The organism is Nostoc sp. T09 (genome assembly GCF_002154695.1).
GTDB lineage: Bacteria > Cyanobacteriota > Cyanobacteriia > Cyanobacteriales > Nostocaceae > Aulosira.
The window spans coordinates 115,343-230,685 of sequence record NZ_MTAV01000002.1 but is presented as its reverse complement, the minus strand read 5'-3'; the positions used below and the strand labels follow the sequence as shown (position 1 = coordinate 230,685).

Sequence of the window (115,343 nt, the reverse complement as noted above, 5' to 3'; positions counted from 1 at the left end):
TCAAAATTAGCGGCAATTGGTCCATACTCTACCCTAGAAGAACGGTCATATAACACTACATCAGGCAGTTTCAATCGCTCTAAATTTTCTTGAACTCCAGGTAAGTTAAATAAGTTGACTTCAGGATTAAATCCAAATACTAGAATGCTACGAGGACGGCCTGTTTCAGGATTTTTCCAGCTTGTATAGTCCAGATATATTCCATGTACTGATTGTACTGTTGGTAAATCTAAAGCTTTATATAATCGCCGTTGGGAAAAACTTTTCATTGATAGGACAGCATTAGATTGACTATTAATTAAAATAATGTCGCCCTGCAAGCTACTATGGAAACGAACGTTACTAAAATACAAAGCATCTCGGAAACCTAATTGCATAAACATCAAAATATCGGCAAAGCCAATCCCTGCCAGAGCCACGGCCAAGCGAGTTCTTTCCCTTGTTAGTTGTAGCCATGATAAAGGTATTTTTTTGTTGAGCTTATGGGGTTGAAGAATCCCAGCAATTAATTCATTTATCATTACTAATACCAATTTTACATTTGAGATTTTGGATTATAGAGTACAAGTTTTAATCAAAATAATTTTCTAGCAATCTCAAACAAGATCACATAAAAATTAGTAAGAAAGTTTGATATTAAAAGCTGTTTATATGAGCTTGAAATTACTAAAATTTTACACGTTGATTTTGTGTAAAGTTAGTAACTCATTAGCTTGCTAAAACAAGGCTAGTTATTTAAAATTTTGAATTGCTTAGTTATTAATTTCAACTACAACCTTTGCGTAGGTTAAGCCTGCAACTTTTGAGCTATCTTCTGGAGTCAGAGCAATTTTCACTTCTACAACTCTGGCATCTACATCTGCGGCTGGATCTGTATTCAGCACATCTTTTTTGCCAATTTTTCTACCAATCTCAGTAACTGTTCCCCTTAATTCGCTAGTAAAGGCTCCATTGTCACTACTAACAGTGGCATTTTGACCGAGACGCACTCTACCAATACTATCTTCAGCTACTTCAGCGATGACGAACATTTGATCGGTTTGCCCAATTTCAGCAATTCCCATTTGATTAATGGCTTCTCCTGACTTGGTGTGAATTTTTAAAATTTCACCATTAATTGGGGCTAGAACATAGCTCAGTTTGAGTTCTGCTTCCGCTTTTCTCACCATTGCGATCGCATTACTTACTTGCGCTTGTGCCATTTGCACGTCAGTGGGGCGGACTTCTAGAAGTCTGTTGAGTTTGGCTCTTTCTTCGTCGATTTGCCTTTGCAAAGTTGCTACAGTTTTATCGCGGTTAACTTTGGCTTCAATCAGCTGCTGTTGTAAGGTAGATAAGGTTTTGACTTGATTAGCTCTAGCTTCAGCAATTTGCTGTCTAATAGTTGCAATAGTCTGCTTGAGAGTAGCTTGGCTTTCTACAACCTGCTGATTACTAGTAATTGCGCTTAAGCGCCTTCTATCTCGCTCCTGTTGAGAAATTGCACCTTCTCTATACAACATGTCATAGCGTTGAGCATCGACTTGGGTATTACGCTGTTCAGCTTGTATTCTTGTCAGTGTGGCTCTTAAAGTATCTTTTTGCCCTCCCAGTTCCGCTTCTAGGCGATTAACCATTGCTTGTTGAGCGAGTTTTTCGCCACTTAACTGGGCTGCGATCCGCGCGATCGTTGCTTGCTGTGCATCCCTTTCTCCGCGTAACTGGGCTTGTAAGCGAGCAATTACAGATGTTTGGGCTTGAATATCTCTTGGTGAGCCAGCTCTTACTTGTGCTAAATTGGCTCGAGATTCTTGCAGTTTTGCTTTTGCTTCTTCCAGTCCAGCTGTTTGAGTGTCGTGGTTATCCAAAATCGCAACTACTTGACCTTGTTTGACCTTGTCGCCCTCTCTAATTAAGAGTTGTTGAACTCGCGACGCCGCTTGCATCCCCGCCATTGGCGCAGATAACTTAAGTACTTCTCCACGTGGTTCTAAATGCCCCACAGCAGTGATACTGTTGCTCATTGGCCTAATGGGAACGGACGAAGCTAACTTTTTCAACTGTTCGACTTTGGCTGTACCTAGGACGCCGACAGCGATTACTATTGGTAGGGCTACAGCAATGCTCCACCAAACTTTAGGTTGATCAACTGGCTGCTCCCTTAACTGTGGCTTCTCAGTCACCCTTGACATGATATATTGCCCATTTATCTGAATTGTGCTGATTGAAAAAAGCGACTTATGCGCAGTTTGACTAATGTGAAAATGCAGAATTTAGTAGGCAGAAAGAAAGTTTATATAATCATTTTTAGAGTTTTCAACTGTATAGTAATTTTTGCCTTGTTGCACTAATCAAACAGGTTTTTTAGTGAACAGCCAGCTTCTCATACAGTCATTAGTGAACTGAATTAAGTATGAGAGGATGACAATTGCGTAGACGCTTTGGCGGCAGATGTCTTTGACATAGCCTGTGATGGTGAAAGCGTATTGTACCTGCAAAAATTTCTAGTTTTTAGCAGTTTTACTCCACCAGATAGATGCTTTAATTAACTGAAGTGATGCCGTGGAGCTTAGTAAAGGTAACATTATCGACATCAAGCTTATGAAGGTGAAATCTCGTAAAAATGTTGCCTTAGCACTTGCAAACTTTTTGCTGGTGATGATGCTGACAAAAAGAACTTTGTTGATTGAATGAATATTTCTAGCTGCACCTAAGTATGGGTAGTCTGAAAGAGTTGATTACCTTGAAATCAACAAGGGCAAATATCGAAAACCAAAATCTTGCCACTTGTCTAAAAGATAAATAAGTTTTTTGAGGTTCAAGGTTACATCTACTCAGAGATAAGTTCACAGCTTGATTGGCAGGGGCTATATTTAGTTACAAAAGTAAAAGAGAATATGAAAATCAGCTGTTTGCATTGGTGAACCCAATTTAGTTACGAAAGTGAGTTGACCTTCAGTCGGTCATTGATCAACTAAAAAATATCTATCAAATAGAGAAGTCCTAACATCTCTTTTTCCTTAACTTTCTGGTTAACTTATAAGCAGAGTTTTTGACTTATATCCATATCCACAAGACAACCAAGTGTCTTTAGATATCCACTCCAAAGACTTAGTCTCTCTGCTAGTTTTGACTCACTCCATCAAACTTTGGTTAAATGAATTCTACATTCATCAGTTTCTGGAAAACGTAACAGAACCTACAGATGAGGATATGCAAAGGAAAGGGAGATAAATACAGAAGTCTCAGCGCCGACTTGCGGCGCTGAGAACTTTGGAGGGACTAGGGAGAATTGTTGAAGAAGTCTCTGTTTGTCTTTGCTATCTTCCCCATCTAAAAAAACTTTCTCTGTATATAACTAGTGATTAATCTGGAAGATCAAACAAAACTGTGGTCATATAATTTTCTGCCCAAACAGGGCCGAAAGCTTTTTCGAGTACGCGACGGGTTTTGTCATTTTGCTGCTGTTGGGTGCAATAGTTGCGTTGTCCAGCCAAAATTTGCTGCATTTGTTCAGCTGAAACGGGACTAGAGGCGATCGCTTGCTGACAATGAACTGTTAAAAATTCCTGTACCCGTGATAGAAACAGCGTTTCTTCTTCTGGAGAACTGGGGCGAATAAAGATACAAAAATCAGAAAAGATATGTCCCCATTCTGGTAATTCCCGGGGTTGGGAGAAGTTTACCCCTTTTAAAGCTGACAGCGCCGAAGTATAAGATTCTGGTAAGGTGCGATCTAAACTCACAGGTGAAAGGTCTGCGATCGCCGCGCTAATTTGTCCCCTACCGCCCACTAAATCGCAACCAAACATCGGTAGGTTATATTCTGGGCAAGGAAACATGACGCAATGCAAAATATCTAGCATATTTCCTACCTTAGCCAGTTCTAAGTGCATTTTGCGGAACTGGGGTGTCTGATAGCAGCGGTTTTCAATGGTCAGTTTTTCACCCTCAAGTCTGCCTTCCACATACCCCAATTCCGCAGGTAAATTGTAAGGCGACAAATCCAAATACTGATGCCAAGCTGTCTCAATACAATCAGCCAGCTGACGAATTAGAGGATGTTGTTGCTCACGCAGTGAGGGAGTAGAAGTAAATGACATATTGTAGCTGGGGAATATGGTCTAGTTGCCAGTCTACAACTAGCCGCGCCCTAGCTGTTCTAGGTTGCAACATAAGCAAACACTTACACCCATCCAACGTAAAGTTATAAAACGGTTACTTTTCAATAGTATTATTTATTTTGTATCCTTAGTTACAGAATATATTTGAGATTAGTCCATTAGCTATGAAACTAGATTCTGAAAGACCAGATTTTGCAGTGCAACTCAGAAGGCGGAATCTGGATATTACCAGCAAGTATTACGCCCAAGAGCCATCACAGAAGTTTGTCGCTTCTAGTTGGGTGAAACTGCTGCAACTTCCTAATCCTTTTAGTTTTGAGGAAGCACTGTTATTGTGCCAGGTTGCGGAAGACGAGTGGCTGGCCTGGATTCCCGATCATGGAGAAGCAGTACTGCATACTAGGCAGTTTAGTTATTAGCCATTGACTTTTGACTAAGGCCAGAAATCAACGACGTTGTATCCTAGTTCTGCTAGCATTTGGCGCAGCAAAGGTAAACTTAGACCAATGACGTTGCTGTGACAACCTGCAATTTTTTCTACAAATAAACTACCAAAACCTTCAAGCGCAAAAGCACCAGCACATTTGAGAGGTTCACCTGTAGCCACATAAGCTTGAATGTCGCGATCGCTCATTTGGGCAAAGTAAACCCTAGTCACCTGACACTTCACCACACTGCGGTTTTGCGCTAGGTCAATCAAGGTATGGCCTGTGTAAAGGTCGCCAAATTTACCTTGCATAATCTGCCAACGGGCGATCGCTTCTTGAGCGTTGGCAGGTTTACCGTGAATCTCACCATTAACAGCCAAAACCGAATCGCAACCCATAATCAAAGCTGATTCAAACTGCGGAACTACAGTTTCCGCTTTGCGCTGCGAAAGAGTTTGCACCAATTGACTAGGATCGTTTAATTGGATTTGCGATTCATCAAAATCGCTAGGGCAAACTATTGGTTCAATGCCAACAGTTTGTAGTAAGCGGTGTCGCGCTGGTGAAGCAGAAGCAAGTACAAACGGTGGAATAACCATATCAAAGTAGAAAAAGAAGGGGAAAAGAGGAATTAAAAATTAACTATTAATCTTTACCCATTCCCCATTATCAATTAATAAACTAAAAATGAATTTACAACCTCTTCCATAGCAGGTTTAACTTTCTGCCAACGTCTTTCTGGAATTGAGGCATTAAAAGTAAAAAGTTTACCACGGCTAACAGCAACGCTAGCGATATTGTGTCGCTGTTGCTGATTGGGCAGTTTAACCGCATACTCTAGGATGTAGTATGTCTTCCCATCAGATTCCCGTTCAAAAGCATTGACTAATTCAGCTGAACGACCTGAGTCAGGGGGAGCGAGAGCAGCTTTACCCAGCTTATATCCTACTTCTGTTGGTGTCCCCAGTTGTGCCAAAGTTTCACCTTCTGGAACGGGACTAATTACTACTGAGACATTTTCACTGATTTCAATCAAATCATGAAACACTACATCAGGACCGTTGGCAACTTTAACTTGCAACCAGCCGTTAGGATATGAGAACTCATAGCCATTAGTAGTGTTTACAAAGCTTTTGAGTCCCGCCGCAGCTGCTACATCAGGGTTACTTAGGCTAAAGCTCAATACCAATAGCAACATGAATGCAATTCGTTTCCACATTTTTATAAATTCCTTTGGACTGGAAGCAAAATAAGGCAGGCACAATTTCTCATTGTCCCATCAACAGGGACGCTATTAAACCAGAATTCAGAATTCAGAATGCAATCAGTGGGGGATTTAAACCCGCCACTGATTGAAGACCACCAAATCTATGATTTGGTGGGAGACTTAAACCCATTTATTCATTCGCCAGTCGCACAGAATACAAGCAAGAGAATTCTGACTCCTGACGGATGTATTCTTTATTGTTAAATAACTAAAGTTAATCAACGAATTTATGTTGATCAGTAATGAATTGCGCTGGTTTTATCCTGGCAAGCTCCCGGACAACATTCAAGTTTGGTTTTGTGCAAATTGTCTGATTGACCCATTAAAATCACCAGAAGAACGGGAAGATATTTATCTCTACTCGCCAGGATGTGATTATCTGGGAATCAAACTGCGACAGGGAAGGCTAGAAGTTAAATGGCGTCAAGCAGAACTAGATGTAATGGATTTTGGGGAATTAGCCACTGGTAAAGCAGAAAAGTGGGGTAAATGGCTGTGTGACGATTCCAAAGGTGAAAGTTTTCAGCCTGCAATAGTTTTAGGTAATCCCTCGTGGATAACTGTGCAGAAAGTTCGCTATTCGCAGCTTTTTCAAGTTTTCGCTGATTTTTCCGTACAAGCCGTTGCAACTAACGAACCTATCGATAACGGTTGTAGTGTAGAAATCACTAATTTGGCGGTTCAAGAAAATGCTTGGTGGAGTCTGGCTTTTGAAGCGTTTGGCGAAGATAGCCGTCGGCAGGAAAATCTTAAAGCTACAGCCAATTGGGTATTCCATACTTATCGCAATTCCACATTAGCGATCGCAGATTCTTTTGGTTACCCCCATTGGCTAGGGCTGATTTGTCGGTGATTGATTACAGAAAAAAATTACCCAACAGTGTACTACTGTATCTCACCATACTTAGCCAAGATTGAACATGATAGCTGATTGATCTAGATAGTTTAACTTTTACTTAAATTATCTATAAACAAAGTAAGTAAAATATTAGACCAGCTTTGTCTACAGAGAAATTTAGGAGAATACAGATGCCATTAAAAAATTATGGGGTTCTAAAATGCCAAGCGGTGGATCGCAAGCTTGGTGAAGGATCATCTCCCCATTATCAAGTTCTGGTAACTGACGACAAGAAGAATAAATATCGCATTGCCATCAATGTCAAATCAAAGGAAAGCCCTTCAGAATTACTATACTTAATTGACGAAAACTTCTCTCACCCCATCACTAAGGAACTACAAGAGTTAAATTTTGGCTTTAATGAGTTGCCGCGTAAACCTGGCGGAGTCGCTTTAGACTACATTCGAGGGAATCTATTCGATCCAAAGCAGATGAAGCCATTGCCTTACAACGTTCCCGGACCAGACAACGACCTCAACGAGTTGCTGGAATTATACATTGGGCGGGCGATCGCTTCACCAGAAGCAGTACTTTTGGGGTCCAGAAGCAGATGTGAAGGACAAGTATTTTGGTTTTCTTCCTGGGAACGGTATTCATGACATCCACTTTAACCAGGGTAATGCCGGTCAATTCCAAAAAGATAATGGTGTTTGGCAAGATGGGGGACTGCTAATTCACTATCCTGCACGGAATCAGTGGGTGGGCATATTTTTAGCCTTCCAGTCCCAATCGTTCCATACCGATGACACTACTGGTAACAGAATAGATGAAATTACGCCAATTGCGGCAACAGCAGCAATCCGCATTATTGCGGCTTTGGTGAATCCGGCTGGTGATGATGTTGCTAAAGAGACGGTGATTTTAATTAATACCTCACCAGATAAAGTTGATTTAAGTGGTTGGACAATTGCCGATCGCCTCAAGCGCAAGCAGCCCCTCAAAGGCACTATTAATCCAGGCGAAGTTATCAAAGTCTCTTTAGGTAAAGATGGCATCCAACTAGATAATAATGGCGGCATTATTACCCTACTTGATAACAAAGGAATCAAGATTGATGGTGTTTCCTATACTAGGGAAGATTCCCGTAAGCAAGGTTGGACAATAGTGTTTTGATATTGATCATTGGTTATTAGTCATTGGCCATTAGTTTTCGACAAAGGACAAATGACTAATGATTAATGACTAATGACGAAGAACTATTCAATTTGTAAAACTACTAATGTCATATCATCGGTGTTTTGTTTCTCATCACCGATGAATTGCTGCACTTGGTCAAACAGGTATTCTACAATTTCTTCTGGTCCATCACAATATCTACAAGCAGCACTAAAGCAAGCAACAAAGTTTTCTTCGTCGAAGCGATCGCCACCCGCTGCTGCTGCATCAGTTAAGCCATCTGTATAGTAAATAACTGTATCCCCAGGTTCTAATTGTGCCTGGGCATCTTCATATTGACTATTAGCATCTAAACCAATCAGCATTCCCAAGGTATCTAACCTGGTTACAGTTTTTGTTGCTGCGTGCCACCACAAAGGAGGGTTATGTGCAGCGTTACTGTAAGATAAAATTCGCGTTAGAGGATTATATTCTGAGTAAAATAACGTCACAAAGCGGTGAGAATTTTCTAAATCCGCATACATGACTCGATTTAAGTTTTGCAGAATCTTTGAGGGAGAATTACCATGCAATACTTCTCCCCGTAACATTCCCCGCATCATCGTCATAATCAGCCCGGCGGGGACACCTTTACCCATGACATCCCCAATTACTAAACCCAAAGTCCCACTTTCCAAACCAGTTTTAGGGTTTAGCTGAATCCGATTTTGATTGGTGGGAATAAAGTCGTAGTAGTCTCCACCAACACGATTAGCAGGTTTACAGCGTGCAGCCAATACCGCACCCGGAATGATCGGACATTGACGTGGTAGGAGTCGCCGTTGAATTTCTGCACCAATTTCTAGTTCTTGATCTAGGCGTTCTTTCTTCCTTAGTTCGACTGCTAGTTCATCGTTTTCAATCGCTACTGCGGTTTGATCTGCTACTAACCGGACTAACTTTTGTCTAGTTTCTGTCCAGCTATATTCTGGATCGCGGCTTAAAACATATAGCCATCCCCGTTCTGTATGTTTTACCAAAATAGCCGTGCCAAAGATTTGCACATCTGGCCCCAAATAACGATGCATTTGATCGTCCAAAATCCCCGTTGCGGTTGCTAGAGGGGCAGTATTTGGCACAAGGGTGATTTGACTAGTAGCTGTTTCTAGGGCTTTACGAATATTCCGACGCTGACCACTATCTTGCCAGTGTAGTTGTTCTAATCTGACTTGACCGTTAGGTTTGTACAGAAATAGGGCGCTACCGTCCCCATCTGTGACTCTGGTTGCCATCAGCGGAATCAGCTCCAAAAATTGATTCAAATTATTGAAGCTTCTGAGGGCAAATCCTAAAGAACTTAACAAATCCTGAATTTTGTTCTGTTCCCGGTGCAGCCTTGACACGAGTTCTTTCAGCGCTACGACTGGAGTTACATCAGTTGCAGCACTACCATTACTGTCAGTGGGTTGAGAAGGCAGTTGAGACACAATCACAGGTACTATTGCATTTTAAGAGAGGCAAACTTGAGATTACTGATAAATCCTTTGGATATGGGATTGCTAAACCATATTGGGACAAGATTTGTCATTTTAGCAAGAGTAGAAAGACGTAGGCAGTGAATTATATAAGTATTGCATTTGGTTATTATATTTCTTACTAAAGTTAGCAATTTTAACTACTATATTCTTCTTTAGAAAGTCAGGGACGAAATTAGCCATTTTCGGCAGACACTAGCAAAATTGTGATTCTCTGATCGCTGATTTACTTAGTTATATGTCTTTCGACAGAAAAATGCTTTGGGCGGAAAATAATATATTACGTTGCCAGCATCATTATTGGGGGTGAGGGGTCAAAGCTCCTAGGGGTTTGAGGTCTCTTTGAAGCTTGAGAGCAAAGAAAATGCCATTCAGCTTCAAGGCTAAAAAGATGTCAAGGCAATGCAGCTATTTGACGGCAGAAAAGTTTATCAACGAGCGATGCCTACGGCGGGCTAAGCCTACGCATATCATGGAGAATACACCTGCCTCAGATTTTGACAATTAGAGTTTATGGAGAATTTTGTAGTTTAACAAACATATTTTACATCTTTAAACTTTGTACAGAGAATATTTATAGATTTCATAAACAGTAGAGACTGATAATACACTTAAGAGTTTCTACAGATTATTAGCAACAATTTATTGATTGCTACTGGTTCTCATGCATACCGTTCTTGGCAGTTACCCTGTAACTAATCCAGTGGTAATTTGCCAGACACTCTACAGAGAATAAAGTTGCTTAGAACTACCTAACCTTAAAAACAGCGTTACACCAGAGTCTACAGAGTTTTCTATGCTGCAACTATACTGTAATCCTAGATTTAGGAACCCCCTCATTAGAGTAGTAGAGTAGAATTCTAGCAAAGGTAGTGCAAATTTTATAACAAACTAATGATTTTAGGACTTACGCTTTTTTCAGTAATTCACTACTAGTAAATTTAAGCGATCACACCAGAGCCGTAAGTCCCAAATTTATTAGTTTCCAAAGAAAAATCTTATCTGCAAAATTTTAAATCAGCCACTTAAGAGTGCTTCAACAAACTCGTAACTAGAAAAGGGACGTAGGTCTTCAATTCCTTCACCAGCGCCGATAAAGCGAATTGGTAAACCTAGCTGCTGCACGACAGCAAGAGCAACACCGCCTTTAGCAGTGCCATCGAGCTTAGTTAATACCACGCCACTGAGTTGGGCCGCTTGCGAGAAGACTTCAGCTTGGCGCAATCCATTTTGACCTAAAGTGGAGTCTAGAACCAAGAGTGACTCTATTTTGGCATTAGGGGCTTTTTTGTCAATAATCCGACGAATTTTCGTGAGTTCGTCCATTAAGTTTTTCTTGTTTTGCAATCGCCCTGCGGTATCAACTAGCAGTAATTCAGTTTCTCTAGCTTGAGCAGCAGCGATCGCATCAAACACCACTGCGGCTGGATCTGTATTTTTACCAGGATTGGAAATTACTTCTACACCACTTCTAGTACCCCAAACCTTCACCTGTTCTACAGCGGCGGCACGGAAAGTATCTGCTGCACCAATCAAGCATTTATAACCCGATCTTTGTGCGAGGTGGGCGATTTTACCGATAGTAGTAGTCTTACCTGCACCATTAACACCGGTGATCAACCAAATATTGAGCGTTTCCTTTTCAGGGGCAAAAGTCGGTTTGTAGTTTTTCTGTACTGGATTATCCAGCATATCCCGCAGAATTTTTTTGAGGTAAGCGATCGCTTCTTCTGGAGGGGTAACTTCTTCCCGTAATTTTTTCTGTAGAGAATTGATAATTAAATCTGTTGCCTCCACACCCACATCAGCTTGGAGAAGCAAAGCTTCAATCTCCCCTACCGCAGCTTGATTGAGCGGTCCTTGACCGACAATTGCCTTGAGCTGATTCAGTATATTCCGACGAGTTTTGTCTAACCCTTGCCGTAACTTTTTCAGCCAGGTAATTTCTTCAATAGAAATATCCTCTGGACGCCTACCTTGGGCTGCTAAGATTTCTGTTGACCAGACAAATCCTTCATCAAAAGCCAGTCCAGTAATTTCTTCTGTTGTCTCCGGTGTGGCGCTAGTTGCGGTGGTAGCTACTGGCTGTACTATCTCAGCTGGTACTTCAATAGCATTGGCTATCAGCCTTTCCTGCTTTGCTTGCCGTTCCGCCGCCGCCCGTTCTAAGAAAGATAAATTTGCTGGTACTGTTGGCTGTGATAGCTCTGGGTTAGTAACAGATTCAGTGGCTGCTGTTTCTACCACATTCGGTGTTAATTCTGGGCTGGCGACATCTGGTGTTTCGGCAATTTCTGTTATGGAAGAAGTAGCTGTACTTTCTTCTTCTGTACTAGATAATTCCTCAGAAATTTCTGAAGCAACAGTTACATCGATTTCTAAGCTTGGTAGATTTTCTGTAACTTCAGCAGATTCTTCTGTAGTTGTTTGGCTAACAGTTGCATCTAATTCTGGCGATGCTGCTGATTGTGCAGTTTCAATTTCAACTTCTGCTGGCTCCTGTTCAACTGCTTGGGATTGCTGTTTTTGTTGGATATTTTTATAAGCGGCCTTTGCAAAAGCTAATAAATCTGCCGTTGTCTCTGGTGTAGTTTCTGCTGTTGGCGTTGAATTTTCGGCTGGTTCTGGTTGGGGTTCTGGTACAGGAGTTTCTTGTTGCTGTTGTTGGGCGGGAATCTCAGAGGAATCGTTATATTGACGGCGGAACCAATTAAAAACCATTGCAGCTAGTGATATTAGTTGTGATGTAAGTATGAGTTATGAGTTATGAGTTTAATTTAACTCCTGTCTGTTTTTTGGTGTGAAAACCGCCAGGATTTCCTCACTCCTCACTTCTCACTCTTAACTCAAAACTTAGCACTCATGAAGGTCGCTTTCGTTTCTATAAAACGCTATGCTGTCTTTTTTTGCTCTGTGACTCGGCGTAGAACGCCATTAATAAACCGATGACCTTCATCGCCACTGTAGCGTTTGGCTAGTTCTACAGCTTCATTGATGGCTACACTATCTGGCAAGTCTAAAAATAGCATTTCTGCTACAGCAATTCGCAGAATATCCCGATCGATTTGGGCGAGGCGAGCAACTTGCCAATCTACTAGAGCAGCGGTAATTTGTTCATCAACAATAGTTCGTTGTTCGCTAACTATCTTGACAATTTGAATAGCATATTTGCTGACTGTCTTGTCTTGATTTGCCAGCTGAATTAGTTCAGGGAACTCTACTGCTGCACCTAATTTATTGATTGCTGTTTGTGTGTATGAGATCGCTTCTTGCAGCATTGTTCTAGCAGTATTGATGTCGGAAGCACGAGTTTGACTGCTTAAGATGCGATCGTGACTGCGTTGTAGTTCACCAGCTGCATTATCCAAGGTATCCTGGACTTCGGATCTGAGGGTACGTACAGCTGCTAGTACTAATTTGGGCAGATGTTCTTCTGTCAGTTTCTTAGGATTGACTGGCAACTGGCTGAGGCTTAACAGCGCTAGTTCACGAGCAAGTTGCTGGGGTTTACGGTCTTGCATAAAAGTAAAGTTGGAATGAATTAAAGACTGATAAAAGTAGAAAGAATGAAGTTAGAAGTCAGTAGATTTTCGCATGGTCAGACAACTATATTATCTATTTGCTTGTAACTTTGTCCGAGAGATTTGAATTTTCTACCAGCGGAATGATTTCTGACTTTGTTTCTAGGTTTGGTACTTCCTTTTGAGAGACTGTTAGGGTTGCTAGGGGTGTATTGGGGGCGACAATGCCACCAGAGACTACTATCTTAAAAGCGTCTTCTATCGACAATGACAGGTTCACCACCTCATCTTCAGGAACTATTGCATACCATCCTGTAGTGGGATTCGGTGTCGTTGGTATAAAAACGCTCAACATAGGACGAGACATCTGGGCTTGAATTTCATTGCTGATGATGCCTGTGACAAAGGCGATCGCCCATACTCCTCGCCTGGGATACTCTAGCAAAATTACGCGACGAAATTTGCCAGGAGAATCTTTGAGGAGTGTTTCTAAAAGCTGTTTCAGGGTTTTGTATACCTGTCCAGCTAAAGGAATCGCCTGCAATACCTGCTCGCCAAAATTTAATAACCACCGCCCCACAATATTCCGAGCCATCAAACCAATCAATAGAATGCTCAGCAGTGGTACAGCTAATCCGACTCCTAAATTCAGTATATTTACTAGTATAGGATGCAGTCCCTCAAAGGGATTCAGTTGTTTGGGAATTTGGGTCAGAAAGTTGATTACCCAACTAGCAATGGTAATAGTTAGCCAGATCGTAGTTGCTAGTGGAATTACTACCAACAACCCAGCGATCAGGTCATTTTTTAAGTCCTGTTTTAGGCGATTAATTACCAAGTCCCTATTCTCCTTTTTTAGGCTAGTGGAGCTTTTATTATCAGTATTCATACCAACATCTTCGTTAACTCAAGGAGACACTAGTTAAAGCACAAGTTACTGCAAGCACCTGTCTCTACTAGCAGCTTAGCCACAGTTACAAAAATACCTTTTCGTTGCGAAAATCCGGTGCTTTTCTGGATTATTAGGTAAGACCACTTCTTGATAAACTTGCGCCTAATTAGCCTAACGACCCCAGCAATGCGGAAGACCGCTCTGCATCTAGGTTCGTGAGCCAGAGGCTAAAGCCTCTGAGTAAATAAAACGCAACCTCATATAGATCTGGTATAACTACCTATTAAAATCAAGGCTGGTTTGTCTCAGATGATGTTACTTTTCTTTGTAAGACTTGTAAATAATTGTTGCAAGTCACCTGGTTATTACTAATCTTACCGCGCGTAATCAAAAGCGGCTCATAGTTCTAAAACTATTGTCAGACAGTATAAAGAACGGTTTTCCTTTTAATATCACTCAGCCAAGCAAGAGAAATTTTGCTAATAAATTTATATAAAAATATTAATTTCACATAACCGCGAAGAACATCCTTGAGCTTGGAAATCTCAACATATAGATGCAAGATGTCTGACAAAATTTTTTAGGTAAATCTTAGTAAGTAAAACTACTCACAGCTAGTAAATTGGCATAGTCTTTAAACCGAAGATGAACTCAGGCGACATCAGCCTGTGTATTTTTTTCTCGAAGAGATGTTTGTGTATCTAAGTTGGTTACGGGTATGTGCTTCATTTCCCAAACTTTGAGCAAAATTAAATATTCATAGAATGCCTGTAATGTACACCAAGCCATTCCGGCTCGTCCATCTAAAAAGCCACCCAATAAAAAATACATATATAAGAAGCGTACAATCGGTCTGGCAGGTAAACGCAAAGATAAGTCTTTCAAAGCGCGGCGTCTTTCCACCTCTGATTTACCAAAGAATAAATCTCGCCAGTTAACACTACCTTGTTGAATTTGATGCAATGTTTCTGCGGCTTCATCTGTCGAGTAGCGGTTGTGCTTTTCAATCCAACGGCTCAAGCCTTTGCTACAAGTGTAATGAGGGTAAGTTTCTTTTAAAAAGCTGGTTGCACCGTTACAAACTTCTCGCTCCGTATGACCATAGTCTGTAAACCAAACTTTACCATGACGAAAAAGGCGCATCTGGTAACGCGGATATTGGGTACTGTAGCGAATCCAACGATTCATGAACATAACACGTTCAGCAACGTAGTAGCCGATGTAGTCTAGATGCTGAATTGCTTGTTCGCATTCTGCAAACAGTTCTGGTGTCATGCGCTCATCAGCTTCTAGAATATAAACCCATTCATGCTTTGGCGGAATGGACTCTAGCATCCAAGTACGTTGGCGTCCGTGACTTTCAAAAGGGTGTTGAACGATGCGGATAGGATAACGATTGGCAATTTCTACAGTGCGATCGCTGCTGCATGAATCTACAACAATAATGTCATCCGATAGCATCGCTGACTCTATGCAAGCAGCAATATCTAATTCTTCGTTATATGTCAGTATATAAATTGAGAACATTATAAACTCTGAGTAAAAATATTTTGATTTTCTCAAGCTACGTATCGGTTAATTCCTGGTAGCTTGATTTAACCAATCTAAAATCACGCCACTTGCTACAACGCAGTGCCCTCTACAATGCACTCCAAAATTCTCAAGTTGCAGTATAAACTGTGATTCCAGTCCCCGTCTTGGCAGTTCTCGTAACGATGGGGACTGGTGCTAGCGCAGGGTATCCGTAGAATTCACCCGGAGGGTCAAAAGAAAATTTGATCTGTCTTACTGCCATTGAAAAATTTTCTAACGTGGTGCGGGAGTTTTGCGGCGTCCACCACCTTGTAAAGCACCCATACCTTTTAATCCTGTCCAGCCGATGATTATGTAACCAATTGATAACAGTAAACTGCTAATACCAGTTCGCAGCCCAGATTTCCAAGCGTTGTCTTTAGCTTGTTTTTCAGCATCGTCCCTACGCTGGCGGACTTGGCTTAATTGTTGATTCCGTAGCGCCTGAATATCTGTTTGTTGTTCAATGGCTTTGTCAAGCGCTTTCGGATCTGCTTTAGCTTTCTTGAGTACATCTTTTACAGTTGGAGGAATTTGAGGGCTTTCAAGCGCTTGCTTATATTTCTGCTCGTCTTTAAGTATCTCAGTCAACTGGGCTTTGGTCTGGTTTCGCAGCTGATCTAATTGAGCTTTTCCTTGTTCAGTATTCAGTTGTGCTTGTAATTGGGAGAAGCGACTGTTTAGTTGATTTTCTGCCTGATCTGCTTCTTGGGTAATCTGATTAACTGCTTGATTCTTAGCTTGATTTACATTATTAAGATGCAGTGGAAAAATTAGCAAAAACAACAACCCTAAAATACTTGATAGTACCAAGACTGGAAATCTCAAATCTAGGCTAGGGGCGCGTAGACGCGAAGCGTCTTGTCCTGAGACATCGGTATCGCTAGCATTCTCAATTCCATAGGCAGCAAACAGCATCCCTAAACCTACCAAAGGGACAATTCCCCGATCCACAAGACTTGTTGCCAGATTGATTTGCCATGCTCGATCAGTTGGTTGGAAGGGTAACAACAGCAGCAAAAAGTCTAACAAAAAGGACAAAATTAAGACTATGCCCACTACCTTTAATGTGAGGGCAGCATTCACAGAAGCAAAACGGTTTACCATAGTTGTTCGGTATTTTGATAAGTCAGAGTGATTGCCCTATATAAAGTTACTTGAATATTGTTCCCATAACCCTACTTGTTATATGGCAACAAAAGGCAGATGCTACAAAATTACAGAATGACGGCGCTCGATTGCTCATTCCGTCCGGGGATGAAACGATAACCGTCTACTGTTGTCAAGTGCCAGCAGCCAGAAGTATTCTGCCTTTTGGAATGAATCTACACCACGGTAGCATCTGTAATCCTAAGTGTCCTCAGAAGTTATTTAGTATTATAAAACACTAGCAGATGAAAGAAAGTTATATGCAACCTCTCCATAATCCAACCCTGGTATTACTCATTTCGCCATTTGCCAACTTCGCTGTTCACAGTTTGTTCCCAGATTGGCAAATCCTCTGGATAGTCAACATCACTCAATAAAGGCAAGTAAATATGTGATAGATCAAATTTTTGAGCTATGTCTACAGTTTGTTGTAATACCTGAGGAGTTCCCCAGCCGATATTAGCGAATAATTCCAGCATCAAGTGACGCAAACCAATCAAGTAATAGCCACCATCGAGTGCTGGACCTAAGACAATATCACAAGTGCGTAGTTGCTCAAAAGCGCTGGCTAAAAGCTGAGAATTAACCCCTGGACAATCTGTGCCGATAATTATTACTTGTTCCATACCAGATTGAAAGGCATCCTCAAGCGATCGCATCATTCGCTCACCTAAATCCCCTTCCCCTTGGGACTTGTAAACCAAAGCCAACCCCAGCCAATCTTGCATTAGTTGTAAATTTCCACCTACAAACCGCACTTCAAAAGATATGGTAGTTGCTTTTTGCAATTCTTTAGCCTGAAATATTGTATATTCGGTCATCTGCTTTTGAAGATTAGCAGCACCAATATCACCTAAAGCAGGTATCAGTCGGGTTTTCGTCTTCCCTGGTTCTGGATAGCGAGTAAAAATAATTAGGTGCTGTTTGAGGCTGTTTAGTGATTTCAGCACACAATACCTTTTTGTAATGATTAAAAATTATCTTAATAGCAATACTTACCATCTTCGGCTGTTGTCTGCTCTTTACTGGTTCGCATTGCCCCTAAAATTGTAGAGACAAAAACACAGCGTTTAGCTTTGCCACCATGTTTACTAGATAGAGTAATTCTTCCTAGCGGAGGTTTATCAACACTACCCATGTAATCAAATTGGATTCGCTTTACCCCATTTGATTGTTGTAAAGTTGTTTCTTCGTGTAAGCGAACATTGGCATCTAAATCATTCCAGTTAGCATTGGCAGGATTCACACTTGCAGGGTGAATTGCCCATTGAACAATACCATTATTTTCCCGAAAACTGGTTTGCCAGGTCAATTTTTCTTTTTTGGCTTGGCTTTGAGCTTGACGCATGGCGCGGTAAACTTCGTCTTGAGCAGTATTAAGACGGCGAATATTTACAAAAGTCAGCCAGCTTGGTACTGCGATCGCGCTCAACATACTGATTACTAAAATTACTGCCAACAATTCCAACAAAGTGAAGCCACTGCTCTGAGAATTCTTAAATAGATTTTTTAGCTTCAATAAATATAATAAATGCATTTGAAAACATATTTAGATTTTTTTAGTATGCTTGCATTTAAAAAATATTTAGGAATATTTCATCTTTTAGCCGCTATCTTGATGCTTGATAATAATGTCGTAGACATAGTAGAGGGTAAAATAAGAATTACAAAAACTTTAAATACTAGTTTTAAAGTGAAATTTAGCCGTTGCAGACGAAAAAAGTCATTTATGAAAAATTTCGCCAGAAATTTAGCTGCTGCTAAACCCTTTTTTCGATTAAGTGGCTCCTGTAAAGCTTTACAAGTTAGGTATTTATACAAATTAGCCATACTGTGAGCCTTGAGGATAGTTACAGATTCAGATGTTTGAACACAAGCACTGTTAATTACTTGTAAGCAAGCAGTCTCCATCTTAAAAAGATTAGCCGACGCGGAAGTAGCAGATACTCGATATAAAATTTGTGGCGATGGTACTCCTACAAAAGAATAGCGAGATGCTAACCTCAGCCAAAGATCCCAATCTTCTGCCGGAGTCATCGAAGCATCAAATCCACCGACTTCAACTAAAGCTTGCCTATGGATTAAAGGATTGGAACCATTTTCTATAAAATTACTTACTAATAACTTTTCGTAAACATTACCATTTTCAATAGTGTGTGTTCCAGAAACCAAGAAATTACCTTGCTCATCAATATAATTAGTCCAACTATAAGCTACGGATGCTTGAGGATTATCTTGTAATGCTTTTAATTGAGCTTCTAATTTCTCGGTAGTCCAGAGATCATCAGCATCAATAAAGGAAATATATTCACCTGATGCCAGAGATAGCCCACGATTACGACTGACAGCTTGCCCAGCATTTGGATAAGAAAATACCCTTAAACGAAAGTCATAAATATTTTTAATTATTTCTAAAGTTGAGTCTTTTGAACCATCATTAATGATAATTAATTCAATATCAGACAATGTTTGAGATAAAACAGATTTTATAGTTGATGTAATGGTTTTCTCACCATTATAAACAGGAATAATTACACTTATGATGGGCATAAATAAATTTATATTTCTATTTGTAAATAGCCTAATATAGTGCTAACGTTAGAAAATTTAGGCAATTTCTCAAGTAGTAGCTTGGCTTGTGCTGGAGTAAATAAAAATAGTATACAAATTTTTAATAATGCTTTAAAATATGCTGGTTTTTGTAAAATTGAACAATCATGTCTAATAGTTTGCCAAAGTAATTTAGCTGCTAAGATAGCTTTATTTCTAGCTGGTGAGCCTTCTAGAGCTTTATAAAGTAAATACTTATAAATATTAGCCAAACTATAGTTTTTTAAATACTGTAAATGTTCGGGAGCCTGCTTAAAAGCTCGTTCAATCACAGTCAAGCAAGCTGCTTCCTGCCTAACAACATTAGTAGATAGTGAACTAGCTGAAATTCGGTATAAAATTTGGGGATATGGTACGGGCACAAAATGATAATTAGCAGCTAAGCGTAAATAAATATCCCAATCTTGGCCAGCAGGTAGAGATTTATCAAAACCACCGACAGCTATTAAAGCCTCTCTTCTAATCAAAGGATTAGAACCACTCTCTAAAAAATTAATTACTAAGAGTTGGGCATAAACATTACCTGTTGCTGCAATATATGTTCCTCGGCGTAGAAATTGGCCTTTCTCATCAATACAATTCGTCCAACTATAAGCTACAGATGCTTGAGAATTAGCTTGTAATGCTTGCAATTGCGATTCTAATTTCTCTGGTATCCAGAGATCGTCTGCATCTAAGAAACTTACAAATTCTCCAATTGCATAATTTAATCCACGGTTACGGCTAATATTTGCGCCTGCATTCTCGAAAGAGAATATTTTTAAGCGTGAGTCATTAATTTGGGAAACAATTTCTAAGGTTGCATCTTGCGAACCATCATTAATTACAATTAATTCAAAATCAGCAAAGGTTTGCTGTAAAACAGATTCAATAGTTGCTTTAATAGTTTTCTGGCAATTATAAGCTGGTATAACAACAGAAATTTTTGGATAATTTTGAATAGTATTGTTCATGAGTTATAAGTTTTAATAAAATTTACTAAAAGACATTTTAAATAATAGAAGGGACTAATCATAGTACCTAAATAAAATTCAATTTCAAATAGTGCAATTGTATCACTTTGTAAAGTAGATTTATATTTAAAATAATGCTTGAAAATTCGGTGTAAAGAACCTAAAAAAGTTTTAATAAATATTAAAGGTTTTTGCCAGTTTTTAGCTTTAATTAAGCGTAAGTGAAAAACACATAACCCACATCCACGAGCTAAACTTAGTAAGTAATTTCTTTCTAACCGCCAATGTGGTATTTGATGGTAAGTATGCATTGCCGGGTTATACCAAATTTCCCAACCAGCATTGTGGATATATAGCAATGGTTCGTAGTCATCACCTTGCACAAATACACCAGGTAATTTGCCGCTTAGGGTAGGTATTTTAGGAACATTCTCATACCATAGTTGTTTCCGAACCACTAGCGCCGCGCCAGGAGGGAGCCTTAAATTATCTGCATCAAATAAATACGGTTGGTCGCCTTGTTCTCTGATAGCGAGAAAAGCTTGAATGCGTTCAAAATTCTTAGGTGGGCTTACCTCATAATTACCATGAATTTGTCCACTCCAAGCACCAGCTTGTGGATATTCAGAGGCAAAATTATAAGCTGCTATTAGCCAATCAGGTGCAGGTAAGTTATCATCGTCTAAAAACGCAACTAGCTGACCTCTAGCTTCGTACACCGCTCTAATTCGTGCAAAAGCAGCGCCCTGTTTGGTTTCCAAAATATACCTTAAAGGGCAAATGCTATTACAGATTGTCTGGTAATTATGGACTACAAACTCTGTGCGATCGCAACTATTATTATCAACAACAATTATTTCCCAACTTAAATGTTCTACACCAGTCTGAGCCAAAAGCCGATCTAAAAGTTTAGGCAATCGATCTGCACCATTATATGTAGGAATTGCTACAGTAATGTCTAATGATTGAGCGACAATTTCAGTCATATAAGGTATAGCAATTATTTATGATTGACAGTTAAATAGCCATTTTTCCAAAGGTAAAAAGGACTAATTAAACTACTTAAAAATAGTTGTAATTCGCAGGCAGCAACCAAATCAATTTTTAGTTTTGTGCGATATTTGAGTAAATGTAAAGCAATTTTATGTAAATCATTGAGCAGATATCCTAAAAATGCTATTGGTCTATAACAGGGTTTTATAATTACCATTCTAGTAACATAGCGACTAAGACCAATACCTTGAAAAAAAGGAATTAAATAGTCTTTTTGTAAGCGCAAACTTGGTATTCTATGGTAGATTTCCATGTTTGGGTTATACCAAATTTCCCACCCTGCTTTTTGAATGTAAGATAACATCTCTAAGTCTTCACTGGTAAGCATATTGCCAGTGATTCTGCCAGTTAAAATAAGCTGGGTGGGTACATTTTCTAACCAAGCCTCTTTACGGACAACAAGCCCAGCAGAAGGAGGTAGTAATTTTTTATGTTTTTCATATAGTAGTGGTACATTACCTCTCTCTGTAATTGCCAAAAATGGTGCAATTCGGCAAAAATTTATTGGAGGTTCTACTTCCCATTCTGGATGAATTTGGCTACCATAAGCCCCTGCTTGCGGGTTGTTCTGACCAAAAGCGTAAGCTTCTGCCACCCAATTTGATACCGGGTAGTTATCGTCATCAAGAAAACCTATCAACCGACCTTTAGCTTCTAAAACTGCTCTTTTCCGAGCATATGCTGCTCCCTGCTTCTCTTCAAAGCAGTACTTTAAGGTATAAGGGTATTGCCAATTTTCTTGATAGCTTTGAACGATTTTCGCTGTATAGTCGGTACTGTTATTATCTACAACAATAATTTCCCAAGAAATATTTTCAGTGTAAAGTTGATTTTTTAGACGTTCTAGTAATTCTGGTAAACGACTTGCACCGTTATAAGTAGGTATAGCTACAGTAAAGTCCAAACAGTTAGTCATAATCCACGAATTAATTATTATCAAGGTATTTGGGTTAAACTAGTAAGTAGCACAAATGTAATCAAGCGTGTTCAATAGTTAATTTAGTAACAGTAATCAAAAATCAAATAAAACAAAAAACTGCTCTTTATGTCTCAATTTTGCGATCAAAAAGCAGTTTTCTGTACCGTGGTTATACTGGTTTTATGATGTTTTTTATGCAAAAGCAAAATTTTTTAACTACAGTCACTATCTTTTGCAGTTAGCATCGAGCCTAAAAGAGTATTTACAATTACACATCTCTTAACGCCACTAGCTTGTGTAGGATTTCCCGCATTAGGTACAGCTACTACAATTTTCAAACCCGATGTTCCACCAAAGTCTGCATTTGGCAAAATTCCCATGTGGTCATAGGTAATAGTTACTGGTGTAGTTAAACTATAAGATATGGCACCACCAGCAGTAGTATTTACTGCACTAAGATTTGCACCCAATAAAATTTGCTTAGATTTGATTCCTAAGTCCCCGCCCAAATTTTGCCAATTACTTGGCGTTGTACCGGGATAAACCGCAATTTGAGGAATGTTGCTGTTAATTCCGAAACTAACGCTGTAGTTACGTTTGGTTCTTTTTGCTTGCCTTTGAGCTTCTTGTAGTGCAGCTACAATCGTATCATTAGCTTTATTTACCCGTTGTCGGTTAACAAAACCCAGCCAGCCAGGAGCAATGATCGCTGCTAAAATTCCTACGATTAATACTACTACTATGACTTCCAACAGAGTAAAGCCAGCATCTTGCTTTGTAGCAAATAAATCCTTGGAGCCGGGTTTACCGCTACTTCTGGGTAATAACTTGCCAACAAACTTGTTCATACTAACCTGTCATTAATAAATTAGTGCTGTTATTTCCAGATTTATTTTGTGAACAAAAATCCACGTCCTTGTACTCGTACACTTGCAGTAGGAAAATAAGTTTTTCTACTATCTGCATAACTTAGGTTGGTGTTTCGTAAGCGAGCAAGTGCATTGCCCCGTAAAAATACTTGTGCGGTTGTGTTCACTCTATCTACACAGGCATAAAAGCTTGTCATATTACCCGTATCTCGGCTGTTGAAACTTGCTGGTGTTACTTTTGAACCAGAAGCGCATGATGCCGATGGCGCTCCAGTAATGGTTTGATCTATGTAATCCACCAGTACTATAGGAGATCCTGGAGTTACAGTTGTAGTTGTAGTTGTTGGGGTTCCATTTGTAGTTGTAGTTGTTGTGTATGAGCTGAGTCTTGTCCAGCTATTCATTTTTTGCTCGATGGTGCCAACTCCGTCGAGGTTAAATGAAGCAAAACCGGAACTAGGACAATAAGTACTACTGACATACTTGCCACTATATCCAGTACAATCGACACCGCCACTACTAACTGGTACACCATTCCTGATTTGCCATCTAGCAATGCGAGCAGCATTAGACCAAGTGGAGTTAGTGTCTTTAATTAAGTAGTAGGCAACTAGTGAGTAAACGAAAGTATCATCTTTGTTACTGTCTGCTGCTGTAAGTGCTTGCCCAATAAATTCTCGTTTCCAAAAAACTAGTACAGGAACTCTATCGGTAGCACTAGGATCAGGCAACTGGTTTTTGATAGCATCAATGCCTGTAGCATCATAGATATATACTGCCTGCTGCAAATCACGGGAAATATAATCGAGTGCGGTTTGGATTTCTTGTTCGGAACTTGCCTTCGCTTGCTCTTGGCGATCTGTATTCAAAATATTGACCATAAACCCAAGCAGAGGTGTGATTACAAGCGTAGCTATAATCATGGCTACCAGCAGTTCAATCAGGGTAAAACCGCGCTCTTGAATAAACTTAGATCGTTTAATTTGGATACCAAGCAGAAATTTGATTGAATTCATGCTGAATATTCTCTATTCCAAACGTTGATGCTTAGTTACATGTAGTATTTGAAGTTGTACTGCCTGTAACTTTGAGGCGGTTGCACAAATCATTAAATGAACTTGTTTGTGACGCGATCGCAGTTGTCATTTCTACTAATGGAGCTTTACGATCGCCTATTCCGCCAGTGAAAGTTGCTTGCTTACTAGGTGCTTTTTTTAAGTTGCCATTTGAGTCAAATCCATCTGCTCTGTAAACTCGCACACCCAATTGGTAGCCAGTATTAGCATTGGTGGAAGCGGTGTTATAGCGAAATGCTTGAACTAACAAATCTTTACTATTTCCGACCGTACAACTACCATTACCGTCACCATCTATACAATACAAATTGTTCGCAGGTGTTGCGGGAACAGTACAGTATGCATTGGCACTACAGGTTAAACTTCCTACTGTCGGTGGATCAGATCCATCTAAAGTTACGCCTGTACTAGTAGATACAGGAGAAGTAATAGCTCCTGTTCTCACGCCATCAATATATGTTCTTGCTGCTTGAGTTCCTAGTTCTATCCGTCTTGCTTGTACGCGAGACGCAGTTGCCAAGACAATGACAGGTGCGATCGCAGTCAGTAAAACAGCAGCAACGAGCATCGCTATTAAGGATTCAATGATGGTAAAACCAGATTCATTAGATCTGAGTATTTTTGGCTGTTGTTTATGCTTAATCATTCTTACTCACCAACTTCTGGGATGTGGAGATTAGTGCTTTACCACATTAGTTATGAGGGCTTATAGATACCCGACTTCTTTAAAGAAGTCGGGTAGCTGAACACCCACGACTCATCAAAATCTATGTGGTCGAGTATTAGCTGCAAGCAGGACGTTGATCCGCATCAATTGCATAAGAATCGTCGGCTTTCTTCGCACACAACAGAGTCTTCACCCAGTTGTCATCTCGACCAACTTCCCGGAAGTATTCATCGGGTAGATCATCTGGTATTCTTACCAATTTTTGGGCAAACCTGTCTGGTGACTGAGACAGCAGCGCTACATCATAACCCCATTGTCTGGTTGGAGCAAGATAGTAGGGTATCTTACCAGCTAAGTTCGCGGTCATCGCATATCCGTTAGATGAATCTGAGAGATATACCATGTATGGGGCAGTGGCATATTCGCTGCGCTTGATTTGGATAAAGGAACCAGTAATTCTGGCTTTAATGGCATCGCTTACCGTTCCCGTTGGGTTCCAGTTCTCCATAAAGCGGGGAAAGTTGTGTAAACCGCCATTATCTTCTTTGGGGCGAGATGGTGTATCTCCAGCAGCAATAATTAAATTGAAAGTAGTTTCCTTGGCTACTTGTAACCAATTACCATGTACTCCAACGTCAATTTTACTGGGGCTAGGACTAAGATTAGTAGGAGTAATAAAGGGGTTGTCAATTTGTAAAATTGGCTTAAATGTTATATTACTACCACTAACAATCGGTTCTAACCAAGGCATAAATTTAGTTGAGCTTACCTTGACATTCCCTACAGCTCCAAAGGTAAAACCATTGGTCACAGTAAATTGCTTAGTTCTGCCAGAAGGTGGATTAGAAACATCTTCAATCCCGTAGACCTTAAGCGGCGAAACCAAGTTTCCACTCGAATCGCGGACAAAAGCAATCCTATAAGGTTGGCCATAGAATGGACTACTGGAGTCTAAAAATGTTGGATTTGCTAATGTGCCTGTTTTGATAGAATTTCCTGGTTGACCTTCTGGATACTGATTACCTACTGGCTTACCACTGTTAGAAGTTGTCAAAGTCCATACGCAAGGAGAACCAGCAGGTAGATCGGGATCTGGAACACAAACTTCTACCGACAATTCGGGAACTGGTATCCATTTCATAACTGGTGTCACAAAGTTATGCAGGTAAGAACTACCTTGAAACCCTGTTGTCGTCGTGTCGCCAGCAACATCTGTAACCAGGTCTTTGGGAACACCAGTGCTGTCATACCATTGGAATTTAGGGACGTAGCTATTGATGGCTGAGAAATAGCCTGATACATCGGCTGGAATAGTACTAGCAACAGGCTTCCAGTCATAGTCTCCCTCATTACGGAAGCCTTCTCTAAAATTATTGGAAAGTAAGTTAACGGCATCTGCTAATACAGCCGCAGCTCGCCATTCGTCACCAGTAGTACAGTTAGGCAGCCTGGGATCGTTTGGACGGCAGGCAAAGTCAGGATTTCGCTGAGCTGCGGTACGAGTATAAAAGTTAGTCCAATCATCTGCCAATTTGCCACTGGTGTCTGAAGCAGTTCCAAACTCTTGTTGAGTATGTAAGTTAAAGTCGCCTTTGATGTATACAGGCACGTTAGAGGCTAGAATCAGCCCTTTTTCTACATCTCGATAAGTATTTGTCGTGCCACGGAACAATTTTGAACCGTTGACTAGCATAATGCCGTTGGGGCGACGAGTTGGATCGAGTTTAAAGTCAACTGGGTTTTCTAGTTTTGCTGCTGCTGAAGTACCTGCACTTTGATCTGGCAGTGCATCATCACGAGTAGCGTAGATAATACCGCTATTTGGTAGTAAGTATTCCTGTGGAGTTCCTGAACTAATTGTTTTCTTCCGCAGCGCATCAACATCTAATACAGTGGCACGAATTTCTAAAGGCTGTCTGTCTTTTTTATCCAGATCGTAATTTTTGCTTCCTGTAGTTGCATCTATTGCCTGAATTTGCCTTGGATCTAAAAAGGTGGTTTCCCTAATTGCACCGTAAGGAATAGCAGAATCACTGGGTGTCTTAACCGTCACAGTGTCCATAATTTCTAAGGCGCAAAGTGCAGAGTCAATAGCAGACTTATCGGAGAGTGTAAGACTTACACTCGCAGTTAGTTTATCTAAAGCCTTTTTGAGTGGCTCATTCACCAAGCGTCCATTGGGATATGTTAATAGTGCTTGGTAATTCAGTAAGTTCTGATAAGTACTGACGGTTGAAGTCGGAGGGCCATAAACTATACCATTATTGGATTTACCACCAGTAGCTGCATTCCAAGGCAATGTTGATTTATTCTTAGCTGTTGTGCTGTCCGTTGGGTCGTAGTAACTACTTACACAAGCAATTGGTGTGGGGCTTGTTTCGTTATAGCTAGTACCTTTGTAGTGATAAACTGCTGTCGCCCGCATCTGCAAGTATGGAGTGTTCGCAGGAGGCTGGGGAACTTCATACTGAATATTCAGACTGTAAAATTCAAAAGGTTTAATGGCTGTAGGAACTGTGCCATACTTGGCCGGCATCAGATCAGACCAGATTTGTGTGCCGTATGAAGTGAAGGTAGTTGTAGCAGCGGTAGCAGCAGCTGGCAAATAAATCCCTGCACCAGTGACAACGCGCAAACCACCAACCGGATCTTGTGCTGTAGCTGGTACTTTTGCCGCTGCTAGTTCCCATTCTCCATCTCGTCCTATATCACCTAAATCAGCCAATTGCTGAATACGGCTGCGGCGAGTGCGAACGTTATTAGCGCTAGTATCGGTAGTGTTGGCGTTATCAGGATTATCCCAGTAATTACTTGTAATTTGTTGGGTATCGTCAGTGTTTGGCCCAACAAACTTATTTTTTGTGCTGTCCCACCACAATTCAGGTAGGTTATTGCCAACTGCAACGCGATCGCCTACAAAGGTTTCATTACCTTGCTTAACTTTTTCTAGCTTTGTTGGCTCTGTTGCTGGAGGTAGTATTCTATTGGTAACACCACTAGCCTTATTGAGTTCTAAAGTGGCATAACCCGTCTTGGTTGTACCATCGCTGGGATCAAAGGGAAAAACCCATGTGTCTACTGGACGGAGTGAATCACCACTACCTTGCAGTGGACTGGTTGTTGCGTAATCTGTGCCACTTCCTACTTTTAAAGGGTTGGTTGCGTCAACAGCGACCTCAGCATAGGGGACACGGCGAGTACGTTTTTTAAAGTAAAGTTCTAGCAGTTCCCGACGAGACTTTGTAGTCGGTCCATCTTTCACTTCTTGCGGATCGCTAGTTGCAGCATTAGCCATCTGAACATCAACTAAGCGATTGATACGCTTTACGTAAGCTAAACTGTTGTATGCAATTTGAGCCGACCAAGTAGTGGAGTTGTCCTTGACAGATTTATTAGCTTTGAGATTATTACCTGTACCAGTATCGGGGCTAGTTCCCTTACCTTGGAATAAATGCACCAAAGTACCGTTGGTTAAATCAGCACTATCACTGGTGAAAGTACCTGCACCTACATTACCAGCAACAATAACTTTTGCATTGTCAGCTTCATAAAAACAGGAATATGGACTACTGACCTGATAGAGCGTGACTTGTTGAAAACCGCTACCCGTAAGCAGGTTACTGTTGGTAACAATCCGTCCATTCAGGTTTAGTTTTGGACCAGGGGTCATTTCTAAATCATCTTCATAGACAACCGCATTGTTAACTAGCGGTAGTTGTATGCGCTCTTGTTGATATTCTATTGCCGAGAAGCCTTTATTGCCTTTGTAACGCTCATATCCCGCGGGCAGAGTACCAGTTTTTGTAATGGGAACATTGGTAGTATAAACAAAGAAAGCTTTTTTCAACTTACTGCCAACCTTAAACCAGCCAGAGTTACCTACCAAAGTTGCACTGGTACCATTAGTATCTTTACAAGCGTCACCTGCTCCACCATTTACCATAGGTGGCGTTCTAGCTTCTATAGGATTTCTGGCACGAGTATATACACCATTGCTGACAGGAGGATTTTTGAAGTAAATTCCATACAGAGTGTAGCTATCAAATAGACCGTTATTATCGGTATCTACAGGATACATCCATGCCGAGCGAAGGTTGTCAGTGCCACTAGTTAATTTGACTTGAGTTTCATCCCCCAGGGTATATTCATTTAGCTTGGTAGTATCGTTAAATATACTGTCTAAAGCTGTATCTGTAGGTGTAGCTCGCGGCAGTGTAGAATCTGACAACAGCTTGTTTAATTTAGATTTAGCACGATCAACAGCTGGGGCTGCGGCATTGAGAACAGCCTCATTTACTCGAACATTGCTAGCATTTTTTGAGCGTTCAAAAGACCGAAACAAAATCGCCGTAGTTAGCAGTACGACTACCAGTGCTACCATCGCCACTGTTGGCAAGACAAAACCAGCATTCACAGAACTGCGTCTTTTCCTAGTATGAAAAATAGTCCTGAGTAGCCAAATAATTTGCTTTTTGATAGCAGTCAAATACTGCTTACTAATTTGTTTGAATAACTTATTAGCTGCCTTGACTAGATGGCGTTTTGGAGACATATTTGCTTTCCTGTCAAGTATTTAATTACGCTTGTGAAAAAGTTTATGCTATGGGCAGTTATGCCTGTTGAGTATACCCACAGAGCAGATTAGATTTTTTATGTACTTATTAGTGGCTGACTTTGGAAAACCCTAAAACACAGCAACAAAAAATACCATTTGTTTGAGTTATATCATGGGCTGTGTTTTCAGTTTTATCCGGTAAATACTGATCTTTCCAAAATTATTTAATTCATCACTATTTATGGGCAATAACACCGTAAATTTACATTAATTTTGCATAAATCCAATTGCTCCGCAGGCAACTTCATGAAGATGCTGTTAGCAGAGTAAGCTTATATTACCCATTTGATAAAGGAAACATATCAAGCAGTTACTAAATAATGTTAAATAATATAAAACCTCCCTGAAATGGGGAGGTGGCAAAGTGAGTATTTTCAAATTTAGGTTAAACTCATAGCAGAATTTAGGAGCCAAACTGCCGTTATATCTGGTTTTAAGGATGAAGTTTTGTACCTCACTCATCCACAAACCGCTGTAAGAATTTAGGATTGAGAATAAATCGCCTTTAGAAAGTTTGAGCCTAGGGATATAAAAAATAAGTCCGCCTAGCCTTCCACAACGGTAAAGCTGAACGCGGACTGAATGCCGATTAACTGTGCGATCGCAGGCTACCCCAAAGGTAGTTGCGCTAGTTCTATGCTTGTTTGGAAAATGAGCCGTAAATTATATTCGTCGGCTATTTTTGTAAAGTTGGGATACTCCCTGGCAACTTTAAATTGATTGGCTTTAGCTTACTTTGCTTGTATGTGCAAGTTTAACAACTCTTGTTTGCAGATTCACACAGAAAAGAATATAGGGATACAAGGGGAAATCTTCACTAGCTTTTTCCCCTTATCCTCCCCATTTCACAACATCTCCCATGAAACAGCACTGAGGAGGCAATGAGAAATCCAGGATAAGTAGCGCTTTTGAGGGAAACTCTGATTAGTAGTGATTTAGGTTAATTCCAGCTTCTTTAGCCATTGCTTCTATACCTTTGGTTTCCAAGGTTTTGATTGCTTTGGTAGACAGCTTGAGTTTTACCCAGCGATTTCCACTTGGCCACCAAACGCGCTTGCTTTGCAAGTTAGCTTGCTGAAGGCGTTTAGTACGGCGGTGGGAGTGGGAAATTGCGAAAGCGTTATTTGCCTTTTTACCTGTTAGTTCACAGCGACGAGACATAACCAGTTTCTCCAGATGACTATTTCAATACAACCTTTCTATTCTAAGAGGTTTGGGGTGAAGATTTGGATAATAGGGGCACGGCATCCACAGACTTTTTGTAAAACAGATATTTACTTGATCGGTGCCGTGCCCCTACTTGCCGGATAATTTATTTTTTGGTATTCCTCTAATACATGATGCCAGATGGTAGTCGGTTCAGTTACTTACCTGTTCTGTGAGCTTGGTGAGTACTTCATTTGATCGCTCAACAAAGGACTTCATCCCCTCACCGTCAAATCCTTTCTGGGACATAAGCGCTAAATCGTAGACGTGTTGGCAAATCATGTTTACCAATTGCGCTGTGGGGGATAGACCATCACCTTGGATAATACTACCTTGGCTGAGATTTGCAAGATTTTGAATCAGAGGGTGAGCAGTATTTACCAGCAAAATATGGTCTTCAGGAAACTCTGTAGTTTGCTGCTGCATCATAGCGTTCATTTCCCGCAGGCGACGAAGAATCTCTGGGAGTAGTACCATTGCTGGTGGTGTGCCTTGGGGATTATCCGATTTCAAAGCTTCAGTACGGATATTTAGTCTGGGTTTGTTGAGGGCTTTCTCAAATAGCTCTTTGATGACCTCACTCTTAGTTTTGTTGGTCGTCGGATCTACGATTTCCCCAGCTTTATCTTGATCCAACAGGGTATTATCCAAGTCGGAGTCTACCCGTGTAAATTTGACATCCTTATATTCCCGTTCTAGGAAGTTGATGAAGTGAGTATCGATGAATGAGTCCATAAATAGGACTTCTAAGCCTTGGTTTTTGTGTAATTGTACGTATGTAGCTTGTGAGGCTTCATCAGTACAGTAGAAAACCTTGTTTTCGTGACGTTCTTTGTTGCGCTCTAAGTATTCTTTGAGGGTGGTGTAAGGAATACTGGTTGCTGAATCTTCTGTGTTGGCTGAAGTTGGGGTGACATCTTGCCAAACATCTCCTTCTGAGGATTGGACCTCAACAGCTGGCGTTGCAGCAGCTTTTTCTGCAACTGTTACAGTGCTGCGGAAGATAATGATATCTTCGACTTGTTTTTTGAACTTCTCATCATTGAGAACACCAAATTTCACAAAAGTGCCGAGGTCTTTCCAGGCGCTAATGTATTGTTCGCGGTTATCGCGGTAAAGTTCTTTAAGGCGATCGCCTACTTTTTTGGCAATGTAATCGCCTATTTTGCGGACAGTGCGATCGCCTTGCAAGGCACTCCGCGAAACGTTCAGAGGAATATCGGTGCTATCAATTACACCCCGCATTGGCATGAGAAATTGCGGGATTATTTCTTCACAGTTATCGCTGACAAAAACTTGATTGCAAAATAGCTTAATCTGCCCTTTGGTGACATCAACATCGGGCTTCATTTTGGGAAAATACAAAATCCCATTAATGATGAAGGGATAGTCTGTATTTAAATGTACCCAAAGCAGTGGCTCTTCCTGAAAAGGATAGAGATAGCGGTAGAACTCTAAATAATCTTCTTTGCTCAGGTTACTAGGAGATTCTCGCCAAGGTGCTTTTTGCTGATTTAATACTTCACCTTCCAGCTTGATCGCCACTGGCATGAAATCACAATAGGTCTTAACAAGAGTCTTAATACGTGCTGATTCTAAATATTCCTCTTCTTCCGCTTGCAGAGTGAGGGTAATCGTGGTGCCGCGTGTTGTACGGGATGATTCTTCTAGAGTGAACTCTGGGGAACCATCACAAGACCAGTGTACTGCCTGCGCTCCTTCTTGGTAGGAGAGAGTATCAATTTCGACTTTTTGCGCCACCATGAAGGAGGAATAGAAGCCAAGGCCGAAGTGACCGATAATTGGTTGATCTGATTTGCCTTGATATTTGTGAATAAATTCTTCGGCGCTAGAGAAAGCAACCTGATTGATGTATTTTTTAACTTCCTCTGCGGTCATCCCGATACCATTGTCAGAGATGGAGAGGGTTTTTTTGTTTTTATCTATGGCAATTTCGATTTCTGGGTCGCCGATGTCTCCAGCATAATCCCCAGCGCGAGATACCATTTTTAGCTTTTGGATGGCGTCTACAGCGTTGGATACCAGTTCCCGTAAGAAAATTTGATGGTCGGAATAGAGGGACTTCTTGATAATCGGGAATATATTTTCAGTATGAATACTGATGGTTCCTTGTTCCAGCATGATTTGTAATTAAATAAAAATCTCTCATTGAGGATCTTAGCGGCTGTTGCCCAAGTAGTCATTCATGAGTAGTCAGGGATATTTGCACATAACAGATTCGGATTTCCCTACTTATTAGGGACACATTCATAACATAGCTTTAACTAACCTCTGCAATTCTCATTGAAAAACGCTACTAGCAATTAATAATTTTCCTAATCTGTTTAGTAGAAAAATTAGTGTTTTTTATAGCTGGTAATAGAGCTTCTATTTTTTAACTTTTAACTTCTTTTTTAAATTTACAGGAGGACAGTATTATGAGCCAGTTTGTTCTATTTGAGCTATTATATGAACGAACCAAAAAACTTTATTATTCAGTAGTATCTTATGATTATGACAATCCGATTATACTTGATTTGTTAAATAAATATACTAAGACTAAGAAGACAGAATATCGAGTTTTAGATGTTGGTTGTGGCTATGGTAATAAAATGTTTGCACTTGCATCAGCCGGGTACAAAGTATTAGGTGTAGACATTAATCCTCAAATTGTTGCGATTAATCAAAAGCAAGGATTAAATTGTATAACTGTAGAAGAATTTGTTCATAATCCTGATATAGACCAGTTTGACATCATTTTAATGTCTCATATTATTGAGCACTTTCATCCATCTGAGTTAAAAGATTTTATGGATAATTATCTTGACAGACTGAAGATGGGTGGATATTTAATCATCGCTACTCCCTTGTTAACTGACTACTTTTATGATGATTTTGATCATATTAAACCCTACTCACCCCTTGCCATAATCAAGGTATTTGATCAACTTGCTGCTCAGGTTCAATATTATTCTCGAAACAAACTCAGGTTAACAGACCTTAAGTTTCGCAGAAGACACTATCAATCTACCTTAAGGAAAGAAATCTACATCAGGAGTTGGGCTACAAGATTTTATCAGATTGGAGAATTTATTAGCACATTGTTATGCCTCATATCATGCGGCTGGTTAGGTAAAAAAGATGGCTGGGTTGGCATTTTTAGAAAAATCTAAATTATATAGGCGGGCTTTTATTACATCTCTCTAAATAATTGGCGAAATTCAAACAGCTACTGAAGAAGCAAACTTCTTCCTTCTTGATACTCTACGCTTTCCAAGCCAGTTATTAATATAACGTCGCCTCCCTTGGGGACTCAGGTTAATATAGCTGAGCAAGAGCGTGAATTATCTTCAGACGCCTCCAGGACTGTCAATTTGCTCTTGCTATTTTATTCGATGTATTATCAATCACCCAGTAATTACTAATTCACAAATTTAGGAAATAACCAGAGAATTACCCCAGCTATTAGTATACAGACAATTCCTGCTAAACCAGCAAGAGGTTTTTTGTTCTTACCCGTAAACCACTCAGATACTTTATCTGTATAAGTAATTAATTGTGCTGTATCTAAAGTAGCGATCGCCCATACCCATCCTGCGTGTAGTCCCCAAGCTATGCCCAAATTCCCGCGATCGGCAAACCGGGCCAATACTAGCACCATTCCCATCAGCCACAGTCCAGGGAGTTGGGGGATGGTTTCACGTTGTTCCCATACTAAGTGTAGAAGGGCAAAAATCAAGCTAGAAATTACTGCTGCTAGCCAAACTGGATATTCGCGATTTAATTCAGTAAATAGGAACCCCCGAAAAATTAATTCTTCTATGGCACCCACTAATAACGCTATCAATAAAATTGGTAGCAAGTTGGGTAGTACTAACTTATTATTGGCTTCTTGCCATTGGCACCAACCCAGCCATAATTGACAGGTAAACACAATAGCTATGCTCAGTACTCCTAAGCTCAAACCTAAGAGCAAAGAACTAAAAATCGAAATATTACCAACAAAACCGTAATCAGACAAAGACCTTAATCCTAGCCAACTAATTCCCCAGAAAATCAACGGGGCTAATAGATAAAGGGGTACTAATAAGGGTAACTTTTGCTCAGGTTGCAAACTTTTACCTGGTTGCCATTTGAGTGCGATCGCTATTACTACTGCTAATGGCAACCAGCAACCTACCCAGGCAATAAAAAAAGCCATCACTACAACTAATACTGGTGCATTTTTAAGAAATGCCAGTAAGGTGTTGGCTGATGGCTCCAAGAATGTTATTAAAATAGGCACAAAAAACACGACTAACTTCTTGCAACAATAGATTTCTTGATTCTTAATCAAGACTCCACTAAAATTAGTGACTTATGCAAGAGGCCTAATCGTATTTTCGGTTGCGCCAGTTTGTTGTATTGGTAGAGATAAGTTATCAAGCATTAGCCTTCAACCTATCCCTATCATTAAAACAACTTACTCTTCGTCGTCTTCTAAATCTTCATCATCCACTTCGTCGTCTTCTAAATCTGGCTGGATTAATTTCTTGTCAGTTTCACCGAGTTGAATCAAGTGAATATGCTTGTATCCCAGCCTAATTTCAAATTCATCACCTGGCTTTAAGCCCATTGCTTTGGTGTATGTAGCACCAATAACAATTTGACCATTTTGATGTACGCTAACTCGATATGTCGGTTCACGACCCCGACCATCTTTGGGTGCTTCTGGACTGAGAGGAATTCCTCTAGCCGATAGCAAAGCGTCATAAAAATCAGTGAGATTGACACGAACTTGATTATTCTTAGTGACCGTGTAATAGCCGCACTGCTTTGCTCTTTCTCGACGTGGTAAATTGGAAAGCTCTTTTACTTTAGCAAGCAATGCTTTTCCGGTTAATGGTGCGGTTGCAGTTTCAGTCATTATGCTCAAAATTTCCTTACTTTCTCCAAACTAATAAACGATATCGTCTTGTGCCAGGATTTAGCTTTTTAGCATCTGCACAGAGCTACTCTGGTCACTAAGCTGTGGGTAAATTCCTGCTGCTATGGGGAAGCCCAAGCGCCTCTATTATGGTTGCCCACAAAAAATTAGAGGTCATGCTTATCACAGGCATTAATTTCGGTGATTTTGCGTCACTTTTAACCATGATTCGCCAACGAAAATGGAATTGTTTTTTCTTTTGGCGCTAATGTAGCGGTGTAACTTTAAGCCACCTTTACAAATTATGTGGGTTCTACTGCAAATAAGTCTTAGACTAATAAATTGCAGGTTTTCCACTTTCAGTGCTTGCCTTTATTGCCTTTGAGTTATAGGGTTTACCCTACTATTACTCTGAAGCTGTGGACAGCATGAGATTTGAAAATGGTCATACAGGCATACACCCTTTTGCCCTGATAGTAGAGACGTGAATTTTCTTGTCTCTACATTACGAAACAAACAAAGCAGTAGTAGCCGCGCTTGTACGGCTCTTGATACTGGTTTTGTTACTTCGTAATTTTATATTAAATAATAGCATGGACTAATAATAGCAAAATAGTTGTTTTATTTAGAATTAAAATTGCTAGTAAATTTTTATTTAAATTTTCTAGCTCTGGGAAGTAAAAAGCAATGAGGATTTTTCTTACGCTTGATTGCGGTGATGAGTATTCTAGCAGTGCTTTTCTAAAAATTACTCTAATTTAGACCGTCAGTTTTGACAAGACAGTTAAATTGAAGATGTGCTTGATTGAGAAGAGACAAAAAGTTATGGAGATTTAGCTCTCTCTTGATAGCCAACAGACAAACACCAGATAGACTATTTTTTACGTCTGTCTTTGGGATGAATTAGTTTTTCTACATCTGTCTATTGCATTATTGCCAGTACAAGATGTTAATTATCGGTTTAACACTTCTATATAAACAAAAAGTTCCCATTTTATAACCGTCTGAGGTATCCTTTCGGCGAGGTCTTGACTGTTGTTGAGATCAAGATGTGCTGCTACCCTAAGGTGGATTTAATTGATTTATTTTTACTATGGAGGGAATTGTGACCAGTTCATCTCTGGCTAACCATTTCTCACCTATGCTGCCAAACAGGTCAATTCAATGTAAAGCTGCAATAATTTTTTTGCTGTTAGGTCAATAGACTCAGACCAATATTGCCTGCCTTACCCCTACAACTAAAATTTTAATGGTTATGCTGAAACTAGTAACATTGTGCGAAATTCAAAATATCCTAGGGAAAGCCACCCGAAGGATGCCTACAAAATTCAAAATACTTGGGGAGAAGCCACCTTTAGGGCGACTATAAAAACCCTAGATTTTAGGCTTTTGAGCTATTTTTGGGTATTACTCTATTCCTGCGACACTGTACTAGAATCGTTAGGTCTTTAATCGTCAGCCTATTAACAGGTAGCAGGAATAAAGGGCAACAAGAGTATAGCCCATTTTTCGGAGTAACCTGGCTGTAGTTAAGATTTATTAGGCAAGTAAAAAATTTCAAAATTTTGGTTGGTGATAATGGAAATTCTTTTTAAAATCATTCGACAGCAACAGAATTCTTCTCCTGTTGTGCAAACTTACCTTTTGGAGGTAGAACCTGGCAATACAATCCTAGATTGTCTAAATCGCATTAAATGGGAGCAAGATGGCACTTTAGCTTATCGTAAAAATTGTCGCAATACGATTTGTGGTAGCTGCGCTATGCGAATTAATGGGCGATCTGCTTTAGCTTGCAAGGAAAATGTTGGCAGTGAAATTGCTAGATTACAAAAGACACTAACGCCAGCGCGGGAAGTAAATGCCATTCCAGAAATCACGATCGCACCTCTAGGCAATATGCCCGTGATTAAGGATTTGGTGGTGGATATGAGCAGTTTCTGGAATAATTTAGAGGCGGTGACTCCCTATGTGAGTACAGCAGCACGACAAGTTCCAGAAAGAGAATTTTTGCAAACGCCACAAGAGCGATCGCGGCTCGATCAAACTGGTAATTGTATTATGTGTGGAGCTTGCTACTCTGAGTGCAATGCTCGTGAAGTAAATTCCGATTTTGTGGGTCCTCATGCCCTGGCCAAAGCTTACCGGATGGTAGCAGACTCCCGCGACCAAGAAACTGAAAAACGTTTAGAAAATTATAACGAAGGGACTAAAGGAGTTTGGGGTTGTACCCGTTGTTTATACTGTGATTCAGTTTGTCCAATGGAGGTAGCACCACTAGAGCAAATTACCAAAATTAAACAAGAAATTCTTTCACACAAACAAGCTAGCGATGGTCGCTCAATTCGTCACCGCAAAGTATTAATCGAGTTGGTGAAAGAAGGAGGCTGGATTGATGAACGTAAATTTGGTTTACATGTCGTTGGTAATTATTTTCGAGATCTTCGAGGATTGCTCAGTTTGGCACCCCTCGGTTTACGGATGATCGCTAAAAGTAAATTTCCACTTTCCTTTGAATCTTCCGAAGGTACTCAACAAGTGCGATCGCTCATTGAATCTGTGGAAGAAGCCATCAGATCTGGGGATTAGGCACAAGGAAGACCAACAGAAAAACTCTTAACTCTTAACCTTTAACTTTTGACTTCCTCAACGTGGATCTTGAGGTATATTTAACGGTCGTCCAAAACGGTCATAGACTAAAATATCCCACTGACCATTATTAGTAGATTCAAAGGCAATCCTAGTACCATCAGCGCTAATCGTGGGATTGCGGACTTCTGCTTGCAAATTAGCAGTTAAATTCCGCGATTGGCGTGTTTCCCGGTCATAAAGGAAGATAGCCGATCGCCCTTGACGGCTGGCTGCAAAAACCACATAACGACCATCCTCAGAAATACTAGGATGAGAAGCGATCGCATCTAAGGAATTTAAACCTGGCAAATCAACCAAATTGCTAGTTAACCGATCAAACAAGTAAACATCTTGGCTACCTCGTCTGTCAGTAGTAAAAATAATATATCTGCCAGCAATTTGGGGGTTTAATTCTGACGCTAAACTGTTGAGGCTGCGACCTCCTGGATCGAAAGGGTAACTCACAAGGCGGGGATAGCCAAAACAGCCAGTCAACAAACCTGAGCAGGCAAAAACAGATATAAAAATAGAGCGTTTCATAATATTTAGGAGTTATTTCTTAGTCATTAGTTAATCGTAAATAGTCTAATCACTAATAACTCAGAATTCTTTTTCATTTCCACTTATGGTGCTGTGGGTGGTGGAGCGACAGTTGCACCATTGGGAATATCTAACTCCATATTTGGCCCCCGGTCTAGGACTTCAATGTCCCACTGACCGCGGCTGGCGGTTTCAAATACAATATAACGTCCATCAGGGCTGATACCTGGTTTTCTCACCCAGCCACGATAAATTGGGGTGAGAATTTGTGATTGTTGGATAGCGCGATCATAAAGTGCTACCACTGGTCTGCCTTGGTCGCTAGTTAGATAAGCAATGTAACGTCCTGTGTAGCTCAAGCTAGGACTTTCGGCAATTGTCTCCGGCCGGTTTAAGCCTGGGGTGCCAATAAAACTTTGCCTCTCTAAGTCGTATACCAAAATTTGGTGACTACCATTACGATTAGACACAAACGCTAAAAAGCGCCCATTTCCACTCAAAGTCGGTTGCTCTTCTGTGTAACGACTGTTGAGGGAAGTAGGCCCAATCGGAATATCACTGGAATTACAAGACACAAGCACAGTTGCCAGGCTAAAAACTAGGCTCCAATGAATCGGTCTTTGGAGCCAAAATACTGGTGTAAATTTTTTCACCTCAACTATTTTCCATCGCCCCTGACTGTTTTAAATATCATCAAAATTGGTTGAATTATCAGAATTCTCATCTGGTCGTTCAAGCGGTTTGTATTCTACGTAATCAGTTGGTATCGCCTCGTCATCCTCACGCTCTCTGCGAGAAGTTGAGTCACTAGCTGGACGACGCCTTCTTGGTCTGGGGGTGACATCCTCATCACGACTTTCTGGTCGCTGCGGTCCGTTATTGCCACGACGAGAAGGTTTTCTCGTTTCTCCTCCCGAACTATCCCAATCATCAACCTCTCTAGAAGCAGAACCCCAATCTTCTTGTTCCAACCTATCTGAGGGACGACTCACAGAACGTCCAGAAGTACGGCGACGACTTTTATCTCCTACGTCCTGCCTGTCATTCCCGTTGCGACGTTCTGAACGACGGGGTGGTTGTTCCTCATAGTAATCGTCACGAGATGAACGCTCCTCCCTGCTAGCACGAATTCGGGGACGTACAGGGCGTTCCTCTTCTTCATAAGGCAATGGATCTAAATCGTCATCCACCTCAGCCTGATATCCCCGCCGCTTATTATAAGAATAGTTGTTGCTCACTGGACGGTCTTCATCCACAATTGGAGTGTTGCGCTTGGCTTGCTGGGTAGCGATACTACGCAAGCGAATACTTTCAACGGCAAAAAATACGGTTGTGCCGACTAAAAGCAGCTGACCAAATTGCAAAATCGGGTCCAGTCGCCAACCTTGAAAGATCAAAATAAAGCCACAGAGTAAGCCTACTGCCGCAAAAAAGATATCTTGATCTCGTGACAGTTCTGGACGCACAGTCCGCAAAAAATACAGTGCTGCCCCAGCCACAGCCAGGAAAATTCCTAGAATACTGGCTGAGTTCGTTCCAAAATTTACCTGAGCCAGAATACTGGCTGAGTTCAGCCCAAAATTTATCATTGCTGTTTTCCCAATATCAAATCTATGTTAGCGAGTCACAATTAAAATCACTACTCTAAACAGGCACAATATATTTAAGCTTCAAAGCAACTGGTAAAGAAGCTTTGAAGCTGTCCACCGAAAGCTAAAAATTTTTTTGTCTGTCAGCTAAGTATACCTTGTCCCCTGTAAGAGGAATTGCTGCGCTTGCTGCAATTAGGTAGAGAGCTAACAGACTAATGGTTTATGAGAGTCAAACTGACTCCAGCAAGCATTATGAACGCTGGATTTTATCTTTTTGGCTAATGAAAATCAAACCAACTGTCGCAGGAATAACGACAATCACAGCACCCCAAAATAGACTCCAAAGAAAATTTGCTAAAGCAGGTGTCATAGTTCTCAACCTTTTTTTACACACTTCATCATAATTCTAATGGTGTATCACTTCCTTGAGAAGCCTCTAATCATGAGCTACAAAATAACCACTGCCCTCACAAATGATGAGGTTAACTGCCTTAGCGTATTTGCTTTTCGATCCCTAAGAGGAAGTGACAGCATTTGGTTAAAATTATAGAGAGTGCTTTACAAAGCTTAAAAATTTTTTGAATGTCGCTTAGGTTTTTTCTGCGTTCACAGATAGTACTTCAAACCAATGACTGGTGTTAACCTGACTACTTGGATTCTCAATCCTGTGTTGGGATTGATGATATTTTTGTTTATTTTTCGCATTATTCTCACTTGGTATCCGCAAGTGAATCTGAATCAGTTCCCCCTGAATCTCATAGCTTGGCCCACTGAACCTTTTTTAGTACTGTTGCGAAAACTTGTACCACCCATAGGTGGAGTAGATATTACCCCAATTATTTGGGTTGGGATTTTCAGTTTGCTACGAGAAATTCTGTTGGGTCAGCAAGGCTTACTGACCATGTTGTCTCGTGTGAGTTAGGGAACAGGGTATGAGGCATTGATTATTCCGTTGTGTCCTCCTAGCCCCTATTCCCTAATCCTTAAGTACTACCCTTGGCTATTTAACTCCTGCACGAAATTGGTGTAAACATTACCCTGCAAAAACTGCGGCGTTTCCATAATTCTTTGATGAAACCCAATAGTCGTAGGCAGTCCAGTGATTGCGCACTCCCGTAACGCTCGTTTCATCCGGTTAATAGCAGTAGGACGATCGCTTCCCCAAACAATTAACTTACCAATTAGGGAATCATAATAGGGAGGTATTTGGTAATCGGTGTAGACGTGGGAATCAATGCGGACACCAGGGCCACCAGGTGGCAGATAACCACTGATACGTCCAGGAGAAGGGCGAAAGTCGTGGTCGGGGTCTTCGGCGTTAATCCGGCATTCAATGGCATGACCTTGTAAAACTACTTGGTCTTGAGTCAACTTGAGTCTTTCCCCTTGGGCAACCCGGATTTGTTCAGCCACCAAGTCTACCCCAGTAATCATCTCTGTCACGGGATGCTCAACTTGAATCCGGGTGTTCATTTCCATAAAGTAGAATTTACCGGATCTATCCAAAAGAAATTCGATAGTCCCTGCCCCACTGTAGTTAATAAACTGGGCAGCTTTCACGGCAGCTTGGCCCATTTTATCTCGCAGATCTGAGTCGAGAGCGGGGCTGGGAGCTTCTTCTAAAAGCTTTTGATTGCGTCGTTGAATCGAGCAATCCCGTTCACCTAAATGGATGACGTTGCCGTAATTATCTGCCAAAATTTGAAATTCAATATGGCGTGGACGCTCAATAAATTTTTCTATATAAACGCCAGAATTACCAAAGGCAGCACCTGCTTCTCCTTGAGCCGCTAGGAAGAGTTTGACAAATTCGCTCTCACAAGTCACTAGACGCATACCCCGTCCACCGCCACCAGCTGTGGCTTTGATCATGACTGGATAGCCAATATCTTTGGCAAATGCTAATCCTTCTTGCTCAGACTCTACCAAACCATCACTACCTGGTACTGTAGGTACCCCAGCCTTTTGCATGGTTTCTTTGGCAGTGGATTTATCACCCATCAAGCGTATAGCTTCGGGGGTTGGACCAATAAAGGCAATATGATGGTCAGCACAAATTTCTGCAAACCGGGCATTTTCTGCTAGGAAGCCATATCCAGGATGAATGGCGCTAGCATTACGCGTCAAGGCGGCAGCAATGATATTGGGAATATTCAAATAACTTTTACTGCTGGCAGGTTCGCCAATGCAAACCGCTTCATCGGCAAGTTGCACATGTAGAGCATTACGGTCAACAGTGGAGTGAACGGCAACTGTCGCAATTCCCATTTCTTCACAGGCGCGGAGAATACGAAGGGCGATTTCTCCCCGATTGGCAATTAATATTTTGTCAAACTTCATTTTTTAGCTTCGATATCTGTACCAGTAGATTGACATTCTCTCCCATTCAACTTGCAACAATGCTTTCCGCCTTATTTCAAATTATGACAGGAGATTCCCTAACCTCATCCCAAGAAGAGGGTATAAGCCCTCCGGGAAGCTTCCCAAAGGGTAGGATTTGGCTGAGAGTGCCTACGGGGTTTAACTAGATTAACAATATTGCTACTGTTCGTCTCTTGCATTCACCCAAACTAGGTTGTTGCAAGCGTACCGTGCATCCCACGTTGGCTATACCCCTTTTAATATCACTCGTGAAGTGACTATATTTCTGTCCGTCTGATATCCGCTGGCAGAAAATTTATGCTATATTCTTAATTCAGTGATAAAACCCGTGCGGATGTGGCGGAATTGGTATACGCGCACGCTTGAGGTGCGTGTGGCTTTGCCTTGCGAGTTCGAGTCTCGCCATCCGCATTTTTTAGTGAATAGTTAGTTAAAAGTCGATGGTCAATGGTTGCAAAACCTGGAACCATTGGCTTTTGACTTTGGAATCTTTACTTAATACTAGTTTTTTATGCTTTCATAGAAATAAGTGAACTTTTGTAAAGAACATTGACTGCTATTTTTAAGCCGACAAACAATTTAACACTGCCAGCAGCATGGCATCGTCTGACTCCGATTTGGCAAGGTGGGGAGGACGTAATCAAGCAAAGTTTGCCCCACTCTCAACTGGCACCAACTTGGCAAATGCTACTTTTGGGCGATGGCTCACCAACACGTCACTTAGAATTGCTCACAGGTGAGTCAACGGAAGTGGATGTAATTGATATGTCATTAATTGGCATGGACTCAGATGCTGCTCCCGATTTAATTCAAGCTGTCCCAGGTCCACGACTGCGGCGACAGGTTTGGCTGCGCACCGCTTCTGGTCAGCGATTGGCATATGCTACTTCTTGGTGGGAAGCCAGCCATGTAGATGAGTATTTGCAAAACCGTTCATTACCGATTTGGGCTAGTTTAGCGCGTCTGCGCACTGAGTTGTATCGGGATGTCCAAGGCATTTACTGTGGTTGCTCACCTGGTTTAGAGTCTGGTTTTGAGGTGAGTGGGCCTTTTTGGGGTCGTCACTATTTGTTTTGGCATCACGGACAGCCTTTGACATTAATATATGAAGTTTTCTCGCCTTATTTAACTAAATACTTGGGTCCTATGCAGCTAAGTTCTAGTAATCCCTAAAAAGCTAAAACTAAAGATTCTTTTTCTGACCTTTTCGCTGAAGATACAATAGCAACTTGGCAAAAATTTAGTTTGTAATTGGCTAGTATAGGCACATGCCTGATGGCAAAAGGCAGACAGAAATATGAGACTGTAAGCTTTTAGGTGATTTCTAACTGCATAGTTATTTTCATCACGCTGCATGAGTTTTTATAAATTTTAAATAAATAACAAAAATTAACAATAACTGTATTGAAGTTGAGGAAATTAGTACCTTTATTCACTACAAAACCTGTCAATTTAAGGATTATTAAACCTAAAGATCGTGGATTTCAACGTAATTCTGAATATTTTTGCTTTATCCAACAAAAATTAGCTGCTTATCATTGAAAATGAGGAATAATGTTTGAAATACAGCAATGCAATGTGACTAAATTTGTGCTTTAAGCTAGTATCCAATTTTTCAAATTTTTACTTCATGCCACAGTAGCGATCGCGTTCTTGCACAGTAAAAGCAACAGCTAAGTTAGGTGAACTAATATAGCTGTACTGATGACTTGCAGCTTTGTCAAGTTAGTTATATCCTCAGATCGCTTGGGATAACGAATTTGCTTTGGGGAATTTTCCACCTTGTTCTGCGAAATAAACTAAAGTGTGTTACCAAAGGTGATTAACCACAAAAATAAAGCTTTTGAAATAGTTGGGAAAGTTGAAGACCAAAGGAGCATCAATATCTAGGGTGGATAAATTAATGTAATTGGCTGCCCTAGAGCATGGGAAAACTTTTGGTTTACTTGACCAATCAAGTAATGAGTTCGTAAGTATGAGGTGTAGGTTTCAATGGCACTGCCTGTTGTGTCTGTTCCGATAAAAAAAAGAAAGAAACCATCTCTGGTGCTGACACTCTCTGCTGCTGGATTATTGATAGGTCTAGGGAGCGCAGCATACTGGTTATTAACTCAAGGGCAACCATTTTCCAGAGATTTGCCAGTAGGAGCAACTATTATTCCTCAGGATGCCCTGTTTGCGGTTTCTCTAACCACAGATCCTAAACAATGGCAGCAATTGCAGGAGTATGGGACAAAAGAAACCCAAGCAGAGTTGGATAGAAATTTAATAAAATTGCGCGATCGCTTTCTAACTAGTAATGGTTATGACTTCCAGAAAGATATTCAACCTTGGGTAGGTAATGAAGTTACGCTGGCAATTCTCGCACCCCAAGCCAGTCAACCTGCACCCAAACCAGTTTCTACGAATGCAGATGCTGCTAGTAGTCAGCAGTCGATGGTAATGGTTCTGCCAGTAAAAAACCTAGAACAAGCCAAAAGCCTGTTGGCAAACCCCAAAACCTTAAAACAAAGCAAATGGATTGATCGCACATATCAAGGTTTTGCTATCAAACAAACCGATGGGCAAGCAGGGGAAAATATCTCAGCAACATTATTAGATGGGCAGTTCTTAGTTATTACTGATAATCCCAAAGCCACAGAACGAGCGATTGATGCCTACAAAAATAAAACTTCCTTAGCAACAACAGGGGGTTTTGCGGAGAATTTTCCCAAAATTGCTAATTACCAACCTTTTGCTCAGTTTTATGTGAATGTGCCAACAGCTGCTAGGATAGCTGCGGCTGCACCCAATCGCCAATTACCCGCCCAAGTTTTGGCTCAACTTCAGAATAACCAAGGCTTGGCAGGAACAATTAACTTAGAGCCGCAAGGCATACGTTTAAAAGGTGTTTCTTGGCTCAACCCGAATAGCCAGCGAGTGCTGGCGGTGGAAAATAAAGCGGGGAAAATGCAAAGCCTGGTGCCAGCCGAAACCTTAATGATGCTTTCTGGCGGGAATTTACAGCGCTTGTGGGGAGACTATGTTTTAACATCACAAGGAAATCCCCTGTCGCCAATCACAGCAGAACAGCTACGAGGTGGTGTGAAATCCCTGACAAATCTAGATTTAGATCGAGATTTACTCCGGTGGATGAAAGGCGAGTTTTCTTTATCAGTAATTCCCAATACGCCAAAAGATGTGTCAACAGCAGACTTTAGGGCTGGGTTACTGTTTATGGTACAGGCAAGCGATCGCACCTTGGCTGAAACATCCTTAAAACAACTCGATGAAGTTATGAAAAATCAATACCAATTCCAGATTCAACCGGGATTGGTAGCTGGTAAATCGGTTGTCAACTGGGTGGGACCTTATGGTACCTTAGCAGCTACCCACGGCTGGCTAGATGGAGATGTTGCTTTCTTACTAGTGGGTGCGCCGCTCGCCGATAAAATTGTTCCTAAACCTAGTAATACCCTAGCCAGCACAATCCCTTTTCAACAAACAGTACCCTCGGAACCCAATCCGACAAATGGTCAATTTTTCCTGGATGTCGAACGGACGGCGAAAAATTTTCCCCTACCAATCTTGTTTCCCAATCAACAAACTTGGTTAGCAGCAACACGTTCCATTGGCGTAACAACAGCCGTCAGCGATAGTCGCAGTACTCGCTACGACATTTTTTTCTCACTCAAAAAAGTTGACCGTTCATAAGAGGGGATGAGGGAGACAAGGAGAACAAGCAAGTAGGGATGCAGGGAAATAAATAACAAAGGACAAATGACAAATGACAATTGACTCTTAACTTGATAAAAACCTATGACCCAATAACCTCTAAGCAGATAGGATCAGAACAGTCAGAATCAATATTTTTAAAGAATCTACTGGGGAGAACACTTTATGAATCTGGTTGTACTCCAGAACTGGCTGGACAATGCCTCTTTTGCCGTCTTATTCTTCACCATGCTGGTGTATTGGGTAGGGGCAGCTTTTCCGAATCTGCCGATCATTGCAGCCTTGGGGACAGCTGGAATGGCGATCGCAAATTTGTGCATAGCCACCTTATTAGGGGCAAGATGGATAGAAGCTGGTTATTTTCCACTCAGCAATTTGTACGAATCACTATTTTTCTTGACTTGGGGAATTACCACCATCCATCTGATTGCTGAAAATTCTAGCCGCAGCCGCTTAGTGGGAGTGGTAACTGCTCCTGTGGCAATGGGAATCGCAGCTTTTGCTACCCTGACGCTACCATCAGAAATGCAAGCAGCAGAACCCTTAGTACCGGCACTCAAATCAAATTGGCTGATGATGCACGTCAGCGTGATGATGTTGAGTTATGCTGCTTTAATGGTGGGTTCCTTGCTAGCGATCGCTTTTTTGATCGTCACTCGCGGTCAAAATATCCAACTACAAGGCAGTTCTGTCGGTACTGGTGGCTACCGCAGCAATGGCTATAAGTTGCACAAAGCAGGCGAGTTAGTTTCTCAACCACAAGCACCTGCTGCCGAAAATAATGGTTTTGTTCGCTATGAAAGCAATAGCAACGGTAATGGTAAAACCGCAGTTTTGAATTTAGTAACTGCCCCTCAGTCCCAAACCGTCACATCTGCTGAACCTCTTTCACCACAACGTCTTAGCCTTGCCGAAACCCTAGATAACATCAGCTATCGCATCATTGGGCTAGGATTTCCCTTACTGACAATTGGTATTATTGCAGGTGCTGTTTGGGCTAACGAGGCTTGGGGTTCTTATTGGAGTTGGGACCCTAAAGAAACCTGGGCATTAATCACTTGGTTAGTCTTCGCGGCCTACCTCCATGCCAGAATTACTCGCGGTTGGCAAGGGCGTCGTCCAGCAATTTTAGCTGCTAGTGGCTTTGTTGTCGTTTGGGTTTGCTATTTGGGTGTGAATCTTCTTGGTAAGGGTTTGCATTCTTACGGTTGGTTTTTCTAAAAAACGTACCCCTTTCTCTGCTAGCGGAGAAGGGGACAATTAATTTTTAAACGCAGAGTCACACGGAGTAAACGCAGCGAAAACTTTCTCGAAGCCGGGTTTCCCTGCGTAGGAAACTTTTAAAGACAGAGGATTAGTTGTGAATAAATATGGTTAAAACCCCAGTTCAAAAATTAACTTTTGAGGATTTTTTAGAACAGTACCCTGATGGTTCTGGTATCTATGAACTGGTAAATGGAGAGATTATCAAAGTGGAACCTACTAGGGCACATAAGAATGTAGCAAGATTTCTTATGCTGGCCTTCAATGATGAAATTAGGCGTTTAGGACTTGACTATATTGCTGATAAAGATGTCGTAGTTAGAACATTTTCTCAAACTGGTGAAGAACAAGGTAGAAATCCTGATGTGAGTGTAGTTAAAGCATCACAGTGGAATAGTAATGTGCTAGCTTATGGTGCGCTAATTGAGCCTATTCAACTGGCTGTAGAAGTGACTTCAACTAATTGGGATGATGATTATATAGACAAACTAGATGAGTATCAGCGACTTGGTATTCTTGAGTATTGGATTGTAGATTATTTAGCGATCGCTTCTCGTACTTATCTCGGTAATCCCAAACTGCCTACGGTTTTTGTTTATCAATTAATTGATGGTCAATATCAAGTGCAAAAATTTACAGGGAATGACCGCATTATATCTGCTACTTTCCCAGAATTACAAATTACTGTTAAACAAATTGTAGCTGCAAGTCAGATTCAAAAACTTTAATCACAGTTTATTTATAAAGTAATTATACAGCGTTGTCAGGTAAATAAGGTACACAGGTAAGGGTAGAAGAATGTGTTTTATTTTTACTTAAGTTTGTAGCATAAAATCTTCTGGGTCTATACCCCAATTTACCCAACTAATAGCCTCTCTTGCGGATGCTATATTTGGAGGTACGCGCAATATATGAATATTTCCTGTACTGGGACAAATCATTTTTAATAAACACATAGATTCTAGAGATGTAGAACCACGCCGATTTATTTCTTGGTAATTATCAATTCTTAATAAAGTGTATTCTTGCCAACTATCTAACTCAATTGCACCCAATTCTTCACAAATGCGTTTGTAGCCAATACCTTGAATCAAAACTCTTCTGAGTTCTGCGTTACGTTCTTCAAGTAACCATGTTGCTTGCCATTGATTTACAAATACTTTACCGTATTTTTCAGGTAGTCTAACACCTTCATAAGCATATACTTTAAAACCATCAGCATACTCTAATGCTGGTTCCCCTTCTGCGTGGAGACGGTTTTGATTGTTGAAGGATAGTTTAGTAGGGCGATCGCAAATTAAACAAGCTTCTTGATAAGTATAAATTCGTCCGCAATTTTTCAGAATATTTTGGTAAATATCCCATGTAGAGTGTTTATAAAATCTGAGTTCTGAAATACAAAAATCCAACCAGCCACATTCATAGCAAATAATGTCTGTTTGCATATGACCAGATTCAAATTCATAACGTAGGTCATATCCAATTTCCAGATCTCGCATTTCTTGTTCAGAAATTACCTCTATATTCCTTATTATTTCCCAGAGTTGTCGATCTGTTTGAAAATTCTTATGAGCAATATCGTTAAACACGATTTCCATTAAAATTTCTCTGATTTGAGGTACAAGCTCAGAATAATCTAATTCAGAATATGAGTCTTGAGAACTAACGTGTTTAGCAGCAGTGTAAGGGCTATCAAAGAAAATAATCTCTGGCTCATCTTCACCTATTACATCATAAGCTGCCTTCACTGCCTCAGCTGCTTTTTCTTTATCAATTCTCTCAGTTGATAGCGCAATTTTTCTCCACTTATTTTGATAAACAGCAATTAAAGCTTTTTGTTCTGGAGTTAGTGTTTGAGTTTCTTGATTAGACATTCTCAGCTAGAAAATCATGACTACAGTGACTTCAATATTTAATATTATTTATATGCGCTCGCTGAAATAACAATTTTAGTATCCGAAATTGCTCTAAAGCGCAACTACAAGCCTTTTATATTTTTTATCAATGCATTAAAACACAACTTTACCACTTCAAATAAGCAGCTTCAATTCCTTGTTCGCGCTTAATTTTGCTATCTTTTTCAAACCAAGCAATTACCTGTGCTGTGGTTAAATCTTCTATAGCAACACCATATTCTTGGGCAATATACTTTAAAAGCTTTAGGGATGAAATTGTCAATCTTGTTAAAAATTTTTCTGAGGAAGACAACAAAGCAGCATCTACTTTTGCTGACTCTTCCACACTTAAAAACTGTTCTGATGGCGAATTTGTCATTTGTCCTTTGTCATTAGTCATTGGTCATTTGTTATTTCTCTGTGTCACCGCGTCTTGCGTCTCCGTGTCCCCCTTGTCCTTTTTGTCTGCCTGATCCCTATTCCCGCGCTTGGACTAAATACCCACAACGATGTTCGCCATTGATAATCCAGTGGGTGCGCTCTACTGTACAATCTGGGAGAACAGCGGCGAACATTTCTAATTCATGACCACAAATACTGGGGAATGATTCGGCAACATTAGAAATAGCGCACTTATGTTCCATTAAGATGAAGCGATCGCATTCTGAGGAGTCATGGGAATCTACAGGATGATACTCGGCCATAAAGCCTTCAGCTTTTCTAAATTCCACTAGATTGGCTACACGCTCTTTTAAGGAACCCTTACCTAAGCGATCGCGGTATTCTTGCGCCTTGCGTTCCCACTGTTTTTGTAAAATTGTTTTAACTTGGTCTCGCCCTACCGTTTCTGCTAAAGTATCAAGCAGGGAAACCGCAAAATTTCCGTAACTATCACCAAAGCGATCGCTCTGACGATGTAGGCGATCGCGTCCTAGCGAACTGAGTTGATAAACGTGCTGCGGACGCCCCATCCCCGGCTGCACTGTGGTTGAATACAAAATTAGCTCTTCCGCCTCCAAATCCTTAAGATGGCGACGGATCGCTTGGGGACTAATATCTAAGACTTCAGCTAGCTCAAAAGCAGTTGCTTGTGAGTGTTCGAGGAGATATTCCAGAATATCTTGCTTCGTTGAGGATTGGTGGGTAGTCGCCATCTTCTCTGCCAGACGCTGCGCGAACGTCCCAAAAATTTCTTTGAAAATTTGACTTTAACAACATTGTTGTTGTTAATCTAGCGTAAAATGAAGATAAGTTAAACAACATAGTTGTTGTTTTAGTCTCCATCCCTATTTTAACAGCCGTGTAACCACTCTGTAACCGTAGATGGGAATTGGTTAAAACCAAGCCCGTCTCCCATTCTGAAGGGCAGCGCTTTGCGGAGGACAGTTGCGTGGTGAGGCAATGCGGTCTTGGGGGTTCGCCCCCAATCCCCAGAGGGGACCCCGAGTCCCCCATGAGCAATTGCCGAAAGGGTTACCCGACTTGAGGAGCCACTGCGTTGGACGGGTTTCCCGGCTTAAAGCAAGTGGCGTCAAACTGTCCGTTGGGGTTCCCCCCGTTGTAGCGACTGCAATAGAGATTTAAACGAACACGAGAGATTATTACTGATGAGCGCCACTGTCAAAACCTTAGTCAACCAACCATACAAGTACGGCTTCGTAACCGACATTGAGGCCGACACTATTCCGCGTGGACTAAACGAGGACGTTATTCGCTTGATCTCCGCCAAGAAGAACGAGCCGGAATTCATGCTGGAGTTTCGCCTCAGAGCGTATCGCCAGTGGCAGAAAATGACAGAACCAACTTGGCCTAGTGTCAAGTATCCACCGATAAATTATCAGGATATCATCTACTATTCAGCTCCTAAACAGAAAAAACAAAAGCTGGAAAGTTTAGATGAGGTTGATCCTACTCTGCTAGAAACCTTTGAAAAGTTAGGCATTCCCCTGTCTGAACAAAAGCGTCTGACAAATGTCGCTGTTGATGCCATTTTCGATAGCGTTTCCGTCGCCACAACTTTTAAGGAAAAGCTAGCTAAAGACGGCGTAATTTTCTGCTCGATTTCCGAAGCATTGCAGGAACATCCAGAACTGGTAAAAAAATATCTGGGTAGCGTCGTTCCCGTAGCTGACAATTACTTTGCTGCTCTGAACGCTGCTGTGTTCAGCGATGGTTCTTTCGTCTACATTCCTAAAGGCGTTAAATGCCCAATGGAACTGTCTACCTATTTCCGCATCAACTCTGGTGATACTGGACAATTTGAGCGGACATTAATTGTGGCTGAAGAAGGTAGCTATGTTTCCTACCTAGAAGGTTGTACAGCACCAATGTACGACAGCAATCAACTGCACGCAGCTGTTGTAGAACTTGTTGCTTTGGACAATGCTGAAATTAAATACTCCACAGTACAGAACTGGTACGCTGGAGATGCTAACGGCAAAGGTGGTATTTACAACTTTGTCACCAAGCGTGGTTTGTGTCAGGGTGTCAATTCCAAAATTTCCTGGACTCAAGTAGAAACAGGTTCAGCAATTACTTGGAAGTATCCCAGCTGCGTATTGGTGGGTGATAACTCTGTGGGTGAATTTTACTCGGTGGCGCTGACAAATCACATGCAGCAGGCAGACACCGGTACGAAGATGATTCATATTGGTAAAAACACACGCAGCACCATTATTTCTAAAGGAATCTCCGCAGGTAACTCCAGCAACAGCTATCGGGGTTTGGTAAAAGTAAATCCGAAAGCGCAAGGGGCGAGAAACTATTCTCAGTGCGACTCAATGCTGATTGGAGATAATGCCCATGCGAACACTTTCCCTTATATTCAGGTACAAAATAATAGTGCCAAGGTAGAGCATGAAGCTTCTACTTCTAAGATTGGGGAAGATCAGCTGTTCTATTTCGCCCAAAGGGGCATTTCGGCAGAAGATGCAATTTCGATGATGATTAGCGGCTTCTGCAAGGATGTATTCAATCAGCTGCCGATGGAATTTGCTGTGGAAGCTGATAAGTTATTGAGCCTGAAGTTGGAAGGTTCAGTTGGATAATTTGGATAATTTACCTTCGTTTTTTGGTGTCTACCCTGCGGGAAGCCGCTGCGCGTCTATGTGGTTAGAAAATATTTATTATTGAACCACGAAGACACAAAGACGAGGGCAGTTGCATGGGCGGGTTCCCCGACTTGAGCAAACTGCCCGTACTAAGAGAGAAAAAAGAGAGAACAGAGAGAACATGATTATTGAAAATAGTGAAATTGTGCTGTCAGTCAGGGATCTGACGGCTACAGTTGATGGGACGCCGATTCTTAAGGGTGTAAATCTGGAAGTTCGTGCGGGTGAAATCCATGCGATTATGGGACCGAATGGTTCTGGTAAGAGTACCTTTTCTAAGGTTTTAGCAGGACATCCAGCATATCAAGTGACTGGTGGTGAAGTAATTTTCCAAGGGCAAAATCTGCTGGAATTAGAACCAGAGGAACGAGCGAGATCTGGTGTATTTTTAGCGTTTCAGTATCCCCTAGAAATTCCCGGTGTCAGCAATTTAGATTTCTTGCGGGTAGCATACAATTCTCGCCGCAAAGCACAGGGTTTAGAAGAATTGGATGCGTTTGATTTTGACGATTTGGTAGAGCAAAAGCTGGAAGTTGTGAAGATGAATCCGGCTTTCCTCAACCGCAGTGTGAATGAAGGATTTTCTGGTGGTGAGAAAAAGCGGAATGAAATTCTGCAAATGGCACTGCTGGAACCGAAGTTAGCAATTTTGGACGAAACCGATTCAGGTTTAGATATTGATGCGCTGAAGATTGTGGCGAATGGGGTTAATCAACTGGCAAGCCCGCAGAATGCCACGATTATGATTACCCACTACCAACGGTTACTCAATTATATTGTGCCCGACTATGTGCATGTGATGGCACGGGGACAAATTCTGATGTCTGGCGGTAAGGATTTGGCGCTGGAATTGGAATCTCGTGGTTATGACTGGGTAGTAGAAGAAAACGTTGTTGAGGTGGGTGTCTGATGACTATTCAAGTATCCCCCAGCCCAATTGCTAACTCAGATGCTATGAGTTTGACATCTGCTGTCTTAGATAGAGATGAATATCTAACTGATTTGTTAAATCACGTAACAGCACAAAAAGCAGAAGGTTGGTTGCAGGAATTACGCCAACATGCTGTTAAATGGGTACGTCACTCGACTATCCCTACCACCCGTGAGGAAGAATGGCGATTTACTGATTTGTCAGCGTTGCGCAAGGTGCAATTTCAGCCAGCAACGCAATTTATACCATCAGAAATTTCGTCACTAACTCTACCAGAAGCCGCTAACAGTCGGTTGGTGTTTGTTAACGGAGTGTATGCACCAGACTTATCTGCAATTACAGATTTACCTCTTGGTGTTATTGTTAGTAATTTGACAGCATTACCCCAAGCTGAACAAGAAAGTATCAGCCAGTATTTAGCCCAAGCTGAAGGAGCGCAAGAAGTATTTACTGCACTCAATACTGCTGGGTTAACTGAGGTCGCAGTGGTATTGGTGAGAAAGAATGTAGTCATTGAAACGCCCATTCACTTATTATTTATTGCCGTCGGTGGTGAAAAGCCGACGATTTCGCAACCACGTTGTTTGGTAGTGGCGGAAAGTGGCTCGCAAGTAACTTTTATTGAAGAATATACGAACCACAAAGACGCAGAGGGAAAGGTTTACCTTACCAATGCGGTTACGGAAATTTGGTTGGCTGAGAATGCCCAAGTGAGTCACACTAGGGTTGAGCGGGAAGGTGCGGAGGCTTTCCATATTGGAAAAACTGCGATCGCTCAGGCTCGTGATAGTCGCTATACCTGTAATGCAATTACCTTTGGGGGAAAGCTGTCACGGCATAATTTAGAGGTTTTGCAAACTGGTGAGCAAACCGAAACAATACTCAATGGTTTGACAATTATTTATGGCAATCAGTTGGCGGATACTCACAGTGCGATCGCGCTGAATTATCCCTATGGTAAAAGTGAACAATTGCATAAGTGTATCGTAGGCGATCGCGCCCATGCAGTATTCAATGGCAAAGTGTTTGTTCCCAAACCAGCACAGCTAACAAATGCAGCCCAATTGAATCGGAATTTGCTGCTTTCATCTAAAGCGAGAGTTGATACTAAACCCCAACTGGAAATTACAGCAGATAACGTGAAATGCGCTCACGGTGCTACTGTTAGCCAATTGGAGGATGATGAAATATTTTATCTACAAAGTCGGGGAATTGATGAAAATGCTGCTCGGAATTTGTTAATTAACGCTTTTGCTGCTGAAATCATCAATCAAATACCAGTTGCTTCCTTGCGAGACATCCTTTTAAACACAGTCAATAGTCTGAAGACATCTAATGACTAATGACTCATGATTAATGATGAAATTACCAATGACTTTTACTTCTACCAAAACCCTTGCCGATCAAGTTCGTGCTGACTTTCCGATTTTGCGTCAGGAAGTCAACGGTAAACCCTTAGTTTACCTGGATAATGCTGCTACGTCCCAAAAACCTCTGCTAGTGCTCAACACCTTGCGAGATTACTACGAGGGGTATAATGCCAACGTGCATCGGGGGGCCCATATTCTCAGTGCTCAAGCTACTGATGCTTATGAAGGTGCTAGAGATAAAGTTGCAAAATTCATCAATGCTGCATCGCGTCAGGAAATTGTCTACACCCGCAATGCGAGTGAAGCGATTAACTTGGTAGCTTACAGCTGGGGAATGAATAATTTGCAGCCAGGAGATGAAATTATTTTGTCGGTGATGGAACACCACAGTAATATAGTTCCCTGGCAATTTGTGGCGCAAAAAACGGGTGCAGTACTCAAATTTGTAGAACTGACACCAGAACAAACATTTGATTTGTCACAGTTTAAAACACTGATTTCCGATAAAACGAAATTGGTGTCAGTAGTTCATGTTTCCAACACTTTGGGTTGTATTAACCCAGTGCAAGAAATAGCTGCGATCGCTCACAGATACGGTGCGAAATTCTTAATGGATGCTTGTCAAAGTGTCCCCCATATGCCCATCGATGTGCAACAAATAGACTGTGATTGGTTAGTAGCCTCCGGTCATAAAATGTGTGCCCCGACTGGGATAGGCTTTTTGTATGGCAAGTTAGAACTGCTAGAATCAATGCCACCATTTTTCGGTGGTGGTGAGATGATTGCGGAGGTATATTTAGACCATTCTACCTATGCAGAATTACCCCATAAATTTGAAGCGGGTACACCTGCAATTGGCGAAGCGATCGCTCTTGGTGCAGCAGTAGATTATCTTACCAGTATTGGTATGGATAAAATCCACGCCTACGAAGCCGAATTAACAGCTTATTTGTTTCAACAATTAGAGCAAATTCCCCAAATTCAAATTTACGGGCCCAAGCCAGATGCTAAAGGAGAAGGTAGAGCCGCTTTAGCGTCATTCACAACACCAGATGTTCACGCCAACGATTTATCTACATTATTAGATCAAGAAGGTGTTGCCATTCGTTCTGGACATCACTGCACTCAACCATTACACCGTTACTTGGATGTTGCAGGAACCGCACGGGCAAGTTTATATTTCTACAACACCCGTGAGGAAATTGATATTTTTATCAAAGCCTTGAAGGACACTCTTGATTTTTTTGCAGGAATATTTGCTTAATTTTGGGTGGGCGATGCCCACCTTCTTTAATATAAAAATTTGAATTTTTTTACAAATTGCTGCTTTCTGAATCTGCAATTAATTTCTGAAGATAATCACGGGTTTCTGACAAGGTTAAATACCAAAAATTACCTTTTTTATCGAGTATTTCATATTCATTGAGAACGACTTGATTAGCATTTTCCCCCATCCAAGACCGCAAATTAGCCCTAAATTACAAGCCTTGCTTCCAAAGTCAGCGATTTCTAATAGTATATCTTTATATTCTGCTTTTAGCTTTCCTTCCCTAATCATCTCATCAAGACTGGCTTGATATTCAGCATTAACTTTACTCATTATTCGTATAAAATTTAGCAACAAGCATCTGTAATTATAACCGCTAAAAATTAAAATTATTGAACTTGAGAAACAGCCCATTAGCGCACGCACTCATGTGCTAAAGGACAACCCAACTATAGTCATCACCAACACTACAACCTACCAGTTGTACTGATTCAAAACTATAAACTGCCCTACCAAAGATAAATTTGTATTTTCTAAATTTGCTATAGCCTTAACTATCGCAGCGTAACTCATACTTTTTGTAGGTTCAGCGTCCTGGTATATCGCTAGAATTCCTGAATGATCTGAGTTTGCTTGATGTAATTCTAAAAAGTCGTTGCAGTTGCGAGTTAACAAGACACGCTGTTGAGTTCGAGCCATTTCCATTACTAAGCTATCTGGGATACCAGTTATCCCAGCCTCGCCGATTGTTAATAGATCGTGCTTATCTGCTCGTAACATCTCAACAAGACGACGTGCTTGTGTATCCTCGTCAACTAGCAGCCTGAGACTCAACTCTCACTCCTTGCTGTTCTAGACGATAACGTTCTTCCTCAGCTTCCATCTTGATGAGTTCGTGGTTAGCTTCACAGTAGCGAATGATTTCATTAACAGCAGCGATAGGTAGAGCAAAATTTTCGGCTGCTTCTTCAGGAGAAAGAGTATTCAACTGCATATCTTGCCAAACAGTGGAAGCCAACAGTCGTCGCCCTTTTACATATAATTGTTTGCGCCAAGGATGGGGACGTGATACCAGATATTGCCAAATAGACTGTGGCGTTGGCTCTAATTCTGGAATTACTAGATGAATTTGTTCGCCTAATGTCACAAGTCGGATTTGATAGCCTTGTTGCAGATAATTGTGGAGAACAGCCATCACAGAAATTGATCGCAGAATCGTTTCTTTAGTAGTTGCTGCACCCATTGCTACTCGAAGCCACTCAATCTGTGCTTCTTGTTCAGGTAAAACATTGAAGTTTTGCCGTTTTGTTTCTCCTGCTTGGCTCATAAGAGTTGGTTAAATTTATGAGTATATTATGAGTATATTATGAGTATAGTTGACTTATAAATGGCGATCCTGCTCATAGCTCAATCAAAACTATTACAATGTCCATGCAGCTTGGAAAAAGTCACGTTCACAAAACATGGCATAACGATAAGTAGAGTGTACTAACGGTGTAGCACTAGCGTAATTGTCAACTAAACTGTCTAATTGTTGTGCCAACGGCTGAAAATCTGCACTGCTGTAAGTACGAATCCAGTTTGCATATAGATGATCAAGAATGCCATCAACAGCTAACTGTTCTCCTAAAAAAGCATACAGGCGCATACATGGGGACATAGCCGCAGCCGTTAAACCCACATCCCCACCCCAAGCGGTAGCTAATAAAAAGTCAGTATAGCGACGGGTAGCTGCTCCCGGCTCTACAGAATGCAAATTGACTCCCCACTCAGCAGCGTAGCCTTCATGTAGCCGCAGTTCCTGCAAAACTCCATCCGCTAAGGAGTGAAATGTCGTGAATCCCAGCCAGTCTGGTGCTTTAGCTGCGGCGATACTGTAAGCACGAGCAAAAGCTTCTAAGAAAAAAGCATCTTGTCCTACATAGTAGGCAAACTTTTCTGGCGCAAGAGTACCTTTAGCAATACCTTGAACAAAAGGATGCTTTAGACAAGCTTGGGCTAAATCTTGATTTGCTGTCCACAATTCAATGGATAAAGTCAATAGTCCTTTGCCATTTGTCAATTATCATCTGTTATTTACCCGCTTCACCTTGTCTGTGCGTCTGTTCCTTCACTTGCTCTCCTAAAAGGGTAGGAACTGAAACAAGACGGAACCAAGACTACCCAAAAAGTCAAAAAAGCTGGGTTTGCCAACATTCACTTTACCATCTGGAGGTGTTTGTAATTCTTTAATAAAAGCTTGTGCTGTTTGGATACCAGGAGCATTTTTTTGCTCTGTAAAAATTTTTGTGGCAATCTGAGCATCTTGGAATGCACCTTGTCGATCCAATACTTGGTAACGAGCAACACCACGAGCTAAGTAAGCTCCTGCATAGTCGGTTTTTGTAGCGATCGCTTGATTGAAATACTCAATTGCTTGCGGTGTATTGCCTTTTTGCGCTTCTGCTACACCCCAAGCATAAAACTCTTCTGCTGTGGCAATTTGCGATGGTATACCTACTGCACCTTGAAGATAAGTACTGTTAAGGTTTACTCCATTTAATTCTGCATTAACTAGGTAGGAATTTCTTAAATCTGCATTTGCCAGATTTGCCCCAGAGAGTTTAGCACCACTTAGGTTCACGCCAAATAAACTAGCACCGCTCAAGTTTGCACCCCTCAAATCAGCACCGCTTAAGTTAGCACGGCTAAGATTAGCACCTGCGAGATTAGCTCCGCTTAAATTGGCTCCAGATAAATCAGCCAATACTAAACCTGCACCAATCAGGTCACAGTTTTGACATTGTTTTGTTGCCAATAACTGTCTAATATATTCAGAATTCGCTGCTTGGGCGCTCGTAGTCAAGCTGATTGTGGTTAAAAATACGGTTGTGGCTAGAATTTGGCTTTTCATATTATCTATCGTAATATTGGTAACTCAGTATTTAGCTTTTGCTGAGATATATTTATACTTCAGCCTATGATATGAATAATATCGGCCATTCGCCACATTTAGTATTAATTAATACCAGTTAAGTTGAGTAACAGTGAAGGCTTGATGATGATTTAAGTTGATGCTACCAGTTGTCTGACTAGGAGCAGACCTGGCCATTCCTGTAAATAAACTAAGACTAAACGTTAGCCCAACAGCCAATAAGAATTTTTCGATCATAATAGTTACTCTCCATAATCGCCAAGTAATAACCGAGGCGAATTCGCATTTAAAGTATTATTTATTTTTCCCAAAAGCTAAGTGATAACCAATAAGATTTACTGTGATTTCAATCCTATGGTTTAGTGATGGCGATCGCACACAAAAACATTGCTGTTCTTAACTACATCGGCTACAAGAATTGCAGCATCAGGGAAAAGGCTCCAAGGTGAAAGAGTAAGAGATTGATGTCTGACTCTTTCGGCTGTTCCAAAAGTACCCATATGCCAACTAGATAACTGTCACATTTAAGTTATCGCGATTTAAATATTTTGTAGCTTTTTATACTAAAAACTGTTAAAAATTATTGCGATCGCCAGACCATGATTTTTCATGCCAAACTGTTAATTAGCATGAGTGCTATCCAAAGCAGTTGGTAGTAAACAGGCAAATTCTGAAGAATGCTGTCGCACAGGAATGGTAATAATAAATTCTGCTCCTTCGTCAGGTGCGGAAGTACACTGCAACCATCCCCCATGTTTAGAGATAATTTGGTAACTAATACTCAATCCTAAACCTGTTCCCTTACCAACAGGTTTTGTAGTAAAAAAGGGATTGAAAAGGTGTTGCCAGATATATTCAGACATTCCAACGCCATTATCTGCAATTTGAATAGAAACAAAATTATTGTCAACCACTCTAGTACGAATAATAATCTGGCTTGGTTTAGCCTGAACGTCTGGTGAAATTTGCTGTTTTTCATACTCTTCTAAAGAATCGATCGCATTAGCAATTAGATTCATAAATACTTGGTTGAGTTGTCCGGCATAACATTCTACCGAGGGCAAATTACCATACTCTTTGATAACTTTAATACCTGAGTGATTTGTATTAGCTTTGAGGCGATTATGTAAAATCAACAGTGTACTATCTAACCCATCATGAATATTTACTGGCTTCATTTCTGCTTCATCGATTCGAGAAAAGTTCTTTAATGACTGAATAATCTCACGAATGCGTTCAGCGCCAATCTTCATTGAAGTTAGCAGTTTCGGCAAGTCTGTAATTAAAAATTCTAGATCGATTACCTCTAGCTGTTCTCTAATTTCTAACGGCGGCTCAGCGTTGTATTTGGCGTACAAATGCAACAAATGAAGTAAATCTTGAGTGTATTGGCTCGCATGAGTTAAGTTTCCATAGACGAAGTTAACGGGATTATTAATTTCATGAGCAACCCCTGCTACCAATTGTCCCAAACTGGACATTTTCTCACTTTGTACTAATTGGCTTTGAGTTTCTTGCAGTTGGCGAAAAGCAGTTTCTAGCTGATTGGCTTGTACTCGATAACGAGTTTCTGACTGTTGTAAGGCTTGCTCTGTGAGAATACGCTCACGAACTTCTTGTTGTAGTTGCTGATTTGCTTGTTGAAGTTCAGTCGTTCTTGCTTCTACTCGTTGTTCTAATTCAGTAGTTAACAGTACAAGCTCTTGCTCTACTTTGAAGCGTTCTTGAATCTCCAGTTCTAAACGTTGAGAATGCTCTTGTAATTTTTTAGTTAAATTTCGCAGGCTCAAATGAATTTTTACGCGAGCTAAAACTTCTTCATGCTGCAACGGCTTAGTGATATAGTCTACAGCCCCAAGACTCAAGCCTTTGACTTTATCTACTGTTTCTGATAGAGCAGTCATAAAAATTATGGGAATATCTTGTGTAATTGCTTTGGCTTTTAAATGACGACAGGTTTCAAAACCATCCATGCCTGGCATAATTACATCTAATAATATTAGATCTGGCAAAGCATATTCCATTTGCTCAATTGCGTCTTCACCATCTTCGGCAACTAGAACTTGAAAACCAGAATCAGCTAGAAACTCAAATAGTACGCCTAAATTAGTAGGAGTATCATCAACAATTAAAATAGTATTGTTTACAGTATTTTTCTGACTCATGATTAATTGCCTGCACTTTTAAGAAATTCGCGGATTTTTTTAAGTTGAAAGCCTTTGGCTAATTGCTGTAACTCTTGGAAGAAAGGAAGATATTGAACATTTGATTGTTGTAAGCGAGATGCCTGTTCAATAATTTCTTTTAGATCGCCTTGCCAGGCTAATTTTAACAGAGCAGCTATTTCCTCAGATGGGGGAAATATCAAATTTTGTTCTCCAGAATTAGATTGAGTATGAGCAACTGCTGTTGACTCTTCATAAATCCATTCTAAATCTAAATAAATTTGCAACTTGGTAAAAAGTTCTGATATCCGAATAGGTTTAGGAATAAAGTCGTTACAGCCAATTTCTTTGCTTTTTTGTTGATCGAAATCAAAAACACTAGCAGATGTTCCCAAAACTATAATATTCTTAAGTTCAGGCGATCGCCTAATTCTGCGAGTTGCTTCCAAACCGCTTAATGTTGGCATCATCAAATCCATTAATATACAATCTATCGGTAATTCTGCTGCTTTATTTAAGCAATCTTGCCCATCAACAGCTTCTACAACTTCAAATCCTAAGGCAGCTAGCATATTCACTAAAATTGACCGATTCTCTAACTTATCATCAGCAACAATTATTGTGCGTTTTTTACCTTTATAACCGATAATATTTTGAGTTATTGCTTTAACTGACTCTGGAGATTGTTCAATTTCTGGTAATTCTAAATCAAAGAAGAAAACACTACCTTTCCCTAAAGTACTTTGAACTTGAACTTCTCCTCCCATCATTTGCACTAATCTGCGACTAATAGATAATCCTAAGCCTGTACCTTCTACTTTGCGATTGTTCTCACCTACTTGGTGAAAAGGCAAAAATATGTCTTCTAATTGTTCAGGAGCCATCCCAACTCCTGTATCTTCTACCTGAAACCGAATTTTATTATTCTGATAGCCAACTTTTAAAGTTACTTCACCGACTTCTGTAAACTTCACAGCATTACCGAGTAAATTAATTAAAACTTGTCGCAACCGTTTTTCATCAGCTTTCACTCCTTGAGGTAATTTAGTTATTGGCTGATAAATTAAATCAATGCCTTTTTGTTGAGCGCGAATTCGACAAATTTCCGCAATTCCTTCCAGAAATTCAGGAAAATGAAACTCTGTAGGATACAATTCCATTTTCCGCGCTTCAATTTTGGATAAATCTAAAACTTCATTAATCAGGTTTAAGAGATGATCTCCGCACTGATAAATAATCTTCAATCCATCTTTTTGAGAATTAGTTATATCTTTATCTCGTTGCAGGATTTGAGTGTAACCTAAAATGCCATTTAGCGGCGTGCGGAGTTCATGACTCATATTCGCTAAAAATTCGCTTTTCGCATGATTAGCAGATTGCGCTGCTGCTTCGGCTTTTTGCAAATGTACATTTTTTTCTTGTAATTCCTGGGTTCGCTCTTGAACTTTTGCTTCTAAAGTGGCGTTAGCTATCGCTAAATCACTGTAGAGGCGAGCATTTTCAATAGCAATTGCGGCTTGCGAAGATAAAAGTTTTAAGATTTCTAATCTATCTGGGGTAAAAGCTTCTGGTGTGAGATTATTTTCTAGGTAGAGAATGCCGCTAAGTTTTCCTTGATGCAGGAGTGGCGTGCATAAGACTGATTTAGGTTTTTGGTGAACAATATAAGGATCTGTCGTAAAAATGCCCTCACAAGTTGTATTACTGCATAAAACGTTTTCTTGGGTTCTGGCTACATAATTAATTATTGATACAGGTAATTCACTACTAGTAGATACTGGCTGTGATTGCATAACAATCACATTCTCCTGTTCTACTGATGCTTTTGCTTCTATGAGCAAACTGCCATCTATTTCTAAAATTAAGTATCCAGTTTGAGCGCCAGCATTTTCCAGCACAATTTTCATTAATTTAGCCAGTAACTTACTCAAAACAATTTCGCCAGACAGAGCTTGAGAAGCTTTCATGACTGTGGCTAAATCAAGAACTTGAGAATTACTTCCAGTCGTAGCTATTTTTGTCAGGGTATTTTCTGTATTGATATTGGCGATGTTCTGCGATGTCTCACGACAAGCCACTTCGTGTCTACGCGTAATTAACTGCGGGTATTTTGATTCCAAATCTTTGACTTTAGCGATCGCTCCCCAATGGCTATAGGCGTGGTAAGCATTAGTCATGTATGTACGGGCAATGGTTTGTTTACCCCATGACAGATAAAATTTGGCGGCGAGTTCGTGAGCGAGGGCTTCTTCGCTGATGTACTGGTTTTCTTTAGCAAGTGCGATCGCTTTCTCGTAGTTTTCTATTGCCTCTACTTTTTCACCTAAAACTCGATGTCGTTCTGCCTCCACTAGATAGAATTTGTGCAGATGATTCATTGGGGCATGATGCGCCCATTTTTGCATTTTTTCTTGATTAGCTTGGACGCGATCGAGAATTTTCTGCTGCTCTGACTCTGGAGTATCGGGATACACCGCTAGCCGTACTAAAGAATCGTAAAAATGAAATAGAGGAACAAGAGGCATTCCTACCACTGCATCTAAATACTTCTCTGCTATAGCGATATTCTCAATTGCTTCCGAATAATTTTCAAACCAATAACAAAGTAAAAATTTGTTCAAATATATGTAGCCAACTCCCGCATTGTCGTTCGCTTGCTGGTGCAGTGGCAACCTGATCTGCTCATCGCAGGCTTCACCCTTTAGAAGGCAGGGATTTTCACTTTTTCCGAGCAGATTTAAGGTAGCCTGCCAATAGATTTCTATATAATTAAGCGCTGTTTCTTGCTTGATTTTATGAATAGCATCTTTGTTTCTTGCTATCTCTCTTTCAAGAACAGTCAGTTCTTTGCCGCTAAAGTAAGCTAAACAGGAGTACTGTAGTAGACCATAGCCTGCATATTCTAAATCTCCTGTCTCCATGCCACTAGAGTAACCTGACACTAAAGGCTCTAAGGTTTCTTTCAGATGCTCTTTCCAATGTCGGATAAATAGATTTACTATAAAGACTGTCTTGGCTTTGATTTCTTGAGCATTTAACTTTGATACTAGATTTAAAGCTAATTGACCGAACTGATAACCTGAATCAATATCTCCTACAATGGCACAAAGAAGAAAACCATAATTGGCATAAGCAAAGGGAGAAACGGAAGCATTACCATATTGGACGGATAAATGTACTTGTTTGCACACCGTCAAGGGCAACAGTTCTGGAGCTGCAATGTATGCAGGAGCAAAGATACTTGATAAAAGTCTTATGGCTGCTAGTTTATAGGGATCAGTCATTTGAGGCAGATCAACTAAATTCTCAATTCGCTTCCCGTTCAAAATTGCCGCAGTTTCTCCTAGTGCCTGCCCAATATCTGACGCGTTCGGCTTTTGTGTAAACTCCACGCCTAAAAGCTTTAATACTTCTAGCGTTGTATTAACCGCTTCTAGCAGCCTGTTCTGCCCCATGTAAGCTTGCATTTGGACTTCATACACTTTTACTTTGTCCAGCAGCGTTTTAGCGCAGTTTTGTACTATCTCAACGAATCTCTGCATTCCTTCAAAATCACCGCTCAAAAAAGCTGTCTCTGCTGCTTCTGAGTACAGTGCTAATGTTAGGTCGTACTGACTCTGCCAGCTTTCTTCTGCTAACAGTCCTAAACCAACTTGCAAATATTTGATGGCGGAATCGTGCGCTGTGGCTGCTTTTGCTCTTTTACCAGCGATGAGGTTGAGTTCAGCGAGTTCATATTTTTCTGTTTTAGATATTAGTAAATCTGCACCGTAATTGAGTTGATTAACTAGTGCAAATATATTTTCTTTGCGTTCTTCTGGTGTAGTATTTTGCAGCAGTAATTGACCTATTCTCAGGTGTGTTGTTTTCTTCTGCTCATCGGGAATCAGAGAATATGCCGCTTGCTGTACTCTATCATGCAAAAATCTGTATGTGATTGTTTGAGATGTATGAATTAATTTTCCTACTTTATCTACCCTATTTTCTATTTCCTCTCGATCAAATAATAGGGGTATTTTGTATAAATCACTTAAGGTAAAAATTAAACCTTCTTGCAGAGCTTCCCATAAATCTGCTGCTGTTTGCGACTGACTTGTTTGATTAACAGTTGCCAAAACTTCTAAAGTAAATTTATCTCCAATACAAGCCGCTATTTTTAAAATGTTAATTGTTCGTGATGATAGCTTTTGAATTTGGCTAACCATCAAGTCAACAACATTATCTGTATTGTTAATATCTTTTAGCTGCTCAATATCCCATTGCCATCTACCTTCCAAAAAATTAAAGTTTATTAAATTTTCTTGGTACAGATATTTGAGTAATTGAGTTAAGAAAAAGGGATTGCCTTGGGTTTTGTTAAATACTAACTCAGCTAGCGATTTTACTGCTACATTGCTGCTACGTAGAGTATCTGCAACTAACTGATTAACACAATCACTATTCAAAGTTGTGAGAACAATATTATTGATGGTATTCTTAATTAACCGAATTTGCTCTAGGGTATGAACTAAAGGATGAGTTGCATTGACTTCATTATCACGATAAGCTCCAATTAATAATAAATATTCGCTATCTGCGTCGGTAATAATTAGCTCGATTAACTTCAAAGAAGCTGAATCTGCCCATTGTAAATCATCTAAAAATAAAACTAGAGGATGTTCTCGTTTAGTAAAGATATGAATAAACTGTTGAAATACCCGATTGAAACGATTTTGCGATTCTGATGCGCCTAATTGTAATACCGCTGGCTGAGAACCAATAATCCTTTCTACTTCTGGTATCACATCTATAATTATCTGTCCATTTTGACCGAGTGATGCTAATAGTTTAGATTTCCAAACTACTAAAGATTCAGCACTTTCTGTTAACAGTTGCCGCATTAATTCTTGAAAAGCTTGAATTAATGAAGCATAAGGAATATTCCGTTTAAACTGATCAAATTTACCTGAAATAAAATATCCCCTCTGGCGGACAATTGGCTTATGAATTTCATTTACTAAAGAAGATTTACCAATTCCAGAGTATCCTGATACTAGCATCATCTCTGTTTGACCGTTGCTGATACGCTCAAACGCATTTAATAATGTATTGACTTCTGCTTCCCTACCATACAGTTTTTGGGGAATGATAAATTGGCTAGATAAATCTAATTGTCCAATCGTAAATTCATCAATTTGACCATTGTTTTCTAACTGCTGTAGACATAATTGTAAATCTGCTTTTAACCCCAAGGCGCTTTGATATCTATCTTCAGCCGTCTTAGCTAAAAGTTTCATAATGATCTCTGAAAGTACTGAAGAAATTTCTGAATTAATCTTGTGAGGTGAAGCAGGAGTTTTTGCAATGTGGGAGTGAATGATTTCTAGTGGATCGTTGCTATCAAAAGGTAGCAAACCAGTCAGCATTTGATAAAAGGTGACTCCTAAAGAATAAAAATCGGTACGATAATCAAGTGACCGATTCATTCTGCCAGTTTGCTCAGGAGACATATAGGCAAGTGTGCCTTCGATTAAGTTGGGGTTGCTGACAGTTGGGTTTTCTCTAGATAAATGTGAGGCAATACTAAAGTCGATGAGTTTAACAGTGAGATTTTCTGGATTAATAATAATATTTTGTGGCTTGATATCTTTATGAATAACTTGCTGATTATGAATATTTGCTAAAGCAGATGCTAATTGAGTAGCTATAAGTAGGAAATTTTTTAATGATAATTGATGTGTATCGATAAAATGCTTGAGTGATATCGCGCTTAAATCCTCTAAAACTAGTGCAAATCCGTTTTGATGCTTTTCTAAACTTAACGGCTGAATAACTCCGGCAATACCTTTTAAGGTGTTAAGCACTTGATATTCAAGTCTCAGTCCGGTTAACTCTTTTAAGGTGGGATATTCAGCTTTAAGTGCTTTAATGATGACTGCGGTTTGATCTACCTGTTTGATGGCGCGATAAACAACGCTATCAATGCCTTCATTTAAAGTTTCTACGAAAATATACCCAGGAAGTATTAGCATCGTTTTTGTTAAGTATAAATATAATTAAGTTGAACTGGATATGAGTTTGAGGGCGTAAGATAGAACAATTTAAGTTCTATCAAGGCTTTGATGAACCCATATAATGATTCCCAGACCAATCGATTAACTTTTGATAGCTAAATAAAACTAAATCTTTAGAAAAAAATAAGCCTGCTCACAACCTGGAATGTAGGTGAAGCAGGCTTATTTTGTGTTTTATGAATTCCGCAGACTTAGGCAACGGAATTACATATTTATAGATATCCCAACGTTTAGCTGATGAAGTTTAAACCACCTGTGGCGGCTATGACTCCAGCGATCGCACTCGCTACAAGAGAAGTCAAAGCTGTACCAAATAGCCACCAAGCAGCAGTTGCAACGGATTTTTTGGTTTCTTCAACTTGCTTTTTAGCTTGATGTTGAATTGCTTTGATGCGTTTTTGCGCTTCTTCTTGGATGCGTTCGGCGCGATGTAGTACGCTATCTCGCGCTGCTTCTACTTGATCGATGATGCGGTTAGCATCTTCTTGGGAAATATCGCGGCGCGAACTGAGAATCGCAACTAAGGTGTCACGATCAAAGTGGCTGAGGCGATCGCGCAAAGCTTCAAATCCGGCTTGCGGATCGTCAAACACTTTAGCAAAGTCTTGCTGAATATTTTCGTAGTTAAGTTCGGGACGATCTAAGGAGTTGAGATACTCGCGAATTCTACCAAAGGAACCATCAATCACCGATTGGACTTTTTGCTGAATCTGCTGATATTGCTGACTCAAGGAATCGCGCACAGACTCGATTTGATCGACAATGCGGTTGGCTTCCTCTTCTGAGATGTCCTCGCGTTGCGATAGCAAACTCACAATTGTCGAACGGTCGAATCTAGCGAGGCGATCGCTTAAATTGCCAATTCCCAATCGTGGATCTTGCAGCAGCAGTTGCAAATCGCGCTTGATACCTTCAGGGTTGAGTTCTTCTTTATTAGTGTGACGCAGGTAATTTTCTAGAGTCTTGCTAAAATCTACAACCCGTTGCGTGGTGCGGTTTGCCAAGCGTTGTGGTGCTTTGACAATACTACTAATCGCTTCTTGGACTTGATCGATTGTCTGATTAACTTGGTCTTCGCTCAAGTCTCCGCGTTGGCTAAGGAGTTGTACCAAAGTATCGCGATCAAATTGCGATAGGCGATCGCGTAAAGCCGCAGCACCTTGTTTCGGATCGGCTAGTAGAGTTTCTAAATCTCGTCTGATACCTTCTGGGTTAAGTTCTTCGAGATTGGTATTACGCAGATATTCTGCAATTTTGGCGCTAGTTTGTTCGTATTGTTCTTTAGCTTTACCTGCTAATGCTTGGGGTGCTTGCAGGATGTTATCCCGTACACCTTCTAGCTGATCGATAATTTGATTAACCTGCTCTTCGTTCAAATCTTGACGCTGAGAGAGCAATTGTACCAAAGTATCGCGGTCAAATTGCGATAGGCGATCGCGCAACGCAGAAATTCCTGCTTGTGGATCTTCGAGTAAAGTTCTAAAATCGCGTTTGATACCTTCAGGATTAAGTTCTTCCTTATTAGTATTCCGCAGATACTCTTCTACTCTTTGGCGCAGTTCAGCAGTTTTGGCTTGTGCTTGGTCTTGGAGTTCTCTAGCACTATTTAATACAGAGTCGCGAGTGCTTTCGAGTTGACTAACAATATTATTAGCTTCCTCGTCGCTGAGATCTTGACGTTGCTGGAGCACTTGGACAAATATCTCACGATCAAATTGCGAGAAGCGATCGCTTAATTCTGCAAACCCAGCTTCTGGATCTTCTAACAAATCCACAAAATTATGCTGAATATTTTCGGGTGTAAGTTCCTCTTTCCCCGTCGAACGCAGATAATTTTCAATCTGGGTACGCACATCTTGCCATTGTTTTTTTGCTGTACCTTGTTGCACAGTTTCTAAAACTTCTTGGCGAATACTTTCTAGCTGCTGGACAATTTCTTTCACCCTCGCTTCACTGAGATCGCTTCGCCGGATTAGCAATTCGCTTAGATACTCTTGATTGATTTCTTCTAACTCTCTGCGCGTAGTTGCAGGATCTGCTTGTGGATCGTAGATGATATCTTGGAATTCATCTTTGATCGTCAGGCGGTTAAAATGCCAAGGAAAAGAATTTGTGATGTAATCTTCTACATCTTGTTTAATATTGTTGCGGCTTGATGTTGGTAATTTCTGCGCTACTTGCTCAGTAGTTTTATCTGTGAACTGTTGCAGTTCGTGGGTGATTTTCTCAACGTCTATATCTTGAACTTTGTCTTTCAGTTTTTGCAACTGATTCGTAATTTTCCCCAGATCTATATTAGAGAGGTTAGTCCGATCTAATACTAATGGGGCAGCCGCACTCACTCCATATTGAACAGCTTGCTTGAGTACACCATTGCTACCATTGCCATTTCCCCTTCCGCCTCCAACACTCACTAATTGCTGAAGTCGCTCGCCTAAATTTTCGGAATTTAATTCTTCAGGAGTGGCAGATTTGAGCAAATTAATTACTTGCTCAGTGGGATTTCTGCGTGATGAAGCTTGTTGCCAAGCAGCTTCTAATTGCTCGGCAATCTTATTGATATCGCCTAGAGATAAATTTGAGCGCTCGCTAATTAAATCAACAAATGTCTGGCGATTTATATTGCGTAGTGCATCACTATTAGCGATTCCTTGCAAATCAACATCGCTGAGTATTTGATCAAATTGAGAGCGAATTTGTTTTAAATCTAGGTTTGGTATTTGCAGAGAATTTAAAGAACTTTGTAGTGTATTCCTAATACTGTCAGGGTCAAAACCTGAAGTTAATTCTCGCCGCACAGCAGATGTGATTTCCTCAGCAGTGGAAACCATCTGTCTTTTCGCCACATTTGCACTGATCCCAGCAGTCGCTGTCCCCGTCAGGGCTTGCAAGCCAGAAGTAAAGGTGTTAGCAAGAGAACCAATTAAGGAACCTACTGTCGATGAACCTAACCAAACTACCAATGTGAAAAAGGCAGACCAGATAACTACACCGATAATGGCTCCGAAAAGAGCGCTTTGAATAAAAGTTAGTTTCACCGCTAAAAAACAAGCAATAAATAACGCGATGCTAGCAGTGATTAATGCCCACAAACCAACTTTAGCTTCTACTTTGCGAATTGTATGGCCCAAACTTTCTGAGCGATCATCATCGTCATCTGCATCAATGTCCCAGGATGAGATCCCTACAGCTACAGAAAAGTTTGTTAACAGTAATTGGAAAGCCAATGCTATCAAAGTACCAGCCAAGAATGCCACTAAAAATTTAGAACCTGAAAAGACAAGTGGCACTGTTTCTGGATTTATAACTTCTGGCAATGTGTTAGTGCTTGTTATTCCCAACGGTAGCCAGTCCCATCTCAACATAGTTTCAAAAGTTTGAAACATAGAATTATCTCTCTTACGTTCGATGGTTGAAATTCCATTTCTCTAGGAAATGGCTTATTTATCAGTCTAGGAAGCAGTTATTAGGTACATACACTTTCTTAAGTAATAAATTTATCAACCAAAAGTTATACTTCTCAATGATTAGGTATATATATCAATGTTGATTTTATTAATTCGTAATAAAAACTATTTATCCGGAGAAAAATCTGATTTAATATAAAACTTTGATTAAAAAACAATGACATATTAAGAAAAATTGGTTTATTTATTTAAGCTTATAAAAAATATCTCCATATATAGTAAAAACCTTAATAATAGCTAGAGATACTGCGTTTTTTATAGACAAACAACCTATAAAAATAGATTTTGAGTCAATATTTCTGGCGATTATTTAACAGATTAATTAGCTTATCTATATCCAATGATAGATAAATAATTTCTGCCGAATGATTGATGAAAAATAATTAAAAATAAAGCATAAATAGGCTTAGTGAGCTTAATAAATTAGCTGTTTAAGTGATTTTCTTATTTAGGAGAAACAAATGGCTGTAGTAACTAGACGTGCTATAGGCGTATTTCATAATCGTAGTGATGCTGAACATGCACTTCGCGAGTTGGGTAATGCTGGCATTGTTATGGATAGAGTATCTGTAATTGCAAGAGATGGAAACCATAATGGTGAAATTGCTGGCACTCCGGTAGAAGAGAGGGTTGGCGATAAATCTGATGAAGGTGCAAAAGTCGGCGCAGTTTCCGGTGGTGCTTTAGGTGGTTTAACTGGCTTATTGGTAGGGCTGGGCACTTTAGCAATACCTGGAATTGGACCCATTATGCTGGCTGGAGCAGCAGCCACAGCGTTGGCTACAACTATAGCTGGTGCGGGTATTGGTGCAGCGGCTGGTAGTTTACTTGGCGGATTAATTGGTTTAGGAATCCCTGAAGAGCGAGCCAGATATTACAACGAACGAGTAGAGCGAGGCGGCTATCTCGTAATAGTAGATGGAACAGACGAAGAAATTGCTCGAGCTGAACCAATTCTCAGACGCTGGAATATCGAAGAGTTCAATGTTTATGACCGACCACGCAGTGAATATGATGTTCCGGCTGCTGCTGTTGGTACTCATAGGGATCGTGTAGTCAGCGATGTTGCTCATACTCCCGTTGGCACTCATGGGGATGTTCACAGAAATAGAAGGGCGATTGGTGTGTTTGCGCACCGCCGCGATGCAGAAGCAGCACTAACTGAGTTGCGAGATGCTGGTTTTCCCATGAGTCGAGTCTCGATCATTGCCAAACATAATGACGGCGATCGCATTGCTGGCGTGAACACCACTGACGTAAATACTGGCGTAGATAGAAACGTCGGCAGAGGCAATAAAGCTGATGAAGGTGCAAAAGCCGGCGCAGCTACAGGTGCAGCTCTCGGTGGTTTGGGCGGTCTGTTGGTTGGTCTTGGTGCTTTAGCAATACCTGGAGTCGGTCCTGTAATTGCAGGTGGCGCAGCAGCTACCGCTTTGGCAACAGCAGTAACTGGTGGTGCTGTCGGTGCAGCCGCAGGCGGGATTACAGGTGGACTTGTGGGCTTAGGAATTCCCGAAAACCGGGCACGAGTTTATAGCGATCGCTTCCAAAGAGGCGACTATGTAGTCATCGTTGATGGTACGGAATCGGAAATTCATCAAGCTGAAGCTATTCTCAAACGGCGGGGAATCGAAGAATTCGCAGTTTATGACGGCACAGATATAGATGATACGGCGCATCATCACCACGACAAAGCAATTGGCCATGACAGACCAGTTGGCAATGTTGGTTTAAATAGAAGAGCAATTGGTGTGTTTGCGCACCGCCGCGATGCAGAAGCAGCACTAAGCGAGCTGCGAGATGCTGGTTTCCCCATGAGTCGAGTCTCGATCATTGCAAAACATACTGACGGCGATCGCATTGCTGGCGTGAACACTGGTGGCGTGAATACTGGTGTAGATAGAAACGTCGGCACAGGCAATAAAGCTGACGAAGGTGCAAAAGCTGGCGCAGCTACAGGTGCAGCTCTCGGCGGTTTGGGCGGTCTGTTGGTTGGTCTTGGTGCTTTAGCAATTCCCGGAATCGGCCCTGTAATTGCAGGTGGTGCTGTGGCTACTGCTTTAGCTACAACAGTGGCTGGTGGTGCTGTGGGTGCAGCAGCAGGCGGGATTACAGGTGGACTGGTTGGCTTAGGAATTCCCGAAAATCGGGCACGAGTTTATAGCGATCGCTTCCAAAGAGGCGACTACATCGTTACCGTCGATGGTACAGAATCAGAAATCCATCAAGCTGAAACTGTTCTCAAACGTCGCGGAATTGAAGAATTCGCAGTTTATGACGCCACTGATGTAGATAGAGTGGATCACCACGACAGAGCAGTTGTTGATACTTCTCACACCAATCATCCAGGTAAATTCCATAGAGAAGAACCTGCTGTGATCATTGTTGACCACCGAGATGAAAACCTCTAAGGCGTAAAAATTTCAGCAATAGGGGCAAGCTCCCAAAGAATTTGCTCCGTTCTCCTCCCACACATCAGCACAATTTACTTTTTTTTATACCAAGAGCAAAGAAATGAAAAAGCTAACACCTTTCTTAATTGGCAGTCTTCTAATGTTTAGTGCTGTTGCTTGTAATAATACTGAGAAAACAAGTGAATCGGCACCCAATAATCCTAACGAAGCTGTGCAAACACCTAGCGCCAAAGCCACAGAAGCGGCTCAACAAGATGCACAGAGTGAGACTCGCCGCAGACAATTAAATTCTGACATTCGCGCTCGTGAACAACGCAATAACACGACTGGTGGTGATGCCGATAGAGCTACAGGCGACCTTGCTAGTGAAGTTCGCTCTAAAATAGAAGCTAACATCCCTAATGGCGCTCTAACAGTTGACGCTGCAAAAGATGGCACGGTTACTATTGGCGGAACTGTAAACAATCAGCAACAGTTAGCTAAGATTGAACCTTTAGCAAAGCAAATTAAAGGTGTCAAAAAAGTAGTTGTCAAAGCAGCAGTTGCTCCACCAACGCAACAAAATAGATAACTAACAATTTAACTCGCTGTTATTAGGTTGCATCACTAAAAATTAATATAGTCAGAAGTCTATAATCAAAAATCACTGTATTATTGATTATAGACTTTTCACACAAGTCTATATTATTTCCGACTCCAATCGGAACTATTATATTGATTGACACCCAATCAATTATCAAAACTGTTGTCACTACCAAAATACAAAAAATATGGAAACCGAACAACAGCAAATTGAATCAACCAACTCTACCTCAGCAGAAGCTACTGTAGCTCTTCCAGGAGCAGGCAATCAAAACTTACCAATGCTACCTCCAGCTAATCAATCTAATGAGCAATGGCGACAAATTGGTCGTCAAGTTTCCGATTTTCTGGAACAGCTTCCTGTTTATTTGGGCAGTTTCTTTAACCAATACAAACAGCCTTTGCTTACCCTAGCTGTAATTTTGTCTGCGATTGTTGCACTGAAAGTAGTGTTAGCAATCTTGGGTGCAATCAACGGAATTCCCTTGCTTTCACCAACTTTTGAGTTAATTGGAATTGGTTACACAACCTGGTTTGTTTCCCGTTATTTACTCAAAGCTTCGACTCGGCAAGAATTAACCTATGAAATTCGAGATTTACAAAGGCAAATTCTAGGGAAAGAATATAGCGAAACTTGAAACTAGTGCATAAGGCTGTTGAATGCAGTCTTGAGCGCAGAATAGACAAGTTTTGCTACCTTTTCCAGCTGTACTAGTAGAATGTGTGAATAAGTTGTAGGATGAGCGTTGCTCGTTCTACAACTTATTCATTAGGATTACTTATTAAATTAGCTAAAATAATATTAATTACTTTGCTGTTAATCGCAGAGTTAATATAGTATTGAACCCATATTCAAGCATTTTGCCCTTAAAGAGAAATCAAGATATATCTACGGATAGAGTAAATAGTTGCTTAACCTAATTAATTCACTTCTAAAGATAGTATCTTTATCTAGGAGTTAAAGCCTAATCTAATTCAAGAAGTTATTCAACAAAATGTTTTACGAGGACTTGAATTATGGCTAATAAAGAAGTTAAGAAAGCAATAGATTCATCCGACCGCGTTGAATCAGATGTATATGATAGAGGTATTATCCCTGCGGAAACTGCTGCACGTAAAGAAAGAGAAGGAGACTTGTACAAAACAGTCCCCACAGAAGAAAGAGAAGCAAGCGCTCCCACCGATGACCAAACCGACACTGACAGCATACGTACCACAGACGGCTACACAGTTGATAAAGAAGGTTTATTAAACAATTACGCAGTTGAGCCAGAAATGTACTACGAAGTTCCTGGCGATGCACGCGAATCCGCAGCACAAGACACTGCTAACCGCGTTGAGGAACTCATCGAAGCAAATGAAGATAAAGAAGGTGAGTTAACAGACAAGGATGACACTCGGGGTAGAGGCCCAGGACTCGTTTAGCTTGTTGCTGCAACAATGGTCGGAGATTTATAGAGGTACTTTAATTGTGATGATGAGGATTTTTGCCTCATCATTATTTTTATGTGATGTAAATGCTTGTATTGTTAGAACTCCAATGGACTTCTTGCAGAAGTGGGGAAAAGGGTAATGGGTAAAGGGGAAGGGGATAAGAAAAAAGCCTTTCCCTTTAACCTTTTCCCTTTCCCCCTCTTGTAAAAATATTTTTGCAAGAGGTCTAATGTAGCTGCATTAATAAAACACTAGTGAACAGATGAATTTACTGCTTAACCCTTTACTCGCGTCTGGCGCATTACCAGAAAAAGGTCTAATTAAGCCCCTGGGTCACCATGAGTTGCTGCTGGTGTTGCTGGAATTAGCTTTGCTGCTCCTGGTTGCTAGAGGCTTGGGCGAGTTCATGCGTCGAATCAAGCTACCACCAGTGGTGGGTGAACTACTCGCAGGGGTGCTGCTAGGTCCATCAGTGTTCGGCTGGATTTTGCCAAATTTACAGCATCATATTTTTCCTAAAAGTCAGGCGCAGTCTGATTTGCTTTCAGTTGTCTCTTGGTTAGGCGTGCTGTTCTTACTAATTGTGACTGGATTAGAGACAGACCTAAACTTGATTGTCCGTAAGGGCAAAACAGCATTACTAATTTCCTTAGGTGGTATTATTATCCCCTTTGCAACAGGACTAGGGCTGGGTTGGTTTCTCCCAGACAATTTTTTGGCAAACCCTGAGCAAAGGTTAATCTTCAGTCTGTTTATTGCCACTGCCATGAGTATCTCAGCAGTACCAGTGATTGCTAAGGTGTTAATGGATTTAAAGCTGATTCGGCGGGACATTGGTCAGGTGACTCTCGCAGCTGGGATGACCGATGATACTCTCGGCTGGATTCTGCTTTCAGTGGTGTCTGGGTTAGCAACAAGTGGTAAATTTGATTTCCCGACGGTATTTAGATCAATTGGCGGCGCAGTCCTGTTTTTAGGAATCGCCTTTACCTTGGGGCGATCGCTCATGACTAGAGTATTGCGCTGGGTAGACGATTATATTGGTGGGCCGACAGCTAGTTTGTCAGCTTTATTGGTGATGGCATTGAGTGCTGCTGCTTTCACCCACACCTTAGGAATTGAAGCAGCACTAGGAGCTTTTGTCACCGGGATTTTGGCAGGACAATCACCCCGTTTTAGCCGAGAGGCTGGTTTAACTCTCGAACTCATCACGGCTGGGTTTCTCGCTCCGATTTTTTTTGCCACAGCAGGATTGAAGGTAGACTTGCTGCAACTGCTCAGTCCCCAAACATTTGTGGTTGGCTTAATAGTGTTGGCGATCGCCTGTTTTGGCAAATTTACTGGCGCTTATATCGGTTCTCGTGTAGGTGGCTTAAGCCACTGGGAAGGCATTGCAATGGGGTCAGGGATGAACGCCAGGGGTGCGATGGAGATTATCGTTGCCACCATTGGGGTTTCCTTGGGTGTACTGAATCCACAGATGTATTCAATTATTGTGATGGTGGCGATCGTTACCTCACTCATGGCTCCGCCTCTGTTACGCTGGTCACTTTCCAAAGTCTCAATTGGTGAAGAAGAAGCCCAACGCTTAGAGCAAGAAGAACTAGCTAGCCGCAGCTTTATCAAGCGCATTCGTCGGGTATTAGTACCCACTCAAGGCGGGCCGAATGTCAGGTTAGCTGCCCAGTTAGTTAACCATTTGGCACAGCAAAATTCTCTGGAAGTGACTGCTTTATATGCCAAAAGCGATCAACAACCTCTACGTAAATCAGTAAAAGCCATAGCAACTGCTGTTAAGGATAATACAGCAGAAACCGCTATTGCTGCCGTAGCCAATGAAATGAATCTCCCCAGCGATTCGCTGCTACAAACCAAAGTTGAGTCTGGGCAAAACAAGGCTGATGTAATTTTAAAAGAAGCTAATAAAGGCTATGACCTGATTGTTTTGGGTGCTACAGGAAATCAGCGTTCTCGCGGTTCGCTATTCAATTTGTTAGTCGATCGAGTGGTTCAGGAAGCTCCTTGCGCCACAATGGTGGTGAAGTCAAACTTATCTGCAACCGAGCCAAGTGGCTATCACAAACTTGGTCATATTTTAGTACCCACCAGTGGCAACGAGTACAGCCTACATGCAGTTGAAGTTGCTAGTACAATTGCAGCTCAAACTGGAGCAACTGTCACTTTAGTTAATGTCGTCAACCGGACTCAGCGTGAATATGTTTTGTTTGAAGAGCAGACAATTCATTCTGTAACAGACATTGCCAAACAGATTGTGCAGCAGCAAGCTGAAGTGGGACGAGGATTTGGAGCCGAGGTTAAAACTGCGATTCTGACTGGCATTCCAGAGTTTGAAATTATCAAATATGCCCATACTATGCAAGTAGATTTGATTGTTTTGGGCAGCAGCATTCAGACAATAACAGGTCGAGTATTCTTTGGTCATCGTGCTGATGCCATACTCAATAAAGCACACTGTCCGGTGGCTGTGATTACTATTCGTAGCAACTAATTATATAGGAATCCGCTTTGATTCGGAGAAATTATTTGCGTAGGGAGGGAACAGGGAACAGGGAACGGGGAACAGGGAAGAAGGAATAAAAGTGTAATGAGGTTTTTTCAAAAATCAAATACGAGTCCTATAGTTATTTTCAGATAAGGAAACATCAAAAAATCAATAATGCTGCAATTATTCTTTATTCCCTATTCCTTTCGCCTCAAAGGGCTTGGTAATTAATCCCTTTTGAAAAAAGAATGTGACAGATGGGTAGGGGCACAATAATATTGTACCCTTCCGAATGATTTATGTTTCACAGACATTATTTGAACTGGTATTAAGTAGGTCAACTTTAAAAAACGTAAAATAGATTCTTTGTGATTACTTCGCTCCACTGCGTTACGTACCCTACGGGAAGGCGTTCCGCCAACGTAATGACATTTCATGTTTAATTAGGTTGAGCTACTTACTTCAGTGGAATGCGAATTACAAACTCTGTTCCTTCACCAGGAGAAGAAGTATACTCAAGAGTGCCACCGTGTTTTTCGGTAATAATTTGATGACTGATAGATAATCCTAGTCCTGTACCTTTACCTTCTGGTTTAGTAGTAAAGAAAGGATGAAAAAGTAGGTGCTGTACTTCTTTTGATATACCAAGTCCGTTGTCCGCAATCCTAATTACTGCATATTCATCTTCTACTGCTGTTTTAATATTAATAATGTTGGGTTGTTGCTCTAAATCATGATAATCCTTGCCTTCATTAGATTCTTCTAAAGCATCAATGGCATTTGCCAAGAAATTCATGAACACTTGATTAAGTTGCCCAAGGTAACAGAGAACTTGGGGTAAATTACCATAATTTTTCACGACTTGAATTGGCGGACGATTAGGTGTAGCTTTGAGCCGATGTTGCAGGATCATCAATGTGGTGTCTATGCTTTTGTGAACATCGCTAAGTTTTCTTTGCCCATCATCATTTCGAGAATAATTGCGCAAAGATTGCATAATATCTTTAATACGATTGGTTCCTACCTGCATCGAGTTCATCATCTTAGGCAAATCTTCTAATAGATACTCTATGTCAATCTCTTCTCCATGCTCTTGAATAATCGTAGGCGGATTTGAGTAGTGCTGCTGGTATAGATTTAAGTGAGCAATCAAATCTGCAATGTACTGTTTAGCATAGGAGAGACTACCACTGATGAAGCCCACAGGATTGTTTACCTCATGAGCAACGCCAGCCACTAGTTGCCCCAGAGAAGATATCTTTTCAGTTTGTACAAGTTGCGCTTGCGTGCGCTGGAGTTTTTCTAGGGATTGTTGCAGTTGTTGAGATTTTTCCTGCTCACGGGCGTAAAGGCTAGCGTTTTCAATGGCTATGGCTGCTTGTGTTGACAAAAGCTTGAGAATTTCCAGGCGATCGCTGGTAAATGCATCAGTAGTTAAGTTATTCTCTAAATAAATTATGCCAATCAATTTGCTTTGATACAAAATTGGCGTACATAAAACAGATTTGGGTTGATGCTGGAGGATGTAAGGATCGGCGCTAGCAATACTTTCTTGGGTAGCATTTCCCAAAATTAAGGCTTGCTGGGTTCTAGCAACATAGTTAATTAAGGAAGTTGGAACATCTGCACTGCTTTCTACAGGCGTAGATTGCATAATTATAAAATTATCGTTTTGTTCTTTATGAATGGCTTTGAGGAATAGCTGATCCTGTTTTTCCAAAATCAAACATCCCTTCTGAGATGCTGTATTTTCTAACAGAATGTGCAGCAGCTTTTTCAGGAGATTATCGAGAATAATTTCGCTGGAAATGGCTTCTGCTGCTTTCATCACCGTTGCCCAGTCTAAAATATTGTTAGTGCTGTTAGTATTGCTTGTAGTTCTGGCGATATTTTGGTGAGAGGTTATTGATGTTAACCAATCATCGATGATTCCCCGATCGCTCTTACCTATAACCTGAGTTCGAGTAATTAAATCGGGATAGCGTTTTTCTAAGTCTGTTACCTTAGCGATCACTCCCCATTTAATATATCCATAGTAAGCCTCTGTCATATAGGTTTTGGCAATTTTAGTTTTACCCAAATCCAAGTAAAACAGTGCAGTCCGTTCGTTTGCCAAAGACTCTTCTTGAATGTAGCCATTTTCGCCAGCGCCAGCAATGGCACAATCATACAAATTCATCGCTACTAAAACTTGTTCTTGGACTCGCGCTATTTCTGCTGCTACTAAGTCATATTTATGTTGAAAATTACATGGTGCATGTTCTGCCCAATGCTTTAACTTTGCTTGATTAGTCTGTACTTGTTCTAAAATTTGGCTTTGTTTGTCTATTTCAACATGCATATAATTAGCTAACAGCGCCAAAGAATAGTAGAAGTAGTAAACACTAACTAACATTATTCCTAAAGTCGCTCTTTGATAAGGAGTAGCTTTTTTACTGTAATTAATAGCTTGCTCATATTCTGCGAAAATATACAGAATAACTACCTTAGCAATATAAGCTGCAAAAAGTCCTTGATAGTAATTAGTTTGCTCAAACCAAGGAACAATATTTGTCTCATCAAAAATTTCCCCAATTAAATCACATGGTTGGGATACTGCACCCTGAAGATTTAAAACTAATTGTCCCCAAATACTGGCATATCTAACATAAGGCTGTTGCTTGATTTTTCGCAGTAAATCAATGTATTGATTTTGGCGATGGTTCACTAATTCTAAGTTTTCTCCAGATATGAACAATTGGGTGCAGTAAGCAATAATAGTTAAACCGGCATGAGCAATATTCCCAACTTCTAAACCGCTATGTATTCCTTTAATTAAGGGATTAAATGTAGATTTTACGTGTTCCTTACCAGGTAAGGCATAGGTACTGACTACCATGTAGACTTTGACTTCTAATTCTTTGGCAGGATATTGTTCTAACAAGCTAAAGGCAATTTGACCTGAGTGATAAGAAACAGCCGGATCGCCAATAATAGATTGTAAAAATGCACTATAAGCACCATAAACATAAGATGCTAATGGCGAGTGACCATGTTTTAAGCACAGATTTACCATTGTTAAAACTACCTGGGGATAAATATCCGGCGCAGATTGATAAGCAGCGGCAGAAATTTTGCTAAGAATGCGAATACTTGCCAAATGACATGGGTCGGTCATTTCTGGAAAAGTCGCTAAATCTGACAGCAATGGTAGTTGCGGTAAACTCTTGCTATCACCTGTATAATTAACCAAAGCAACTCCTAACATTTCTACTGCATTTAGCCCAACTTTCACGGCTTGGAATTGTTGAGCTTTGGCAATATTCATGTCTATTATGAGTTCATAAACTTTAACTAGATCGAGTAAATTCACTGCTTGTTGAATTACAATATCTGATAATTTCTGTGCAACCTCAAAGTTAGTTGTTAAATACTCTGCTTCTGCACCTTCAACATAAATATCTAAAGTTAAATTATATTGACATTGCCAACAATTTTCAGCTAAAAGTTCTCTCGCTATTCGCAAATAACTTACCGCAGGCTCATGGGCTGCGGCAGCTTTTGCCTTATGCCCAGCAGTTAAATTCAATTGTGCCAATTCATCTTTTTGTGACTGCGTAGAAAAAAGGTCAATAGCGTAATTAAATTGATTGACAATGTCAAAAATATGAGACTCAATTTCTGTTTTAAATCTACTTTGCAGAAGTAATTGACCAATCTTGAAGTGGGTTGCTTGCTTCTGCGATTCTAAAATCAGTGAATATGCTGCTTGCTGTACGCGATCGTGCAAAAAACGGTATGTTATTTGAGAATTATCAAACCCCATCATGTCTAACTCTTCATCCGCAAACAATAGGGGTATGCTGTATTCATTACTCAACGGCAAAATTAATCCCGCCTGTAAAGCCGGTTCCAAAGCAGTGGCAACGAGGAGCGATCGCTGTTCGCTGACTGTGGCTAAAATATTCAAACTGAAACGCGCACCTATACAGGCTGCTAATTTCAGAGTATTCTGAGTAGTTTCTGGTAACTTGGCAATATTACCTGCTACTAACTCCACTACACTTTTATCTGCAATTCCCGTAGCTTGAATCTGTTGTAAATCCCATTGCCAAGAACCTTGAGCAAAATCAAACTTGAGCAGTTGGTCTTGGTGTAAGGTTTTGAGCAGTTGGGTGAAAAAGAAGGGATTCCCTTGACTTTTGTTGAATAATAATTCTGCTAGAGATCGGCTGGTTTTGCCATCATTTAAAGTGTCTGCCAAAATTTGCTGTACATGGTTAAATTCCAAGGGATACAGCACAATATTGTTAATGACGGTTCCGGCTTGAGAAATTTCCTCTAATGTTTTAAGTAATGGGTGACTACCAGTCACTTCATTATCTCGATATGCTCCAATTAGTAGCAGATATTGAGTATCTGGGTTGGTCATCAGCACTTGGATGAAATCTAGGGAAGCAGAATCTGCCCATTGCAAGTCATCCAAAAATATGACTAGTGGATGTTCGCTTTGAGTAAAAACCTGAATAAAAGCTTGAAATACCTGATTAAATCGGTTTTGTGCTTCTTTCAATCCCAATTGAGGTACTAGAGGCTGTTTGCCAATGATCCGTTCAACTTCTGGAATTACATCAATAATTACTTGTCCATTACCATTCAACGCTGACAGCAACTTCTGTTTCCAAAGTTCTAATTGAGCATTAGTTTCTGTAAGTAACTGTTGTATCAGGCTTTGCAAAGCCTGAATTAAAGAAGCATAAGGAATATTACGTTGAAACTGATCGAATTTGCCACGGATGAAGTAACCACGCTGGCGAACAATCGGCTTGTGAACTTCGTTGACTAAGGATGATTTCCCAATCCCAGAGTAACCAGATACAAGTACTAACTCAATTTTGGATTGTGATGCTACTACGCGCTCAAACGCCGATAGTAACATTAATACTTCTTTTTCCCGACCGTAGAGTTTTTGGGGAATCAGAAGATTAGCTGTGCGATCGCGTTCTCCTGGGATAAATTTTGATATTGTGCCCTGAGTTTTAAGTTGCTCTAAACAAAATTCTAAATCTGCCAATAGCCCCGCCGCAGTTTGATAGCGATCTTCGGCATTTTTCGCCATCAGTTTGGTAATAATTGCTGCCAAGACTTCAGGTACTTCTGGGTTCAACTGCTGGATGGGAGTTGCTTGCTTGGCAATATGGTAATGAATTAACTCTAAGGGGTCATTGCTCTGAAACGGCAGTTGTTCGGTGAGTAGTTCGTATAATGTGATGCCTAATGAGTAAAAGTCACTGCGGTAATCTACAGAACGATTCATTCGCCCTGTCTGTTCTGGCGACATATATGCCAGAGTACCTTCCATGTGGTTAGGATTGGTGATTTGAGGAGTTTCTTTATCCAACCGCGAAGCGATGCTGAAGTCTGTGAGTTTAACCTGCTCAGATTGCGGATTGATGATGATGTTAGCAGGCTTAATATCTTTGTGAACAATGTGCTGTTGATGCAGGGAGTCAATTGTTCTGGCTAGTGAAACTGCAATTTTGAGGAAACAGAACAGAGAAGGTTTATGCGTTGAGAGCCATTGTTTGAGACTAATACCACCAAAATCTTCGCCAACCAGAATCAGACGATGTTCATAGCTTTCGATGCTATAAACCTTGACCACACCTTCTAAATCCAAAGTTTCTCTGATTTTATATTCGTGTTTGAGGCGCAAAATCTGTTCTAGGCTAGGATAGTCAGCTTTAAGTACTTTGAGAATTACTGGTTGTTGGTTCCTCTGGGAAGTTCCCCTGTAAAGAATGGTGTCTAGTCCCTCATGAACAACTTCTTTGAAGTCATACCCTGGTATCCCGAACAATGCAGACACTATATTTTTCCTCTTTTATAAAATTATTTTTATATCTATAGATTTCCCTAGTAACAGAAATAAATAACTACAGCAAGTCAAAAAAATCCAAATTAGTCTGTCAATTGCCCAAAAGAGGAAATAGCTACAAAATCAATATTTTCAGCTAATAAGCCTATTACTAAAATTTTTGTGTTATACCTGTATCGAAATTATTATTCAACTTGTTAATTAACAGGGGAATTACACAAATATGACGCAGCAATTTCACAGATCAGAGCTACAGTATTTCAGTAATCTTTATATTTTTGGTGACAGTTATTCGGATACAGGCAATGCTTTCAATACTACTGGAGGTGTCCTAGCCGCACCTCCCAACTATCATGGGCGATTCTCTAATGGTCTTTTGTGGATTGATTATCTGGCAGACAGTTTAAAATTAAGCTTACAAACAAGTACAGAAAATAGCTCAAGCAATCAGAGTATTAATTTTGCTTTTGGAGGTGCAACAACAGGTCTAGAAAATTTATTTACTGCCGTTATCCCAGACTTACCAGAGTTACCAGGATTGCAACAACAAATACAGTCATACACAAGCTGCTTACAACAAAGTCAGCAATCTACTGACCAGAATGCACTATATATTATCTGGGCTGGTACTGCGGATTACGCCCCATTTGTAAATGGCGTTCCTAAATATAGCGATACTATTACCACCATCGCCAATATTTCTACAGCTATAAAAGCTTTAATTGAATCCGGTGCGAGAAATATTTTGTTAGTAAACGTTATTGATATTGGTAAGACACCTCTAGCATCAGAAGTAAATCATATTACAAATTCCCATCTAGTTAGTCAGGTAGTAGAGAAACATAACCAATCTTTGAAAGAAATTGCATATCTTTTTGAAGACAAGATTAATTTGATGTTATTCGATGTAAAATCTGTTGTGGATAAAGCGATCGCTCATCCGCACAAGTTTGCCTTTACTAATACAACTCAAGCTAGTTCACTTGTGGAAGGTAGCAATCCAGATGAGTATGTATTTTGGGATCAAGTACATTTAACAAACAAGGTCAATCAATTAATAGCGAATGCGGCTTTAGCAATATTATCAAAGCGCTAAATCTCAAACGGTTCTATTTTGCGATCGCGCCATTCTCTTTAATACTATTTAGCACAATACAGTTCAGTTAGGTTCAAAAACCTTAAACTGCGTAGGTTGGGTTGAACGAAGTCAAACCCAACACCAACAAACCCTTGGAAATGTTGGGTTACCCTACGGGAAGCCGCTTTGCGTCTACGTTCCTCAACCCAACCTACAGATTATCTTTAACTGCGTTCGATGAAAAGATGCAAATCATTTCCATATCTAATCAATCAATTCATCAGATACAGTATCTAACAGCAGCTGCTGGTGGTGTTGGTGTGATTGAAAGATATCTGCCAATTTTATTAGCAGAAGTTGATTCTTTACCTAATAATTTAGATGCAATTATTGTTACTAGTGATTTACAAGGAATAGATCCAAAAAATCAACAACTTCTCGGCTATCTTCTCATTGAAGAATTAGAAAAATTAGCCGAGATAGGCAAAATTCCTGCATTACAAAATACAGGGATTATATTAGCAGGTGATTTATATGCAGAGGTCAATAGACGTGGTGGAGTAGTTGGTGATGTCCGAGAAATTTGGTTGGCTTTTAATCGGAGATTTCGATGGGTGGCTGGCGTCGCAGGAAATCACGATAGTCTAGGTAATACACAATCAGAAATTCAAATTTTTCAGCAGAATCGGAATATTTACTATCTCGACGGTGAGATAAAGAAAAATGGTGAGCTTAGTCTTGCTGGAATTTCTGGTATTATTGGCAAAAAAGGCAAACCATTCAGGCGTCCTGAAAAAGAATTTCTTAGAACAATTCGAGCACTGGTGAAACAGTCGCCAGATATTCTGATATTACATGAAGGGCCGAACGATTTACAAGGCAATTTAGTTGGGCAAGAATCTATTCGACGTGAGTTAGAAAAAATAAATCTCACCAATAATTTATTAGTGATCTGTGGTCATTCTTATTGGAAAATTCCAATGATAGTTTTAGAAAATGGTATCCAAGTCATCAAGGCTGATAGCCGTGTAATCGTAATTCAGCCGCAGAAATAATGTCAATGTTTTAGTTAGATCTCAAACGGTTCAATTGAGCGATCGCGCCACTGTCTCTGATACCATTCAGCAACTAAGGGACGGACAATAAATTTAGGCTGACCATCGCCTTTGACATCAATGCGAAGGCAGGAGTAAGGTCTATGCTTTTGGAAACCCTGTCCGCTGCGTCCGATGAAAAGATGCGATCGCGCGACTAATTTCTCTCCATCTCTCCTAATTTCCCTCAAATCTGGCCCCTCAGTTCGCTGGCGGCGTAAACTAAAACCACTACCACCACAAACAATCCAAGGGATATGAGAATCAGCGTGTCCTGTGTCTGCTGTTTGAAGATATTCTAGGCAATGAGCATGACCGTTAATCACCAAATCAACTAAAGGACGCCCCTGAGTTAGGGAACCTAATTTTTCAGCCACCGCATCTAGTACCCCACGCAGGCGGTTACGGATTGCCAAAGTTTGTGCTTGTTGCCATTTTGTCGCCTCAGTTACATAGGGAGGATGATGAAAGTAAATTATCCTGCCTCGAACTTCTTTGGTGTTCCAAGATTCAATTAGTCTTTGCCTTAGCCAGTCTAGCTGTTCAATATCAGTCAATGTTGTTTTGTCACTGGTTAGTTGCTTGTCGATATCAACAATAATTTCCTCGATTTGGGTGAGTTTTACTTGCAAATCATCTAATTGTTCGGCATCCTTGGGGTTGTTTGGATTGAGGATTGCTGAATCTGCCATTATTCGCTGCTTTTCTAGCTCTAAATCAGCGCGGCGTTTCTCTAAGATTTTGCGATCGGCATCGCCTTCTTGAGTTTTAGGCAGTGGTGGCGGATCGTTAAATGTATTGGAATCCAGCGCGAAGAAATCAATACCACCGTAACGAAAGGTGTAATAGCGATTTGGTAGACGGGTAAAGCTTCCTGGCTGATAGGAAAGACAGCGACCACTGTCTGTTTTACTGGTGTAATGCTGGTCTAGGTGACGGGCTAAGTCTCCGGGAAATTGAAAGGTGCAGAGATAGTCTAGAAACGCCCGTGCATAAGCATCACCCGTTCCTGAGCCATATAAACCGACATCCAAATCTAGTCGCGATTGCAGTAAGCGGCGGATGGGTAATGTTGTTGCAGAAACTAAGCCAAATAAAAGTGGCAAATCATAGTAATCGTGATTTCCTAGTACAGGTAAAATCGGCAGATTGAAAACCATTTTGTCATAGGCAATCTTTTTCGGCTGTTCACCACCTACGAGAAACTCTTGGTAAGGCTGGATAAAGTTCTGTTGGTAGTACTCTCTCGACCCCACAAGATAAATCACATCACCCGTATGCAGCATAAAACGGCATTCATCATGATGGGGTAACATCAGTTCAGCAACTCGTCTTTGGGGATCGTGCCCCTTGTGCGTTCCGGCACCACTATCGCCTACAACCAAAAACGAGAACTCAGAATCGTCTGCGTGACCATCTTCTAGTACTAGCTTAGTTTGGTCAATGCTGCGTTCCAAAATTAACGGGTCTTGCCATTTTACCCGTTGCTGCATCTTGCGAATTTTTTTAGCGATCGCCGGATCGGAAACAAGTTTCAATGCACTTTACTCCTGAATTTGGCATTAGTCAGTTGTCATTTGTCATTGGTCATTTGTCATTTATTATTTCTCCGCGTTAGAGCGTCCCCTTGTCCCCCTTCTTTACTCCTCAACTGTATCTTTGAACTCAATTGTTAAGTTGGGCAGTCCCTCTAACTTTTCTGTAGGTACTTCCTCTTCTACCATTGGTACAAAAACCTTCAAGCCAGCTGGTACGCACTTGACTTCTATCGGTGTGTTACCGATGATTTCACCATCTAGGACTACTTTTTGCGGTGGTTCTGTCGTGATTTTAAATTGTTTGGCTCGCAGGTAGCCAATATCATCCCTCTCTGCTGGATTACCTGAAGAAGCAGTTTGAAATAGGTGATATGTGGCTGCGATCGCTCCTGCTTTAGTAACTGGAGCGACAATTGTTAAATCCAGCAGCCCATCATCATAAATCAGGCCTGCTGGTCCTTGAGCCAAAACTGAAGTCGGAGGTGCGGCATTTGCCACTGTTACAGCCACAGCGCTGGTTTTAATTATCCTATCTTCAGTTTCAATTTCTACATCAAAACTTTCTAACTCCCGCAACTGTTGAAGTCCTGCCAAGACGTATGCCATAATCCCAAAGCGTTTTTTAGCTTCTCGGTCTGCTTTTTCTACAGTTTCAGCCTCAAAACCTACCCCAACTAGTAGTACCATTGGCAGATCGTTGCAATAGGCTACATCTACATTTTTAGTTGTTCCTTGCAAGATAGTCTCGCAGGCGGCGTCAATGGTATCAGGAATACCTAAAGCTGTGGCAAAAGCATTTGCTGTGCCTCGAGAAATAATCCCTAAGGGAATCTCAGTATTGATTACAGCTGCCGCGGCGGCTGAGAGAGTACCATCTCCACCCGACGCAATAATTTCATCTACCCCACGCTCAACTGCTGCATAAGCCAGTTTGTCAGCACCGATTTCTTCAGTAGTTATGTAAATATCTAAGTCAATTTCTGGCTCTAGTATTGCTCGAATCTGCACCAGATCTTGTTCTGAATCACCCTGACCCGCAACCGGATTAAAAATAAGGCAGGCGGAACGTTTCATAAGGATAAAAACTTAAGATACAAGATCATAAAAATAACAAATTATTCATAGCATACCTATAAGATTTTTACTTCCTCCTGATGGCTGCTTCCCTGTTTAGCACACCGCCAAAGTTATACCGATGTTTGCCCTAAAGTCCGAAAAACCGCATACTCAAAAGGTAGATATCTGCCAGTTTAGCCTTCCTTTTGGACTTCTGTGGTTCAAATCTCGTAATGAGTAACCAAAATCAAACTCGGAAAATTCTACTTTTATCCGCAAATCCCAAAGGTAGCAGTCAGCTGCGTCTGGGTGAGGAGATGCGCGAAATTAAGGAGGGGTTGAAAAGGTCAAAGAATCGTGACCAATATTTCATAGCCACATTAGATAAATACTGGCAAGAAGTTTTTGGGCTGAATAAAAACTGTACTCGTTATTTCCAAAAATATTTATTAGCGGTTACTGATAGTCCTTTAGTTTTAGCTATAGATAACTTTGAGCGACTCTTTGCATATCCAGGTATGCAGATTTAATAGATGCTATTAGGGCTGATTGTCAGTTTAACCCTCAACGTTCTCGCTGTTAAGTCTTTGTTTAACCTATTCTTTTTTGTCTTATCCTTCTGAATGGATAAAGTCGAGCTAAGAGCAAGTTCTTCAAGAAGGCTACACTACACTAAATGCCAATTTTAATGCAATACGCTTGGGTTAAGAAAAATCGTAGGTTGGGTTGAACTTTAGTGTTACCCAACCTACACCTGCCCCCTGCCTCCTTCAATGAAAAATCCCTAAGCTCGTCCCGCCAGGTTTGCCACGAGCCATGCCAATTGAACAGGTTCAACGGGTTTAGCAACGTGTACTTGAAAGCCAGCTTCGATCGCTTGCTGTCGTTCTGCCTCACTTGCGTAGGCAGTAAGGGCAACGGCTGGAATTTGCCCGCCCGCTTCGGCACTGAGCGATCGCACTTGCCGAATCAGCCAGTAACCGTCGTCTTCGGGCATCCCAATATCGCAAATCAGCACATTGAATCGATTGGGGTCTTCGCAAAGAGCGGATAAGGCTGCTCTAGCCGATGCGGCGGTTAGTACTTGGGCCCCATAGCTTTCCAGCACAAATCTGAACAGATCGCAGGTATCAACTTCATCGTCTACGGCTAAAACGCACAATCCTGTTAAAGCAGGCACAGGTTCAGCCGAAGTATTGACCGCTTCCATCAATGCCATCGGCTCTAGATCACTTGCTGATGTCACCTCTGAGGTGAGATTCTGTAGCGGCAGCCGAACGGTGAATGTCGCGCCTTGCCCCTCACCTAGACTTTCCGCCTGCACCGTGCCGCCGTGCAGTTCGATCAGATGACGCACGATCGCTAGCCCCAATCCCAGCCCTGCTTTTGCCTTGGTGGTGCTGGAGTCTCCTTGACGAAACCGCTCGAAAATGTGCGGCAACAAGTCCGCCTCAATTCCTTGTCCGGTGTCACTGACTTGAATTTGAGCGTAAGTCCCGATCGACTCAAGCACAATTTCGACTCGTCCACCTGACGGCGTGAATTTGATGGCGTTGGAGAGCAGATTCCACAAGACTTGCTGTAAGCGATTGATATCCCCAACGACCATTGCACGATTCAAGTGTGAAACAAGTTGAATGTTCTTGGCTTCGGCTGAGAGTTGAATAGATTCGATCGTCGCTCGAATCACCACGCGTAAATCAATCAGACGGGTGTTGAGAAACAGCTTACCGCTGGTGATGCGGGAAATGTCGAGAATATCTTCAATCAGTTGAGATTGCAATTTTGCACTGCGCTCGATAACTTCTAGGGCATGAGTGACCATCGCTGCATTCAGGTTGCGCGTGCGAAGCGTTTTTGCCCAACCCAGCATGGTGTTGAGCGGGTTTCGGAGTTCATGGGAGAGGTTCGAGACAAATTCATCTTTGGCTCGGTTGGCGGCTTCTGCCTGCTGACGGGCGACTTGCTCTTGTTCTAATAGCCGCGATCGCTCCACTTCAAACTGCTTGCGATTGGTGATGTCTGAAATTGCCAGCAAAATCATGTCCGTCTGGTCGTCTCGTTGCAGCTTGCAGGCATTGAGCAGCATGGTTTTTTGCCCAATGCCCTCAAAATGATGCTCTACCTCAAAATTTTGAACTTGACGATCGTTGATTAACACGTCTTCTAGAAGCGATCGCAGTTCGGGAATATTCCACTGCTGATTGCCTAGCTCAAACAAGAAGGCTCGCTCGGTTTCAGCTTGAGTAACCTGAAACATCTTGTAGAACGCTTGATTGACCGTGTTCACCCGCAGATCGGAGTGTAACACGAGTAGCGGGATCTGCACGGTTTCGACGATCGCTTCTGCATAGTTACGAGCAATTTCTAACACTTCGGCATGGGATTTGAGCGCGTTGATGTCGAGGAAAACCATAGTTACCCCGTCAATTTGATTTTCCGTCGTGCGATAAGGGCGAATGCGGAGTGCATACCAGTAGCCTGCTTGAGTTTGGATCTCCTGCTCTTTGGTGTTGAGCGTCTCCAGTACCTCTAAGGTCATCGCTTCTAAATGAGAAACGTTAAAATCAGTGCGGAGGTCGTTAAACGGTCGGCCGACATCGGCAACAATGAAATTGAACAAGCGCTGCGCGGCAGGTGTAAAGCGGCGAATTCTCAAATCATTGGTCAGCATTAAAATGGGGACGCTGATGCTCTCAATGAAGTTGTTCAGGTCGCTATTGTCTCGGTTTTGTTGCAGATTGCGGCTACGAAGTTCGTCGTTTGTTGTGGAAAGTTCTTCGTTAGTGGCTTGAATTTCTTCTTTCGCCGTTTGAAGTTCTTCGTTCGTGCTTTGCAACTCCTCGTTGCTTGACAGGATTTCTTCGTTCGCTACGCGCAGGCTTTGGTTAAGATAGTTCTGTTCTTGAATGACCGCTTGCAGATGAACTTGCGCCGAAAGTTCGCGTTGCGTTGCGGCGGCTAGCGACTGCCTAAGCTGCATCACTTCACGCTCTAAGTCTTCTAGCTCTTGCCCCTCAGTCAGGGTGGAAGTGAGGGGAGTAGCCAAAGGTAAAACCGCTTCAAAAATCACTAGAAAATAAGCCGCGTTTGCCGTTGTCGGCTGAAACGGCATCACTTCCAGATTGAGAAACGTGGATTGCTCACCCGATTTAATCTCAATTCGTTCTTGTCGAACCGAAACGTTTTGCGTTTGAGCTTGATAAATTGCCGTCCGCACCGCGATCGCCAATCCTTCTCGCGCCATCAGCAGCAAGTTTAAGTCGATGCTGCCAGGGGTGAGTTTCAGGTAGCGATCGGTGTCTCCACGCATAGACAAAATCTGCATTTGGTCGTTAACAACAACAGAGACAGGCGCATAGCGATTTGAAATCAGCCGATCGATTTCTCGTGCCAGATCCAACGTACTGGCGATGGTTTCAGTGACGCGATCCTGATGAGCGACGCTGACAAAGGGCAAAGGAGGAGTCGTAAACGAAAACAGCGATTGCGTCGAAGTCAGCTTCCTTGCATAAATCTTGGCCGCTTCATCCACAGAAGTAAACAATTCTGAGGAAGTTTTGACGCTCTCTGAAGTACCCAAGACCAGAAAGCCCCTTGAGTTGAGGCTGTAGTGAAACAGCGACATGATTCGCTCTTGCAACGGATCGGATAGATAGATCAGCACGTTCCGGCAGGTAATCAGATCGAGATTCGAGAAAGGCGGGTCGCCGCCTAAGTTGTGACGAGCAAACACACACAGTTCGCGAATTGCGCTGCTGATTTGATAGCCGCCGCTTTCCAGGGGCACAAAGAAGCGATGGCGGCGCTCTGGCGAAATGCCTTCCATTTGGCTGTCTAAGTAGAAGCCGGCTCTAGCTTTGTCGATGGCGGCTTTGCTAATATCGGTAGCGAAAATCTGAATCGGCGGCACGGTGGCGCGATCGCTAAAAAACTCTAACAGGCAGATGCCGAGGGAGTAGACTTCTTCTCCGGTTGAGCAGCCTGCCACCCAAACCCGAATCGGTCTTGCTGCGGTTTTGTTTTGGCTAATCGCCGGAAAAACCTGCGCTTTTAACTGCTCAAACGTTTCCGGGTCACGAAAGAAACTAGTGACGTGAATCAGAATTTCTTCATACAGTGCTTGCACTTCAGCCGGATGCGCTTGTAGATACTGAGTGTAGTCTTCTAGGGTTTCTAGCTTATAGAGCAGCATCCGTCGCTGCATTCGACGCTTGATCGTGGTGGGCTTATAAGCGGTGAAGTCAACGCCCGTCGTTGTTCGCAACAGGGCAAAAATTCGGGTCAGCGCATCGCCTGGTTCGGACAACTTCTCTATAACTTGCAGTGGCTCTGAGTATAACAAAAAGGGACTGCGGCTGAGGGCAGCTATTTGTTCGGCGATCGCTTTTGGCGGCAGCACAAAATCAACGTTCCCAGTTGCCACAGCGGTACTCGGCATACTGTCAAATCTTGCCGTGTCTTCACACTGAGCAAACGTCACCCCGCCAGCTACTTTGATCGCTTTCAATCCCTGAGCACCGTCTCCATCCATACCCGATAGCACGACAGCGATCGCTTTGCTGCCGCGATCGGCTGCCAATGATTTAAAAAACGCATCCCCCGGCAGATATTTGCCCTCAATCTTCTGACGCGAAGCCAAGTGCAGCATACCATCGACAATCGTCATCTCAGTATTAGGTGGAATCACATACACTTCGTTTGGCTCGACCATCATCCGGTCTTGTACCTGCTGCACTGGCATGGTAGTGACTCTGCCTAGAATTTCAGACAGCAAGCTTTTGTGGTCAGGAGATAAGTGCTGAATCAGCACGAACCCCATGTCCGTATCTGCGGGCAAGTGAGCAATGAGTTCTATAAATGCCTCTAATCCGCCAGCAGAAGCAGCGATGCCAACAATCGGAAAGGGAGCATCGGTTTTAGGGAATTGCTCTGGATTGATCGGTTCACCTGGAGGCGGTGCAAATGAATTTTCTCTGGGGGGGGAAATTCATGGATAGAAAGCAGAGATCCTTTCATTAACGGGGTTTTGAGCATTTTTTGCCAAAATAATTGGCGCAAACTCAGGGCGAATGTGCTAAGTCAGCCTCATCCTATCGCACTGGGTCAGCCTTAACCTTCCCCCCAAAGTAAGCAATTAAGAGCCAATTACACGTTTAATTACTTAATTTTTCAATTGTCGAAAATACAAATAACACACAATAGCACTGCAATTCTAGTCCAGTGAGACTATTCCTTATTGTAGAAACATGATAAAGCGATTCTGAGCTTTCCGATGAGCCGTAGTCACACAGGTTAGGAGATTTTGAAAGCATAAAATCTAGGAATAGTAATACTTTTACCTCCTGCCTCACTTCGGCTACGCGGAAATCGAGCGAAGTCGAGATTCAGTGACCACCTGCCTCCTGCTATATCCACCCAATGCAGTTAAAATAATGAAGCGAGTGGAGAAAGTGCGTTTAGATGCAACAACAATCAGTGGACACCATCTCATCAGCGAAGAAGGTTTATTCCAATTTGGACACAGCAAAGCTTAGAGGATGTTTTAAAAGTCCTGTAATTGGTAGCATTTAGTATCAACATGAGAGAACTGCCAAAACAAACTTTCACCCGTAAGCGGTTCGACTGGGACCTATAGCCAAAATGCTTTAAACTGCCATTGCCACTCACCAATGGGCTTCACCCCTGGTAAGGTAATCTTACGCCCCTCGATGGTTTTTAGTCCAAATCTACTTTCATCTTGTACAAAGTAACGAATACTGTTGTACTGAGGCAACATGATGCTGGCATATTGGCTAATTAGTTGCAGATCGTCGGCAAGGTTTTTTTAAAAGCCTCAAGTTTCTCTTTGTCTTGCTTTCGATTCTGTGGACGTGGGACTTTGAGCTTGGCTTTGAGCCTGTAACGTGCTAGATGATGTACAGTTGCGTCTAGCTCCTCAACACTCTCTTCAATCTCGATATGCGTTACCCCTGCCATCACATACCCTGAATGCTACTTCTGTCTATATTTACCATCTGTCGCATTCTTTTTTCAAATTGGTATTAGATTGCGATCAGATCGACTCAGATTGCAATCAGATCGACTTTGATGACGATCAAAACGACTTTGATTGCGATTTGTATCGGGTGACAATGCGATCGCCCTATGGTTGATTACGTTTTTTTGTTTGCCCTAAAATCTGAAAAACCGGATAATTGAATATAAGCCAAGAAAAGCAAAGCCGATGAAAATAAAAGCGATTATTCATCCAGCAGAAGAAGGTGGCTATTGGGCTGAAGTTCCAGCGCTCCCCGGTTGTATTACTGAAGGCGAGACAATGGAGGAGGTATTAATTAATTTAAAAGATGCAATAGAAGGCTGGTTAGAAGTCGCAAATAGTAGTCACAAACTGGAATCAAATGCTCAAATTGTCGAGATTGCAGTATGAAATCAATCTCTGGGAAAAACCTATGTAAAATCGTCGAATACCGCGGTTGGGTTTTACAGAGAATTACAGGTAGCCATCACATATACCAGAATTCTGATTCTACTAAAATACTTTCTATTCCGGTTCATCGAAATCAAGACTTGAAAATCGGGACTTTAAGAGCATTAATGAAAATCGCTGATCTAACAGAAGAGGATTTGGCGTAAATTACAGCATATTTCAGGTATGTGAAGTCCACGGGTAGGTGTACAGCCATGTTTCCTACGATTATCTGTACTTAACTCAGTTGCAATCTGCTGTAATTATCCGATCGCATCAACTTACAATACCATTGCATCGGGTGACATTGCGTAGACGCGGAGCGGCTTGTCGTAGACATCGCATCGAGTCACAAAGCCATTGTATCGGGTGACAATATCATTGCATCGAGTCACAAAGCCATTGTATTGAGTCAAAATGCGATTGTATCGGGTGACATTGCGTAGACGCGGAGCGGCTTGTCGTAGACATCGCATCTACTTGCTACCAAATAGTCTGAATTGTAGTTAAAGCTTGAATTCGCAAATCACGAGTCACCAAGGGAATACCTAAAGAAAAAGCGGTGGCTGCAATAATCCTATCAGGCATATCAGGAACCGTTGCCCTATCAATTTGCCTAATAATTCCTGAAATATTGCGATCCAGAGGTACAAATACAATGCCGACATTGGGATCATCCAACGCATTTAAAATTCGTGTCAGCACTTCCTCTGCAAATCTTCCTCTCTCAACTAAATAAGAAATCTCTATGATTGTGATAGCTGATATGTAAATAGGATTACCTGCATTCACTGCTTGTTCCAATGCTGTTAATGCTGTTTCGGATAGTCTATCTACGTCAAAAATGTACCAAATTAAAGCGTGTGTATCTGCTACTACTGATGTCATTAAACAATATCTCTAGGAAAATTACCCCACATTTCTTGACGTGCATGAGTAATATCTTCTTCTGTAATATCTACCTTTAAATCAGTACATAACCCTCTAACACTGAGTAAGGCAGATTTTGTAGTTATTTTTTGGTACAGAAATTCTGCAAAATCTAATAATTCTTGTTGCTTATCTATAGGTAGCTGCCGAAACTTTTTTAACACAGCTTGTTCAAGATTCATAATATTTTCCCGTGCTACTGTTTTTCTTTAATTTTTTTAAAGCTATTTCTTCATTTGTGCTTTAGCTTTTGCATGGGAAATAATATCACCATCTGCAACTTGCTTTAACCCTTGTTCTATCTTATACAAAAAGTAAAGATGTTCCATGATCTCCGGGAACGAAACATCTTGTGGCATCTCCTCTAAAGCTTTAAGTATTTTTTGCTTTGCTGTAGTACCTGTCATGACTATTCGCCGCCTTTTGCAACTAGTGGGTTATCTTTTAGAGTAAACTGCGATCGCATCAACCGACAATGCTATTGTATCGGCTGAAAATGCGATCGCACTACAATATCAGTAACGCACTTAATCCCAAATCCGTTGAATGCCATAGTCATCAAAAGCTAAATCTCGACTTAAAATCGGAATTTTTTCTACTATAGCCTGTGCAATTATCAGCCGATCAAAAGGGTCATGATGATGGAAGGGTAGAGAGGAAATAATAGCCAGATTATTCAAATTAATGGGGAGTAATTCAAAATCTTCTAGATTGAGTTTTTGTTGAATATAATCTTCTAATGGCAAGGCTAAAGTTAATTTTTGCTTGCTTTGTTTAATTGCCATTTCCCACACAGTTGCTAAACTAATTAATTTTTGATGTTTAACGTCCTCCATGTAGATTCGAGCAGTATTACTTAATTGACGATTGCCAGAAAAAAACCAAATCAAACTATGGGTATCTAACAATAATTTCACTACATATAATCCTTAAAGTCTTCTAAAGGATCATCAAAATCATCAGTAATGGAAATTAAATCTTGATCGCTGCCAAAAAGCGCAGGACGTTTAGGTAGGGGTTGTAGGGAAACTAATTTGACTAGTGGTTGGTTGTTTTTAGTGATAATAATTTCTTCGCCATCGACTGCTTTTTCAATTAATTCTGATATTTCAGTAAGGGCTTGGTTAATATCGATTGTTTTCATCAGTTAATCTCCAGCCGCAGTCTTTCAACTATACGAGTCTCTGTCCATTTTATGCTATTTTGATGCATACACGTAACTATCAAAATATATGAATCTGTTTTTACTTCCTTTTTTCAGTATTCTTGCCCTCAGCAGTTTGTCTATTAGTACTGTAGCAATAGCAAATACAAAGCCAGAAATATCAGAGATAGACTTAGCTCAAAAGCTCAACTGTAATAACGCTCAAACTCAACTCGAAATCAATCGATGCGCTCAGTTATCCTATCAGAATGCTGATAAAAAATTGAATCAAGCTTATCAACAACTCGTACCAACTTTATCTATTTCCAGAAAACAGAAATTAATTACCGCACAGCAAGCATGGATTAAGTTTCGTGATACCAGTTGTGAGTATGAAAGAAGCCAATATGAGGGGGGAAGTATTGCTCCTGCTATTTATTTAGGTTGTTTGGAACAAACCACACAACAGCGTACCCAACAATTAGAGGAATACCTTCATTCTGACCATTAATATGACTGCTAGTCGTTGTGCTTGTAGTTGAAAAAGTGTAAATAAATGTAAAGAATAGCGAAAATAAACTTAACCTAAATCAGGCAATTAGCATCCGGTAAGTCACTCACTGCGGTAGTCTAGATGAGAGTGAATTTATCGCCCGGTTTGACATATTGTTTTATGACTTCAGCTGTTTCCAGTCCTGCACGCACAATTCGTATTGGTTCTCGTAAAAGCCAACTCGCCCTAGTTCAAACCTACTGGGTACAAGAGCAACTCCAAAAAAGCTTTCCTGAGATTGCTTTTGAAGTCCATACCATGTCTACCCAAGGCGACAAAATCCTAGATGTAGCATTAGCCAAGATTGGTGATAAAGGATTATTTACTAAAGAGTTAGAACTTGGGATGCTCAATCAGGAGATTGACTTTGCGGTTCATTCCCTAAAGGATCTGCCAACTAACTTACCTCAAGGGTTAACACTGGCAGCAATTACAGAACGGGAAAACCCAGCAGATGCCTTAGTACTGCATGAAAAGCATAAAGGTCAGCAAATTGATACCTTACCAGAGGGTGCGGTAATTGGTACATCTTCCCTACGGCGATTGGCACAGTTACGTAATCAATTCCCCCACTTTACTTTTAAAGATGTTCGGGGAAACTTAAATACACGCATGGCTAAATTAGATGCGGGTGAGTATGATGCTTTGATTTTGGCAGTAGCAGGGTTAGAGCGATTGGGAATGAGCGATCGCGTTCACCAAATTCTACCCAAAGAAATTTCTCTCCATGCCGTAGGTCAAGGTGCATTAGGTATAGAATGCCGTGCTGATGATACCGAATTGATATCTCTACTCAAAGCTATTGAACATCCCCAAACACGCGATCGCTGTTTAGCTGAACGCGCTTTCTTGCGCGATCTCGAAGGTGGTTGTCAAGTACCTATTGGTGTTAACACTGAAATTAATGGTGATAATTTAACATTAACAGGCATAGTCGCTAGCGTGGATGGGCAAAAGCTGGTTAAGGATACTGTCTCGGGAGAAGCTAAAAATGCCGAACAGCTAGGCAATCAATTAGCAAATCTCTTGCGTCAACAGGGAGCGCAGGAAATTTTAGATGTCATCTTTACCGAAATCCAACGGGGTTCTTGATTACGCAGGGGACAAGGAAGGAAGTGTGGGGCGTGTGGGGCGTGTGGGGCGTGTGGGGGAGAAATGGGACAAGGGAGACAAGGGGGAAATAAGTAATCACCTATGCCCCATGCCCCATGCCCAATGCCCCATGACCAATGCTCATCACTGTTTTAGTCACCAGATGTGATTAGATCAGAAATGAAGCTTAGAAAATCAGCAGAACCGGGGAAACAAAAATTACCATGCGGATTCTATTTGTAGCAGCAGAGGCAGCTCCCGTTGCAAAAGTCGGAGGAATGGGTGATGTTGTGGGAGCATTGCCAAAAATCTTGAGAAACATGGGGCATGATGTCCGGATATTCTTGCCCTACTATGGCTTTCTGCCAGACAAAATGGAGATTCCTAAAGAACCCATCTGGCGGGGATATGCCATGTTTCAGGACTTTGCTGTTTATGAAAGCATTCTACCTGGTACTGATGTTCCCTTGTATTTGTTTGGGCATCCTGCCTTTACGCCTCGCCGTATTTATGCGGGAGAGGACGAAGATTGGCGGTTCACCTTGTTTGCTAATGGTGCAGCTGAGTTTTGCTGGAATTACTGGAAGGCCGAAATTGTCCACTGCCATGACTGGCATACAGGGATGATTCCTGTATGGATGCACCAAGATCCAGATATCACTAGCGTATTTACAATTCATAACTTGGCTTATCAAGGGCCTTGGCGCTGGTATTTAGAAAAAATTACTTGGTGTCCCTGGTATATGCAAGGACACAACACTATGGCAGCGGCGGTACAATTTGCCGACAGGGTAAACACAGTTTCTCCCACCTATGCCGAGCAAATTAAGACTGCTGCTTACGGTGAAACGCTAGAAGGTTTGCTGTCTTTCATCAGCGGTAAGTTATCTGGGATTATTAACGGCATAGATACCGAAGTTTATAACCCAGAAAATGACAAATATATTACCCAAACTTTTACTGACGATACCCTAGATAAACGAAAGGCTAACAAAATTGCTCTGCAAGAAGAAGTGGGACTACAAGTCAACTCCAATGCCTTTTTAATTGGCATGGTGACAAGGTTAGTCGAGCAAAAAGGCCTGGATTTGGTATTGCAAATCTTAGATCGCTTTTTAGCATATACTGACGCCCAATTTATTCTTCTAGGAACAGGCGATCGCTACTATGAAACCCAAATGTGGCAGTTGGCTTCCCGTTATCCCGGACGCATGGCAACTTATCTCCTGTATAACGATGCCCTCTCTCGCCGCATCTACGCTGGTACTGATGCCTTCTTAATGCCTAGCCGTTTTGAACCCTGCGGTATCAGCCAAATGATGGCTTTGCGTTACGGTTCTGTGCCGATTGTGCGCCGTACAGGCGGATTAGTTGACACTGTATCCCATTTCGACCCGATAAACGAGGCAGGTACTGGTTATTGCTTTGACCGCTATGAACCACTAGATCTTTTCACCTGCATGATCCGCGCTTGGGAAGGCTTCCGTTTCAAACCTCAATGGGGCGAGTTACAACAGCGCGGCATGAACCAGGATTTTAGTTGGTATCAATCTGCTAAGCAATACGTGAAGCTGTACAGGTCAATATTTGGCTTGCCAGAAGAAGAAGAAGAAGCTACACCACAACCAGAGTTAGTTTTGAGTGAATCAGTAACTCAATAGTAGACTTAGTCGGGACTGGAGAATAGGAAGATAAGAGAAGAGGGATTAGGGAAGAGTTTGTTCAATAACTAATCCCTAATTTTTGAACACTAATTCAACGTGAATTCGACAAACCTCACCCACCCAACCTCCCTCTCCTAGTAGGAGAAGATCTGGGGGCGAGGTCAAAATCCTGTGCATCGAAGTCACGTTACGTCGATGTTTTGGATATCAAATCACAGATGCACACCGATACACACAAAGAAATATCGGTGTGCATCTGTGATTCGTTTGAGTCTGATTGGCATTGGGACTACAAGTCCATTCCCAAAATCGGGTTTGTCTGAGTTTGGAAAATTGAAACTGAGTTGTTTCGTCACAATTTTGAATACTGAATCAACGTTCTAACCCCCAATACCCAATTTCCAGTCCAAAGCCTTAAGTTTTGTTAACTACGTTGAAAGTAATTTTTCACAATTTCCAAAATGCGCTCGGCTGCCTTACCATCCCCAAAGGGATTAATTGCGTTTGCCATTGTTTCATAGGCTACTGGGTTACTTAGCAACTCAGCCGCAGCAGCAACAATATTCTCGCTTTGAGTTCCTACAAGTTTGGCTGTACCTGCCGCCACTGCTTCTGGTCTTTCTGTGGTTTCCCTAAGAACCAGCACAGGCTTACCGAGGCTAGGCGCTTCTTCTTGCAATCCACCAGAGTCAGTTAGCAAAAAATGCGATCGCCCAATTGCTCCTACCAGTTCTGCATAATCTAAAGGTTCTGTCAAAAAAATTCGGGGATGCTCTCCTAAAAGCCCTTGTAATGGTTCTCTTACCGTAGGATTGCGGTGTAATGGTAATAGCAAGGCTGTATCAGGAAACTTATCTAGTATCTGTAAAAAACCCTGAGCAATGCCTTGCAGTGGTTCTCCCCAATTCTCCCGCCGATGAACTGTAGCTAGCAGCGTGCGGTATGATGCCCAGTTTAAGCCAGTTATATTACAGGCTGGCTCGGTCGCAGCTACATTTAACAGTGCATCAATCACAGTGTTACCCGTTAAGTGTATTTCACCCAAAACACCAGAACGCTGTAAGTTTTCCACAGCCAGAGGAGTTGGTGCAAAGTGCAACTGAGTAAGTTGCGAAATTAGCCGTCGGTTAGCTTCTTCTGGGTAAGGATTAAATAGGTTATCAGTTCTTAATCCGGCTTCTACATGACCTACAGGAATTTTTTGATAAAATGCCGCCAAGGTTGCGGCAAAAGCTGTAGTAGTGTCTCCCTGCACTATGACTAAATCTGGTTTGCTCTGATTAAATAAATTTTCTAACCCTCGCAAGCTGCGACAGGTAATGTCACTCAAAGATTGCTGAGGCTGCATAATCTCCAAGTTACCGTCTGCTTTTAGGTTGAACAGCTGCATTACTTGCTCAACCATTTCACGATGCTGTCCAGTCAGAATTACTTGCGACTCAAAATCTGGGGACCTTTGAAAGACTTGAATTACCGGAGCTAGTTTAATCGCCTCCGGACGAGTACCTAAAATTATATAAACTCGTTTTTGATTAGTCATTAGTCATTGGTCATTGGTCATTGGTCAATAGTCAATAGTGATTAAGAATTCATAATCCGTCAATCCCTCAATCCTGACAAATGACAAATGGGATGTGAGGAAACACAGAACAGAGGGATAAGTCGGATGAGGCAGATGAAGGGGATGAGAAAGACAAATGACAAATGACAAATAAACATGAAAAAACCCGGCTTAACCGGGCAGATGTACTGTTTGTCGAATTCAGCAATTACATTTTGATATCGCAAGTTAACGGGCAAGCAGCGTAAACACTAGTCTGCATTTCTTCTGCTTCTCCATGTAACCAACTCAACCATTTGATTTGTTTTGGATGTACACCCTTAGCAGTTAGTACTCCAGCAGCAAATAAAACTGCCATAACATTAAACAAAATCAAACCGCCTGCTACAAGCAAAACAGCGCTAACAGGCATCACAGATTGCAACACAATCGACAACAGACACCCGACCGTAGCCATCAAAACCACTAATGGAAACCCGACAACCAACAAGCAAACTGCCAATGTGAAAGTCCAGATCAAAAAACTTTTGATCATTAACAAGGAGTAGGTCTTTCCGAGATTAGAGCTTTCAGCCGAAACCATGACTTTTCCTCCCAAAATACACAGCAAGAATTTAATTTCAGATATCTCGCTTTCACGAGTAAACTGAACTGTTTAATTAGAAGTTAAGTATATAAAAACCTACTCCTAAGATGAGCATTTATTTACTAAAGTTTACAGTTAATTTTTTATAATTATGAATGTAAATTCCAGTTCACATATAGGGAAAAAACGTGGGATCGGCATCTGTCTGGAGGTATATAAGCCAAGATTCATCCGCTTTCTAGATATGTTTTAAACCCTTTTATTGGACTCTACTTAACATTTCTTATAATAACAGACTAATGTTCTCATAAATATTAGATTGGGCTGAATAAAATATCTGCTAATGTTTTTGCTGTGCATAGCTAACAAGTTTTGTCTATCTCAAGATGAAATTTCTCATCTAAACAGTGAAAAGTATTTACTATTAAATATAATGTTATTTTAAACACTATTAATATGCAGAATATTTACTGATACTCGCTAAGGGTAACAGTATGTTAAACAGGTATATATTGAGTTTAAAAAAATCTTGAAATAATAGATGAAATCAGACTAGTAAAAAAAAATACCAATTCTATTCATAAACAGAAACTGACTGTTGCTTTCACGTACCGAGCCAACAGAAAGCGACTGCTATACCTTTAAGCGCCCTCAGGGCATCCACAGGTGACTTGTTTCTAATTTATTTTTTGTTCGCAACTTTGTAAAGATTTATGACAGACTTACAGCGTCCACCAAGTTCTAACTCAGCTGCTACACGTCCTGCACCGCCAGTACCACCACCACCACCACCACCAGCGTTAAATACGCAACGTCAGGCTACCCAGACATTGGATATGTCAAACTACCCTGGGGTTCCGCCAGCACCACCACCAGCTTCGGCTTCTACACCTGTTGCAGCTCATCGTCCTGGTACTCCACCGCCAATTCCTCATGTTGCAGCTAACCAAAGCAGTAGTTCGGGTCTAAAATTAGAACACCTAATTAAGGAAGCTTACGATAAAGGATTTTCTGACGTTCACCTGGGTGTAGGTGAAATACCCCGCTTTCGTAACCGAGGAGAAATTGAGACAACGAATTATCCCCAAACAGATAAAGAAACTTTTGTCAGTTGGATGCGGGAGGTATTAACAGAGGGCGAAATTAAGCGCTTTGAAGAACATTTAGAATTTGACGGAGCCACCCAGTACGATTTTGCTCGCGTGCGGATCAATATCTTCGACTCTTTGAGGGGCTATGCAATGGTACTGCGGTTAATCCCGCTAAAAATCTTAACAATGGAGCAATTGCGATTACCCGCAATTTTTCGAGATATCTGTCATGTTCATAAAGGTTTAATTTTGGTAACCGGACCTACTGGTTCTGGTAAGTCCACAACGATGGCGGCAATGATTGACTATATCAATAAAGAAATGCCGAAGCACATCATTACCATCGAAGACCCAATTGAATTTGTCCACAAAAGCCAAAAAGCCTTAATTAAACAACGGGAAGTGGGAATGCACACCCGAAAATTTGATAACGCCTTAAAAGCAGCGTTGCGGGAAGACCCAGATTTGATTCTAGTGGGTGAAATGCGAGATAAAGAAACAGTCAACACAGCGTTAAAAGCTGCTCAGACTGGTCACTTAGTAATGGGAACCCTGCACACGAATAGTGCTGTGAAAACCATTGAGCGGATACTGAATCTCTACTCTGGCGAAGAACAAGATGCCATGCGGGTGGCAATTTCTGAGTCTCTAGTATCGGTGATTGCCCAAGGTTTGTGTCGTACAACTGATGGTAAGCGTGCTGCATTCCACGATATCCTAATTAACACCGAGGCAATTAAGGAATGGATCAAAGACGGTAAATATGATGAAATTACCGAACTGATGAAGCAAGCCAGCTTTGACGGCATGATTACTATGAATCAGTCATTGTTTAACCTCTACCAAGACGGGCGCATTACTGAAGAAACAGCCTTGGAAATGTCACCAACTCCTAACGAAATGGCGCAATTTCTCCGAGGTCGAGTTTAAAAAAGAAAGGCAGAAGGCAGGAGGCAGAAGGAAAGGGTAGCAATTTTCATACTTGGTTGTGCCAAAGCCGGGCATGAATAGCTGACTTAAAAATACTACTTGGATAAATATCAATAACTTAGATAATCCAATGCCTCATGCCCAATGCCCATAAGTGTTGAGTTCCCTAGCTCCTTTAACTGACTTGAATACAGGCAAACTATCTCAACCTCAGCTATTTAAAGGTATTGCCCTATTTACACCTGGAGGAGATTTGATTTACAGCATCGACCCTGGTAAACAAGGTCGATGGCATTTGCATTTGTGTGCAGCTTTACAGGAAATATTAGATTTACCAGAACCGCCTCATTTTTTAGTTCCTTGTTACACCGCGACTGTCGATCATTGGTTAGATCCGCGTACACAACAAGTGCGAACCTTTGCTGAAGCTTATCCAGCAGTGTTGAGACATCAGGCTGTGCTAAATGCCATCTTTGATACAGGGGATTTAGTATGGCAAGCAGCACCCTGGCCGGATGGATTGTGCGATCGCATGGTCTTGGCAACTTATCGCTCCTCGTTTCCCCAGCTTTGGGAAGACCATGACTTAATTGTGCAATTAGATGTTACTGAACCAGTCTTTAAATACGATCGCGTTCCCAAAAAGACGCAAAATTTACGATTAAAAACCCAAGCTTATGTCCTTCGCTTGTTTGTAGCGGGACATAGTGCAGCTACCGAACGCATTCTACATAATTTACACGAACTATTAGAGCGATCGCTCGCACAACCGTATACTTTAAAAGTTGTTGATGTTTTAACTAATCCAGAACAAGCAGAAATCGATCAGGTTAGTGCTACACCCACCCTAGTCAAAGTCTGGCCACATCCAATCCGCCGCATGGTTGGAGATTTGGATCGTGTAGAAAAAATATTACAAATGTTAGGTGCTCAAGAAAAGTTTTAAAGCTAATAAACCCCGTCTAACTTGAGAAGTGTAGTTTTTCCCTAAGTTTTGCGATTGCTTCCTACCCTGCGGGAGCGCTAAGAGCGAACGTCGCAATGACACAACAGAATATTTCAAAACTCCAGGTTTCAACATGGACGAGGTTTAAATGGATTTAGAAAGTTTTCAATTGTGTTCGTTCTGCTATCTTACGAGCCAATTTTTCAAAATCTTCATAAACATTTTTTACCGCCCTAGTATGAGCACCAATAGCACCGTCGGCAGGTTTTAAATGAAACATAGGTTTATGAGCTTCTTGAGCCATTGACATTAAACTTTGGTAGCTTTTGAGTAAAGCTAAACAATTAGGATCATCCTGTAAAGAAATATTTTCATCTTCTCGATCATTCAACATAGCTTCTCGATAAACTTTTGGGATTTCACTCATTAAAAGATGATATGCTTTTGCTGGTCGATCTAATCGCATTGGTAGCTGACAAACAACATATCCGATGGGCTGGATAATACCTGCTGGTAAAGGTTCAGCATCAGTAATATTATTAGCTAATATAGTTTTCCAGCCTTCTCGCCAACGAGTGAGAGTCTGAGCAAGATTACGTAATCCATATAAAGGAGATATATCTAATAAAAGTGGTATGACAACATAATCTGCGGCAATTAGTGCTGCATGATTAATAGCTCCTAAATTTGGACTTAAATCCATTAAAATAATATCAGCTTTATTACCTATCGATGCTTTTTGAAGAATTCTCCAAAAAGCAGATAGATATTGAAGAGAAAGGGTTTTTCTGGATTGCAATTCATGCCATCTGCTTGATAGGTAAGATTCAAAACTTGTAAGCAATAAATCACCTGCGAGAAGTGCTAGTTTATTAGCTGATAAATCATAATTAGCAATATATTCTAAGTGAGGTTCTGCAATATCATCTATACCTTTAATTAGTGGTTCAACGCATCCAAAAATAGTTTTTTGATGATGCTTTTCTAACCAAATCTCTTCCAAGCGTTCCTCATCCAAAAAAGCAGTCGTCAGGTTTGCTTGCGGATCTAAATCAGCAGCGACTACCCGATACCCTAAATCGCTATACATCCAAGCCAAGTGATAGACTAAGGAAGTTTTGCCAACTCCCCCCTTGTTATTAAAGAAAGCAATTATAGTGGTACTCATGGTTTTCTCTTGAGTGTTGCTAACACATAAGTATCTTCGATAGCAAATTCTAAGGGCGGGTTGCCATTCTTCTGAATTTGCTGACGTGCTAATTGAATTCCTACTCCAAATCGCTGAACATAACCAAGATTTTTCATCGCTTCGGCAAGGTGTGGATTACGATAATCTGTAATCCCAGGTTGACCAAAGTTTTGCCGATTTACTTGACCGAATGGCCCACCTGGATTTTGAATTTCAATCCTGTCATTAAACCAAGTAATTCTTACTGGTGCATTTGTTCCTTCATAGGTACGATGCATAACTGCATTTCTTGCTATTTGTTGCAAGGAAACTATAGGGTAATCAGGTTGGCGAATTTCTATTGGCTGTGCAGTGATGTCTGTTGCTACCGAGATATGAGCTTGAAAAATTTCATCTAACATCCTTAGCACATCTATAAGCGAACCACTAATTTCTTTTTGATCTTTGATGGGGTCAGTTAATTCTGTACCATCAATGCGAAGAAATTGAACATAGGCACAAGGAACAAATTGTCTAGGGTCGTTACCCACCACTAATACACCTAAGATAGTTGGTGTAGCTGTTTGTTCAATTTTTGCAAAACGCGCCCCTGCTAATTGCTGTTCAATAGAACGCTGATTTTCTTGGAGAATTTCGTCGGCGACAGAAGAAGGTAAATAAACTCGAAGAAAAAGCTCTAAATCGAGGTCATCTAAACTTGCTGATGTTAAAGTTCGCAGATCAAAAGGCAAGTCTTTTGAACGTCTTTTTTCAGCTAAACGACGTTCTTCTTCTGCTGTAGCAGTGGCTCTGCGGGGGCCAACTCTGATCCAAACACGTCCATTAAAGCGTACAGGAGGTGCATCTGATGGTTCCACAATCACTACAGCCAGTTCACATCCACCAATATTTCGCTTTTGCACAATCATTGTCGGAAAAGGCAAAATGTTTCCATCAGAACGCATAGCTGCAAGTGTGACCAAAAGCCTATCATCTATGGAAAGATTTGCACAGCTACCATTATCGTTAACTCCAATAAATAGAACTCCTGGTAGTTGGTGGTTAGGCAAATCATTAGCAAAGGCACAAATTGCTTCGCAAAGCTTATTTTTATCAGATATTGAAGCCTTGCGTTCTACCCGATCTGATTCCAGGTCATTGAGGAGAAATTCTAACTCCTGATCATTCATTAAGCTTCTCCTTTTCACGACCCATAATCTGCTCTATCTATTTTTCATAGTAATTGCTTGTGGTGGATACTGCTGCAACACTTGACTCAAATATTCTCCAGTGTATGACCTAGAATTATTTGCCACTTCCTCTGGTGTTCCTGCTGCAATTACTTCTCCCCCTTTGTCGCCACCATCTGGACCCAAATCTATTACCCAATCTGCACAACGAATTACATCTAAGTTGTGTTCAATTACCAAAATAGAATTACCTTTATCCACTAAACGTTGCACTACATCCAGCAACTTATGAACATCATAAAAAGATAACCCTGTTGTGGGTTCATCTATTAAATAAAGTGTCTTACCTGTAGCGCGGCGAGATAATTCTGTTGCTAATTTAACTCGCTGTGCTTCGCCACCAGATAAGGTGGTTGCAGGTTGACCAAGTTGGACATAACCTAACCCGACATCAACTAAAGTTTGTAAGCGATTAACAGCTTTGGGAATGTTTTGAAAAAAGTCTAAACTTTCTTCAACTGTCATGTTGAGAACGTCAGAAATGCTTTTATCTTTGTATTTCACTTGCAAGGTTTCGCGGTTATATCTCGCACCTTTACAGATTTCACATTGCACATAAACGTCGGGTAAAAAATTCATTTCAATGACATTTACACCCTGTCCACTACAAGCTTCGCAACGTCCCCCTTTGACATTAAAAGAAAATTGTCCGGGTTTATAACCTCTAGCTTTAGCTTCTACTGTTTGAGAAAATACATCCCGGATGACATCAAAAACGCCTGTGTAAGTTGCAGGGTTAGAACGTGGTGTTCTCCCAATAGGAGATTGATCGATAACTATGGCTTTATCAACAGCACTTAAACCTTTAATTTCTTCCAAATCTTTTGGTAAGGGAACTCGCTTAGTGAGATGGTGTTGTAATGCTGGGTAGAGTAATTCGTTAATTAAGGTAGATTTTCCAGAACCAGAAACACCTGTGACGGCGACAAGTTTACCCAAGGGAATTTCTACGTCGATATTTTTGAGATTATTGCGATAGGCATTGTGAATTACTAAACTTCGCCCATTTCCTTCGCGGCGTTGTGCTGGTGTAGTAATTACTCTTCTTCCTGATAAATAAGCACCTGTTAAAGAGTCTTCTGCTGTTAGCAACGCCTGCAAATCACCTTGGGCGACAATATTTCCGCCATGAATTCCTGCACCAGGGCCAATATCAACAATGTGGTTAGCTGCACGAATGGTTTCTTCATCATGCTCAACCACAATTAAGGTATTACCTAAGTCGCGTAATTTAGTTAAAGTTTTGAGTAATCTGCCATTATCTCGTTGATGCAAACCAATACTTGGTTCATCTAAAACGTAGAGAACTCCTGTTAAGCCTGAACCAATTTGTGTAGCGAGACGAATGCGTTGGGCTTCTCCACCAGAAAGGGTCATTGCGGGACGGTCTAAGGTGAGGTAATCTAACCCTACATCTAATAAAAATTGCAATCTGGCTTTAATTTCTCTGAGGACTAAATCAGCAATTTGAAATTGGCGATCGCTCAATTTTAACTGATCAATTCTCTGCCGTGAATCTCGAATTGATACTCCAGTTAAATCTAAAATTTTGTACTGTCCCAATCTCACAGCTAAGGCTTCTGATTTTAACCTTTTCCCACTACAAACTTCACAAGGTTGATCGATTAGATAATCTTCTAATTTTTGCTTAACTAGTTCCGAACCGCCTTCATATTGCCTTTGGAGTATGGGAATTACGCCTTTAAAACTCTGCTTTTTCTGGGCTGCGGTAGTGGCTTCCTCTCCATGCAATATAATCTGTTGCTGTTCTGCTGACAGTTTACCCCACTGCACTTGTAACTCAAACCCGTAAGCTTGCCCCACACTATAAAGCAATTCTAGATAATAAGAATTATCTTTTTCTGACCAAGGTGCAATTGCTGCATATACTGGCGCTTCACTATCAGGTACTATTAAATCTGGTGAAAACCGCTTTAAACTGCCTAGACCATGACAGTTAGGACAAGCACCATAAGGAGAATTAAAAGAGAATAATCGCGGTGATAATTCTTCCATTACTGCCCCATGTTCTGGGCAAGCAAAGTTTTCTGAAAAAACTAATTCTTCTTCTATTTGTCCTTGGTCATTTGCCATTTGTCCTTTGTCATGAGTGATGACAATAGTGGCAATTCCATCTGACAGTTTGAGACAGGTAGATAGGGAATCTACCAAACGTTCTTGAATGCCATCTTTCTTGATTAAGCGGTCGATTACTACTTCAATAGTGTGATTGAAATTTTTATCTAACTCAATCGAATCAGATAGTTCTCTAACTTCGCCATCAACGCGCACTCGCACAAAACCTTGAGAAGCCAAACTCGATAAAAGTTTGCGGTGTGTGCCTTTTTTGCCGCGAACTACCGGGGCGAGGATTTGAAAGCGGGTACGATCGCTTAATTCCATAATCCGATCTACCATCTCATCAATGGTTTGTGGTGAAATACAGCGATCGCATATCGGACAATGAGGTTCACCCGCCCTGCCAAATAACAGCCGCAAATAATCGTAAATTTCTGTTACAGTGCCAACAGTGGAACGGGGGTTATGGGAAGTAGACTTTTGATCGATGGAAATCGCTGGACTTAAGCCTTCAATCGCTTCCACATCTGGCTTGTCCAACTGTCCGAGAAATTGCCGCGCATAGGCGCTGAGAGATTCCACATAGCGGCGTTGTCCTTCAGCGAAGATAGTATCAAATGCCAAAGAAGACTTACCCGAACCAGAAACCCCAGTGAAGACAATGAGGCGATCGCGTGGTAATTCTAAATCAATATTTTTCAGATTATGCTGCCTAGCACCCCGAATACGAATCGTATTCTGGTTGTTGTGGCTGGAGTGCGGAAGATGTCCATTTAAGGATACGGCTAGCTTTGGATCTGACATATCGGCAAGCTGATTGTGAGAAGCGGCGTGAAACAGTCCTTAATAATACTATCTTTACCGAGCCTATAGTAGAACGTCCGTACTGTTTTATTTTGGTAGTAATTATACGCCCTTGGGGTTAGGTAGGAAGATGAAGAGAAGCGGGGATGGGGAGACAAGGAGACGCGGGGAAATGGCAAATGACAAATAACTATTGATTTTTGACTTCTTGCTCAATCGCTATTGCTAATTCATCTGGATCGACAGGCTTAGTAATGTGCCTTTGAAAACCTGCGGCGAGAATTTTTTGATTGTTAGTTTCGCCTGCAAATGCTGTCAGCGCGATCGCGGGTAGTCTTCCACCGTGCAATACTTCCAATTCTCTAACTTGGCGGATGAGTGTATAACCATCGATATCTGGCATGGCGATATCGCTGATTAATAAATCTGGTTGGATTTTGGCGATCGCTGCAAGTGCTTCCCGCGCTGAAGCAACAGGTGTGACTTCAACGTCATATTGCTCAAGGATAAAGGTGATTAAATCCAGGCTATCAATATCATCATCCACAGCCACTATCCGCAAACCCTGAAGATTTGGGCAATCATTCGGCAATTCTTTATCCTCACTTTTTGGCGAGACAGTAGTCATCACGGGTAGCGTTACCGTAAAGCTTGCTCCCAAACCTGCTCCGGGACTTACGACTTGCACAGTACCATCATGGAGTTCGACAATGTGTCGGACAATTGCTAACCCTAATCCTAAACCACCAAATTTTCGTGTTGTTACATCATCTGCTTGCCGAAAGCGCTCAAATACATAGGGTAGAAAGTCGGGACTAATTCCTTTACCTGTATCTGTAACTTGGATTTGGGCCTCAGAGCCAACTTGCTGGAGTTGGATTTCTACTCGACCTCCTGCTGGTGTAAACTTTACAGCGTTCGTCAGTAGATTTCCTACTACTTGCTGTAAGCGATTGGGATCGCCTTTTACTTTGCCCACATTAGGATCGAGCTGCGTCTGTAGTTGAATTGATTTAGCTTCAGCTGCTAACCGCACAGTTTCTAAGGCTGCCTCAATAGTAACAACCAGGTCAACGACACAGATATTTAGGCTGAGTTTACCACGGAGAATGCGCGAAACATCCAATAAATCGTCAATTAACCTTGTTTGTAATTTGGCATTGCGCTCGATGATTTCTAGTGCTTGAGTCGTCTTTTCCGCATTCAAGTTGCGGTTGAGCAGAAGTGTTGACCAACCTAAAATTGGATTGAGTGGAGAGCGCAGTTCGTGGGAGACTATCGCCAGAAAATCATCTTTCAGTCGGCTAGCTTTTTCTAACTCTATTCGAGCAGCGCGTTCCCGTGCCAAAGCCTGGGCGCGTTCCTCAATCACCAATTTTTGATCGTGAATATCCGTACAAGAGCCAAACCATTTGACGATTTGATCTTCTTGATTTCGCAATGGAAATGCTCTTACTAAATGCCAGCGGTATTCGCCATCAGCAGCACGCAGAAGACGGCACTCTATATCATATGTTTTGCCAGTACGCAGGGAATTTTGCCAAACTTCTATTGTGCGTTCTACATCATCGGGATGCACAATATCTTGCCATCCTTCACCGCGTGTTTGTTCTAAAGTTTTCCCCGTGTAGTCATACCAGCGTTGATTGTAATATTCATGATAGCCATCTGGCTGTGTAACCCAAAACATTTGCGGCATTGTATCCGCTAATGTGCGAAAGATTAATTCACTTTGACGAAGTGCTACTTCTGCTTGCTTGCGATCGCTAATCTCAAAAAGCATTCCCAACATGCGAATCGGCTTTGCTTCTTGGTTGTACTGAAAGCGTCCGAAGGCCGATACCCAATGTAGGCTACCATCCCCCCAGATCACTCGGTATTCGTCTTCATAATCTTGCTGCTTCGCCATCGCCGTTTGAACTGTTACCTCAACGCGAGGCAAATCCTCTGGATGAACGCGGCTAGACCATTGCTGATAAGTCCGTTGCGGGTTTCCCGGCTCATACCCAAAAATCATTTCATGGTAACGAGTCCACACAACCTGACTAGTCTGTAAATTCCAATCCCAAGATCCGATCCTAGCGGCATCAAGTGCTAGAGTCAGGCGTTCTTGGTTTTCCCGCAATTGCTGCTCTACCTGTTTACGTTCTGTGACATCCAGAAATGCGCCAATCACGCCGCGTACAGCACCATCCTCATCCCGCAATGGCACGGCTCTACCGTAAATTGATCGCACATCTTCGTCACTAAAGACAAATTCAAATTCCGCTTCAACAGGCTGTCCAGTGCTACCCGCCAGTTGCATTGGTAATTCTTGGGGTGGAATATCCTGACCATTTTTTTGGATCTTGAACTTAAATGGAAACTCTCCATCAGCAGGAGTAGCTGTTAAGACCGATCCTGGTGGTAGCCGCATCAATTCATAGGCAGCTCGGTTTACAGTCATGTGATGGCAGTAGGGATCGTTAGCCATCCAGACAGCAGCGGGAACTGTTTCCATGAAAGTTTCCAGTTCTTGTGCGCGTGCTTTAGCGATCGCCTCACTTTGTTGCAGGGCGAATTCTACTTGCTTGCGATCGCTAATATCGGCATTGATGCCGGTCATGCGTAAAGGTTTGCCCGCATCATCGTAAAATACTTTCGCTCTGGCGTGCATCCAATGAATACTGCCATCCTTGCAAACCACGCGCCAGTCGGTGAACAATTCCCCTGTTTTCAGTGAAGCAATTACATCTGCTTCTGCCTTAGCTAAATCATCAGGATGAACCCATCTCGCCCACTCTTCATAACTACCACCAAACTCACCTGGTTTTAAACCGTAGAGAGCTTCTAACTCTTTTGACCAAATATTGACATTAGTTTGAATATTCCACTCAAAACTACCAATCTTTGCAGCTGCTTGTGCTAAATCTAACCTTTCTTGCTTTTGTCGCAAATTATCTTGGATTTGCCTGCTGTGAGTGATATCAGTACAAACACCAACCCATTCCCGAATCTTGCCCGATTCTGTCACAACTGGTACACCACGCGCAGAGAAATAACGATAGATTCCATCTGCACCAAGTACCCGATATTCATTTTCGTAAATACTTCTTTGCTGAACGGCTTTTATCCAAACTTGCCTAGTTCGTTGCCGATCCTCTGGGTGCAGTGCTGCCAACCAGCCCCAACCTCTCACCTCTTCAGGACTCTGCCCTGTGTAAGCTCTCCAATCTGGTATATCAACCACCTGCCCATCAGGATCGGTTGTCCAAACCATTTGGGAAGTTGCGACTACTAGAGAACGATACCGTTCCTCACTTTCTCTCAGGGCTGCTTCAGTTTGCTTACGTTCAGTAATATCTGTGAGCATAGCGATCGCACTCGAAAATTCACCCTGCTTATTAAGGATGGGACTAGTGGATACAATTGCGCAGAATTCTGATGTGTCTTTACAGCGTAAACACAAGTCAAATTGCTGGTTAATCTCATGAAGATTGTGCCTTTGTTGCTCTAACCATCGCTCTAATTCAATTTGAACCTGACGTTCCACAAAGTCGAAAATTGGGTGACCAATCATCTCTTCTATGGTGTAGCCAAGCATTTGGGCTAAACGCTGGTTGACGTATTCTATCTGTCCTCTACTGTCAAATATCCAGATGCCTTCATTGGCTGTCTCTACCAACCGACGATAGCTTACCTGTAGTTTTGCTAGCTTTGCCTCTGATGCCTGCTTAGCAGTACGCAGTTCTGCATTTAACGAACTAATCAATAGTGCTATCAAGCTAAATATGACTAGTTCTAGCACATCAGATCCACTCCTCAGTGATAGTGCGTATAATGGCAGTGTAAAGAAGTAGTTATTAGCTAAAATCGCTAAGACTGTAGCCACCAAACCAGGGGTGAATCCACCGTACCAACTACTAAAGACTACAGCAGCAAAAAAAAGTGACGAAACGTCTAGTTGCAGCAGTCGTTCCAGCAATAAACTTAATAGCAACGCCAGTAGGACTGACAAAATAGAAACACCGTAGCGTTGCATCTGTGAACGCTGGATTCTTAACATACTGCTTTTAGATTAGATCGACTCCTATTTTACCGTGGGCGACTTGCTTGAGTAATAGAATCAGGGCGTATGGTGAACGAAGTTTAAATACTGGGATGTCGCGCGATCGCTTTCTGATTTCAACGAGTGTAACGATACTATAGACTTAAAATTGATTGCGCTAACGAGGCAGTCTAACCATGCTCGCCAATGCAGCCACCTATGAAGTTACCTGGGAAAAATTACCAGATGATTTTGTTTTAGACGATGAGCCAGTGGATAACATTAATCAACCTACCCTTGCTGCGGCTCTCACAGAAAGCTTGGAACTGTCGGGGAGATTACCAGCCGACGCCTTAACCATAACTAACTATGGTATCTGTGCCACCTTGAACCGTCAGTTCGTGATCAAAGCCCCGGATTGGGGATATGTACCATCTATTCGTGTACCACGAGCCGAAGTTAAACGCAGTTATACCCCAAGGCTCCAAGGGGATATTCCTGTAATTGTAATGGAGTTTATCTCAGATACCGAAGGTGGAGAGTATTCCAGTAAACCCACCTATCCGCCTGGTAAATGGTTCTATTATGAGCAAGTTTTACAAGTACCAAACTATGCCATTTTTGAACCAGATGAGGGAGTTTTAGAATTTTATCAGCGAGATAATTCCGGGCGTTATCAACTGCAATCACCAGATGCAAATAACCGTTACTGGATTGCTGAAATGAACTTATTTTTGGGTAGCTGGCAAGGAAGCCGAGAAAATCGTACAGGTTATTGGTTGCGTTGGTGGGATGAGCAAGGCGAACTATTACTATGGGGAGGAGAGTTAGCCACTAAAGAACGTCAGCGTGCAGAAAGATTGGCAGA

Annotated in this window: 90 protein-coding genes, 1 tRNA gene and 1 pseudogene (2 of these 92 running past the window's edge); 32 read left to right on the top strand and 60 right to left on the bottom strand. The window is 41.3% G+C overall.

All coding sequences use genetic code 11. From position 1 onward, the window contains the following. From devC to BV372_RS01380, 3 genes are all read right to left on the bottom strand, one after another. A protein-coding gene (gene devC, locus BV372_RS01390) for an ABC transporter permease DevC (protein ID WP_086682081.1) crosses the window boundary here: on the bottom strand, nucleotides 1-521 show its beginning. It extends 676 nt beyond the left edge of the window; only the first 521 of its 1,197 coding nucleotides appear in the window; its start codon is at nucleotides 519-521; the stop codon falls past the left edge of the window. Between the two features lie 231 nt (nucleotides 522-752). Then, complete coding sequence (locus BV372_RS01385; protein ID WP_086682078.1) at nucleotides 753-2,171, bottom strand: HlyD family efflux transporter periplasmic adaptor subunit; 1,419 nt, start codon at nucleotides 2,169-2,171, stop codon at nucleotides 753-755. 1,173 nt (nucleotides 2,172-3,344) lie between these two features. Further along, nucleotides 3,345-4,082: a phycocyanobilin:ferredoxin oxidoreductase gene (locus BV372_RS01380; RefSeq protein ID WP_086682075.1), complete on the bottom strand. Its 738-nt coding sequence runs from the start codon at nucleotides 4,080-4,082 to the stop codon at nucleotides 3,345-3,347. 185 nt (nucleotides 4,083-4,267) lie between these two features. On the opposite strand from BV372_RS01380, the gene BV372_RS01375 reads away from it, so the two are divergent. Then, nucleotides 4,268-4,522, top strand: a complete 255-nt coding sequence (locus BV372_RS01375) for a hypothetical protein (RefSeq protein WP_086682072.1) — start codon at nucleotides 4,268-4,270, stop codon at nucleotides 4,520-4,522. Nucleotides 4,523-4,536: 14 nt separating this feature from the next. Here the strand turns inward: BV372_RS01375 and BV372_RS01370 are convergent, their stop codons facing one another. Both BV372_RS01370 and psbP read right to left on the bottom strand, forming a co-directional pair. Beyond that, complete coding sequence (locus BV372_RS01370; RefSeq protein ID WP_086682069.1) at nucleotides 4,537-5,130, bottom strand: nucleoside triphosphate pyrophosphatase; 594 nt, start codon at nucleotides 5,128-5,130, stop codon at nucleotides 4,537-4,539. 74 nt (nucleotides 5,131-5,204) lie between these two features. Further along, nucleotides 5,205-5,750 (bottom strand): photosystem II reaction center PsbP, encoded by a 546-nt coding sequence (gene psbP, locus BV372_RS01365; RefSeq protein WP_086682066.1) that lies wholly within the window; start codon nucleotides 5,748-5,750, stop codon nucleotides 5,205-5,207. A 277-nt stretch (nucleotides 5,751-6,027) separates the two neighbouring features. Between psbP and BV372_RS01360 the strand changes: the two genes are divergently transcribed. Next, nucleotides 6,028-6,651: a hypothetical protein gene (locus BV372_RS01360; RefSeq protein WP_086682063.1), complete on the top strand. Its 624-nt coding sequence runs from the start codon at nucleotides 6,028-6,030 to the stop codon at nucleotides 6,649-6,651. Between the two features lie 176 nt (nucleotides 6,652-6,827). Beyond that, nucleotides 6,828-7,809: pseudogene (locus BV372_RS01355) on the top strand (DUF2278 family protein). Nucleotides 7,810-7,892: 83 nt separating this feature from the next. On the opposite strand, the gene BV372_RS01350 reads toward BV372_RS01355, so the two are convergent. From BV372_RS01350 to htpG, 18 genes are all read right to left on the bottom strand, one after another. Next, entirely contained in the window at nucleotides 7,893-9,278 is a 1,386-nt protein-coding gene (locus BV372_RS01350; RefSeq protein ID WP_179197943.1) for a PP2C family protein-serine/threonine phosphatase, read from the bottom strand. A 1,065-nt stretch (nucleotides 9,279-10,343) separates the two neighbouring features. Further along, on the bottom strand, nucleotides 10,344-12,047 hold the full coding sequence (gene ftsY / locus BV372_RS01345) for a signal recognition particle-docking protein FtsY (protein WP_086682058.1): 1,704 nt from the start codon (nucleotides 12,045-12,047) through the stop codon (nucleotides 10,344-10,346). Nucleotides 12,048-12,217: 170 nt separating this feature from the next. Then, the gene (nusB, locus tag BV372_RS01340) at nucleotides 12,218-12,847 is read right to left on the bottom strand and encodes a transcription antitermination factor NusB (protein ID WP_086682055.1); all 630 of its coding nucleotides are present in this window, start codon (nucleotides 12,845-12,847) and stop codon (nucleotides 12,218-12,220) included. A gap of 94 nt (nucleotides 12,848-12,941) precedes the next feature. Next, nucleotides 12,942-13,736, bottom strand: a complete 795-nt coding sequence (locus BV372_RS01335) for a DUF502 domain-containing protein (RefSeq protein WP_086682052.1) — start codon at nucleotides 13,734-13,736, stop codon at nucleotides 12,942-12,944. Nucleotides 13,737-14,390: 654 nt separating this feature from the next. Then, nucleotides 14,391-15,266, bottom strand: coding sequence for a glycosyltransferase family 2 protein (locus BV372_RS01330; protein ID WP_086682049.1), 876 nt, complete (start codon nucleotides 15,264-15,266; stop codon nucleotides 14,391-14,393). 279 nt (nucleotides 15,267-15,545) lie between these two features. Beyond that, on the bottom strand, nucleotides 15,546-16,418 hold the full coding sequence (locus BV372_RS01325) for an HpsJ family protein (RefSeq protein ID WP_086682046.1): 873 nt from the start codon (nucleotides 16,416-16,418) through the stop codon (nucleotides 15,546-15,548). Between the two features lie 332 nt (nucleotides 16,419-16,750). Continuing rightward, a complete protein-coding gene (locus BV372_RS01320) occupies nucleotides 16,751-17,410 on the bottom strand; it encodes a TIGR04282 family arsenosugar biosynthesis glycosyltransferase (protein ID WP_086682044.1) in 660 nt (219 codons plus the stop codon). A 32-nt stretch (nucleotides 17,411-17,442) separates the two neighbouring features. Next, nucleotides 17,443-17,997: a Tfp pilus assembly protein FimT/FimU gene (locus BV372_RS01315; protein WP_086682041.1), complete on the bottom strand. Its 555-nt coding sequence runs from the start codon at nucleotides 17,995-17,997 to the stop codon at nucleotides 17,443-17,445. A gap of 59 nt (nucleotides 17,998-18,056) precedes the next feature. Further along, nucleotides 18,057-19,010, bottom strand: a complete 954-nt coding sequence (locus tag BV372_RS01310) for a glycosyltransferase (RefSeq protein WP_086682038.1) — start codon at nucleotides 19,008-19,010, stop codon at nucleotides 18,057-18,059. A gap of 8 nt (nucleotides 19,011-19,018) precedes the next feature. After that, on the bottom strand, nucleotides 19,019-20,023 hold the full coding sequence (locus BV372_RS01305; protein ID WP_086682035.1) for a glycosyltransferase: 1,005 nt from the start codon (nucleotides 20,021-20,023) through the stop codon (nucleotides 19,019-19,021). Continuing rightward, a complete protein-coding gene (hpsE, locus tag BV372_RS01300; protein WP_086682032.1) occupies nucleotides 20,020-21,009 on the bottom strand; it encodes a hormogonium polysaccharide biosynthesis glycosyltransferase HpsE in 990 nt (329 codons plus the stop codon). Before hpsE (BV372_RS01300) ends, BV372_RS01305 begins: the two co-directional genes overlap by 4 nt. Before the next feature lie 14 nt (nucleotides 21,010-21,023). Continuing rightward, entirely contained in the window at nucleotides 21,024-21,992 is a 969-nt protein-coding gene (hpsE, locus tag BV372_RS01295; protein ID WP_086682028.1) for a hormogonium polysaccharide biosynthesis glycosyltransferase HpsE, read from the bottom strand. A 215-nt stretch (nucleotides 21,993-22,207) separates the two neighbouring features. Beyond that, on the bottom strand, nucleotides 22,208-22,843 hold the full coding sequence (locus BV372_RS01290) for a prepilin-type N-terminal cleavage/methylation domain-containing protein (protein ID WP_086682024.1): 636 nt from the start codon (nucleotides 22,841-22,843) through the stop codon (nucleotides 22,208-22,210). 41 nt (nucleotides 22,844-22,884) lie between these two features. Continuing rightward, the gene (gene hpsC, locus BV372_RS01285; RefSeq protein ID WP_086682021.1) at nucleotides 22,885-23,880 is read right to left on the bottom strand and encodes a hormogonium polysaccharide secretion pseudopilin HpsC; all 996 of its coding nucleotides are present in this window, start codon (nucleotides 23,878-23,880) and stop codon (nucleotides 22,885-22,887) included. A 31-nt stretch (nucleotides 23,881-23,911) separates the two neighbouring features. Beyond that, nucleotides 23,912-24,586, bottom strand: a complete 675-nt coding sequence (gene hpsB, locus BV372_RS01280) for a hormogonium polysaccharide secretion pseudopilin HpsB (RefSeq protein ID WP_086682018.1) — start codon at nucleotides 24,584-24,586, stop codon at nucleotides 23,912-23,914. A gap of 136 nt (nucleotides 24,587-24,722) precedes the next feature. Beyond that, entirely contained in the window at nucleotides 24,723-29,159 is a 4,437-nt protein-coding gene (hpsA, locus tag BV372_RS01275; protein WP_086682014.1) for a hormogonium polysaccharide biosynthesis protein HpsA, read from the bottom strand. Nucleotides 29,160-30,146: 987 nt separating this feature from the next. Beyond that, nucleotides 30,147-30,383 carry a 50S ribosomal protein L28 gene (gene rpmB / locus BV372_RS01270; RefSeq protein WP_086682010.1) on the bottom strand — a complete coding sequence of 79 codons (237 nt, stop codon included), beginning with the start codon at nucleotides 30,381-30,383 and terminating at the stop codon, nucleotides 30,147-30,149. Between the two features lie 198 nt (nucleotides 30,384-30,581). Further along, nucleotides 30,582-32,570: a molecular chaperone HtpG gene (htpG, locus tag BV372_RS01265; protein ID WP_086682007.1), complete on the bottom strand. Its 1,989-nt coding sequence runs from the start codon at nucleotides 32,568-32,570 to the stop codon at nucleotides 30,582-30,584. Between the two features lie 296 nt (nucleotides 32,571-32,866). Here htpG and BV372_RS01260 point away from each other — a divergent pair, with 296 nt between their 5' ends. Then, nucleotides 32,867-33,601, top strand: coding sequence for a bifunctional 2-polyprenyl-6-hydroxyphenol methylase/3-demethylubiquinol 3-O-methyltransferase UbiG (locus BV372_RS01260; protein WP_086682005.1), 735 nt, complete (start codon nucleotides 32,867-32,869; stop codon nucleotides 33,599-33,601). Nucleotides 33,602-33,849: 248 nt separating this feature from the next. Here BV372_RS01260 and BV372_RS01255 read toward each other — a convergent pair whose 3' ends face one another. Further along, complete coding sequence (locus tag BV372_RS01255; protein ID WP_086682002.1) at nucleotides 33,850-34,722, bottom strand: CPBP family intramembrane glutamic endopeptidase; 873 nt, start codon at nucleotides 34,720-34,722, stop codon at nucleotides 33,850-33,852. A 168-nt stretch (nucleotides 34,723-34,890) separates the two neighbouring features. Further along, nucleotides 34,891-35,334: an AbrB family transcriptional regulator gene (locus BV372_RS01250; protein WP_086681998.1), complete on the bottom strand. Its 444-nt coding sequence runs from the start codon at nucleotides 35,332-35,334 to the stop codon at nucleotides 34,891-34,893. A 1,578-nt stretch (nucleotides 35,335-36,912) separates the two neighbouring features. On the opposite strand from BV372_RS01250, the gene BV372_RS01245 reads away from it, so the two are divergent. After that, a complete protein-coding gene (locus tag BV372_RS01245) occupies nucleotides 36,913-37,920 on the top strand; it encodes a succinate dehydrogenase/fumarate reductase iron-sulfur subunit (RefSeq protein WP_086681993.1) in 1,008 nt (335 codons plus the stop codon). 57 nt (nucleotides 37,921-37,977) lie between these two features. Here the strand turns inward: BV372_RS01245 and BV372_RS01240 are convergent, their stop codons facing one another. From BV372_RS01240 to psbX, 4 genes are all read right to left on the bottom strand, one after another. Continuing rightward, a complete protein-coding gene (locus BV372_RS01240; protein ID WP_086681989.1) occupies nucleotides 37,978-38,502 on the bottom strand; it encodes a TolB family protein in 525 nt (174 codons plus the stop codon). An 83-nt stretch (nucleotides 38,503-38,585) separates the two neighbouring features. Then, entirely contained in the window at nucleotides 38,586-39,155 is a 570-nt protein-coding gene (locus BV372_RS01235; RefSeq protein WP_086681986.1) for a TolB family protein, read from the bottom strand. A 30-nt stretch (nucleotides 39,156-39,185) separates the two neighbouring features. After that, a complete protein-coding gene (locus tag BV372_RS01230; RefSeq protein WP_086681983.1) occupies nucleotides 39,186-40,091 on the bottom strand; it encodes a Ycf66 family protein in 906 nt (301 codons plus the stop codon). A 253-nt stretch (nucleotides 40,092-40,344) separates the two neighbouring features. Beyond that, a complete protein-coding gene (psbX, locus tag BV372_RS01225) occupies nucleotides 40,345-40,464 on the bottom strand; it encodes a photosystem II reaction center X protein (RefSeq protein WP_086681980.1) in 120 nt (39 codons plus the stop codon). Between the two features lie 258 nt (nucleotides 40,465-40,722). On the opposite strand from psbX, the gene BV372_RS01220 reads away from it, so the two are divergent. Beyond that, complete coding sequence (locus BV372_RS01220; RefSeq protein WP_086681977.1) at nucleotides 40,723-41,016, top strand: YggT family protein; 294 nt, start codon at nucleotides 40,723-40,725, stop codon at nucleotides 41,014-41,016. Between the two features lie 68 nt (nucleotides 41,017-41,084). Here BV372_RS01220 and accC read toward each other — a convergent pair whose 3' ends face one another. Further along, entirely contained in the window at nucleotides 41,085-42,434 is a 1,350-nt protein-coding gene (gene accC / locus BV372_RS01215; RefSeq protein ID WP_086681974.1) for an acetyl-CoA carboxylase biotin carboxylase subunit, read from the bottom strand. Nucleotides 42,435-42,806: 372 nt separating this feature from the next. Here accC and BV372_RS01210 point away from each other — a divergent pair. From BV372_RS01210 to BV372_RS01190, 5 genes are all read left to right on the top strand, one after another. Then, nucleotides 42,807-42,887 (top strand) — tRNA-Leu (locus BV372_RS01210). Nucleotides 42,888-43,025: 138 nt separating this feature from the next. After that, on the top strand, nucleotides 43,026-43,649 hold the full coding sequence (locus BV372_RS01205) for a chorismate lyase (protein WP_086681971.1): 624 nt from the start codon (nucleotides 43,026-43,028) through the stop codon (nucleotides 43,647-43,649). A gap of 819 nt (nucleotides 43,650-44,468) precedes the next feature. Beyond that, on the top strand, nucleotides 44,469-46,169 hold the full coding sequence (locus tag BV372_RS01200; protein ID WP_086681967.1) for a DUF3352 domain-containing protein: 1,701 nt from the start codon (nucleotides 44,469-44,471) through the stop codon (nucleotides 46,167-46,169). Nucleotides 46,170-46,355: 186 nt separating this feature from the next. Next, entirely contained in the window at nucleotides 46,356-47,411 is a 1,056-nt protein-coding gene (gene ccsB, locus BV372_RS01195; RefSeq protein WP_086681964.1) for a c-type cytochrome biogenesis protein CcsB, read from the top strand. 149 nt (nucleotides 47,412-47,560) lie between these two features. Beyond that, nucleotides 47,561-48,181 carry a Uma2 family endonuclease gene (locus BV372_RS01190; RefSeq protein ID WP_086681961.1) on the top strand — a complete coding sequence of 207 codons (621 nt, stop codon included), beginning with the start codon at nucleotides 47,561-47,563 and terminating at the stop codon, nucleotides 48,179-48,181. An 87-nt stretch (nucleotides 48,182-48,268) separates the two neighbouring features. Here BV372_RS01190 and BV372_RS37335 read toward each other — a convergent pair whose 3' ends face one another. The 3 genes from BV372_RS37335 to sufR all read right to left on the bottom strand — a co-directional run bounded on the left by BV372_RS37335 (nucleotide 48,269) and on the right by sufR (nucleotide 50,502). Next, nucleotides 48,269-49,327, bottom strand: coding sequence for a DUF6745 domain-containing protein (locus tag BV372_RS37335; RefSeq protein ID WP_086681958.1), 1,059 nt, complete (start codon nucleotides 49,325-49,327; stop codon nucleotides 48,269-48,271). Nucleotides 49,328-49,475: 148 nt separating this feature from the next. Next, nucleotides 49,476-49,748, bottom strand: a complete 273-nt coding sequence (locus tag BV372_RS01180; protein WP_256973054.1) for a hypothetical protein — start codon at nucleotides 49,746-49,748, stop codon at nucleotides 49,476-49,478. A 76-nt stretch (nucleotides 49,749-49,824) separates the two neighbouring features. After that, nucleotides 49,825-50,502 carry an iron-sulfur cluster biosynthesis transcriptional regulator SufR gene (gene sufR / locus BV372_RS01175; RefSeq protein WP_086681954.1) on the bottom strand — a complete coding sequence of 226 codons (678 nt, stop codon included), beginning with the start codon at nucleotides 50,500-50,502 and terminating at the stop codon, nucleotides 49,825-49,827. 453 nt (nucleotides 50,503-50,955) lie between these two features. Between sufR and sufB the strand changes: the two genes are divergently transcribed. The 4 genes from sufB (at nucleotide 50,956) to BV372_RS01155 (ending at nucleotide 56,023) form a co-directional block, all read left to right on the top strand. Beyond that, complete coding sequence (sufB, locus tag BV372_RS01170; RefSeq protein WP_086681951.1) at nucleotides 50,956-52,395, top strand: Fe-S cluster assembly protein SufB; 1,440 nt, start codon at nucleotides 50,956-50,958, stop codon at nucleotides 52,393-52,395. 184 nt (nucleotides 52,396-52,579) lie between these two features. After that, nucleotides 52,580-53,368, top strand: a complete 789-nt coding sequence (sufC, locus tag BV372_RS01165; RefSeq protein ID WP_086681948.1) for a Fe-S cluster assembly ATPase SufC — start codon at nucleotides 52,580-52,582, stop codon at nucleotides 53,366-53,368. Then, complete coding sequence (gene sufD / locus BV372_RS01160; protein ID WP_086681946.1) at nucleotides 53,368-54,732, top strand: Fe-S cluster assembly protein SufD; 1,365 nt, start codon at nucleotides 53,368-53,370, stop codon at nucleotides 54,730-54,732. Before sufC ends, sufD begins: the two co-directional genes overlap by 1 nt. A gap of 28 nt (nucleotides 54,733-54,760) precedes the next feature. Further along, complete coding sequence (locus tag BV372_RS01155; RefSeq protein WP_086682470.1) at nucleotides 54,761-56,023, top strand: cysteine desulfurase; 1,263 nt, start codon at nucleotides 54,761-54,763, stop codon at nucleotides 56,021-56,023. A gap of 114 nt (nucleotides 56,024-56,137) precedes the next feature. Here the strand turns inward: BV372_RS01155 and BV372_RS01150 are convergent, their stop codons facing one another. The 10 genes from BV372_RS01150 to BV372_RS01115 form a co-directional block, all read right to left on the bottom strand. Next, the gene (locus BV372_RS01150; protein WP_086681943.1) at nucleotides 56,138-56,359 is read right to left on the bottom strand and encodes a hypothetical protein; all 222 of its coding nucleotides are present in this window, start codon (nucleotides 56,357-56,359) and stop codon (nucleotides 56,138-56,140) included. Nucleotides 56,360-56,500: 141 nt separating this feature from the next. Further along, nucleotides 56,501-56,860 (bottom strand): DUF5615 family PIN-like protein, encoded by a 360-nt coding sequence (locus BV372_RS01145; RefSeq protein WP_179197937.1) that lies wholly within the window; start codon nucleotides 56,858-56,860, stop codon nucleotides 56,501-56,503. After that, nucleotides 56,838-57,353, bottom strand: a complete 516-nt coding sequence (locus BV372_RS37005) for a hypothetical protein (RefSeq protein WP_218776662.1) — start codon at nucleotides 57,351-57,353, stop codon at nucleotides 56,838-56,840. Before BV372_RS37005 ends, BV372_RS01145 begins: the two co-directional genes overlap by 23 nt. Before the next feature lie 93 nt (nucleotides 57,354-57,446). Then, on the bottom strand, nucleotides 57,447-58,067 hold the full coding sequence (locus BV372_RS01135) for a TenA family protein (RefSeq protein WP_086682461.1): 621 nt from the start codon (nucleotides 58,065-58,067) through the stop codon (nucleotides 57,447-57,449). An 81-nt stretch (nucleotides 58,068-58,148) separates the two neighbouring features. Then, the gene (locus BV372_RS01130) at nucleotides 58,149-58,919 is read right to left on the bottom strand and encodes a pentapeptide repeat-containing protein (protein WP_086681940.1); all 771 of its coding nucleotides are present in this window, start codon (nucleotides 58,917-58,919) and stop codon (nucleotides 58,149-58,151) included. Between the two features lie 108 nt (nucleotides 58,920-59,027). Then, a complete protein-coding gene (locus tag BV372_RS35840) occupies nucleotides 59,028-59,177 on the bottom strand; it encodes a hypothetical protein (protein WP_179197936.1) in 150 nt (49 codons plus the stop codon). A 122-nt stretch (nucleotides 59,178-59,299) separates the two neighbouring features. Beyond that, complete coding sequence (locus BV372_RS35835) at nucleotides 59,300-59,440, bottom strand: hypothetical protein (protein ID WP_179197935.1); 141 nt, start codon at nucleotides 59,438-59,440, stop codon at nucleotides 59,300-59,302. 120 nt (nucleotides 59,441-59,560) lie between these two features. Continuing rightward, nucleotides 59,561-61,105 carry a response regulator gene (locus BV372_RS01125; protein WP_086681937.1) on the bottom strand — a complete coding sequence of 515 codons (1,545 nt, stop codon included), beginning with the start codon at nucleotides 61,103-61,105 and terminating at the stop codon, nucleotides 59,561-59,563. Nucleotides 61,106-61,107: 2 nt separating this feature from the next. After that, nucleotides 61,108-67,116 (bottom strand): hybrid sensor histidine kinase/response regulator, encoded by a 6,009-nt coding sequence (locus BV372_RS01120; protein ID WP_086681934.1) that lies wholly within the window; start codon nucleotides 67,114-67,116, stop codon nucleotides 61,108-61,110. Between the two features lie 272 nt (nucleotides 67,117-67,388). After that, nucleotides 67,389-70,544 carry an MFS transporter gene (locus BV372_RS01115; RefSeq protein WP_143844928.1) on the bottom strand — a complete coding sequence of 1,052 codons (3,156 nt, stop codon included), beginning with the start codon at nucleotides 70,542-70,544 and terminating at the stop codon, nucleotides 67,389-67,391. A 542-nt stretch (nucleotides 70,545-71,086) separates the two neighbouring features. On the opposite strand from BV372_RS01115, the gene BV372_RS38280 reads away from it, so the two are divergent. From BV372_RS38280 to BV372_RS01090, 5 genes are all read left to right on the top strand, one after another. Continuing rightward, the gene (locus tag BV372_RS38280) at nucleotides 71,087-73,036 is read left to right on the top strand and encodes a hypothetical protein (protein WP_086681931.1); all 1,950 of its coding nucleotides are present in this window, start codon (nucleotides 71,087-71,089) and stop codon (nucleotides 73,034-73,036) included. A gap of 103 nt (nucleotides 73,037-73,139) precedes the next feature. Further along, nucleotides 73,140-73,610, top strand: coding sequence for a BON domain-containing protein (locus tag BV372_RS01105; RefSeq protein ID WP_086681927.1), 471 nt, complete (start codon nucleotides 73,140-73,142; stop codon nucleotides 73,608-73,610). A gap of 199 nt (nucleotides 73,611-73,809) precedes the next feature. Further along, nucleotides 73,810-74,259, top strand: coding sequence for a CAAD domain-containing protein (locus BV372_RS01100; protein WP_086681924.1), 450 nt, complete (start codon nucleotides 73,810-73,812; stop codon nucleotides 74,257-74,259). Between the two features lie 379 nt (nucleotides 74,260-74,638). Further along, entirely contained in the window at nucleotides 74,639-75,046 is a 408-nt protein-coding gene (locus tag BV372_RS01095) for a hypothetical protein (protein ID WP_086681921.1), read from the top strand. A gap of 271 nt (nucleotides 75,047-75,317) precedes the next feature. Continuing rightward, on the top strand, nucleotides 75,318-77,564 hold the full coding sequence (locus BV372_RS01090; RefSeq protein ID WP_086681917.1) for a cation:proton antiporter: 2,247 nt from the start codon (nucleotides 75,318-75,320) through the stop codon (nucleotides 77,562-77,564). A gap of 451 nt (nucleotides 77,565-78,015) precedes the next feature. Here the strand turns inward: BV372_RS01090 and BV372_RS01085 are convergent, their stop codons facing one another. Beyond that, entirely contained in the window at nucleotides 78,016-83,406 is a 5,391-nt protein-coding gene (locus BV372_RS01085; protein WP_256973053.1) for an ATP-binding sensor histidine kinase, read from the bottom strand. A 232-nt stretch (nucleotides 83,407-83,638) separates the two neighbouring features. On the opposite strand from BV372_RS01085, the gene BV372_RS01080 reads away from it, so the two are divergent. Next, nucleotides 83,639-84,511, top strand: a complete 873-nt coding sequence (locus BV372_RS01080; protein ID WP_086681914.1) for an SGNH/GDSL hydrolase family protein — start codon at nucleotides 83,639-83,641, stop codon at nucleotides 84,509-84,511. A gap of 101 nt (nucleotides 84,512-84,612) precedes the next feature. Further along, complete coding sequence (locus BV372_RS01075) at nucleotides 84,613-85,548, top strand: metallophosphoesterase (RefSeq protein WP_256973052.1); 936 nt, start codon at nucleotides 84,613-84,615, stop codon at nucleotides 85,546-85,548. A 14-nt stretch (nucleotides 85,549-85,562) separates the two neighbouring features. On the opposite strand, the gene BV372_RS01070 is transcribed toward BV372_RS01075, so the two are convergent. Both BV372_RS01070 and BV372_RS01065 read right to left on the bottom strand, forming a co-directional pair. Further along, nucleotides 85,563-87,125: a metallophosphoesterase gene (locus tag BV372_RS01070; RefSeq protein ID WP_086681908.1), complete on the bottom strand. Its 1,563-nt coding sequence runs from the start codon at nucleotides 87,123-87,125 to the stop codon at nucleotides 85,563-85,565. Between the two features lie 102 nt (nucleotides 87,126-87,227). Then, nucleotides 87,228-88,199, bottom strand: coding sequence for a YegS/Rv2252/BmrU family lipid kinase (locus BV372_RS01065; protein WP_086681905.1), 972 nt, complete (start codon nucleotides 88,197-88,199; stop codon nucleotides 87,228-87,230). Nucleotides 88,200-88,414: 215 nt separating this feature from the next. On the opposite strand from BV372_RS01065, the gene BV372_RS01060 reads away from it, so the two are divergent. Then, a complete protein-coding gene (locus tag BV372_RS01060) occupies nucleotides 88,415-88,711 on the top strand; it encodes an AAA-like domain-containing protein (RefSeq protein WP_086681901.1) in 297 nt (98 codons plus the stop codon). A gap of 254 nt (nucleotides 88,712-88,965) precedes the next feature. Here the strand turns inward: BV372_RS01060 and BV372_RS01055 are convergent, their stop codons facing one another. Further along, complete coding sequence (locus tag BV372_RS01055) at nucleotides 88,966-93,021, bottom strand: CheR family methyltransferase (protein WP_256973051.1); 4,056 nt, start codon at nucleotides 93,019-93,021, stop codon at nucleotides 88,966-88,968. Between the two features lie 7 nt (nucleotides 93,022-93,028). On the opposite strand from BV372_RS01055, the gene BV372_RS37000 reads away from it, so the two are divergent. Next, on the top strand, nucleotides 93,029-93,181 hold the full coding sequence (locus BV372_RS37000) for a hypothetical protein (RefSeq protein ID WP_218776661.1): 153 nt from the start codon (nucleotides 93,029-93,031) through the stop codon (nucleotides 93,179-93,181). A gap of 632 nt (nucleotides 93,182-93,813) precedes the next feature. On the opposite strand, the gene BV372_RS35825 is transcribed toward BV372_RS37000, so the two are convergent. Further along, nucleotides 93,814-93,960, bottom strand: coding sequence for a hypothetical protein (locus BV372_RS35825; protein ID WP_179197933.1), 147 nt, complete (start codon nucleotides 93,958-93,960; stop codon nucleotides 93,814-93,816). Between the two features lie 447 nt (nucleotides 93,961-94,407). Here BV372_RS35825 and BV372_RS01040 point away from each other — a divergent pair, with 447 nt between their 5' ends. Next, entirely contained in the window at nucleotides 94,408-94,611 is a 204-nt protein-coding gene (locus tag BV372_RS01040) for a type II toxin-antitoxin system HicB family antitoxin (protein ID WP_086681892.1), read from the top strand. After that, on the top strand, nucleotides 94,608-94,817 hold the full coding sequence (locus BV372_RS01035; protein ID WP_086681889.1) for a type II toxin-antitoxin system HicA family toxin: 210 nt from the start codon (nucleotides 94,608-94,610) through the stop codon (nucleotides 94,815-94,817). The genes BV372_RS01040 and BV372_RS01035 overlap by 4 nt, the downstream gene beginning before the upstream one ends. A gap of 114 nt (nucleotides 94,818-94,931) precedes the next feature. Here BV372_RS01035 and BV372_RS34940 read toward each other — a convergent pair whose 3' ends face one another. The 6 genes from BV372_RS34940 to BV372_RS01010 form a co-directional block, all read right to left on the bottom strand. After that, nucleotides 94,932-95,126, bottom strand: coding sequence for a hypothetical protein (locus BV372_RS34940; RefSeq protein ID WP_143844925.1), 195 nt, complete (start codon nucleotides 95,124-95,126; stop codon nucleotides 94,932-94,934). Between the two features lie 7 nt (nucleotides 95,127-95,133). Continuing rightward, nucleotides 95,134-95,538 (bottom strand): type II toxin-antitoxin system VapC family toxin, encoded by a 405-nt coding sequence (locus tag BV372_RS01030; protein WP_086681886.1) that lies wholly within the window; start codon nucleotides 95,536-95,538, stop codon nucleotides 95,134-95,136. Then, nucleotides 95,538-95,762, bottom strand: coding sequence for a DUF2281 domain-containing protein (locus BV372_RS01025; RefSeq protein ID WP_086681882.1), 225 nt, complete (start codon nucleotides 95,760-95,762; stop codon nucleotides 95,538-95,540). The genes BV372_RS01030 and BV372_RS01025 overlap by 1 nt, the downstream gene beginning before the upstream one ends. A 42-nt stretch (nucleotides 95,763-95,804) precedes the next feature. Beyond that, nucleotides 95,805-95,987, bottom strand: a complete 183-nt coding sequence (locus BV372_RS01020) for a hypothetical protein (RefSeq protein ID WP_086681878.1) — start codon at nucleotides 95,985-95,987, stop codon at nucleotides 95,805-95,807. A 120-nt stretch (nucleotides 95,988-96,107) separates the two neighbouring features. After that, complete coding sequence (locus BV372_RS01015; protein ID WP_086681875.1) at nucleotides 96,108-96,497, bottom strand: type II toxin-antitoxin system VapC family toxin; 390 nt, start codon at nucleotides 96,495-96,497, stop codon at nucleotides 96,108-96,110. Further along, complete coding sequence (locus BV372_RS01010; RefSeq protein ID WP_086681872.1) at nucleotides 96,497-96,724, bottom strand: type II toxin-antitoxin system Phd/YefM family antitoxin; 228 nt, start codon at nucleotides 96,722-96,724, stop codon at nucleotides 96,497-96,499. The genes BV372_RS01015 and BV372_RS01010 overlap by 1 nt, the downstream gene beginning before the upstream one ends. A gap of 88 nt (nucleotides 96,725-96,812) precedes the next feature. Between BV372_RS01010 and BV372_RS01005 the strand changes: the two genes are divergently transcribed. The 3 genes from BV372_RS01005 to glgA all read left to right on the top strand — a co-directional run bounded on the left by BV372_RS01005 (nucleotide 96,813) and on the right by glgA (nucleotide 100,030). Beyond that, nucleotides 96,813-97,235 (top strand): lysozyme inhibitor LprI family protein, encoded by a 423-nt coding sequence (locus BV372_RS01005; protein ID WP_086681869.1) that lies wholly within the window; start codon nucleotides 96,813-96,815, stop codon nucleotides 97,233-97,235. A 162-nt stretch (nucleotides 97,236-97,397) separates the two neighbouring features. Continuing rightward, nucleotides 97,398-98,369: a hydroxymethylbilane synthase gene (gene hemC / locus BV372_RS01000; protein WP_086681866.1), complete on the top strand. Its 972-nt coding sequence runs from the start codon at nucleotides 97,398-97,400 to the stop codon at nucleotides 98,367-98,369. Nucleotides 98,370-98,593: 224 nt separating this feature from the next. Then, nucleotides 98,594-100,030 (top strand): glycogen synthase GlgA, encoded by a 1,437-nt coding sequence (gene glgA, locus BV372_RS00995; RefSeq protein WP_086681862.1) that lies wholly within the window; start codon nucleotides 98,594-98,596, stop codon nucleotides 100,028-100,030. A 427-nt stretch (nucleotides 100,031-100,457) separates the two neighbouring features. On the opposite strand, the gene wecB is transcribed toward glgA, so the two are convergent. Together wecB and BV372_RS00985 are read right to left on the bottom strand one after the other, a co-directional pair. Continuing rightward, on the bottom strand, nucleotides 100,458-101,573 hold the full coding sequence (gene wecB, locus BV372_RS00990) for a non-hydrolyzing UDP-N-acetylglucosamine 2-epimerase (protein WP_086681858.1): 1,116 nt from the start codon (nucleotides 101,571-101,573) through the stop codon (nucleotides 100,458-100,460). A gap of 229 nt (nucleotides 101,574-101,802) precedes the next feature. Then, on the bottom strand, nucleotides 101,803-102,177 hold the full coding sequence (locus BV372_RS00985) for a hypothetical protein (protein ID WP_086681855.1): 375 nt from the start codon (nucleotides 102,175-102,177) through the stop codon (nucleotides 101,803-101,805). A gap of 716 nt (nucleotides 102,178-102,893) precedes the next feature. On the opposite strand from BV372_RS00985, the gene BV372_RS00980 reads away from it, so the two are divergent. Both BV372_RS00980 and BV372_RS00975 read left to right on the top strand, forming a co-directional pair. Continuing rightward, nucleotides 102,894-104,201 carry a type IV pilus twitching motility protein PilT gene (locus tag BV372_RS00980; RefSeq protein WP_086681852.1) on the top strand — a complete coding sequence of 436 codons (1,308 nt, stop codon included), beginning with the start codon at nucleotides 102,894-102,896 and terminating at the stop codon, nucleotides 104,199-104,201. 157 nt (nucleotides 104,202-104,358) lie between these two features. Next, on the top strand, nucleotides 104,359-105,147 hold the full coding sequence (locus BV372_RS00975) for a circadian clock KaiB family protein (protein ID WP_373270734.1): 789 nt from the start codon (nucleotides 104,359-104,361) through the stop codon (nucleotides 105,145-105,147). 154 nt (nucleotides 105,148-105,301) lie between these two features. Here BV372_RS00975 and BV372_RS00970 read toward each other — a convergent pair whose 3' ends face one another. The 4 genes from BV372_RS00970 to BV372_RS00955 form a co-directional block, all read right to left on the bottom strand. After that, nucleotides 105,302-106,315, bottom strand: coding sequence for a ParA family protein (locus BV372_RS00970; protein ID WP_086681849.1), 1,014 nt, complete (start codon nucleotides 106,313-106,315; stop codon nucleotides 105,302-105,304). Continuing rightward, a complete protein-coding gene (locus tag BV372_RS00965) occupies nucleotides 106,312-107,505 on the bottom strand; it encodes an ATP-binding protein (protein WP_086681846.1) in 1,194 nt (397 codons plus the stop codon). The genes BV372_RS00970 and BV372_RS00965 overlap by 4 nt, the downstream gene beginning before the upstream one ends. A gap of 33 nt (nucleotides 107,506-107,538) precedes the next feature. Further along, nucleotides 107,539-110,448 (bottom strand): excinuclease ABC subunit UvrA, encoded by a 2,910-nt coding sequence (gene uvrA / locus BV372_RS00960; RefSeq protein ID WP_086681843.1) that lies wholly within the window; start codon nucleotides 110,446-110,448, stop codon nucleotides 107,539-107,541. Nucleotides 110,449-110,638: 190 nt separating this feature from the next. After that, entirely contained in the window at nucleotides 110,639-114,493 is a 3,855-nt protein-coding gene (locus BV372_RS00955) for a PAS domain-containing protein (RefSeq protein WP_086681840.1), read from the bottom strand. 179 nt (nucleotides 114,494-114,672) lie between these two features. On the opposite strand from BV372_RS00955, the gene BV372_RS00950 reads away from it, so the two are divergent. Further along, on the top strand, nucleotides 114,673-115,343 hold the 5' portion of the coding sequence (locus BV372_RS00950) for a Uma2 family endonuclease (RefSeq protein WP_086681838.1). The gene runs 37 nt beyond the window's last position; 671 of the gene's 708 nt are visible here — the first part of the coding sequence; its start codon is at nucleotides 114,673-114,675; its stop codon lies beyond the right edge, outside the window.

Bases quoted from the DNA above. Each gene is read 5' to 3' on its own strand.
- BV372_RS01315 (WP_086682041.1), bottom strand. From the start codon at position 17,997: ATGCATTTATTATATTTATTGAAGCTAAAAAATCTATTTAAGAATTCT.
- BV372_RS01155 (WP_086682470.1), top strand. From the start codon at position 54,761: ATGACTTTTACTTCTACCAAAACCCTTGCCGATCAAGTTCGTGCTGAC.
- htpG (WP_086682007.1), bottom strand. From the start codon at position 32,570: ATGCTGGAACAAGGAACCATCAGTATTCATACTGAAAATATATTCCCG.
- sufR (WP_086681954.1), bottom strand. From the start codon at position 50,502: ATGGCGACTACCCACCAATCCTCAACGAAGCAAGATATTCTGGAATAT.
- BV372_RS35835 (WP_179197935.1), bottom strand. From the start codon at position 59,440: ATGGGTACTTTTGGAACAGCCGAAAGAGTCAGACATCAATCTCTTACT.
- BV372_RS01200 (WP_086681967.1), top strand. From the start codon at position 44,469: ATGGCACTGCCTGTTGTGTCTGTTCCGATAAAAAAAAGAAAGAAACCA.
- BV372_RS00955 (WP_086681840.1), bottom strand. From the start codon at position 114,493: ATGTTAAGAATCCAGCGTTCACAGATGCAACGCTACGGTGTTTCTATT.
- BV372_RS01040 (WP_086681892.1), top strand. From the start codon at position 94,408: ATGAAAATAAAAGCGATTATTCATCCAGCAGAAGAAGGTGGCTATTGG.
- BV372_RS01130 (WP_086681940.1), bottom strand. From the start codon at position 58,919: ATGAAAAGCCAAATTCTAGCCACAACCGTATTTTTAACCACAATCAGC.
- BV372_RS01125 (WP_086681937.1), bottom strand. From the start codon at position 61,105: ATGAGTCAGAAAAATACTGTAAACAATACTATTTTAATTGTTGATGAT.
- nusB (WP_086682055.1), bottom strand. From the start codon at position 12,847: ATGCAAGACCGTAAACCCCAGCAACTTGCTCGTGAACTAGCGCTGTTA.
- BV372_RS00965 (WP_086681846.1), bottom strand. From the start codon at position 107,505: ATGAATGATCAGGAGTTAGAATTTCTCCTCAATGACCTGGAATCAGAT.
- sufD (WP_086681946.1), top strand. From the start codon at position 53,368: ATGACTATTCAAGTATCCCCCAGCCCAATTGCTAACTCAGATGCTATG.
- ccsB (WP_086681964.1), top strand. From the start codon at position 46,356: ATGAATCTGGTTGTACTCCAGAACTGGCTGGACAATGCCTCTTTTGCC.
- psbX (WP_086681980.1), bottom strand. From the start codon at position 40,464: ATGACACCTGCTTTAGCAAATTTTCTTTGGAGTCTATTTTGGGGTGCT.
- glgA (WP_086681862.1), top strand. From the start codon at position 98,594: ATGCGGATTCTATTTGTAGCAGCAGAGGCAGCTCCCGTTGCAAAAGTC.
- hpsE (WP_086682028.1), bottom strand. From the start codon at position 21,992: ATGACTAACTGTTTGGACTTTACTGTAGCTATACCTACTTATAACGGT.
- BV372_RS01105 (WP_086681927.1), top strand. From the start codon at position 73,140: ATGAAAAAGCTAACACCTTTCTTAATTGGCAGTCTTCTAATGTTTAGT.
- BV372_RS01180 (WP_256973054.1), bottom strand. From the start codon at position 49,748: ATGACTAATGACAAAGGACAAATGACAAATTCGCCATCAGAACAGTTT.
- BV372_RS37000 (WP_218776661.1), top strand. From the start codon at position 93,029: ATGAGTTCTATAAATGCCTCTAATCCGCCAGCAGAAGCAGCGATGCCA.
- wecB (WP_086681858.1), bottom strand. From the start codon at position 101,573: ATGACTAATCAAAAACGAGTTTATATAATTTTAGGTACTCGTCCGGAG.
- BV372_RS01375 (WP_086682072.1), top strand. From the start codon at position 4,268: ATGAAACTAGATTCTGAAAGACCAGATTTTGCAGTGCAACTCAGAAGG.
- BV372_RS00985 (WP_086681855.1), bottom strand. From the start codon at position 102,177: ATGGTTTCGGCTGAAAGCTCTAATCTCGGAAAGACCTACTCCTTGTTA.
- BV372_RS00970 (WP_086681849.1), bottom strand. From the start codon at position 106,315: ATGAGTACCACTATAATTGCTTTCTTTAATAACAAGGGGGGAGTTGGC.
- BV372_RS01260 (WP_086682005.1), top strand. From the start codon at position 32,867: ATGAGCCAGTTTGTTCTATTTGAGCTATTATATGAACGAACCAAAAAA.
- BV372_RS01335 (WP_086682052.1), bottom strand. From the start codon at position 13,736: ATGAATACTGATAATAAAAGCTCCACTAGCCTAAAAAAGGAGAATAGG.
- psbP (WP_086682066.1), bottom strand. From the start codon at position 5,750: ATGTGGAAACGAATTGCATTCATGTTGCTATTGGTATTGAGCTTTAGC.
- BV372_RS01020 (WP_086681878.1), bottom strand. From the start codon at position 95,987: ATGACAGGTACTACAGCAAAGCAAAAAATACTTAAAGCTTTAGAGGAG.
- BV372_RS01220 (WP_086681977.1), top strand. From the start codon at position 40,723: ATGACTGGTGTTAACCTGACTACTTGGATTCTCAATCCTGTGTTGGGA.
- BV372_RS01330 (WP_086682049.1), bottom strand. From the start codon at position 15,266: ATGTTCTCAATTTATATACTGACATATAACGAAGAATTAGATATTGCT.
- BV372_RS01005 (WP_086681869.1), top strand. From the start codon at position 96,813: ATGAATCTGTTTTTACTTCCTTTTTTCAGTATTCTTGCCCTCAGCAGT.
- BV372_RS01150 (WP_086681943.1), bottom strand. From the start codon at position 56,359: ATGAGTAAAGTTAATGCTGAATATCAAGCCAGTCTTGATGAGATGATT.
- BV372_RS37005 (WP_218776662.1), bottom strand. From the start codon at position 57,353: ATGAGCCAAGCAGGAGAAACAAAACGGCAAAACTTCAATGTTTTACCT.
- BV372_RS35840 (WP_179197936.1), bottom strand. From the start codon at position 59,177: ATGATCGAAAAATTCTTATTGGCTGTTGGGCTAACGTTTAGTCTTAGT.
- BV372_RS01250 (WP_086681998.1), bottom strand. From the start codon at position 35,334: ATGACTGAAACTGCAACCGCACCATTAACCGGAAAAGCATTGCTTGCT.
- BV372_RS01025 (WP_086681882.1), bottom strand. From the start codon at position 95,762: ATGAATCTTGAACAAGCTGTGTTAAAAAAGTTTCGGCAGCTACCTATA.
- BV372_RS01370 (WP_086682069.1), bottom strand. From the start codon at position 5,130: ATGGTTATTCCACCGTTTGTACTTGCTTCTGCTTCACCAGCGCGACAC.
- hpsA (WP_086682014.1), bottom strand. From the start codon at position 29,159: ATGTCTCCAAAACGCCATCTAGTCAAGGCAGCTAATAAGTTATTCAAA.
- BV372_RS01325 (WP_086682046.1), bottom strand. From the start codon at position 16,418: ATGGTAAACCGTTTTGCTTCTGTGAATGCTGCCCTCACATTAAAGGTA.
- hpsB (WP_086682018.1), bottom strand. From the start codon at position 24,586: ATGATTAAGCATAAACAACAGCCAAAAATACTCAGATCTAATGAATCT.
- BV372_RS37335 (WP_086681958.1), bottom strand. From the start codon at position 49,327: ATGTCTAATCAAGAAACTCAAACACTAACTCCAGAACAAAAAGCTTTA.
- BV372_RS01305 (WP_086682035.1), bottom strand. From the start codon at position 20,023: ATGAACAATACTATTCAAAATTATCCAAAAATTTCTGTTGTTATACCA.
- hemC (WP_086681866.1), top strand. From the start codon at position 97,398: ATGACTTCAGCTGTTTCCAGTCCTGCACGCACAATTCGTATTGGTTCT.
- BV372_RS01190 (WP_086681961.1), top strand. From the start codon at position 47,561: ATGGTTAAAACCCCAGTTCAAAAATTAACTTTTGAGGATTTTTTAGAA.
- BV372_RS01065 (WP_086681905.1), bottom strand. From the start codon at position 88,199: ATGAAACGTTCCGCCTGCCTTATTTTTAATCCGGTTGCGGGTCAGGGT.
- hpsE (WP_086682032.1), bottom strand. From the start codon at position 21,009: ATGACTGAAATTGTCGCTCAATCATTAGACATTACTGTAGCAATTCCT.
- BV372_RS01385 (WP_086682078.1), bottom strand. From the start codon at position 2,171: ATGTCAAGGGTGACTGAGAAGCCACAGTTAAGGGAGCAGCCAGTTGAT.
- BV372_RS34940 (WP_143844925.1), bottom strand. From the start codon at position 95,126: ATGCGATGTCTACGACAAGCCGCTCCGCGTCTACGCAATGTCACCCGA.
- BV372_RS01240 (WP_086681989.1), bottom strand. From the start codon at position 38,502: ATGAAACGCTCTATTTTTATATCTGTTTTTGCCTGCTCAGGTTTGTTG.
- BV372_RS35825 (WP_179197933.1), bottom strand. From the start codon at position 93,960: ATGTTGCCTCAGTACAACAGTATTCGTTACTTTGTACAAGATGAAAGT.
- sufC (WP_086681948.1), top strand. From the start codon at position 52,580: ATGATTATTGAAAATAGTGAAATTGTGCTGTCAGTCAGGGATCTGACG.
- BV372_RS38280 (WP_086681931.1), top strand. From the start codon at position 71,087: ATGGCTGTAGTAACTAGACGTGCTATAGGCGTATTTCATAATCGTAGT.
- BV372_RS01310 (WP_086682038.1), bottom strand. From the start codon at position 19,010: ATGCCCATCATAAGTGTAATTATTCCTGTTTATAATGGTGAGAAAACC.
- BV372_RS01100 (WP_086681924.1), top strand. From the start codon at position 73,810: ATGGAAACCGAACAACAGCAAATTGAATCAACCAACTCTACCTCAGCA.
- hpsC (WP_086682021.1), bottom strand. From the start codon at position 23,880: ATGAATTCAATCAAATTTCTGCTTGGTATCCAAATTAAACGATCTAAG.
- BV372_RS01030 (WP_086681886.1), bottom strand. From the start codon at position 95,538: ATGACATCAGTAGTAGCAGATACACACGCTTTAATTTGGTACATTTTT.
- accC (WP_086681974.1), bottom strand. From the start codon at position 42,434: ATGAAGTTTGACAAAATATTAATTGCCAATCGGGGAGAAATCGCCCTT.
- BV372_RS01245 (WP_086681993.1), top strand. From the start codon at position 36,913: ATGGAAATTCTTTTTAAAATCATTCGACAGCAACAGAATTCTTCTCCT.
- BV372_RS01035 (WP_086681889.1), top strand. From the start codon at position 94,608: ATGAAATCAATCTCTGGGAAAAACCTATGTAAAATCGTCGAATACCGC.
- BV372_RS01290 (WP_086682024.1), bottom strand. From the start codon at position 22,843: ATGAACAAGTTTGTTGGCAAGTTATTACCCAGAAGTAGCGGTAAACCC.
- BV372_RS01360 (WP_086682063.1), top strand. From the start codon at position 6,028: ATGTTGATCAGTAATGAATTGCGCTGGTTTTATCCTGGCAAGCTCCCG.
- BV372_RS01060 (WP_086681901.1), top strand. From the start codon at position 88,415: ATGAGTAACCAAAATCAAACTCGGAAAATTCTACTTTTATCCGCAAAT.
- BV372_RS00980 (WP_086681852.1), top strand. From the start codon at position 102,894: ATGACAGACTTACAGCGTCCACCAAGTTCTAACTCAGCTGCTACACGT.
- BV372_RS01095 (WP_086681921.1), top strand. From the start codon at position 74,639: ATGGCTAATAAAGAAGTTAAGAAAGCAATAGATTCATCCGACCGCGTT.
- BV372_RS01115 (WP_143844928.1), bottom strand. From the start codon at position 70,544: ATGTTTCAAACTTTTGAAACTATGTTGAGATGGGACTGGCTACCGTTG.
- BV372_RS01080 (WP_086681914.1), top strand. From the start codon at position 83,639: ATGACGCAGCAATTTCACAGATCAGAGCTACAGTATTTCAGTAATCTT.
- BV372_RS01120 (WP_086681934.1), bottom strand. From the start codon at position 67,116: ATGCTAATACTTCCTGGGTATATTTTCGTAGAAACTTTAAATGAAGGC.
- rpmB (WP_086682010.1), bottom strand. From the start codon at position 30,383: ATGTCTCGTCGCTGTGAACTAACAGGTAAAAAGGCAAATAACGCTTTC.
- BV372_RS01010 (WP_086681872.1), bottom strand. From the start codon at position 96,724: ATGAAAACAATCGATATTAACCAAGCCCTTACTGAAATATCAGAATTA.
- BV372_RS01230 (WP_086681983.1), bottom strand. From the start codon at position 40,091: ATGATAAATTTTGGGCTGAACTCAGCCAGTATTCTGGCTCAGGTAAAT.
- BV372_RS01380 (WP_086682075.1), bottom strand. From the start codon at position 4,082: ATGTCATTTACTTCTACTCCCTCACTGCGTGAGCAACAACATCCTCTA.
- uvrA (WP_086681843.1), bottom strand. From the start codon at position 110,448: ATGTCAGATCCAAAGCTAGCCGTATCCTTAAATGGACATCTTCCGCAC.
- BV372_RS01090 (WP_086681917.1), top strand. From the start codon at position 75,318: ATGAATTTACTGCTTAACCCTTTACTCGCGTCTGGCGCATTACCAGAA.
- sufB (WP_086681951.1), top strand. From the start codon at position 50,956: ATGAGCGCCACTGTCAAAACCTTAGTCAACCAACCATACAAGTACGGC.
- ftsY (WP_086682058.1), bottom strand. From the start codon at position 12,047: ATGGTTTTTAATTGGTTCCGCCGTCAATATAACGATTCCTCTGAGATT.